Source organism: Azohydromonas lata NBRC 102462 (genome assembly GCF_001571085.1).
GTDB classification, from domain to species: Bacteria; Pseudomonadota; Gammaproteobacteria; order Burkholderiales; family Burkholderiaceae_C; genus Azohydromonas; species Azohydromonas lata.
The window spans coordinates 1-113,582 of the sequence record NZ_BCTC01000006.1; the positions used below are offsets into that span (position 1 = coordinate 1).

General features: G+C 70.1%; 96 protein-coding genes and 1 pseudogene (1 of these 97 running past the window's edge). 43 read left to right on the forward strand and 54 right to left on the reverse strand.

Annotation, left to right across the window (positions count from 1 at the left end; translation table 11 throughout):
- From paaA to paaZ, 10 genes are all read left to right on the forward strand, one after another.
- The coding region (gene paaA, locus ALA01S_RS03825; protein ID WP_066332270.1) for a 1,2-phenylacetyl-CoA epoxidase subunit PaaA at positions 1-733 on the forward strand (733 nt) is incomplete at its 5' end.
- A 115-nt stretch (positions 734-848) separates the two neighbouring features.
- Positions 849-1,145, forward strand: coding sequence for a 1,2-phenylacetyl-CoA epoxidase subunit PaaB (gene paaB, locus ALA01S_RS03830; protein WP_066332272.1), 297 nt, complete (start codon positions 849-851; stop codon positions 1,143-1,145).
- A 10-nt stretch (positions 1,146-1,155) separates the two neighbouring features.
- Positions 1,156-1,938 (forward strand): 1,2-phenylacetyl-CoA epoxidase subunit PaaC, encoded by a 783-nt coding sequence (paaC, locus tag ALA01S_RS03835; RefSeq protein WP_066332274.1) that lies wholly within the window; start codon positions 1,156-1,158, stop codon positions 1,936-1,938.
- Positions 1,932-2,447: a 1,2-phenylacetyl-CoA epoxidase subunit PaaD gene (gene paaD / locus ALA01S_RS03840; protein WP_066332276.1), complete on the forward strand. Its 516-nt coding sequence runs from the start codon at positions 1,932-1,934 to the stop codon at positions 2,445-2,447. Before paaC ends, paaD begins: the two co-directional genes overlap by 7 nt.
- Positions 2,448-2,450: 3 nt before the next feature.
- The gene (paaE, locus tag ALA01S_RS03845; RefSeq protein ID WP_066332278.1) at positions 2,451-3,542 is read left to right on the forward strand and encodes a 1,2-phenylacetyl-CoA epoxidase subunit PaaE; all 1,092 of its coding nucleotides are present in this window, start codon (positions 2,451-2,453) and stop codon (positions 3,540-3,542) included.
- Between the two features lie 131 nt (positions 3,543-3,673).
- Entirely contained in the window at positions 3,674-4,834 is a 1,161-nt protein-coding gene (locus ALA01S_RS03850) for an ABC transporter substrate-binding protein (RefSeq protein ID WP_066332280.1), read from the forward strand.
- A 66-nt stretch (positions 4,835-4,900) separates the two neighbouring features.
- Positions 4,901-5,926 carry a branched-chain amino acid ABC transporter permease gene (locus ALA01S_RS03855; RefSeq protein WP_066332282.1) on the forward strand — a complete coding sequence of 342 codons (1,026 nt, stop codon included), beginning with the start codon at positions 4,901-4,903 and terminating at the stop codon, positions 5,924-5,926.
- Between the two features lie 2 nt (positions 5,927-5,928).
- Positions 5,929-7,815 carry a branched-chain amino acid ABC transporter ATP-binding protein/permease gene (locus tag ALA01S_RS03860; RefSeq protein WP_157118755.1) on the forward strand — a complete coding sequence of 629 codons (1,887 nt, stop codon included), beginning with the start codon at positions 5,929-5,931 and terminating at the stop codon, positions 7,813-7,815.
- Positions 7,812-8,555 carry an ABC transporter ATP-binding protein gene (locus tag ALA01S_RS03865; RefSeq protein WP_066332286.1) on the forward strand — a complete coding sequence of 248 codons (744 nt, stop codon included), beginning with the start codon at positions 7,812-7,814 and terminating at the stop codon, positions 8,553-8,555. Before ALA01S_RS03860 ends, ALA01S_RS03865 begins: the two co-directional genes overlap by 4 nt.
- A 175-nt stretch (positions 8,556-8,730) precedes the next feature.
- On the forward strand, positions 8,731-10,785 hold the full coding sequence (gene paaZ / locus ALA01S_RS03870) for a phenylacetic acid degradation bifunctional protein PaaZ (RefSeq protein ID WP_066332288.1): 2,055 nt from the start codon (positions 8,731-8,733) through the stop codon (positions 10,783-10,785).
- Between the two features lie 68 nt (positions 10,786-10,853).
- On the opposite strand, the gene ALA01S_RS03875 is transcribed toward paaZ, so the two are convergent.
- From ALA01S_RS03875 to paaN, 5 genes are all read right to left on the reverse strand, one after another.
- Positions 10,854-11,900 (reverse strand): 2Fe-2S iron-sulfur cluster-binding protein, encoded by a 1,047-nt coding sequence (locus ALA01S_RS03875; protein ID WP_066332295.1) that lies wholly within the window; start codon positions 11,898-11,900, stop codon positions 10,854-10,856.
- 2 nt (positions 11,901-11,902) lie between these two features.
- Positions 11,903-12,925, reverse strand: a complete 1,023-nt coding sequence (locus ALA01S_RS03880; RefSeq protein ID WP_066332297.1) for a hypothetical protein — start codon at positions 12,923-12,925, stop codon at positions 11,903-11,905.
- Between the two features lie 270 nt (positions 12,926-13,195).
- A complete protein-coding gene (locus ALA01S_RS03885; RefSeq protein ID WP_066332299.1) occupies positions 13,196-13,987 on the reverse strand; it encodes an enoyl-CoA hydratase-related protein in 792 nt (263 codons plus the stop codon).
- Positions 13,988-14,009: 22 nt separating this feature from the next.
- Positions 14,010-14,612, reverse strand: coding sequence for an acyltransferase (locus ALA01S_RS03890; RefSeq protein WP_066332304.1), 603 nt, complete (start codon positions 14,610-14,612; stop codon positions 14,010-14,012).
- An 11-nt stretch (positions 14,613-14,623) separates the two neighbouring features.
- Complete coding sequence (gene paaN / locus ALA01S_RS03895; RefSeq protein ID WP_066332306.1) at positions 14,624-16,279, reverse strand: phenylacetic acid degradation protein PaaN; 1,656 nt, start codon at positions 16,277-16,279, stop codon at positions 14,624-14,626.
- Between the two features lie 223 nt (positions 16,280-16,502).
- Between paaN and ALA01S_RS03900 the strand changes: the two genes are divergently transcribed.
- The 3 genes from ALA01S_RS03900 to pcaF all read left to right on the forward strand — a co-directional run bounded on the left by ALA01S_RS03900 (position 16,503) and on the right by pcaF (position 20,040).
- Positions 16,503-18,029, forward strand: a complete 1,527-nt coding sequence (locus tag ALA01S_RS03900; RefSeq protein WP_066332308.1) for a 3-hydroxyacyl-CoA dehydrogenase — start codon at positions 16,503-16,505, stop codon at positions 18,027-18,029.
- 156 nt (positions 18,030-18,185) lie between these two features.
- A complete protein-coding gene (locus ALA01S_RS03905; protein ID WP_066332310.1) occupies positions 18,186-18,812 on the forward strand; it encodes a TetR/AcrR family transcriptional regulator in 627 nt (208 codons plus the stop codon).
- 13 nt (positions 18,813-18,825) lie between these two features.
- Positions 18,826-20,040 (forward strand): 3-oxoadipyl-CoA thiolase, encoded by a 1,215-nt coding sequence (pcaF, locus tag ALA01S_RS03910; protein WP_066332312.1) that lies wholly within the window; start codon positions 18,826-18,828, stop codon positions 20,038-20,040.
- Positions 20,041-20,216: 176 nt separating this feature from the next.
- On the opposite strand, the gene ALA01S_RS03915 is transcribed toward pcaF, so the two are convergent.
- On the reverse strand, positions 20,217-20,420 hold the full coding sequence (locus ALA01S_RS03915) for a hypothetical protein (RefSeq protein WP_157118741.1): 204 nt from the start codon (positions 20,418-20,420) through the stop codon (positions 20,217-20,219).
- 161 nt (positions 20,421-20,581) lie between these two features.
- Between ALA01S_RS03915 and ALA01S_RS03920 the strand changes: the two genes are divergently transcribed.
- Positions 20,582-20,860, forward strand: coding sequence for a hypothetical protein (locus tag ALA01S_RS03920; protein ID WP_066332316.1), 279 nt, complete (start codon positions 20,582-20,584; stop codon positions 20,858-20,860).
- Positions 20,861-20,865: 5 nt separating this feature from the next.
- On the opposite strand, the gene gorA is transcribed toward ALA01S_RS03920, so the two are convergent.
- The 10 genes from gorA to ALA01S_RS03970 form a co-directional block, all read right to left on the reverse strand.
- Positions 20,866-22,281 (reverse strand): glutathione-disulfide reductase, encoded by a 1,416-nt coding sequence (gene gorA, locus ALA01S_RS03925; protein ID WP_157118742.1) that lies wholly within the window; start codon positions 22,279-22,281, stop codon positions 20,866-20,868.
- Positions 22,282-22,536: 255 nt separating this feature from the next.
- A complete protein-coding gene (locus ALA01S_RS03930; RefSeq protein WP_066332318.1) occupies positions 22,537-23,013 on the reverse strand; it encodes an RES family NAD+ phosphorylase in 477 nt (158 codons plus the stop codon).
- Positions 23,010-23,603, reverse strand: a complete 594-nt coding sequence (locus tag ALA01S_RS03935) for an antitoxin Xre/MbcA/ParS toxin-binding domain-containing protein (protein ID WP_084267191.1) — start codon at positions 23,601-23,603, stop codon at positions 23,010-23,012. Before ALA01S_RS03935 ends, ALA01S_RS03930 begins: the two co-directional genes overlap by 4 nt.
- Before the next feature lie 136 nt (positions 23,604-23,739).
- On the reverse strand, positions 23,740-24,639 hold the full coding sequence (gene gspK / locus ALA01S_RS03940; protein ID WP_169805845.1) for a type II secretion system minor pseudopilin GspK: 900 nt from the start codon (positions 24,637-24,639) through the stop codon (positions 23,740-23,742).
- Positions 24,640-24,680: 41 nt separating this feature from the next.
- Positions 24,681-25,556, reverse strand: coding sequence for a TonB family protein (locus tag ALA01S_RS03945; RefSeq protein WP_066332320.1), 876 nt, complete (start codon positions 25,554-25,556; stop codon positions 24,681-24,683).
- Positions 25,553-25,942, reverse strand: a complete 390-nt coding sequence (locus tag ALA01S_RS03950) for an ExbD/TolR family protein (RefSeq protein WP_066332321.1) — start codon at positions 25,940-25,942, stop codon at positions 25,553-25,555. Before ALA01S_RS03950 ends, ALA01S_RS03945 begins: the two co-directional genes overlap by 4 nt.
- Positions 25,935-26,375, reverse strand: a complete 441-nt coding sequence (gene exbB, locus ALA01S_RS03955; protein WP_218011423.1) for a TonB-system energizer ExbB — start codon at positions 26,373-26,375, stop codon at positions 25,935-25,937. Before exbB ends, ALA01S_RS03950 begins: the two co-directional genes overlap by 8 nt.
- Positions 26,376-26,391: 16 nt before the next feature.
- Positions 26,392-27,978 carry a ShlB/FhaC/HecB family hemolysin secretion/activation protein gene (locus ALA01S_RS03960; RefSeq protein ID WP_066332325.1) on the reverse strand — a complete coding sequence of 529 codons (1,587 nt, stop codon included), beginning with the start codon at positions 27,976-27,978 and terminating at the stop codon, positions 26,392-26,394.
- A 286-nt stretch (positions 27,979-28,264) separates the two neighbouring features.
- Positions 28,265-29,233, reverse strand: a complete 969-nt coding sequence (locus tag ALA01S_RS03965; protein ID WP_157118743.1) for a substrate-binding domain-containing protein — start codon at positions 29,231-29,233, stop codon at positions 28,265-28,267.
- 109 nt (positions 29,234-29,342) lie between these two features.
- Positions 29,343-32,639 (reverse strand): two-partner secretion domain-containing protein, encoded by a 3,297-nt coding sequence (locus ALA01S_RS03970; RefSeq protein WP_066332329.1) that lies wholly within the window; start codon positions 32,637-32,639, stop codon positions 29,343-29,345.
- Positions 32,640-33,111: 472 nt separating this feature from the next.
- Here ALA01S_RS03970 and ALA01S_RS34610 point away from each other — a divergent pair, with 472 nt between their 5' ends.
- Genes ALA01S_RS34610 through ALA01S_RS04015 form a run of 9 tightly spaced genes read left to right on the forward strand, consistent with a single transcriptional unit; the run spans position 33,112 to position 42,233 of the window.
- Positions 33,112-33,606 carry a pilus assembly FimT family protein gene (locus tag ALA01S_RS34610; protein WP_238455689.1) on the forward strand — a complete coding sequence of 165 codons (495 nt, stop codon included), beginning with the start codon at positions 33,112-33,114 and terminating at the stop codon, positions 33,604-33,606.
- Positions 33,603-33,992 (forward strand): type II secretion system minor pseudopilin GspI, encoded by a 390-nt coding sequence (gene gspI / locus ALA01S_RS34615; RefSeq protein WP_259375502.1) that lies wholly within the window; start codon positions 33,603-33,605, stop codon positions 33,990-33,992. The genes ALA01S_RS34610 and gspI overlap by 4 nt, the downstream gene beginning before the upstream one ends.
- Before the next feature lie 4 nt (positions 33,993-33,996).
- Complete coding sequence (locus ALA01S_RS03985) at positions 33,997-34,752, forward strand: PulJ/GspJ family protein (protein ID WP_066332344.1); 756 nt, start codon at positions 33,997-33,999, stop codon at positions 34,750-34,752.
- Between the two features lie 25 nt (positions 34,753-34,777).
- The gene (gene gspL, locus ALA01S_RS03990) at positions 34,778-36,082 is read left to right on the forward strand and encodes a type II secretion system protein GspL (protein ID WP_066332347.1); all 1,305 of its coding nucleotides are present in this window, start codon (positions 34,778-34,780) and stop codon (positions 36,080-36,082) included.
- On the forward strand, positions 36,079-36,651 hold the full coding sequence (locus ALA01S_RS03995; protein ID WP_066332350.1) for a type II secretion system protein M: 573 nt from the start codon (positions 36,079-36,081) through the stop codon (positions 36,649-36,651). Before gspL ends, ALA01S_RS03995 begins: the two co-directional genes overlap by 4 nt.
- Positions 36,648-38,984 (forward strand): type II secretion system secretin GspD, encoded by a 2,337-nt coding sequence (gene gspD / locus ALA01S_RS04000; RefSeq protein ID WP_066332353.1) that lies wholly within the window; start codon positions 36,648-36,650, stop codon positions 38,982-38,984. The genes ALA01S_RS03995 and gspD overlap by 4 nt, the downstream gene beginning before the upstream one ends.
- Positions 38,985-39,005: 21 nt before the next feature.
- Positions 39,006-40,391, forward strand: a complete 1,386-nt coding sequence (locus tag ALA01S_RS04005) for a GspE/PulE family protein (RefSeq protein ID WP_066332356.1) — start codon at positions 39,006-39,008, stop codon at positions 40,389-40,391.
- 58 nt (positions 40,392-40,449) lie between these two features.
- Positions 40,450-41,661 carry a type II secretion system F family protein gene (locus tag ALA01S_RS04010; RefSeq protein WP_066332359.1) on the forward strand — a complete coding sequence of 404 codons (1,212 nt, stop codon included), beginning with the start codon at positions 40,450-40,452 and terminating at the stop codon, positions 41,659-41,661.
- 26 nt (positions 41,662-41,687) lie between these two features.
- Complete coding sequence (locus tag ALA01S_RS04015; protein ID WP_066332362.1) at positions 41,688-42,233, forward strand: hypothetical protein; 546 nt, start codon at positions 41,688-41,690, stop codon at positions 42,231-42,233.
- A 24-nt stretch (positions 42,234-42,257) separates the two neighbouring features.
- On the opposite strand, the gene ALA01S_RS04020 is transcribed toward ALA01S_RS04015, so the two are convergent.
- Positions 42,258-43,226: a Bug family tripartite tricarboxylate transporter substrate binding protein gene (locus tag ALA01S_RS04020; RefSeq protein WP_066332364.1), complete on the reverse strand. Its 969-nt coding sequence runs from the start codon at positions 43,224-43,226 to the stop codon at positions 42,258-42,260.
- Between the two features lie 52 nt (positions 43,227-43,278).
- Complete coding sequence (locus ALA01S_RS04025; protein WP_066332366.1) at positions 43,279-44,232, reverse strand: 2-hydroxyacid dehydrogenase; 954 nt, start codon at positions 44,230-44,232, stop codon at positions 43,279-43,281.
- A gap of 139 nt (positions 44,233-44,371) precedes the next feature.
- On the opposite strand from ALA01S_RS04025, the gene ALA01S_RS04030 reads away from it, so the two are divergent.
- Positions 44,372-45,544, forward strand: a complete 1,173-nt coding sequence (locus ALA01S_RS04030) for a citrate synthase family protein (protein WP_066332373.1) — start codon at positions 44,372-44,374, stop codon at positions 45,542-45,544.
- 389 nt (positions 45,545-45,933) lie between these two features.
- Here ALA01S_RS04030 and ALA01S_RS04035 read toward each other — a convergent pair whose 3' ends face one another.
- From ALA01S_RS04035 to ALA01S_RS04090, 12 genes are all read right to left on the reverse strand, one after another.
- Positions 45,934-47,385, reverse strand: a complete 1,452-nt coding sequence (locus tag ALA01S_RS04035; RefSeq protein WP_066332374.1) for a replication initiation protein — start codon at positions 47,383-47,385, stop codon at positions 45,934-45,936.
- Positions 47,386-48,333: 948 nt separating this feature from the next.
- Entirely contained in the window at positions 48,334-49,683 is a 1,350-nt protein-coding gene (locus ALA01S_RS04040) for an HlyD family type I secretion periplasmic adaptor subunit (protein ID WP_066332376.1), read from the reverse strand.
- 5 nt (positions 49,684-49,688) lie between these two features.
- Positions 49,689-51,377, reverse strand: a complete 1,689-nt coding sequence (locus tag ALA01S_RS04045) for a type I secretion system permease/ATPase (protein WP_238455692.1) — start codon at positions 51,375-51,377, stop codon at positions 49,689-49,691.
- Positions 51,378-51,393: 16 nt separating this feature from the next.
- Positions 51,394-54,276 (reverse strand): Calx-beta domain-containing protein, encoded by a 2,883-nt coding sequence (locus ALA01S_RS35295; RefSeq protein WP_066332379.1) that lies wholly within the window; start codon positions 54,274-54,276, stop codon positions 51,394-51,396.
- A 39-nt stretch (positions 54,277-54,315) separates the two neighbouring features.
- Positions 54,316-57,039 carry a Calx-beta domain-containing protein gene (locus ALA01S_RS04055; protein ID WP_066332380.1) on the reverse strand — a complete coding sequence of 908 codons (2,724 nt, stop codon included), beginning with the start codon at positions 57,037-57,039 and terminating at the stop codon, positions 54,316-54,318.
- 61 nt (positions 57,040-57,100) lie between these two features.
- Complete coding sequence (locus tag ALA01S_RS04060) at positions 57,101-59,770, reverse strand: Calx-beta domain-containing protein (RefSeq protein ID WP_066332382.1); 2,670 nt, start codon at positions 59,768-59,770, stop codon at positions 57,101-57,103.
- Between the two features lie 170 nt (positions 59,771-59,940).
- The gene (gene fahA / locus ALA01S_RS04065; protein ID WP_066332385.1) at positions 59,941-61,260 is read right to left on the reverse strand and encodes a fumarylacetoacetase; all 1,320 of its coding nucleotides are present in this window, start codon (positions 61,258-61,260) and stop codon (positions 59,941-59,943) included.
- A 23-nt stretch (positions 61,261-61,283) separates the two neighbouring features.
- Complete coding sequence (hmgA, locus tag ALA01S_RS04070) at positions 61,284-62,576, reverse strand: homogentisate 1,2-dioxygenase (RefSeq protein WP_066332386.1); 1,293 nt, start codon at positions 62,574-62,576, stop codon at positions 61,284-61,286.
- 73 nt (positions 62,577-62,649) lie between these two features.
- Entirely contained in the window at positions 62,650-63,618 is a 969-nt protein-coding gene (locus tag ALA01S_RS04075; protein WP_066332388.1) for a Bug family tripartite tricarboxylate transporter substrate binding protein, read from the reverse strand.
- A 47-nt stretch (positions 63,619-63,665) separates the two neighbouring features.
- A complete protein-coding gene (locus ALA01S_RS04080; protein ID WP_066332490.1) occupies positions 63,666-63,866 on the reverse strand; it encodes a DUF2783 domain-containing protein in 201 nt (66 codons plus the stop codon).
- A gap of 20 nt (positions 63,867-63,886) precedes the next feature.
- On the reverse strand, positions 63,887-65,545 hold the full coding sequence (locus tag ALA01S_RS04085) for an FAD-dependent oxidoreductase (RefSeq protein ID WP_066332389.1): 1,659 nt from the start codon (positions 65,543-65,545) through the stop codon (positions 63,887-63,889).
- Positions 65,546-65,648: 103 nt separating this feature from the next.
- Positions 65,649-66,602 (reverse strand): MBL fold metallo-hydrolase, encoded by a 954-nt coding sequence (locus ALA01S_RS04090; protein ID WP_066332491.1) that lies wholly within the window; start codon positions 66,600-66,602, stop codon positions 65,649-65,651.
- A 145-nt stretch (positions 66,603-66,747) separates the two neighbouring features.
- On the opposite strand from ALA01S_RS04090, the gene ALA01S_RS04095 reads away from it, so the two are divergent.
- From ALA01S_RS04095 to ALA01S_RS04105, 3 genes are all read left to right on the forward strand, one after another.
- On the forward strand, positions 66,748-67,524 hold the full coding sequence (locus ALA01S_RS04095; protein WP_066332391.1) for an IclR family transcriptional regulator: 777 nt from the start codon (positions 66,748-66,750) through the stop codon (positions 67,522-67,524).
- 241 nt (positions 67,525-67,765) lie between these two features.
- Positions 67,766-69,421, forward strand: coding sequence for an FAD-dependent oxidoreductase (locus tag ALA01S_RS04100; protein ID WP_066332393.1), 1,656 nt, complete (start codon positions 67,766-67,768; stop codon positions 69,419-69,421).
- 17 nt (positions 69,422-69,438) lie between these two features.
- On the forward strand, positions 69,439-69,669 hold the full coding sequence (locus ALA01S_RS04105; protein ID WP_066332395.1) for a DUF2783 domain-containing protein: 231 nt from the start codon (positions 69,439-69,441) through the stop codon (positions 69,667-69,669).
- A 78-nt stretch (positions 69,670-69,747) separates the two neighbouring features.
- Here ALA01S_RS04105 and ALA01S_RS04110 read toward each other — a convergent pair whose 3' ends face one another.
- From ALA01S_RS04110 to ALA01S_RS04120, 3 genes are all read right to left on the reverse strand, one after another.
- Positions 69,748-71,892: a putative bifunctional diguanylate cyclase/phosphodiesterase gene (locus tag ALA01S_RS04110; RefSeq protein WP_066332398.1), complete on the reverse strand. Its 2,145-nt coding sequence runs from the start codon at positions 71,890-71,892 to the stop codon at positions 69,748-69,750.
- A 355-nt stretch (positions 71,893-72,247) separates the two neighbouring features.
- Positions 72,248-72,799, reverse strand: coding sequence for a hypothetical protein (locus ALA01S_RS04115; protein WP_157118746.1), 552 nt, complete (start codon positions 72,797-72,799; stop codon positions 72,248-72,250).
- 204 nt (positions 72,800-73,003) lie between these two features.
- Positions 73,004-73,801, reverse strand: a complete 798-nt coding sequence (locus ALA01S_RS04120) for a PEPxxWA-CTERM sorting domain-containing protein (protein WP_066332400.1) — start codon at positions 73,799-73,801, stop codon at positions 73,004-73,006.
- 303 nt (positions 73,802-74,104) lie between these two features.
- Between ALA01S_RS04120 and ALA01S_RS04125 the strand changes: the two genes are divergently transcribed.
- Positions 74,105-75,358 (forward strand): GGDEF domain-containing protein, encoded by a 1,254-nt coding sequence (locus ALA01S_RS04125; RefSeq protein WP_157118750.1) that lies wholly within the window; start codon positions 74,105-74,107, stop codon positions 75,356-75,358.
- A 65-nt stretch (positions 75,359-75,423) separates the two neighbouring features.
- Positions 75,424-75,684, forward strand: a complete 261-nt coding sequence (locus ALA01S_RS04130) for a hypothetical protein (protein ID WP_066332403.1) — start codon at positions 75,424-75,426, stop codon at positions 75,682-75,684.
- Positions 75,685-75,714: 30 nt separating this feature from the next.
- Here ALA01S_RS04130 and ALA01S_RS04135 read toward each other — a convergent pair whose 3' ends face one another.
- The 5 genes from ALA01S_RS04135 to ALA01S_RS04155 form a co-directional block, all read right to left on the reverse strand.
- Entirely contained in the window at positions 75,715-76,404 is a 690-nt protein-coding gene (locus ALA01S_RS04135) for a DUF4286 family protein (protein ID WP_066332492.1), read from the reverse strand.
- Between the two features lie 41 nt (positions 76,405-76,445).
- On the reverse strand, positions 76,446-77,420 hold the full coding sequence (locus tag ALA01S_RS04140; protein WP_066332404.1) for a Bug family tripartite tricarboxylate transporter substrate binding protein: 975 nt from the start codon (positions 77,418-77,420) through the stop codon (positions 76,446-76,448).
- Positions 77,421-77,490: 70 nt separating this feature from the next.
- Positions 77,491-78,447 carry a Bug family tripartite tricarboxylate transporter substrate binding protein gene (locus ALA01S_RS04145; protein ID WP_066332406.1) on the reverse strand — a complete coding sequence of 319 codons (957 nt, stop codon included), beginning with the start codon at positions 78,445-78,447 and terminating at the stop codon, positions 77,491-77,493.
- A 20-nt stretch (positions 78,448-78,467) separates the two neighbouring features.
- On the reverse strand, positions 78,468-79,841 hold the full coding sequence (locus tag ALA01S_RS04150; protein WP_066332409.1) for an amidase: 1,374 nt from the start codon (positions 79,839-79,841) through the stop codon (positions 78,468-78,470).
- Complete coding sequence (locus ALA01S_RS04155; RefSeq protein WP_066332415.1) at positions 79,838-80,506, reverse strand: RraA family protein; 669 nt, start codon at positions 80,504-80,506, stop codon at positions 79,838-79,840. Before ALA01S_RS04155 ends, ALA01S_RS04150 begins: the two co-directional genes overlap by 4 nt.
- Before the next feature lie 99 nt (positions 80,507-80,605).
- Between ALA01S_RS04155 and ALA01S_RS04160 the strand changes: the two genes are divergently transcribed.
- The 4 genes from ALA01S_RS04160 (at position 80,606) to ALA01S_RS04175 (ending at position 84,698) form a co-directional block, all read left to right on the forward strand.
- On the forward strand, positions 80,606-81,535 hold the full coding sequence (locus ALA01S_RS04160; protein WP_084267198.1) for a LysR family transcriptional regulator: 930 nt from the start codon (positions 80,606-80,608) through the stop codon (positions 81,533-81,535).
- Between the two features lie 231 nt (positions 81,536-81,766).
- Complete coding sequence (locus ALA01S_RS04165; RefSeq protein ID WP_066332416.1) at positions 81,767-82,963, forward strand: tetratricopeptide repeat protein; 1,197 nt, start codon at positions 81,767-81,769, stop codon at positions 82,961-82,963.
- Positions 82,960-83,238, forward strand: a complete 279-nt coding sequence (locus tag ALA01S_RS04170; RefSeq protein ID WP_157118752.1) for an acyl carrier protein — start codon at positions 82,960-82,962, stop codon at positions 83,236-83,238. The genes ALA01S_RS04165 and ALA01S_RS04170 overlap by 4 nt, the downstream gene beginning before the upstream one ends.
- Positions 83,235-84,698 (forward strand): amino acid adenylation domain-containing protein, encoded by a 1,464-nt coding sequence (locus ALA01S_RS04175; RefSeq protein WP_066332419.1) that lies wholly within the window; start codon positions 83,235-83,237, stop codon positions 84,696-84,698. Before ALA01S_RS04170 ends, ALA01S_RS04175 begins: the two co-directional genes overlap by 4 nt.
- A gap of 81 nt (positions 84,699-84,779) precedes the next feature.
- Here ALA01S_RS04175 and ALA01S_RS04180 read toward each other — a convergent pair whose 3' ends face one another.
- The 3 genes and pseudogenes from ALA01S_RS04180 to ALA01S_RS04190 form a co-directional block, all read right to left on the reverse strand.
- Positions 84,780-85,151: a GIY-YIG nuclease family protein gene (locus ALA01S_RS04180; RefSeq protein WP_066332426.1), complete on the reverse strand. Its 372-nt coding sequence runs from the start codon at positions 85,149-85,151 to the stop codon at positions 84,780-84,782.
- Between the two features lie 139 nt (positions 85,152-85,290).
- A complete protein-coding gene (locus ALA01S_RS04185; RefSeq protein ID WP_157118753.1) occupies positions 85,291-85,851 on the reverse strand; it encodes a DUF2239 family protein in 561 nt (186 codons plus the stop codon).
- Positions 85,852-85,985: 134 nt separating this feature from the next.
- Positions 85,986-86,249, reverse strand: a pseudogene (locus ALA01S_RS04190) (LysE family translocator); the annotation flags it as partial.
- Here ALA01S_RS04190 and ALA01S_RS04195 point away from each other — a divergent pair.
- Positions 86,185-86,685, forward strand: coding sequence for a LysR substrate-binding domain-containing protein (locus ALA01S_RS04195; protein ID WP_084267201.1), 501 nt, complete (start codon positions 86,185-86,187; stop codon positions 86,683-86,685). The pseudogene ALA01S_RS04190 and the gene ALA01S_RS04195 sit on opposite strands and share 65 nt — an antisense overlap.
- A 347-nt stretch (positions 86,686-87,032) precedes the next feature.
- Here the strand turns inward: ALA01S_RS04195 and ALA01S_RS04200 are convergent, their stop codons facing one another.
- Entirely contained in the window at positions 87,033-87,545 is a 513-nt protein-coding gene (locus ALA01S_RS04200) for a MarR family winged helix-turn-helix transcriptional regulator (RefSeq protein WP_066332433.1), read from the reverse strand.
- 53 nt (positions 87,546-87,598) lie between these two features.
- On the opposite strand from ALA01S_RS04200, the gene ALA01S_RS04205 reads away from it, so the two are divergent.
- The 3 genes from ALA01S_RS04205 to ALA01S_RS04215 all read left to right on the forward strand — a co-directional run bounded on the left by ALA01S_RS04205 (position 87,599) and on the right by ALA01S_RS04215 (position 91,427).
- On the forward strand, positions 87,599-89,164 hold the full coding sequence (locus tag ALA01S_RS04205; protein ID WP_066332434.1) for a sulfatase-like hydrolase/transferase: 1,566 nt from the start codon (positions 87,599-87,601) through the stop codon (positions 89,162-89,164).
- A 120-nt stretch (positions 89,165-89,284) separates the two neighbouring features.
- The gene (locus ALA01S_RS04210; RefSeq protein ID WP_066332435.1) at positions 89,285-90,400 is read left to right on the forward strand and encodes a porin; all 1,116 of its coding nucleotides are present in this window, start codon (positions 89,285-89,287) and stop codon (positions 90,398-90,400) included.
- A 34-nt stretch (positions 90,401-90,434) separates the two neighbouring features.
- Positions 90,435-91,427: a tripartite tricarboxylate transporter substrate binding protein gene (locus ALA01S_RS04215; protein WP_084267202.1), complete on the forward strand. Its 993-nt coding sequence runs from the start codon at positions 90,435-90,437 to the stop codon at positions 91,425-91,427.
- 3 nt (positions 91,428-91,430) lie between these two features.
- Here ALA01S_RS04215 and bla read toward each other — a convergent pair whose 3' ends face one another.
- Positions 91,431-92,330 carry a class A beta-lactamase gene (gene bla / locus ALA01S_RS04220; protein WP_084267211.1) on the reverse strand — a complete coding sequence of 300 codons (900 nt, stop codon included), beginning with the start codon at positions 92,328-92,330 and terminating at the stop codon, positions 91,431-91,433.
- 351 nt (positions 92,331-92,681) lie between these two features.
- Here bla and ALA01S_RS04225 point away from each other — a divergent pair, with 351 nt between their 5' ends.
- Positions 92,682-94,652, forward strand: coding sequence for a serine/threonine protein kinase (locus tag ALA01S_RS04225; RefSeq protein WP_169805846.1), 1,971 nt, complete (start codon positions 92,682-92,684; stop codon positions 94,650-94,652).
- Positions 94,653-94,710: 58 nt separating this feature from the next.
- On the opposite strand, the gene ALA01S_RS04230 is transcribed toward ALA01S_RS04225, so the two are convergent.
- The 9 genes from ALA01S_RS04230 to ALA01S_RS04270 form a co-directional block, all read right to left on the reverse strand.
- A complete protein-coding gene (locus ALA01S_RS04230) occupies positions 94,711-95,598 on the reverse strand; it encodes a Pnap_2097 family protein (protein WP_066332445.1) in 888 nt (295 codons plus the stop codon).
- Positions 95,599-95,610: 12 nt separating this feature from the next.
- Complete coding sequence (locus tag ALA01S_RS04235; RefSeq protein ID WP_066332447.1) at positions 95,611-96,927, reverse strand: MSMEG_0569 family flavin-dependent oxidoreductase; 1,317 nt, start codon at positions 96,925-96,927, stop codon at positions 95,611-95,613.
- Between the two features lie 80 nt (positions 96,928-97,007).
- On the reverse strand, positions 97,008-97,301 hold the full coding sequence (locus ALA01S_RS04240; RefSeq protein WP_066332449.1) for an MSMEG_0570 family nitrogen starvation response protein: 294 nt from the start codon (positions 97,299-97,301) through the stop codon (positions 97,008-97,010).
- A gap of 9 nt (positions 97,302-97,310) precedes the next feature.
- Entirely contained in the window at positions 97,311-98,534 is a 1,224-nt protein-coding gene (locus tag ALA01S_RS04245; protein ID WP_066332451.1) for an MSMEG_0565 family glycosyltransferase, read from the reverse strand.
- On the reverse strand, positions 98,531-99,565 hold the full coding sequence (locus tag ALA01S_RS04250; protein ID WP_066332495.1) for a sll0787 family AIR synthase-like protein: 1,035 nt from the start codon (positions 99,563-99,565) through the stop codon (positions 98,531-98,533). The genes ALA01S_RS04245 and ALA01S_RS04250 overlap by 4 nt, the downstream gene beginning before the upstream one ends.
- The gene (locus tag ALA01S_RS04255; protein ID WP_066332454.1) at positions 99,558-100,166 is read right to left on the reverse strand and encodes an MSMEG_0567/Sll0786 family nitrogen starvation N-acetyltransferase; all 609 of its coding nucleotides are present in this window, start codon (positions 100,164-100,166) and stop codon (positions 99,558-99,560) included. The genes ALA01S_RS04250 and ALA01S_RS04255 overlap by 8 nt, the downstream gene beginning before the upstream one ends.
- 17 nt (positions 100,167-100,183) lie before the next feature.
- Positions 100,184-101,266, reverse strand: coding sequence for an MSMEG_0568 family radical SAM protein (locus ALA01S_RS04260; protein WP_066332496.1), 1,083 nt, complete (start codon positions 101,264-101,266; stop codon positions 100,184-100,186).
- A gap of 88 nt (positions 101,267-101,354) precedes the next feature.
- Entirely contained in the window at positions 101,355-102,380 is a 1,026-nt protein-coding gene (locus ALA01S_RS04265) for a Nit6803 family nitrilase (RefSeq protein WP_066332457.1), read from the reverse strand.
- A 13-nt stretch (positions 102,381-102,393) separates the two neighbouring features.
- Entirely contained in the window at positions 102,394-102,876 is a 483-nt protein-coding gene (locus tag ALA01S_RS04270; RefSeq protein WP_066332459.1) for an MSMEG_0572/Sll0783 family nitrogen starvation response protein, read from the reverse strand.
- A gap of 383 nt (positions 102,877-103,259) precedes the next feature.
- Between ALA01S_RS04270 and ALA01S_RS04275 the strand changes: the two genes are divergently transcribed.
- Positions 103,260-104,645 carry an aminotransferase-like domain-containing protein gene (locus tag ALA01S_RS04275; protein ID WP_066332462.1) on the forward strand — a complete coding sequence of 462 codons (1,386 nt, stop codon included), beginning with the start codon at positions 103,260-103,262 and terminating at the stop codon, positions 104,643-104,645.
- A 48-nt stretch (positions 104,646-104,693) separates the two neighbouring features.
- Here ALA01S_RS04275 and ALA01S_RS04280 read toward each other — a convergent pair whose 3' ends face one another.
- On the reverse strand, positions 104,694-105,755 hold the full coding sequence (locus ALA01S_RS04280) for a LysR family transcriptional regulator (RefSeq protein ID WP_084267204.1): 1,062 nt from the start codon (positions 105,753-105,755) through the stop codon (positions 104,694-104,696).
- Between the two features lie 185 nt (positions 105,756-105,940).
- Here ALA01S_RS04280 and ALA01S_RS04285 point away from each other — a divergent pair, with 185 nt between their 5' ends.
- The 4 genes from ALA01S_RS04285 to ALA01S_RS04300 all read left to right on the forward strand — a co-directional run bounded on the left by ALA01S_RS04285 (position 105,941) and on the right by ALA01S_RS04300 (position 112,889).
- Positions 105,941-106,831, forward strand: coding sequence for an alpha/beta hydrolase (locus ALA01S_RS04285; RefSeq protein WP_084267205.1), 891 nt, complete (start codon positions 105,941-105,943; stop codon positions 106,829-106,831).
- A gap of 87 nt (positions 106,832-106,918) precedes the next feature.
- Complete coding sequence (locus tag ALA01S_RS04290) at positions 106,919-108,151, forward strand: efflux RND transporter periplasmic adaptor subunit (RefSeq protein WP_066332464.1); 1,233 nt, start codon at positions 106,919-106,921, stop codon at positions 108,149-108,151.
- Positions 108,152-108,188: 37 nt separating this feature from the next.
- Positions 108,189-111,428, forward strand: coding sequence for an efflux RND transporter permease subunit (locus tag ALA01S_RS04295; RefSeq protein ID WP_066332465.1), 3,240 nt, complete (start codon positions 108,189-108,191; stop codon positions 111,426-111,428).
- Between the two features lie 36 nt (positions 111,429-111,464).
- Positions 111,465-112,889, forward strand: coding sequence for an efflux transporter outer membrane subunit (locus ALA01S_RS04300; protein WP_066332467.1), 1,425 nt, complete (start codon positions 111,465-111,467; stop codon positions 112,887-112,889).
- 47 nt (positions 112,890-112,936) lie between these two features.
- On the opposite strand, the gene dkgB is transcribed toward ALA01S_RS04300, so the two are convergent.
- Positions 112,937-113,582 carry the 3' portion of a 2,5-didehydrogluconate reductase DkgB gene (gene dkgB, locus ALA01S_RS04305; protein WP_066332470.1) on the reverse strand. The gene runs 161 nt beyond the window's last position, so only the last 646 of its 807 coding nucleotides appear in the window; its start codon lies off the right edge, out of view — the gene reads right to left on this strand; its stop codon occupies positions 112,937-112,939.

The window sequence follows — 113,582 nt, forward strand, 5'->3', positions numbered from 1 at the left end:
CCAGGACGAGGGCGGCCACGGCCTCTACCTCTACGCCGCCGCCGAAACCCTGGGCACCAGCCGCGACGAGCTGCTCGATGCGCTGCACGCCGGCAAGGCCAAGTACAGCTCCATCTTCAACTACCCCACGCTCACCTGGGCCGACATGGGCGTGATCGGCTGGCTGGTTGACGGCGCAGCCATCATGAACCAGGTGCCCATCTGCCGCTGCTCCTATGCACCCTATGCGCGGGCCATGATCCGCATCTGCCGCGAGGAGAGCTTCCACCAGCGCCAGGGCTACGACAGCCTGCTGGTGATGATGAAAGAGGGCACCGAGGCGCAGAAGGCCATGGTGCAGGACGCCGTGAACCGCTGGTGGTGGCCCTGCCTGATGATGTTCGGCCCGCCGGACGACCAGTCGCCCAACTCGGCGCAGGGCATGCGCTGGGGCATCAAGCGCGTCTCCAACGACGAGCTGCGCCAGAAGTTCGTGGACGCCACCGTCGAGCAGGCCAAGGTGCTGGGCGTGACGCTGCCGGACCCGGACCTCAAGTGGAACGAGGCGCGCGGCCACCACGACTTCGGCGCCATCGACTGGGACGAGTTCTGGCGCGTCGTCAACGGCAACGGCCCCTGCAACCGCGAGCGCCTGGGTGCGCGCGTCAAGGCCTGGGAAGAGGGCGCCTGGGTGCGCGAGGCCGCCCTGGCCCACGCGGCCAAGCAGCGCGAGCGCGAGCCCCAAGCGGCGTGATGCGTTTGTAGGAGGCCCGCTTGCGGGCCGAACCGTCGCCCGGATGCCATTCGGCCCGCAAGCGGGCCTCCTACGGAAATTGCCGGCGAACTTGCCAACCCATCTGGAGACTGAATTGAGCACCGACATCAAGAACGAATGGCCGCTGTGGGAAGTGTTCGTCCGCTCGCGCGCGGGCCTGGACCACAAGCACTGCGGCAGCCTGCACGCGGCCGATGCGCCCATGGCCATCCAGATGGCGCGCGACGTCTACACCCGGCGCCAGGAAGGCTCCAGCGTGTGGGTGGTGCGCAGCGAGCACATCACCGCCAGCGACCCCGGCGACAAGGACATGTACTTCGACCCGATGGAGGACAAGGTCTACCGCCACCCCACCTTCTACAAGCTGCCGGACTCGGTGGACCACATGTAAGGAGCGGGCGATGCAGGCTTCCATCCGACTCCAACGCGACGAGCGCCAGCAGTACCTGCTGCGCATCGGCGACACCTGCCTCATCCAGGCGCAGCGCCTCTCCGAGTGGACCGGCCACGCGCCGGTGCTCGAAGAGGACATCGCCCTGGCCAACATGGCGCTGGACCTGCTGGGCCAGGCCCGCGCGGTGCTGACGCTGGCCGGCAGCGCGCAAGGACTGAGCGAGGACCAACTGGCCTTCCTGCGCGAGGAGCGCGACTACTTCAATCCCACGCTGGTGGAGCTGCCCAACGGCGAGGGGCGCCCCGGCGACTTCGCGCTCACCGTGCTGCGCAACGCCTTCGTCTCGACCTTCCTGCAACTGCTGTGGCAGCGGCTGCAGGCTTCCAGCGACGAGGAGCTGGCCGCCATCGCCGCCAAGGCGGTCAAGGAGGCGCGCTACCACGTCGAGCACGCCGCCGACTGGGTGGTGCGCCTGGGCGACGGCACGGAAGAGTCCCGCCGCCGCATGCAGGCCGCGCTGGACAAGCTCTGGCCCTACGTGGCGGAGCTGTTCGAGGCCGACGCGGTGGACGAGGCCGCGGCCGACGCCGGGCTGGGCCCGCGCTGGGCCGAGCTGCGCGAGCCCTGGCTGGCGCAGATGCAGGCGCTGCTGCAGGCCGCCACGCTGCAGCCGCCTGCCGTCAGCAGCTTCCGCAGCACCGGGCGCCAGGGCGTGCACAGCGAGCACATGGGCTACATCCTGGCCGAGATGCAGCACCTGCAGCGCGCCTACCCGGGTGGCGCGTGGTGAGCACCCTGGCGGCGGACCGGGTCGGCCGCGCCTGGGCCGTGCTGGCCGACGTGCTGGACCCCGAGGTGCCGGCGCTCTCGGTGTGCGACCTCGGCATCGTGCGCGACGTGGTGGAGCAGGACGAGGCGCTGGAGATCGTGCTGACGCCGACCTACTCCGGCTGCCCCGCCACCGAGGCCATCGAGCGCAGCGTGCTGGACACGATAGCCGCCGCGGGGCTGGGCCCCGCCCGCGTGCGGCTGCAGCGCGCCCCGGCCTGGACCACGGACTGGATCAGCGAGGACGGCCGGCGCAAGCTGCGCGAGTACGGCATCGCACCGCCCGCGCACATCGAGCCGGGGGCCGCCGTGCCCATCCGCCTGGTGCCGCGCCGCATCGCGCCCGTGGCCTGCCCCCGTTGCGGCAGCACCCACACCGAGCGCCTCTCGGCCTTCGGCTCCACCGCCTGCAAATCGCTGTTTCGCTGCCTCGACTGCCGCGAGCCCTTCGAACACTTCAAACCCATCTGAACCATGAGCGTCATGTTCCATCCGCTGCGGGTACGCGCCATCGAGCCGGATACCGCCGAGGCCGTCATCGTCTCCTTCGAGGTGCCTGACGAGCTGCGCGAGACCTTCGGCTTCACGCAGGGCCAGTACCTGACGCTGCGCAAGACCATCGATGGCCAGGACCTGCGCCGCTCCTACTCCATCTGCGCCGGCGTGGACGACGGCGAGCTGCGCGTGGGCGTGCGCAAGGTCAAGGGCGGCGTGTTCTCCAACTGGATCAACGCCGAGCTGAAGGTCGGCGACGAGATCAGCGTCATGGCGCCGCAGGGCCGCTTCTTCGTGCCGCTGTTGCCGCAGGCGCAGCGCCACCACGTGGGCATTGCCGGCGGCAGCGGCATCACGCCCATCCTCTCCATCATGAAGACGGTGCTGGCGCGCGAGCCCAGGTCGCAGTTCACGCTGCTCTACGGCAACCGCTCGCTGCAGTCCACCATGTTCAAGGAAGAGCTGGAGGACCTGAAGAACCGCTACATGTCCCGCCTGGTGCTGCACCACGTGTTCTCCGACGAGCCCACGGATGCGCCGCTCAACATGGGCCGCATGGACCGCGACAAGATCGGCGACTTCCTGCGCAGCGTGGTGCCGGCCCAGGCCATCGCGCAGGCCTACGTGTGCGGCCCCTTCCAGATGAACGACGAGGCCGAGGCCGCGCTGCTGGCGGCCGGCGTGCCGGAAGACCGCATCCACATCGAGCGCTTCGGCATCGCACAGGCGCCCAGCGGCGCGCAAAAGGCCGATGCCGTGGTGCACGAGGCGCAGCCGGGCGACGCGGAGAGCGCGCGCATCGTCATCATCCGCGACGGCCTGCGCCGCGAGATCCAGTTCGACAAGCAGCAGCCCAGCATCCTCGACGCAGCCTCCGCCTGCGGCATGGAAGTGCCCTTCTCCTGCACGTCGGGCGTGTGCGGCACCTGCCGTGCCAAGGTCGTCGAGGGCGAGGTGCGCATGGAGCGCAACTTCGCGCTGGACAAGAACGAGGTGGCCGCCGGCTTCATCCTCACCTGCCAGGCGCACCCGGTCACCGAGCGGGTGATCCTGTCCTTCGACGAGCGCTGAGCGCGCGCAGGGCCCGTGCGCGGCCCGCATGCGGCCCGCACGCCCCGCCATTCACCAGAAAAACATGAAGGCCTCCGGGCACCGGCGCAGCCGGGCAGGCAGGCCCCAAACCACCACGGAAGGAGACACACATGAAGGCAACCCTCAAGAGCGCCATGGCCGCCGCGCTGCTGCTGGCCGCCACGCTGGCGCAGGCCGACATCAACGTGGGCGTCACGCTCTCGGCCACGGGGCCGGCCGCGTCGCTGGGCATCCCGGAAAAGAATACCGTGGCCCTCATGCCCAGGACTATCGCCGGGCAGAAGGTCAACTACATCGTGCTGGACGACGCCAGCGACACCACCGCCGCCGTCTCCAACGTGCGCAAGCTCGTGGGCGAGCACAAGGTGGACGTCATCCTGGGCTCCACCACCACGCCCAACTCGCTGGCCATGGTGGACGTGGCCGCCGAGGCGCAGACGCCCATGGTGTCCATGGCCGCGTCCTCGCGCATCGTCGAGCCCATGGATGCCAAGCGCAAGTGGGTGTTCAAGACGCCGCAGAACGACATCATGATGTCCCTGGCCATCGCCGAGCACATGGCGTCCATCGGCGTCCAGAACGTGGCCTTCATCGGCTTCTCCGACGCCTACGGCGAAGGCTGGTACCAGGAGTTCAGCAAGGCCGCCGCGCTCAAGAAGCTCAAGATCGTGGTCAACGAGCGTTACAGCCGCACCGACACCTCCGTCACCGGCCAGACGCTCAAGATCCTGGCGGCCAAGCCTGACGCGGTGATCATCGCCGGCTCCGGCACCCCCGCGGCGCTGCCGCAAAAGACGCTCAAGGAGCGCGGCTTCGCGGGCAAGGTTTATCAGACGCACGGCGTGGCCAACGGCGACTTCCTGCGCGTGGGCGGCAAGGACGTGGAGGGCACCTTCCTGCCCGCCGGCCCGGTGCTGGTGGCCGATCAACTGCCCGCCGGCGACCCGGTGAAGAAGTCCGCCCAGGCCTACGTCGCGGCCTACGAGACCGCGCACGGCAAGGGCAGTGTCTCGACTTTCGGCGCCCACGCCTGGGACGCCGGGCTGCTGGTGGCCGCGGCCGTGCCCGTGGCGCTGAAGAAGGCGCAGCCCGGCACGCCGGAGTTCCGCGCCGCGCTGCGCGACGCGCTGGAGGGCCTCAAGGAAATGCCCGGTGCGCACGGCATCTTCACCATGTCGCCCACCGACCACCTGGGGCTGGACCAGCGCGCGCGCGTCATGGTGCGCATCGAGAACGGCACCTGGAAGTACCAGCCGGCCAAGCAGCTCTGAGCCCGCTTGCAACGTGCCGGGGGGCGCCCAGCGCGCCCTGGCGCTTCCTTCCTCCAGGAGCTTTCCATGGATTTGCAGATTGCCCTGCTGTTGGGGCAGGACGGCATCGTCAACGGCGCGGTCTACGGACTCATGGCGCTGGCGCTGGTGCTGGTGTTCTCGGTCACGCGCGTGATCTTCATTCCGCAGGGCGAGTTCGTCGCCTTCGCCGCGCTGTCCATGGCGACGCTGCAGGGCGGCCGCCCGCCGGCCAGCCTGTGGCTGCTGCTGGCGCTGGCCGCCGCCGTGCTGGCGCTCGAAGCCTGGCGCGCGCGCCGCGGCGCCGCGGTGGACTGGAAGTCCACCTTCTTCTGGTGCCTGGCCTGTCCCGCCGCCGCTGCCGCGCTCGTGGCGCTGCAGCCCCAAGGGCAGGTGCTGCAGGCCGTGGCCACGGTGCTGTTGATCACGCCGCTGGGCCCGCTGCTGTACCGCCTGGCTTACCGGCCGCTGGCGCGCGCCAGCGTGCTGATGCTGCTCATCGTCTCCGTCGCGCTGCACGGCGTGCTGGTGGGCTTGGGGCTGCTGTTCTTCGGCGCCGAGGGCTCGCGCACCACGGCATTTTCTGAGCTGAACCTGGACGTGGGCGGCCTGCCCGTCACCGGGCAGTCGCTGGTGGTGGTGGGCGCGGCGCTGGCGCTGGTGCTGGCCATGTTCGTGTTCTTCGAGCGCTCCATCGTCGGCAAGGCGCTGCGTGCCACCGCTTCCAACCGCGTGGGCGCGCGGCTCATGGGCATCCCCACCGAGCTCGCGGGCGACGTGTGCTTCGCCTTCGCCGCGCTCATAGGCGCCGTGGCCGGGCTGCTGGTGGCGCCCCTCACCACGGTCTATTACGACACGGGCTTTCTCATCGGCCTCAAGGGCTTCGTCGCCGCCATCGTGGGCGGCCTGGCCAGCTACCCGCTGGCCCTGGCCGGCGCGCTGCTGGTGGGGCAACTCGAAGCCTTCTCATCCTTCTGGTCCAGCGCCTTCAAGGAAGTGCTGGTGTTCACGCTGATCATCCCGGTGCTGTGGTGGCGCAGCCTGCGCAGCCACCACGTGGAGGACGAGGAATGACCATGTCTCTCAATGCCAAGCCCGCCGTGCACGCCGCCGTGGCGCCGGCCCCGTCCGCCGGCTGGATCACGCGGCGCCAGCTCACGCTGGCGGCGGTGCTGCTGCTGGCGGCCAGTTGGGCTTTTCTCTCCGACTTCAGTGTCACGCTGCTGAGCTACGTCGGCCTGTACGCGCTCGTGGCCGTGGGCCTGGTGATGCTCACCGGCGTGGCCGGCATGACCAGCTTCGGCCAGGCCGCCTTCGTCGGCGTGGGCGCCTACGCCACGGCCTGGGCCTGCACCTCGCCGCAAGCCGCCGCCTGGCTGGCCTGGCTGCCGCCAGCCTGGCTGCCCTGGGCCGGCCTGGCGCTGGGCCTGGTGCTGGCCGCCGCCGTGGCCTGGGTGCTGGGCGCCATCACGCTCAAGCTGGCGGGCCATTACCTGCCGCTGTGCACCATCGCCTGGGGCCTGAGCCTGTATTTCCTCTTCGGCAACCTGGAGCTGTTGGGCGGCCATACCGGCATCACCGGGCTGCCGGCGCTGAGCATTGGCGGCGCGGCGCTGGCCACGCCGCGCGCGCTTGGGCCGCTGATCTGGGCCGTGCTGCTGCTGTCGCTGTGGGCGCTGCACAACCTGCTGGACTCGCGCGAGGGCCGCGCCATCCGCACGCTCAAGAGCGGCCGCGTGATGGCCGAGTCCATGGGCGTGGACACCGGCCGCTACCGCATCAAGGTCTTCGTCCTGGCCGCGCTGCTGGGCGCAGTCTCGGGCTGGCTCTACGCCCACCTGCAGCGCTTCGTGAACCCCACGCCCTTCAACCTCAACATCGGCATCGAGTACCTGTTCATGGCCGTGGTGGGCGGCGCCGGGCACCTGTGGGGCGCGGTGCTGGGCGCGGCGCTGATCACGCTGCTCAAGGAACAACTGCAGGACTGGCTGCCCCGCCTGCTGGGCAGCAGCGGCAACTTCGAGGTCATCGTCTTCGGCCTGCTGATGCTGGTGGTGCTGCAGCGCTACGCCGACGGCCTCTGGCCCCGCCTGGCCCAGTGGTCCGGCCGCTGGCTCAAGGCTGACCCGGCCGAGCACCTGCCCGCTGCCGCCGCCCCGCTGGCCCAGCGCACGCTGCCCCCGCGCGGCCAGGTGGTGCTGCAGGCGCACGAGGTCACCAAGCGCTTCGGCGGCCTGGTGGCCAACAACGCGGTCAACATGAGCGTGAAGGCCGGCGAGGTCCACGCACTGATAGGCCCCAACGGCGCGGGCAAGAGCACCTTCTTCAACATGATCTCCGGCGTGGACGACCCCACCACCGGCGAGGTGCGCCTCATGGGCAAGCCCATGACCGGCAAACCCTCGCGCGAGTTCGCGGCCCTGGGCCTGTCGCGCAGCTTCCAGCATGTGCGGCTGCTTGGGCAGCGCACGGTGCTGGAGAACGTGGCGGTGGGCGCGCACCGCCGCGCGCACCGCGGCTGGGTCGCCTCCATGCTGCGCCTGGACCGGGCCGAGGAAGCCGCGGTGCTGGCCGAGGCCCGCCGCCAGATCGAGCGCTGCGGCCTGGGCGCCCATGCGGACGCACCGGCCGCCTCGCTGGCGCTTGGGCAGCAGCGCATCGTGGAGATCGCCCGCGCACTCGCAAGCCAGCCCGCCGTGCTGCTGCTGGACGAGCCCGCGGCCGGCCTGCGCCACCTGGAAAAGCAGGCGCTGGCCCGGCTGCTGGAGCAACTGCGCGCCGAGGGGCTGGGCATCCTGGTGGTTGAACATGACATGGAGTTCGTGATGAACCTGGCCGACCGCATCACCGTGCTCGAATTCGGCACCGTCATCGCCGAGGGCACGCCGGCACAGATCCAGGGCAACCAGCGCGTGCTGGACGCCTACCTGGGCGGCAGCGACGACCTGGGAGCCGCGGCATGAGCGCGCCGGACACCTTGCTGGAAACGCGCGGCTTCTGCGTCTCCTACGGCGAAGTCGAGGCCGTGCACCGCGTGGACCTGACGGTCAGGCGCGGCGAGATCGTCACCGTCATCGGCCCAAACGGCGCGGGCAAGACGACGCTGCTGTCCGCGGCCATGGGCCTGCTGCCCTCGCGCGGCGAGCTGCTGCTGGCGGGCGAGCGCATCGAGCGGCCCAGCGTGGAAAAGCTCGTGGCCCATGGCGTCGCGCTCGTCCCGGAAAAGCGCGAGCTGTTCAGCGAGATGTCGGTGGAGGACAACCTGCTGCTGGGCGGCTTCAGCCGCTGGCGCCGCGGCCAGCGCGATCAGAAGGCGCGCATGCAGGAGGTGTTCGAGCTGTTCCCGCGGCTGCGCGAGCGCCGCGCGCAGATGTCCGGCACGCTCTCCGGCGGCGAGCGCCAGATGCTGGCCATAGGCCGCGCGCTCATGGCGCGCCCGCAATTGCTCATGCTGGACGAGCCCTCGCTGGGCCTGGCACCTTTGATCGTCCGCGAGGTGCTGCGCATCGTGGCCTCGCTGCGCGAGCTGGGCGTGTCGGTGCTGCTGGTCGAGCAGAACGCCCGCGCCGCGTTGCAGGTGGCCGACCGTGCCTACGTGCTGGAAATGGGCGCCGTGGCACTCACCGGCGACGCCGCCGAGCTGCTGCACGACCGGCGCATCATCGACACCTACCTGGGCCTGGGTGCGAAAAAGGCAGCTTGACCAGGAACTGCGAGGCGTACCGCGTTCCTTGTAGGAGGCCCGCTTGCGGGCCGAACCCTCTGGATGACTGCGCCATTCGGCCCGCAAGCGGGCCTCCTACAGGCTTCGTGCGCGGCATGGCCTTTATGCAAATGGGCAGAAAGCCCTTTTCACCATTCGACAGGAGACAACGCTGATGACCACCGTCCTCCAAAGCTTCGTCGCCGGCCGCTGGGTCGGCCAGGAAGCCGCGCAGACCCTGCGCAGCGCCGTCAACGGCCGTCCCGTGGCCGCCACGCACGCCGAACGCCCGGACTTCAGCGAAGCCCTGGCCTTTGCCCGCCGCACCGGGCTGCCTGCGCTGCTGGCGCTGGATTTCCAGCAGCGCGCGGCCCTCCTCAAGGCGCTGGCCAAGTACCTCACGCAGCACAAGGAGGCGCTCTACGCCATCTCCGCCCACACCGGCGCCACGCGCTCGGACAGCTGGATAGACGTGGAAGGCGGCACCGGCACCCTCTTCGCCTACGCCAGCATCGGCAGCAACGAGCTGCCGTCGGGCAACCTGCTGCACGAGGGCCCGGCCATCCCGCTGGGCAAGCAGGGCCACTTCGCGGGCACGCACATCCTGGTGCCGCGCGGCGGCGTGGCGGTGCACATCAACGCCTTCAACTTCCCCATCTGGGGACTGCTGGAGAAGTTCGCGCCCAGCTTCCTGGCCGGCATGCCCTGCATCGGCAAGCCGGCCACGGCCACGAGCTACGTCACCGAGGCGCTGATGCGCCTCATGGACCGCTCCGGCCTGCTGCCCGCGGGGGCCTTGCAGCTCGTCATCGGCAGCACCGGTGACCTGCTGGACCGGCTCGAAGGCGCCGACATGGTCACCTTCACCGGCTCGGCCGACACCGCCGCCAAGCTGCGCGTGCATCCCAACCTGATTCGCCACTCCGTGCCCTTCAACGCGGAGGCCGACTCGCTCAACTGCGCCGTGCTGGCGCCGGACGTGACGCCGGACGACGAGGAGTTCCAGCTTTTCGTGAAGGAGGTGGCGCGCGAGATGACGGTCAAGGCCGGCCAGAAGTGCACGGCCATACGCCGCGCCATCGTCCCGCGCGGCATGGTGGACGCGGTGGCCCAGGCGCTGCGCGAGCGCCTGCGCAAGACCACCATCGGCGACCCGGCGCTGGAAGGCGTGCGCATGGGCGCGCTGGCCTCGCACGACCAGCTCCACGACGTCCGCGCCCAAGTGGAGAAGCTGCTGCAGGGGGCCGAGCTGGTCTATGGCGAGCGCGACGGCTTCAATCCGCAAGGCGAGGGCGTCTCCGAGGGCGCCTTCTTCGCGCCCACGCTGCTGCTCAGCCGCAACCCGCTGTCCCACGACGCCGTGCACGACGTCGAGGCCTTCGGCCCGGTGAGCACGCTCATGCCTTACGACGGGCTGGACGAAGCCTTGCAACTGGCCGCCCGCGGCCGCGGCTCGCTGGTGGGCACGCTCGTCACCAAGGACCCGGCCACCGCCGCCCGCTTCATTCCGGTGGCTGCTGCACTGCACGGGCGGCTGCTGGTGCTGGACGCCGAAGCCGCCAAGGAGTCCACCGGCCACGGCTCGCCGCTGCCGCCGCTGAAACACGGCGGCCCGGGGCGCGCCGGCGGCGGTGAGGAATTGGGCGGCCTGCGTGCCGTCAAGCATGGCCTGCAGCGCGCGGCCGTGCAGGGCTCGCCCACCATGCTCATGGCCGTGACCGGCGAGTACGTGCGCGGCGCCAAGGTCCACGAGAGCGAAGTGCACCCCTTCCGCCGCCACTTCGAGGACTTGCGCATCGGCGACTCGCTGCTCACGCACCGCCGCACGGTGACGGACGCCGACATCGTCGCCTTCGGCGGCATCTCGGGCGACTTCTTCTACATGCACTTCGACGACATCGCCGCCAAGGAGACGGCTTTCGGCCAGCGCATCGCCCACGGCTACTTCGTCCTGTCGGCCGCGGCCGGCCTGTTCGTGTCGCCCGCGCCGGGGCCGGTGCTCGCCAATTACGGCCTGGACACGCTGCGCTTCGTGAAGCCCGTGGCCATTGGCGACACCATCCAGGCGCGCCTGACGGCCAAGCGCAAGATCGACCGCAACAAGGTGGACGCCAAGGGCCAGGGCCAGGGCGTGGTGGCCTGGGACGTGCAGGTCACGAACCAGCACGGCGAGATGGTGGCCAGCTACGACATCCTGACGCTGGTGGCCAAGCGGCCGGTGAGCACCTGATCCACCAAGGCACCCAACCAAGAAAACGGCCGCTCGCGCGGCCGTTTTTTCGTTTCCGGGTGGAGGCTTCAACCCACCATCCGGCTCCTGGGCGGCTCCATCGCCGGCGCCTGGCCGAAGTAGCCTTCGGTGTGCGTCAGCTCCTGGCGCGCGCCCAGGCGGCGCGCCGCCTCCACGCAATCGTTGACGAAGCCCGGCGTGCCGGCCACGAACACGGAGTGCCCCGACAAATCCTTGAACAGGTCGGGCAGCAGTTGCGGGATGCGGCCATGCAGCCCCGGCCCCTGTTCCTGCGTCAGCGTGGGCTTGAACGTGAAGTTGCGGTGCTTGGCCTGCCAGTACTCCAGCAGCCCGGCGGCATACAGGTCCTCGCGCGTGCGGGCCGAGAACAGCAGCGTCACCGGCCGCTTGTAGCCCCGGCGCAGGGCGGCCTCGGCCAAGGCCAGGATGGGCGCCAGGCCGGAACCGGCGGCCATGCACAGCACGGGCGTGTCCACCGAGGGGTCGCCAATGAAGGTGCCGTAGGGGCCGGCGAGCTTGACGCGCGCGCCGGGCAGCAGGTGCTCGTGCACCCAGCGGCTGGTGCTGCCCTCGTCCACGCGCGTGACCTGCACCGTGATCTCGCCGTCAGGCCGCGGCGCGTTGGCGATGGAGTAGGGCCGCGGCGGCGCGCCCGCGCGCGCGTCGCCCAACATCACGTACTGGCCCGGCCAGTAGCGCATGGGCTGGCCCACCGGGCGCAGGCGCAGCTCCACGATGCGGGGCGTGCGCAGCACGCGGTCGGCCACCACGTAGAGCTGGTTTTCGCGCGGCGGAAACAGCCGCGGCTGCGCGTCCGCCGTGCCCCACTCGATGACGAGCTCCTCGGACAGCGGCTTGGCCATGCACATCAGGCCGAAGCCCTGCGCGCGCTCCTCGGCCGAGAGTGCCATGTCCAGCACCATGCCCTGGTCGAAGCGCCCTTCGCGCACCTTGACCTTGCATTCGCCGCACGCACCGGCGCGGCAGTTGTTGGGCAGGGCGTAGCCTGATTTCTCGAGCGCGGCCAGCACGGTGTCGCCGGACGCGCAGTCGACTTCCTTGCCGGAGGGGTAGAGGCGAATGCGCGCAGTCATGCTCAGAACACCGGGATGATGCTGGCCATGTCGATGTCGGTCACTTCCTGACCGCTGATGCCGACCTCGGGAATGGCGGGGAAGGGGATGTCGTAGCGGTCCAGCACGCCCTTGAGGTTGAGCATGGCCTGCTTCCAGTTCTCCTTCTTCTGCTCGTAGCCGGGAATGTGGAAGCCCGCGGCGCGCGCCACTTCCTCGCCCGCGCGCTGGTTGGCGATGAAGTCGTTGGGCAGGTCCCAGAAGTCCACCGGCGGCTCGAACAGCACGGCTGACAGGAAGAGATAGCCCGCGCGCACCTGCTTGGTGATGAGCGGCTTGTCCGAGAGGTCCATCTTCGGATAGTCGCGCTCCATCAGCGCCATGCAGATGGCCATGTGCCGGCCCTCGTCACGGCCGATGTTGCGAAAGCCCTCCTTGAACACCTCCTCGCGGCAGCCCTCGGCCATCTGGTGGAAGATGGTCGCGGCCGCAATCTCCCCCATCAGGAAGGAGCTGAACAGCACCGCCAGGCTGTACTTGGGCACGGCCGCCTTGTAGCCGCTCCAGTAGCGCCCGCCGTTGTAGTAGAGCCACTTGGCGTTCTTCTGCAGCTTGCGGCCCAGCTCGGTCTTGGGCTCGTAGGTCAGCGGGTCCTCGTGGTCCAGCAGCTTGGTGATGGCCAGGCCGCACATCTGCTCGTGGTTCTGCTCGTCGCGGGTGACGGAGAAGAAGCAGCGGCGCACGGCATCTTCTTCATGCGCCTCGTAGGTCTTGATGAAAGCCGAGGCGAACACCGGCGGCGCCGAGGCGTCGAACACCGACAGCAGCGTCCACCAGTAGGCAATGGCCTCGCGCTCTTCCCAGGAGTAGGACTCGGCGTCAAACGTGTCCCAGCACAGGTGCTTGGGGTCCCAGTTCTCGCGCTGCGCGGCATCCCACACCTCCTCCAGCTTGCCGGTCTGGCGCCGCCACGACAGCGGGTAGACGTTGGGCTGCGGCGTCGCAGGCGGGAATTCCATGGTTTCCGCGAGGCGTTCGTTGTGCATAGGTGTCTCCAAGAATTTGATCCATCGGCTTGACAGGCGCTTTGCAGCGCGGACCAAAAGTTAATGGCGCACCCCGGGCGGAATGTTGACGGGGATCAAAGTTCGACCGATCGGTCGGTTTTTGATTGGGGCAGCATCAGACACGCATGTCGTCCCAGCCACAAGGCCGGTCAAGGAAGGTTGTGCGAGAAACGAAAACGCCATCCGCACCCGTCCCCAAAGGACCGATGCGGATGGCGTGGGTTGAGGGAAGGCGGTGCTTGCCGGGGCTCAGTGGCGCCAGCTTGCCGGACGCTTTTCCAGGAAGGCCGCAAAGCCTTCGCGCGCCTCGCTGGTGCTGCGCACGCGGCTGATGGTTTGCGCCGTCAGCTCCTGCACCGGCGCCGTGACCGGGCCCACGGACAGTTGCGCGAACAGCGTTTTGATTTCCGCCTGTGCCGCCGGCCCGTTGGCCAGCAGCTCGGCAATGCACTGCTCGACGGCGGCGTCGAGCTGGTCGGCGGCCACCACCTGTTGCACCAGGCCCATGGCCAGCGCCTCGGCGGCGCCGACCACCGTGCAGGTGAGCGCCAGGCGCCGCGCCTGCCGCGGGCCCACGGCGTTGACGACGTAGGGGCCGATGACGGCGGGCAGGATGCCGAACTTGGCTTCACTGACGGCGAACTTGGCGTGCTCGCTGGCAATGGCGATGTCCGCGGCGCAAGCCAAACCCACGCCGCCGCCGTAGGCCCCGCCCTGGATGCGCGCGACCACCGGTTTATTGCAGCGGTCGATGGCCGCCATCATGCGGGCGAAGCGGCGCGCGTCCTCCAGGTTGGCGGCCTGGTCGTTGGCCGCCGCGCGGCGCATCCACTCGATGTCCGCGCCGGCGCAGAAGCTGCGGCCCTGCGACATCAGCACGACCACGCGCACGGCGGCGTCGTTGGACAGGCTCTCAAACGTTTCGGTCAGCCGCGCGATCAGCGCCTCGTCAAAGGCGTTGAGCACCGCCGGCCGGTGCAGGGTCACGCGCGCGACGCCGCGGCCGTCGCGCTCGACGAGCAGGTTGTTTTCTTCGGTCATGGTCGATTGAGGTCGAAAGGAGTCAGCCCCGCTTGGTGGCGATGAGCGGCTGCACGGCGGGCGCCTGCAGCGTTGGGCGGTCGGCCTCCACGGCGGCCAGCGGCTGCACCTCCTGCATGGAGGCGAGGCTGCGCCGGGTGAGGTCTTGGTAGACGCGCGTGCCTTCGAGCTTCCAGGCGACTTCCGCGTCGCTGAGCTCGCGCAGCACCTTGGCCGGCACGCCGGCCATGAGCGTGCGCGGCGGCACCTTCACGCCCGCGGGGACGAAGGCGCAGGCGGCGACGATGGCCTTCTCGCCCACCTCGGCCTCGTCCATCACCACGGCGTTCATGCCCACCATGGCATCGCGGCGCACCACGCAGCTGTGCAGCACGGCGCCGTGGCCGATGTGGCCGTTCTCCTCCACCAGCGTTTCCTGGTCCGGGAAGCCGTGGATCACGCAGGTGTCCTGCACGTTGGCGCCGGCCTGCAACACGATGCGGCCGAAGTCGCCGCGCAGGCAGGCGGCCGGGCCGACGTAGCAGTGGGGGCCCACGATCACGTCGCCGATGAGCACGGCGCTGGGGTGCACGTAGGCCGTGGGGTCCACCACGGGAATCACGCCTTCGAGGCTGTAGCAGGGCATGGCGGTTCCCTTCAGGCGTGGCGGCGGCGCTGGACGACCACGAAGCGGTCCGCCACGAAGGCCAGCGTGGCGTAGCTGGCATTGGCCGCGGGGTTGCCGCCGCTGCCGTGGTAGTCGGAGAAGGCCGCCGCCTGGTTGACGTACACGCCCTGCGTGAGGTTGACCGACAGCGCCACGCGGGCGCGCCGTCCAACGGCCTCCATGCGCTGGATGAAAGCCTCGTCGGTGGAGTACACGCCCAGGGTGAGGGCACCGTGCTCGCGTATCACGTCCTCGGCCAGTTGCGCGGCGGCTGCGGCCGAGTCGGTGGCCACGACATAGGACACGGGGCCGAAGCACTCCATGCGGTAGACGGACGCATCGGCCTGGTCCAGCGCCACGATCACCGGCGTGCGCGCCTGCGCCTCCGGGAAGTCGGGGTGCGGCAGCGGCCGGGAGGCCAGCAGCGTGCGGCCCACGCCCTGGGCGGCATCGACGCGCTGCCACACGTCCCTGGAGACGATGGCACCCAGCACGGAGGAGGCGATCTTGGGGTTGGAGGCCAGCTTGTCCACCGCGGCAGCCAGGTCCTGGCCGAACTGCTCGAAGCTCTTGGGTCCCTGGTCCGTCCGGATACCTTCGCGGGGGACGAGCAGGTTCTGCGTGGTGGTGCACATCTGGCCGCTGTAGAGGCACAGCGAGAAGGCCAGGTTCTGCAGCAGGGCGGCGTATTCGTGGGTGGACTCCACCACCACCGTGTTCACGCCCGCCATCTCGGCGTACACGCGCGCCTGGCGCGCATGGTCCTGCAGCCAGCGGCCAAAAGCGTTGCCGCCGGTGAAGTCGATGGAGGCCACGGCCGGGTGAGTGGCCAGCGCCTGTGTCACTTGCGGGCGCTCGCTCACGGCCAGCGTGACCACGTTGGGGTCCAGCCCCTGCTCGGCGAGCACGTCGCGCAGCACGCTCACCGTCAGCGCGGCGGGCAGTACCGATTGCGGGTGCGGCTTGACGATGGCCGGATTGCCCGTGGCCAGCGCCGCGAACAGGCCCGGATAGGTGTTCCAGGTGGGGAAGGTGGCGCAGCCGATCACCAGCGCCACGCCGCGGCCCACGATCTCGAACTGCTTGCTCATCACCAGCGGCGGGTTCTTGCCCTGCGGCTTGTCCCACAGCGCCTCGGCGGGCACGTCGTCCATGGCTTTCCAGGCATAGGCCAGCGCCTCCAGCGCGCGGTCCTGCGCGTGGGGGCCGGCGGCCTGGAAGGCCATCAGCGCGCCCTGGCCGGTGGTGAGCATGGCCGCGCGGGCGAGCTCGTGGCTGCGGCGGTGTATGCGCATCAGCGCCTCCAGCAGCACGCCCAGGCGGCCCTGCGCGCCAATGGCCTGCCAGCCCGGTTCGGCGGCCAGCGCGGCATCCACCAGCGCCTGCGGCGCGCATTCCGGGTAGCGGATGCCCAGCTTCACGCCGTAGGGCGAGCGCTCGCAGGCCACGCGGGCCGTTTCACCCGGCTGCGACAGCGGGTAGTCGCGGCCGAACAGCGCCGCCACGGCGGCCTCGCCGTCGGCCTGGGCCGTTTCGCCATAGACCTTGGGCGAGGGCATCTCAGGAAAAGGCGTCCAATGGCCGCGCGTGCGGGTGGCTTGCACGGCAGCGTCAAGCAAGGGGCGGTGCGTGTCGAACAGGGTCATGCGAACACCTATGAGGGAAGTCGGCGCGTGCGCAACGGGCAGGGCCCGCTGCTACCTAGGGTTTTCCTGAAGACGACTTTGACTTGCATCAGGAACTCGGGGCAGCTTAATATCGACCGACCGGTCGGTCAATGCGCGTTTGCTGCAGGTCAAGGACCGCAGCGCACGACCGTGCGCCGCGTGGACCGGCCGCCGTCTGAACCCTTTCAATCGCATCACCCGCATGAATCCAAAAACCCTGGACGCCACCACCCGCGTGGCCGTGATTGGCGCCGGCAGCATGGGCGCCGGCATTGCACAACTGGCGGCGCAGGCGGGTCACGAGGTCCGGCTTTTCGACATGCAGCCCGGTGCGGCGGCGCGGGCGCTGGAGCGCATCGCGGCCGACCTCGACGGCGCCGTGCAGCGGGGCCGCATGACGGCCGCCGAGCGCGACGGCGCGCGGGAGCGTCTCGTGGCGGTGGAGCGGCTGGAGGCGCTGGAAGGCTGCGGACTGGCGATCGAGGCCATCGTCGAGAAGCTGGAGCCCAAGCAGCAGCTGTTCAGGCAGCTCGAAAACGTCCTGGGCGCGCAGGCGGTGCTGGCCACCAACACCTCGTCCATTTCCGTCACGGCCGTGGCCCAGGGGCTCCAGCATCCGCAGCGGCTCATCGGCCTGCACTTCTTCAACCCGGCCACGCGCATGAAGCTGGTGGAGATCATCCGCGGCGTGGAGACCGACCCGGCCCTGGTGCCGGCGCTGCACGCGCTGTCCCAGGCCTGGGGCAAGACCCCGGTGGACGCACCCAACGCGCCCGGTTTCATCGTCAACCGCGTGGCCCGGCCGTACTACGCCGAAGGGCTGCGTCTGCTGGCCGAGCGCGTTGCCCCGGCGGCGGCCGTGGACAAGCTGCTGCGCGAGGCCGGCGGCTTCGCCATGGGGCCGTTCGAGCTGATGGACCTGATCGGCGTGGAAGTGAACCTGTCGGTGACGGAATCGGTGTTCCAGGCCACGGCGTTCGACCCGCGCTTCGCCCCCAGCCTGATCCAGCAAGAACTGGTGCGCAGCGGCCGCTTCGGCCGCAAGAGCGGGCAGGGGTTTCATCGCTATGGTGCCGGCGTGCCGGCGCCGCAGGTGGACGTGGTGGCGCCCGCATCCGCCGCGCCTGCCGTCGCCTGCGCCGCGGACATGGGTGCGCTGGCACCGCTGGTGCAGCGGCTGCAAGCCGCCGGCGTGGCCCTTCAGGCCGATGCGGGCCTGCCCGCGGAAACCTTCACCGTGGGCGGCGTGCGCGTGGCGCTCACCGACGGGCGCACCGCCACCGAGCGCGCCGCCACCGACGTTGCGGGCCCGCTGCTGCTGCTGGACCTGGCGCGCGACTTCGCGGCCACGCCGCTCCTGGGCGCCGCCGCGTCCGTGGGCGCGCAAGGCCACCTGCCCGCGCTGGCCGCGCTGCTGCAGGGCGCCGGCATCGCGCTGCTGGCGCTGGACGACGTGGCCGGCCTGGTGCTGATGCGCACCGTGTGCTGCCTGGCCAACGAGGCGGCCGACGTCATCACGTGGTCAGGCGCGACGGCGCGCGACATCGACGTGGCCATGAAGCTGGGCACGGCCTACCCGGTGGGCCCGCTGGCCTGGGCCGACGCGCTGGGCGCGGCGCGCGTGGCCACCGTGCTGCGCCACCTGCAGGACCACTATGGCGACACGCGCTACAGGCGCTCGCCGCTGCTGACGCGGCTGCAGCATGCCGGCGGCAGCTTCCACGCGTGAAGCCTGGAGTGAAGTGAGCAGGGCGCGCTGAAGGTGTTGTGGCCTTGCGCGTGCTCCGTGGAAAAGCCGGTACATCCCGCTGCAAGGCGGATGCGGGCATGCCTGCTGCAAGATGGCGGACATCTGGCACGCAGTACTCCACAGGAAAGAACCACCATGGTCCGCATTCGCACCTCCGCTTATGACGAGCAGCGGGAGGCCATCCTCTCCCGCGCGGCCCGCCTCTTCGCCGAGCGCGGCTACCCGGCCACCTCCATGAACCAGGTCGCCGAGGCGGCGGGCCTGTCCAAGTCCACGCTCTATCACTACTACCGCGACAAGTACACGCTGCTGGTGAACATCGTCGAAGGGCATGTCTCCAAGCTGGAGCTGCTGGTGGACGAGGTGGCCGGCGAGAACCTCACGGCCGAGCAGCGCCTGCGCGAGCTCATACGGCGCTTCGTCGAGGAGTACTCCGGCGCCCAGCACGCCCACCGCGTGCTGACCGAGGACGTGCGCTTTCTCGAAGAGGCGGACCGCGAGCGCGTGGTCGTCAAGGAGCGCCGCCTGGTGGCGGGCTTCGCGCAGGCCATACAGCAGCTGCGCCCGGAGCTGGACGCCGCCAGCCTCTCCAAGCCGCTGACCATGCTGCTGTTCGGAATGATCAATTGGATGTTCACCTGGCTGCGGCCGGACGGTGGTTTGAATCACGAGGCGATGGCGTCCGTCGTCGCCGACCTGTTCCTGGGCGGGGTGCCGGCGGTGAGGCCGCCGGCGCTCGTCCCGCTGTCAACAAGCTCTTGATACGGAGACCTCAATGGCCAAGCCCCTCAATGCCTGGATCGTGGACGGCGTGCGCACGCCTTTCGGCCGCTACGGCGGCGCGCTGGCCGGCGTGCGTGCCGACGACTTGGGCGCCGTGCCCATGCGCGCCCTCATGGAGCGCCATCCCGGCGTCGATTGGGCCGCGGTGGACGACGTGCTCTACGGCTGCGCCAACCAGGCCGGCGAGGACAACCGCAACGTCGCGCGCATGTCGGCCCTGCTGGCCGGGCTGCCGGTGGACGTGCCCGGCGGCACGCTCAACCGCCTGTGCGGCTCGGGGCTGGACGCCATTGGGCAGGGCGCGCGCGGCATCCGGGCGGGCGAGATGGACCTGGTCATTGCCGGCGGCGTGGAGAGCATGACGCGCGCGCCCTTCGTCATGGGCAAGGCCGACAGCGCCTTCTCGCGCGCGGCCAAGGTGGAGGACACCACCATCGGCTGGCGCTTCGTGAACGCGAAGATGAAGGCGCAGTACGGCATCGACTCCATGCCCGAGACGGCCGAGAACGTGGCCACCGAATTCGGCGTGTCGCGCGCGGACCAGGACCTGATGGCCTGGAGCTCCCAGCAGCGCTGCAAGGCCGCACAGGCGGCCGGCTTCTTCGCCGGGGAAATCGTGCCCGTGCTGATTCCGCAGAAGAAGGGCGAGCCGCTGTCGGTGAGCGTGGACGAGCATCCGCGGCCGGACACGACGCTGGAGCAATTGGCCAAGCTCAAGGGCGTGGTGCGCCCGGACGGCACGGTGACGGCCGGCAATGCTTCCGGCGTCAACGACGGCGCCGTGGCGCTGCTGCTGGCGTCGGACGCCGCGGTGGAGCGCTACGGCCTCAAGCCGCGCGGCCGCGTGGTTGGCATGGCCGTGGCCGGCGTGCCGCCGCGCATCATGGGCATGGGCCCGGCGCCGGCCACGCAAAAGCTGCTGGCGCGCGTGGGCTGGTCGCTCGCCGACGTGGACGTGATCGAGCTGAATGAAGCCTTCGCTGCCCAGGGCCTGGCCGTGCTGCGCCAGCTGGGCCTGCGCGACGACGACCCCCGCGTCAATCCCAACGGCGGCGCCATCGCTCTCGGCCATCCCTTGGGCGCGTCGGGCGCGCGCCTGGCGCTCACCGCGCTGCGCCAGCTCGAACGCACGGGCGGCCGGCGTGCCATCGCCACCATGTGCATAGGCGTCGGCCAAGGCATCGCCATGGCCCTGGAGCGCTGCTGAGCTCCACGCCGTGGGCGCGCCGCCAGGGATGCGGTGGCAAAGTTACCCACGGCTTCTGTGGACAAGTCCGTGGAATAAGGGCGCTTGGCGAAGCCAAGTCATTGATTCATAAGCCGCGGCACGCGCTGCCTAAAAAACAGGCAGCAGCGGCTGCGGTGCCGGGGCTTGCCGGCCGTTCAAGCGGGCAGGTTGCCGTGCCGCCGCCACAGGGGCACGGGCCGCCCGGCGGTGCAGCGCTGGCGCAGCGCATGAACTTCGTGGCGCCACTGCGCCAGGGTGAACTCGCCACGCGCAGCCCTGCGCTCCAGTTCTGCGAATGCCGATTCGTACTCGGGGTGGCCGCTGTCGAGGGGGCCTGCGGCGGGGGGAAGCTGGTCCATGTCGTCGTGGGTCAGGATGCTGTTGTGGAACACCCCAACCGTTGTGTGTGCGGGCGTATCGCCATGGTAGGTATGCCCGCACGTGCCGGCGTTTCGGTTTCCACGACCGTGAAAACCCTGCGTGGCGGCTGTGTCGAGGCTGGCGCTGTACCGTCGCCGCCATGGTGACCTCCAAGCTTCCCGTGGCGTTGCCCGCGCACTGGTTTGCCGAGGACGACTGGCGCGGCACCCTCATCCATGCCGTGGACGGCAGGGGCCACGTCGTGGCCTCGGTGACGGTCAATGAAGACGTGCGCGGCTACCTGTTGGGCGTGCAGCCCGTCCCCGCCTTCCATGGGCGCGCGCAACGCTACATGCGCCGCGGCTGGCGTCCGCGCCTGTACCGGGACGCGTTGGCGGCACTGATGGCGGCTTGGCAGAGCTTGCGGCCCAAGGCCTAGCCGCTTCAGCTTGGCGCGGTACCGGCAGGCCCCTGGGGCGGCTTGCCATGGCGGCGGGTGGGCTCGCGCATCAGCACGAATTCCTCGGCGGCCGTCGGGTGCACGGCAAGCGTGCGGTCGAAGTCGCGCTTGGTGGCGCCGCAGGTCATGGCCACGGCCAGGCTCTGCACGATCTCCGGCGCGTCGGTGCCGATCATGTGGATGCCCAGGACCACGTCGCTCAAGCCGTCCACCACCAGCTTCATGTAGCTGCGGGCCTGGCTGCCCACGAAGGCGGTGCGCATCGGCCGGAAGTCGGATTCGTACACGTCCACCGGGCCCAGGCGGGCCGCATCGGTCTCCGTCAGGCCCACCGTCGCGATGGGGGGCTCGGTGAACACCGCACTAGCCACCGTGCGGTGGTCCACGCGCACGGCGTGGTGGGCGAACTCGCTGTCGGCGAAGGCCCGCCCTTCGGCAATGGCCACGGGCGTGAGATTGACGCGGTTGGTGACGTCGCCTATGGCCCAAATGCCTTGGACCGTGGTGCGGCTGTCGATGTCCACGGTGATGGCGCCGCGTGCGTCGATGTCCACGCCCGCTTGCTCCAGGCCCAGGCCCGCCGTGTTGGGCCGCCGGCCCGTGGCGTTGAGAACCGCCTGCGCACCAAGCACCGAGCCGTCGGCCCGCTGCAGCTCGAAGCGCTCGCCGGTGTGCGTCAGCGCATGCAAGCCCACGCCGCCCGCGAGCGTGATGCCGCGCTCCGTCAGCGCGTGCGCCAGGCGCTTGCGCAGATCGTGGTCAAACCCCCGCAGCGGAAGCGCGTCGCGGAAGGCCAGCGTGACCTGAGCGCCCAGCGCCGCCAGGATGCTGGCGAACTCGACGGCGATGTAGCCGCCGCCCACCACCAGCAGCGTGGACGGCACCTCCCGCAGGTCGAGCACCTCGTTGGAGGTCATGGCCAAGTCCAGCCCCGGCAAGGCGTCCTGGGCGGGCGAGCCGCCCGTGGCGATGAGCACGCGTTCACTGCGCAGCGTGCGCCCCGCGACCTCGACCTGCCCGGGGCCCAGCAACCGTGCGCGGCCGTTCACGAGATCGACGCCCGCATCGGCCAGCATCCCTCGGTAGAGGCCTTCGAGCCGCGTGATCTCGCGCGCCTTGGCGTCGGCCCAGCGCTCCATTTCGAAGCGGCCCGCCACGCCCACCCAGCCATAGCCGGCCGCTTCGCGCAGCAGCTGGCCATGGCTTGCGGCGTACATCATGAGCTTCTTGGGCACGCAGCCGCGGATCACGCAGGTGCCGCCCACGCGGTCAGCCTCGGCGATGAGCACGCGCGCGCCGTGCGCGGCAGCGCGGCGCGATGCGGCCACGCCGCCGGAACCCGCGCCGATGACGATCAGGTCGTAGGCCGCGATGGGGCCGAGCTCTTTGCCGTTGTCCATGTCCACCGCCCCCTGGCCATCACGGTCAGTTGATCTGGCGGGCAGTGTATAGAGCCGGTGGCGGCAGGCCACGGCTCATGCCCGGCACCTCGCGCCGGCCCTCGGTATGACGGCAATCAATTTCACATAAACCTTATTGACACACGCTGGCAATGCTTTGAGCCTTGGTGCCGTCCCAGCGGTCCTGTTCATGGTTGCGCCGTCTACAAAAATGCACATACCCCGGCAGGGCGCGCTTGCCTGAGGCCAATTCCCTCAGACACGAGGGTCGTAAAGGAACCGGCGCACCTTCTCGGGCAGAAGCTGCCGTGCATCCGGATGCGCCGGGTTGATCAGCACGTTGTCCTCTTCTTCGATGATGACTGAGGGCACCACCAGCAGTACCGAAGCACCCACGGCCAGCCAGGCCGAGCCGATGCTGCGTGACACCAGGCCTTCCGGGATGGCGTTCCAGCCTACAGGCAATGGCCGCGGCACTTGCGCGCGGGCAGCCCACACGTTGTCGGGGACGTCGATGCGCACGAGGCATCGGTTGAAAGGCAGCTGTGTGCCGCCTCGGCCCAGATGCGCGCGCGTTTCCCAGGCCGCAAGGGCGATGGTGGTTGACGCATAGGTGACATGCTCGCCGGGGCCATTCCAGCGGCCACCCTTGTGGGCCGCACCCTTGCCTGCCATGTCATCGGCCGTCCAGGAAGGTGTGTCGGCTGCGATGCGCCAGAGGGACACCGTCATGCGGGCAGGCCGCCGCGCATGCGGTCAAGCAGCTCCTCGATGGCGCGCTGGCCTTCCGGATTGCGCAGCATCTGCGCCGGCGTCTTGCCGCCGAACTCGGCCAAGGGCTCGCGCATCCAGTCCCTGACCCAGGCATCGAGGTCGAAGTCCGCCAACTGCGCCGGGTCGCCGCTTTCCTGCAGCAGCCGCTGCAGCCGCGCCACGATGCGCAGGAAACCCATGACGCGATGGCCGGCCACTTCGGGCAGCGGCTCACTGGCTTCGTGCTTGCGTCGGAAGGTGGTCTCGGAAACGCCAATGAGCGCCATCACTGACTCGTTCGTGCCGCCGAAGGCACCGGCAATGACCGAGACCACCGCGGTCGGCACACCTTCCTCCACGGCGTCGTAGAGGTCTACCGGCGGGCAGTCGGTGACCAGGCCCAGCAGTTCATGGAACACGGCCCGCGAGTTACGGGCGCCGCTGCGCCCGAGCACGCCCCACAGCCGCGCACCGGCATCCTGCCGTGGCGTCCGGCTGCGCACGCCCGCCGCGACAACCGGAGGTGTCACGGGGGACTGGGGCTTCTTGGTGCGGGCGATGGCCGTCATGTCCAATACTCCATTTGGCGGAAAGATTACCACCACTTGGAGGAAGCACGTTTTTTGCCGGCAGCCGTGCCAAGTCGTTGAGGTGCTTGGCGGCATCTGGTGGGCTCAAAAATCAGGCAGGCGAACGCGCAAGGCATCACTGCCGCGCACTGGCCCGCTGAAGCAGCCGAACTCCGGTTCGGTCCCGCTGAACGACGGTACGTTCGATCAACGTCTGGTCCGCCTTGCTCAGGGCAATCTCGATCTCGAAATACCGGCTGCCGACGCCGTGCAACGAGGCACTGATCTGCGGCACCGGCCCACTGCCCTGGGGAGCAGACAGGCTGGTACTGACCGTCTCCAGCGACCTGAAGGGCGTGCCGGACCGCAACTGGATCAGCTTGTGCTCGGAAGCCTGGTTCAGGTTCGGAATGGCCGCATAGAGAACCTCTGGCGACGCGGTGTTGAGATTGACGGTCGTGCGCATGGGCAACCAGGCGATGTAGGGCGCCAGCCGCTCGAGCGTGGAAGCGCTCAAGCCCAGCCGCCGCAGATCGTCCGGCCGCACGGGCCGCAACGCCGCGGCGGCATCATTGCCGGGGGCCGCCGAGCTCATGCTGGCCTGCAGCCCCGCCTTCAGGCGCGTGAGCTCGGCCAGTGGCAGATCGAGCCGTTCGAACAGCCGGGTGAAGGCGGCCCAGCCCGCGTCGGACACTTCGCCGTAACGCGCCAGGTCACCCACGTTCAGCCGTCCCTGCAGGTCGGTGATGCGTCGGCTCAGATGCAGGCCCTCGCCTTCGGAGGCGAAGCCCAGCGCGCCCATCGACGACAGACGGGTGTCCGGCAGCGGCGCCGCCCACGGCTCGGCCAGGTGATCCGCCTCGCGGGCGTCGTCGTTCAACACGGCAAGGCCCCCATCCAGGGCCGCGTTCAAAATCCACTGGCTGCGCTGGCGCTCCAGGTCGGCGGCGCCCACCTCCATGTCGCGCCACTGCAGCCAGTAGGCGGAGGTCGCCAGCGTCGTGACCAGCGCCACCACGAGCAGCGCCAGGATCAAGGCCGCCCCCCGGCTGCGCGAGCCGGGCGCCCGCGCCCGCATCACGGCTCCTGCGCGAAGGACAGCGTGAGCACCACCGCCATCTGCCGCGGCGGCGCCTCCAGCGGCACGCTCGCCCGCACGGCGTGCAGGGCGGCCTCGTCCAGCGCGCCATGGCCGCTGCTGCGCTGGATGCCCAGCGAGCCGGGCAGCACCTCCCCGGCGCTGGTGATGACGAAGCGGACGATGGGCGCGCCAGTCGCGCCCTCCGCCCGCGCCTGCGCCGGATAGGCCAGCCGGCGCTGGATCGCCTTCTTCAAGCCGGCCAGGTACTGGCGGATCAGGTCGGCGGAGGCCTCGCGCATCGGCACCGCCTGCTGCAGGCGCTGTTCCTCGCCCCCCAGGGCTGAAGACGGGGTGCCCGTGGCCGCCGGCATGGCGGCAGGCGCCGGTTCCCCCGCGGTTGGCGGCGCAACCGGCTCGCGCGCGGGCTCGCTCACCTGCACCGGGCTCGGCGCGGCGGATGCCGTTTCGCTGCGCAAGCGCTTCTCGTGCCGCTCCTTTGGCGCTTCGGGGCGGGCCGGCACGGGCGCGCGCGGCTGCGGCGCCTGGGCCGAAGGGGGCGCCGCGTCGGCCGCGGCACGGCCCTCGTCCCGGCCCAGCTGCTGCTGCTCCACCTGCCGATGGCTCACCATCCCGAACAGCTCGACCGCCAGCGGGCTCTCCCGCCGCACGGGCTGCGGCTTGAAGCTCTCGAACGCCAGCCACGCCAGGGCCAGCAGGGCATGCAGCAGCAGCGAGAAGGCCAGGCCCCGGACGTCATGGGCACGCCCAGTCTGCGCGGCCTGCGCCGGGGCCCGCTCGGCCGGCGCGGGAAGGCGGGCGCCCGGCCGCGCGGCCGGCCTCGCCAACGCGCCGGTGGCAAGGAGGGCGCTCACGGTCTCGTGCTCTGCGTCTGCACCGCGACCCTGGAGATGCCCAGCTGCTTGAGCGCATCGGCCACGTCCACGAAGCGCTGCAACTGCACCGTGCGGTCCGCGCGCAGCAGGAAGGGCGTGGCCTTGTCCATAGGCGCCAGTTGCTCCTTGAGCGCCTCGACGCTCAGCGGCCGGCCTTCGAAGTGCGCCGTGCCGGCCGCATCGATGTCGATGGTCCGCGTCTCGCGCGGGTCGCGTTCGCTGCGCTGCGCGCTGGCCTGCGGCAGGTGCACCGGGATGCGCCCGCTGGCGATGAAGCTGGAGGTCGTCAGCACGATCACCAGCAGCACCAGCATGATGTCGATGAACGGCACCATGTTCATGTGCTCGAACGGCCGCTCATCCATGCGCGATCTCCCACTGCAGCATGAGCACCTTGGCCCGGCGCAGCAGCGTGTTGTAGAAGGCCACCGCCACCAGCGCCACCACCAGGCCCGCCGCGGTGGCCTTCAGCGCCAGGGCCAGCCCCAGCATGATCTGCGACGGGTCCATCGCCCCGCCGTGCCCCATGCGGTAGAAGGTCAGCATGATCCCGAACACCGTGCCCAGCAGCCCCAGGTAGGGCGCGTTGCTCGCCACCGAGGCGATCACGAACAGCCGCCGGGTCAGCGCCAGCTCCAGGGACTTGATGTCGGGCATGCGCTGGGCCTCGACCCGGCGGAAGTACAGCGTGCGCTCGATGCCGATGGCCACCACCAGCACGCTCAGCAGCATCAGCACGCCGATCACCCCGTAGTCGATGGCGCCGCCCAGCCAGTCCATGTTCTTCGCGTTTTCCATGCCGTGCTCCCGTGGTTCAGAAACTCAGGCCTGCCTGCAGCAGCACCCGGGTGCGGCCGTGGTCCCGGGCGCTGTCCGGCTGCGCGCCCACCGCATGGGCCACTTGCAGCGAGCCGGACAGCGACCGGTGCTGCAGGTGGTAGCCCAGGCCCACGTCCGACAGCCGCGCGCCCGCGGCGCTGCTGTAGCCGCCGTGCTGCAGGTACACCCGGCCCAGGTCGCCGAACACGCCCAGCGCATGCGAGAAGCCCTCGGCCAGGCCCGCCGCCGGCAGCGCGTAGCGCAATTGCGCGCTCAGCAGATAGCCGTTGTCGCCGCTGACCGTCTCCCTGTAGGCGCGCACGCCCTCGGGGCCGGCGATGTTCATCTGCTCGCTCGGGTCGAGGTTGCGGTCCAGGGATTTCTGGACGCTCGCGCCGGCCCGCAGGCTCCAGGCCGGAGCCAGCTCCAGCTGGGCCGTCGCGGCCAGCTTCAGGTAGGCGTAGCGGCCCGCCGTGTTCGCGCCGCCGCGGTTGAGCGCCTCCTGTGCCGGGTCGTCGAAATCGAGCTGGCCGATGACCAGCGAGCCGCTGGCCGTGGTTTGGCCCGGCAGCCCGGCCAGGCCGCGCCAGTCCTCGTGGCGCAGGCCGAGGGTGCCGGCGGTGGCCCGCTTGCGGACCGACGAGTTCTCCGCGCCGATGTCGTCGCGCAGCCGCCTAGCGGCCAGCCCCAGGCCCAGGTGCAGGTTGCGCTCGCGGCTGCGCAGCAGCGGGTAGCTCAGCGCGGCCTCCAGGGAGCGTGCGTTGCCCTGCGCCGCCAGGTCGGCATACGCGCCGCCGAGCTCGTAGGTGGTCTTCGACCAGGCCAGCTCGCCGCGCAGGCCGTTGGCGGCCAATGCGGCGGCGTAGGCCAGCCGGCCGTTGTCCAGCCGGCCGCCTTCGGCCGCCATGCCGCTGAGCGTGAGCTTGTCGGCCTGGCCCAGGGGTGAATTCAGCTCCACGCCGCCGTTGAGCCGGTTCTTGCCGGTGTAGGCCGAGCCCAGGTTGTCCACGACCAGCCAGCCGCCCCAGCGCGCGCCGGCTGGCACGTCCAGCAGGAAGTCGGTGCTGCCCGGCGCCTGGCCCGCGGCGACGGTCAGCCGCGGCAACTGCGCCCCCGGCATGTCGGAGATGGTGAGCATCGCGCGCTCCAGCGCCGCCCGGCTCACCGCGGCCTGCCCGGCCGCCAGCGACGCCGCCACGCCCTCCAGCAGCCTGTCACCCACCAGCGAGGCGTTGCGAAGCGTGAAGCGGCCGCACCGGCCCACCTGCACGCGGATCAGCAGCGTGCCGGCGCTGGCGTCCTGGCGCGGCACGTAGGCCCGCGCCACCAGCCAGCCCCGGCTGCGGTAGAGCGCAGTGACCTGGGCCGCCACCTCGTTGATGCGAGCCATGCTCAGCGTCTGGCCCCGGTAGGGCGCCACCACGGCCTGCAGCTCAGCCTCGGGCACCTCCTCGGTCCCTTCGAACCTGAATTCGCGCACCGACAGCGTCTGCCCGTCGGCCAGCGACAGCGGCGGCGCGGGCCGGGTCTCGGGGCGCAGCGGCTGCGCCTGGCGCAGCGCGTCGCCGGCACCGAAAGGCACGGGCGGGGATGGCGCCGCCGTCTGTGCCCAGGCGCCTGCACAGGCCAGGTGAGCCGCCATCGCGATGAGGGTGGGCAGAAGGTTCCGGGGGCGGGTACGGCGCATGGTGGAGAGTTGGTTTTGTTTTGAATTCGCCCGCAGCAGGGAAAATGCCGCAATCGGGCGTTCCGTGAGCGAGGAATCGGGAATGAGCCTGCGCCGAGATTCACTGCGGCCGGGCAGAAAAAGAAGGAATATTGCTTCCCCTCTGAAAATGCCAAGGGGAAGACGGCTCATGCCAGGGGCGTCAGATTTGCTTGTAGCAGCGGCTGATCAGGAATTCATTCCAGTCGGAAATCCCGTCCGAATCGGCATCGGCGGATTTCTTGGTGTTCATGAAGCCGACCATGCTGGCGCTGTAGGCGTTCTGCGTGGAGTTGGTGGAATTGATCAGAATACCCTTTTGCGTGGTCTGGTAGTCAGGAAACTCGATGTAGTAGGAGCTCGAAATGGAGTCCGAACACATCTGTGCCTTGGAGACGAATCCCGCCTTGATATTGTTGCTGGCGTACTGGATGGCCTGCTGGGTGTAGTCGATATTGCTGTAGGTGCAGGTCCAGGACGGCGAGCAATTCGAGGTGTAGCTTGTGCCCAGGTCGGTCGTGGATCCGGACTGGCCCATGTCCACCAAAATGTCATCGGCGGCCACCCCATAAGGCGCCAGGGTGGGGTTGCCGATAGCCAGTTTCGTCACGTAGGTCTGGTTGACCTTGACCGGGTTGGCATATCCGCTCGCGGTGGCGCCAGGACTCGCGGTCTGCACCAGGTTGGCCTTGGCGACCTTCTGGCTGTAGAGCACCGGAATACCGTAGGCATAAAGGAAGGCGCTCGCACCGGTCTGCTTAAAGGTCGAACCGGTCGGGTCCGTGTCGAAGTAGGCCGGCGTATCGGCATCGGCCGCGAGCAGCAGGCTGTATTTCTTGGAGCCCACGGCCGCCGGCATGGACGCGGTGCCGTTGATCTGCTTTTTCAGGTTGCCGGTCGAATCGGCGCAGACCTGGACCGCCGTGGCCGTGGTGCCGGAATTGGACAGGAAATCCTGGGCAAAGGCCTGGGCCGGCTCATAGAAATTCGAAGCCACGGCAATTACGAAGGAGGCCGAGGTCGCGCTGCTGGGGACATAGGTGCACGTCGTGGCGGCTCCTGCATGGGAAGCGACGACGGCCAATGCCACCGGGGCGAGCACCGAAATGGCTTGACGGATACCAAACTTCATTTCACACCTTGCTTGAGTTTAAATGGCAGCGTTCCCGATGACGGCAGTAGGCTGCGAGAACCAAAACCCCTCCCAACTGGCAGAAGCTCCGCATCCTGGCTGGGGAGGTCTAGCGACTCTCCTTTTTCTTGTCGTCTTCCAATTCATAGCGGACACCGTCAACTTCGATGGCCCGCACGTCCGCCTTGTATTCGGACATTTCGTTGATCTGAATATGGCTGTCTATGGAATCAGGGCGCCGGCCGGCGGCGGCCTGGAGCTGAGACACGGCACGCGGGGCCGCCTTCACCGGATCGAGCTGGCCGGCGGCCGCCTGCGCGGCGGCGCGGGCCTCGGCCTCCGCCGCTGCCCTGGCCGCGGCCTGCGCGGCAGCACGGGCCTCGGCCTCTGCCGCTGCCCTGGCTGCGGCCTGCGCGGCGGCACGGGCCTCGGCCTCTGCCGCTGCCCAGGCTGCGGCCTGCGCGGCGGCTCGGGCCTCAGCCTCCGCCGCTGCCCTGGCCGCAGCCTCCGCCGCCACGTCGGTATAGGTGCTGTTGCTGACCGTGCCGTAGTCGTTGCCCACCAGGCCGCCAACGAATTTGCCTGTACCGCGGACACTGCCGGTGGCCTGGGAATTGTTTATTTCGCCCTCGTTCACGGCGACCAGGGCACCTGCGGCCTGGCCGGCCGGGGCCGGGCCAGCCTGGCCCAAAATGCCCACATTTCCGCTGGCGTAGGATTCAGTGATCAGGCCGTGGCTGTTGACTCCCACCAGCCCGCCGGCCCCGGCATATCCAGAAACGCTGCCACTGGCGTGCGACCTGGAAATGGACCCGCCGCCCGCCAAGGCCCCGAGCAATCCCCCGGTACTAGAGCCGCCCGTGACATCGCCGGTGGCATATGAATCGGCAACGCTCATCCCCGAGAAATAACCGCCTAAGCCGCCGGTCCATCCGGAATTCATGGCGAGCGCCACTACATCCCCATTGGCGTGGCTGTCCGAAACCGTTCCCTCCTTCACCGTGGCCGAGCCGATCAATCCACCGGCCCGGGTGACGTAGGGGCTGTTGACGACGACATCGCCGGTCGAATGCGCCTTGGAAATGTTCAAGGTCATTCGGGAGGCATTGGCATAACCGATCAATCCACCCACACCGTCTCCGGTGGTGATTTCAGTGGATTGGTTCGCGGTTACCGTGCCGATGGCATATACGTTGTCGAGGGTGATGGTTCCCCGGCTGTTCGACGCACCCATCGCCCCGATCAGGCCACCCAGCTTGGTGCCGCCGGTCACGTTCCCGGTGGCGAACGAATTGGTCACGCCGACATTCGCTGTCGATGTCGAAAATGCCCCGACCAGCCCCCCCAGGGATTGCGAGTCAGGCGCCCCCGTGATGTTGCCGGTGGCGTAGGCATTTGAAATGGACCCTCTGCCCGCGTAGCCCGCCAGGCCGCCAGCATTCGAGTCGACCCCGGAGCCTATATGCCCGCTCGCGTGGGAATTTTGAATATCGAACAGCACCGCATTGCCTACCAACCCGCCCAAAAAGGAGCTGGGGGCTTCGGCCTGAATATCGACGTCGGCATAGGAACTGTTGACGGTGCCGTACAGGGAGCCCAGCAAGCCGCCGACCCGGGCACCGCCCGCCGTCACGGTGATGTGCCCCGTGCCATACGCATTGCTGATATTGACCTCGGCATCCGACGTCCCGAGCAAGGTGCCGGCATAACTGTTGGCCGTGATATTGGCGCTGGTCACGCCGATATCACGAAGGGTGCTGGTCTCCACCACCCTGCCGATCAGCCCGGCATTGCTGGCCTCGGGCGCATTGAGCGTGAGATTCGATACCGTGTGTCCCAGGCCGGCGAAAATGCCGCCAAATTCGTTGACGACGGCCGCGGCACCTTTGTGGGCCGCGCTCCAGTTCGCCGCGTCCAGGTTTTGCGCCAGGGCGAAATACCCGCGGGCCGTACCGGCCGCGTCGTCCAGCGCCGCCAGTTGGTCCATGCCATGGATCAGGGTGTAGTCCTGGCCGTTGAGGCTCAGGCGGGCATCCGCCGCGGTGAGGGTGAGGCTGCCGTACACGCCGCCGCTGCCGTCTTGCCGGGCCACCGGCTGGCCCTGGGCATCGAGGGTGGTGCCGCTGTAGCTGGCAGGGGTGCGCAGGTGGTAGTCGCCGCCGTAACGCAGCGCCAGGGTTGCGCCGCGGCCCGCCAGGGTGACGGGCGCGTTGATGTCGATGTCGGCCCCGGCCTTGAGCACCAGCCCGGCGCCGGCGCCCGTGGAGGTGATGGCGGCGTTGACCTTGACGTCGCGGGTGGCGGTCAGGGTCAGCGTGGTGCGGCCGGCCCAGCTCAGCGCGTCGTTGACGTTGAGGTCGCCGCCCGCGCCGCTGCCCAGGGTGGACTGGATCTCGATGCTGTTGTCGCGCAGCAGCCGGGACAGCAGCGTGGCGCTCATGTCGCCGCCGAGGTTGGCGATGGTGATGCCGTCCGGGTCGATCAGCCAGGTGCCGGCTGCGCCGTGGGAGGAGCGGGTGGTGATTGCCGCCTCCTCGGCAATCGCCACCTTGCGGCCGCTGGTCTCGATGAAGCCGCCGTCGCCGCCCCGGGGCGCGGAGGCGTCCAGCGTGCCGCGGACGGTGGTGGTGCCGCCCTGGGCCAGCAGGGTGATGGAGCCCTTGAGCTCGTCTATGGTCCGCGCCTGGATGATCCCGCTGTTGTTGACCTGGCTGCCCAGCAGCTCGTCGGCAGCCTTGGCGGTGAGCAGCACGGTGCCGCCGTCGGCGTGGATGGCCTGCCGGTTCTCGACGAGCGCGTCGAGCGCGCCCTGGTCGATGGTCACGCTCAGCAGGGAGTCGCCGTTGAAGTTGAGCGTGACCTTGTCGCCCCCCGCCAGCGCCACCGTGCCCTTGGCCGCGGTGATGAGGCCCTGGTTGGAGACGCTCGCGCCCAGCAGCGCCACGTGGCCGCCCGGCGCCGCAGCCAGGGTGCCCAGGTTGACGACCGCGCCGCCGGTGCCGGGGCCAGCCTTGCTGAAGGTGTAGCGGCCAGCCAGGAAGTCGCCGTCGCCGATGTCTAGGCTGCTGGCAACCAGGCTCCCCGCGCTCACGCTGCTGCCCCGCGTGAACAGGATGCCGTTGGAGTTGACGAGGAAGACCTTGCCGTTGGCGTTGAGCGCGCCCTCGATGACGCTCTTCTCGTGGCCGACGACGCGGTTGAGGAGGACGGCCGAGGCGCCGGGCTGCCTGAAGTTGACGCTCTCGTTGGCGCCGACGGAGAAGCCCTGCCAGTTGATGACCGCCTTCGGCGTGGACTGCCTGACCTCGGTGCTGTTGCCGCGCTGGACGATGGTGGCCGCGCCGCTGGCCACCACGCCGCCCGCCGGGGCGGCCAGCAGCGGCGGCGAGACCCAAATCAAGGCCACGGCCGTGGCCAGCCTGCTCCTGGCGAACCGGAGGGCCCGCCGACCCTGAGGCGGCCGAGCGCCCTCTGTCAGTCGTGATGTATCTGAGTTCATAGCGTTGCGTCTTGCAATGCCTATGCCAGACGCTCAGGCGCTTGATTTCGAAGCTGTGAACGCGGCGGCCCCGTGGCGTGGGCACCGTGCGATGAACGCAGCGCTTCTCTATAGGGAGCCTCTGCGGCGGCCCGCGGCTGCAGCCGTTCGGATATGGCGATGGCGGCGACGCACCTCGGTGCTGGACGCTATGTAGCAAACGTTACAACGCTGTCGAAAACCGCACGCGCTTGTGAGAAAACCCACGCGGCGCGGCGGGCATGGGCGCGGCTGCCGCCCTGGAGCGACGGCGCGCCGCGGGCCCGGCGCGGGACTTGCAGAACACGGGCATTCCAGGTCCAGACCGCCTACCTCCAAGTGCCCGTCCTCGCTTCGTCCCATGACCTTCCCAGGCACCTTCCCGGCTCCGCCGGCTGCAGGCCGCTCGACGGCTTCGTCACACCCGTCGAGGGCGCCATGGCGGCGCCGGCCGGCGCCGCACGCGGGCTACACGCTGGTCGAGCTGCTGGTGGTGATCGGCCTGGTGGCGCTGGGCACGATGCTGGTGGAGCCGGCCTTGCCCGATGCCCGGCGCGATGCACTGGAGCGCGAGGCGATGCGCCTGGCCGCGATGCTGGAGGGCGCCCGCGCGCAGTCGCGCCTGCAGGGCCGGCTGGTGCGCTGGCAGCCGCGGCCCGGGGGCTTCGGCTTCACCGGGACGGCGCAGGGCCGCACCGTTGCCTGGCTGACGCCGCAAGTGCAGGTGGCCGCCCCCGGGGAGCTGGTGCTGGGGCCCGAGCCCATGCTGCAGGCGCAGGCGCTCACCCTGGTGCTGGGGCCGTATCGCGTGCGCATCGCCAGCGACGGGCTGGCCCCGTTCGCCGTCGCGCGCTGAGCGCGCGGCCAAGGGGCCGCGGGGCGCGTGCCGGGGGCTTCACGCTGGTGGAGATGCTGGTGGCCCTGGCCGTGATGGCCATCGCGCTGATCGCCAGCCACAAGGCCGGGGCCTCGCTCATCCGCGGCGCCGCGTGGCAGAACGACCTGCTGCTGGGCCGGCTGTGCGCCGAGAACGTGCTGATCGAGCTGCGTCTGCGCCGCGAGCTTCCGGGCCTGGGCCGCAGCGAGCGCCGCTGCGAGCAGGCTGGCCTGCAGTACGTGGTGCAGCTGGGCGTGCGCGCGACGGCGCGGGCCGACACCCGCCACATCGACGTCCAGGTGCTGCGCGAGGGTTTGCCCGTGCTCCGGCTGTCCACCGCGCAGGCCCGCCTGCAGGTGAGGTGAGGCGATGTCCGCGGGACGACGCATTCCTTCCCGTGCCGGCGCAGCGGCCGCGGGCCGGCAGGCGGGGCTGACGCTGGTCGAGCTGCTGGTGGCGTTCTCTATTCTCGGCCTGATGGCGCTGATGGGTTGGCGCGCGCTCGATGCCATGGCCCGGGTGCAGGACAGCATCCGGCAGCGCAGCGGCCATGGCCTGGCACTGGAGTCCGGCCTGCTCCAGTGGCGCACCGACCTGGATGCCCTGCAGGAATCCGGCCTGGCCAGTGCCGTGGACTTCAACGGCCAGGTGTTGCGCATCACCCGGCGCAGCGCGCTGGATGACGCGAGCCTGATGCTGGTCGCCTGGGCCTTGCGCCTGGACAGCGCACGAGGCATCACCTGGCAACGCTGGGTCTCCAGCCCGCTGCGCACCCGCGGCGAGTTGCGGCGGGCCTGGCTGGACGCGGGCGAATGGGCCCGCACCGGCCCCTTGGGTCGGCCTGCGGCGCAAGGCGGGGCCATCGTGGTGCCGGCCTCGGACTGGCAGCTCTTTTATTTCAGGGACAACGCCTGGAGCCACGCCCAGTCGAGCGCGCGGCGGGTCGCCGAGCCGGCCGGGGCCGACGACAGCCGCGGCGGCGACCCGGTGGCCGCGGACACCCCGCTGCAGCCTCCGCCCGACGCGGTGCGCCTCGTCCTGACGCTGCCGCCCCAGGCCGGAAGTACCCTGGCGGGCCGCATCGTGAGTGACTGGCTCCGGCCCACGCTGGCCACCGTGCAATGAGCGCTGCGAACGTAAAGGCCTGGCCATGACGCTGTTCATCGCCCTTCCTGATCCGATGAGCGCTGCCTCGGCCGCGGGGCCGGCGCTGCGCTACGCGGTGAGCTCGGACGGCGTGTCGCTGGCCCAGCGTGGCGAGCAATCCCTGGCGGGCCTCGCAGCGGGTGTTGAGGGCGCCGCGAACCAGCCGGCCATCGCCGTCGTGCCGGCCGCCGCGCTGTCATGGCATCGGGTGACGCTGCCCCAGCTGCCGCGCTCCACCCGCCCGGCCCGGCTGCGCGCGGTGCTGGAAGGGCTGGTCGAGGAGCGCGTGCTGGACGTCCCCGCCGCGCTGCATCTGGCACTGGAGCCGGGCGCGCAGGCCGACGCAGCGGCGCCGCGCGAGGCCTGGCTGGCCTGCTGCGACAAGTCGTGGCTCACCGGGCAGATGCAGCAACTGGAGCGCCATGGGCTGCGCGTGCGCCGTATCGTGCCGGCGGCCTGGCCGCGGTCGGCGCAGGCCGGCACCGAGGGGCTGCTCACGGTCGAGGGCCCGGGCGAGCGGCGGCAGGCCTGGCTGCAGGTGTGCGGCCCGCAGGGGGTGTGGCGCAGGCCCGTGCACGCGCCGGACGAGCTGGCCCAGGCGTGGAGCGGCCCGCCCGAGCGGCTGGAGGCCATCCCCGAGGTGGCCGAGCTGGGCCCGTCCTGGCGGCAGCTCGCGCTGCGGCTGCGTCCGGCCGAGCAGGACTGGCTGCACGGCGTCGCCGCCGGGTGGGACCTGGCGCAGTTCGAGCTGCGGCAAGGCGGCCTGGAGCGGGCACGACGCCGCGCCGGGCGGGCGGCCGGGCGCTTCCTGCGGGAGCCTTCCTGGCGCTTCGCGCGCGTGGGCCTGCTGCTGCTGCTCGCCACGCAGTTGGCGGCCCTCAACGGCTGGGCCTGGCTGCAGCGCCAGGAGCTGCAGGCGCGGCGCGACACGGTGCGCCAGCTCCTGCTGGCCGGCATGCCGGGCACGCGCGTCGTGGTCGATGCGCGCGCGCAGCTGGCGCGCGGCGTGGGGCAGATGCGCCAGGACTGCGGGCGGGCCGCTGCGGACGACTTGGAGAGCCTGCTGCAGGCCCTGGCCGGCGCGGTGCCCGCGGGGCGGCAGGTCCAGCGCATCGACTACCAGCACGGCGAGCTTCGCGTCGATGGCCTGGGCCTCGACGCGGCGGACACGGTGCTCGCGCAGGACCGGCTGGCCCGCCACGGGCTGCGGCTGCGGCCGGCGGCTGCGGCCGGGGCGGCTGCGGGCCCCCGGGCCTCCGCGGACCCCACCCCCCAGCGCTGGACCCTGAACCTGGCCGAGGCCCCATGACCCCCCCTCCGACACCACCCTCCCCGCCGCCCCGCGGCGCCCTGGGCGCCTTCATCGCCTCATCGCGCCACACCTGGCGCCGCAACCTGCGCCAGGGCTGGGCGGCGCTGCAGCCGCGCGAACGCCGCCTGGTTGCTGCCGGCGCCGCGCTGGTGGGTGCGTTCGGGCTGTGGAGCGTCGCCGTCGCGCCGGCCCTGCGCACGCTGGGCGGCGCCGCGGACGAGCTGCGCCGGCTCGACCTGGACATCGCCGCGATGCGCACGCTGGCGGCCGAGGCCGAGGGGCTGCACGCCTGTGCCCACCAGCCGCCCCCCGCCGACGCCCCGCTCGCGTGGCGCCAGGCCACCGAACAGCACCTGGGCGCCCTGGCGCAGGTCGGCGCCGAGAAGGAGGAGCCGCCCGCCGTCACGCTCAGCCAGGCGCCGGCGGAGCTGATGTTCGACTGGCTCGTTCACCTCCGTGAGGCGGTCCACGCCGCGCCGGTCCAGGCCAGCCTCGAAGCCACCGGCGAAGGCCTGTGGAACGGCCGGCTGAGTTTCGCGTTGCCCGCAGCCCGTCCGAACCCATGAGTGTCCGTACCGCTTTCCCTTCGTTCCCCGCGCGGGTGCCGCGGGCCGCAGCCGCCGCCGCCCTGTGTGCCGCGCTCGCCGGGCCCGGCGCGCAGGCCAGCCCGGGCGGTGCCCCGCAGCAGGCGCCCGCCCGGCCGGCCGCCAAGCTGGCCGCCCGGGAGCCCGTGACCCTGAACTTCGTGGGCGCCGACATCGAGACCGTCGCCCGCGGGATGGCGGTCATCACCGGGCGCAACCTGGTGGTGGACCCGCGCGTCAAGGGCACGCTCAACCTGGTCAGCGAGGCGCTGATCGCGCCGCAGGCCGCCTGGGAGCAGTTCCTGGCCGCGCTGCGGCTGCAAAGCTTCGCCATCGTCGAAGCGGGCGGCATCTACAAGGTGCTGCCGGAGGCCGAGGCCAAGCTGCAGAGCAGCGTCGTCAGCGATGGTGCCGCCAGGCCGGCCGGCAACCAGATCGTGACCCAGATCTTCGTGCTCAACCACGAGAGCGCGAACAACCTGGTGCCGGTGCTGCGGCCGCTGATCAGCCCGAACAACACCATCAACGCCAACGCCGGCAACAACTCGCTGGTGATCACCGACTACGCGGACAACCTGCAGCGCATCGCCCGCATCGTCACGGCGCTGGACGTCAGCCCGGCCAGCGACGTGGAGGTGGTCGCGCTGCGCCACGCCATCGCCAGCGACCTGGCGGTGCTGGTCAACCGCATGCTGGAGGGCGGCGCCGCAGCGGTGCCCAGCGCGGGCAACGCCAACGCGGCGCCCAGGAACCCCGCCGCGCGCGCCGGCGAGGGCTACCCGGTGACGGTGCTGGCCGACCCGCGCACCAACAGCCTGCTGGTGCGCGCGGCCAACCCGGCGCGGGTGGCGCTCACGCGCAAGCTCGTCGAGCAACTGGACCAGCCCACCGCGCAGCAGGCGGCCGGCAACATGCACGTGGTCTACCTGAAGTTCGGCGACGCCGTGCAGCTCGCGCCCACGCTGCGCGCCGCGCTGGCGGCCGATGCCGGGCTGGCCAACCCGGGCGGCGCCACGGCGGCGGGCCCGGCCGCCGGCAGCAGCGGCAGCAGCGGCGGCGTGGGTGCCGCCGCGAGCGGCCTGGCGGCGGCTGGCGGCATGTCCGCCACCTCGGCCACCGGCAGCGCCGCCAGCACGCGCGGCACCACCAGCAACCTGCTGGCGCAGACGGCCGAGCCCAGCATCGGCGGCCAGATCCAGGCCGACCCGAACAGCAACGCCTTCATCATCACCGCGCCGGAGCCGCAGTACCGGCAGATCCGCGCCGTCATCGAGATGCTTGACACCCGCCACGCGCAGGTGTACGTGGAGGCGCTGATCGCCGAGGTCACGGCCGACCGGGCCACCGACCTGGGCGTGCAGTGGCTGGCGCGCACCAGCAGCGGCAGCGGCCACGTGCGCGCCGGCACCAACTTCGGCAGCAGCGGCAACCTGTTCGGCATCGCCGCCGCCGAGGCCCAGGGCAGCATCGCCGCCGGCACCTACAACCCGGGCCTGAACATCGGCCTGTTCCGCGGCTCGCTGGCCGTGCTGGCCAGCGCGCTGGAAACCCGCGCCAACGCCAACATCCTGTCCACGCCCACGCTGCTGACGCTGGACAACCAGGAGGCCAAGATCACCATCGGCCAGAACATCCCGGTGGCCACGGGCGCGTACTCCAGCACCGCGGGCGCCTCCACGGTCACGCCCTTCACCACCTACGAGCGCATGGACGTGGGGCTGACCCTGAACATCCGCCCGCAGATCAATGCCGACGGCACGATCAAGCTGCAGATCTACCAGGAAGTGTCCAGCGTCGTGGGCGGGCTGGGCAGCAGCGCCGCGACGTCCTCGAACGTGGTGACCAACAAGCGCACCGTCGCTTCCACGGTGCTGGTGCAGGAGGGCAGCGCCGCCGTGCTGGGCGGGCTCATCCAGGACCAGTTCGACAGCGGCGCCAGCCAGGTGCCCGTGCTGGGCAGCCTGCCGCTGGTCGGCCATTTATTCCGCAGCCAAAACCGCAGCCGCAGCAAGACCAACCTGATGGTGTTCCTGCGCCCGGTGATCGTGCGCGACGGCGAGGACCTGGAGCGGCTGGCCCAGGACCGCTACGACACCTTGCGCCGGCTGCAGGAAGCCTCGCAGCCCGCGGCCAGCGCGCTGATGGCCGTCAACCGCGCGCCGCTGCTGCCGCCCGGCTCCCATGCGGGCCCGGGCGCGAGCGGCGCGGACGGCGCCGTGGCGCCGAAGGGGGGCATGCCGGCCCCGCTCGTGGCGCCCTTCGATGCGCAGGACCCTTCCGCGCCGGCGGGCGCACCTTCCGCCCCGGCGCCCTGAGCCGCCGCAGTGCCGAGCACCATGCGCTATCCCTTGCCCTATGCCTTTGCACGCGCGCACCAGGTCCTGCTCGAAGCGCAGGACGCGGGACTGGTGCTGTGGCATGGACCGTCCCAAGGCGCCGATGCCGCCGCCGGCACCACGGCCGGCGCCTGCGGCGAGGTGCTGCGCAAGTACGCGGTGCACGCCCTGCGCGAGGAGGGGCCGGACGAGCTGGCCCTGCGGATCGGCCGAGCCTACGCCGACGGGGATTCGAGCGCGGCGCAGGTGGTCAGCGAGGTCGAGTCCGACACCGACCTCTCGCGCATGATGCAGGCGCTGCCGGCAGTGGAGGACCTGCTGGAGACGGCGGGCGATGCGCCCATCATCCGCATGCTCAACGCGCTGCTCACGCAGGCCGCGCGCGACGGCGCCAGCGACATCCACATCGAGCCCTGCGAGCGCGCGTCCTCGGTGCGCTTTCGCATCGACGGGGCGCTGCGCGAGGTGGTGCGGCCACAGCGCGCGCTGCACGCGGCGCTGATCTCGCGGCTCAAGGTGATGGCGCAACTGGACATCTCCGAGAAGCGCCTGCCCCAGGACGGCCGCATCGCGCTGCGCATCGGCAGCCGCGCCGTGGACGTGCGCGTCTCCACCTTGCCTTCGACGCACGGCGAGCGGGCCGTGTTGCGGCTGCTCGACAAGAGCGCCAACCGGCTGAGCCTGGAGGCCGTCGGCCTGCGCGGCCCGGTGCTGCGGGCTTTCGAGCGTCTGATCGCGCAGCCGCACGGCATCGTGCTGGTCACCGGCCCCACCGGCTCGGGCAAGACCACCACGCTCTACGCGGCGCTGGGCCGGCTGGTGTCCGACAGCACCAACATCATGACCGTGGAGGACCCGGTCGAGTACGAGCTGCCGGGCGTGGGCCAGACGCAGGTGAACGCGCGCATCGAGCTGACCTTCGCCAGGGCGCTGCGCGCCATCCTGCGCCAGGACCCGGACGTGATCATGATCGGCGAGATCCGCGACTTCGAGACCGCGCAGATCGCCATCCAGGCCTCGCTCACCGGCCACCTGGTGCTGGCCACGCTGCACACCAACGACGCGCCCAGCGCCGTGACGCGGCTGACCGACATGGGCGTGGAGCCTTTCCTGCTCAGCTCCACGCTGCTGGGCGTGCTGGCGCAGCGGCTGGTGCGGCGGCTGGAGCCGGCCGACCCCAGCGGCTACCGCGGCCGCACCGGGCTGTTCGAGCTGCTGGTGGCCGACGACGCGATCCGAGCGCTGATCCACCGCGGCGCCGCCGAGGCCGAGATCCGCGCCGCCGCCACCGCCAAGGGCATGCGCTCGATGCGCGAGGACGGCGAGGAGCTGGTCACTCTGGGCACGACCACCCTGCAGGAAGTGCTGCGTGTGACGCGCAGCTGAGCCGCGGCGCCACGACATCCCCACCCCGATCCGGACCACCCTCCAGGAGCCGCCCGCCATGCCCGCCTTCGCCTTCGACGCCCTGGACCTGGAGGGCCGCCCGCGCCGCGGCATCGTCGAGGCCGACACCGAGCGGGCCGTGCGCAACCAGTTGCGCGCGCAGTCACTGGTGCCGCTGAGCGTCAAGGCGGTGGCGTCCGGTGCAGGGACGGGACGCGGCTGGGCGCTGCTGGCCGGCCGGGGCCGGGCGCTGGGCCCCGGCGCGCTGACGCTGTGGACCCGCCAGCTCGCCGACATGGTGTGCGCCGGGCTGCCGCTGGAGCCGGCCCTGGCCGCCCTGGCCGAGGACCTGGATGACGAGCGCCAGCGCGCATTGGTGGCCGCGCTGCGCGCCGAGGTCAATGGCGGCAGCAGCCTGGCGCGGGCGCTGGCGCTGCATCCCCGCGAGTTCTCCGCGATCTACCGCGCGGTGGTCCATGCCGGCGAACAAAGCGGCCAGCTCGGCCTGGTGCTGGACCGGCTGGCCCGCGACCTGGCCGAGCACCAGGCGCTCAGGGGCAAGGTGCTGGCGGCCGTGCTCTACCCGGCCATCGTGACGCTGCTGGCCCTGGGCATCGTGGGATTCCTGCTGGGCTACGTGGTGCCGCACGTGGCCCAGGTGTACGCGGGCCGCCAGCATGCGCTGCCGGTGCTGACGGCGCTGATGCTGGGGCTCAGTGCCGGGCTGCGCCAGCACGGCCCATGGCTGCTGGCCGGGCTGCTGCTGACCGTGCCCGCGGCCCGGGCGGCGCTGCGCGTTCAGCGGGTGCGCGAGGGCTTCGACGCCTGGTGGCTGCGGCTGCCGCTGGCCGGCAGCTTCAACGCGGCGCGCTTCGCGTCCACGCTGGGCCTGCTGGCGGGCGCTGGCGTGCCGATCCTGGACGCGATGCAGGCCGCGGCCGACACCCTGGGCAACGCCGCGATGCGTGCAGGCGGCCGGCGGGCCGTAACGCAGGTGCGCGAAGGGGCGTCGCTGGCCGCGGCCCTGGCCGGCGAGCGAGGCTTTCCCAACGTGGTGACGCGCTTCTCGCGCCTGGGGGAGCAGACCGGCGCGCTGCCGCTCATGCTGCAGCGCGCGGCCGCCCTGCTTTCGGACGACGTGCAGCGCCGCGCCCTGCAGATGGCGACGATCCTGGAGCCGCTCCTGATCGTCGGCATGGGGCTGGTCGTCATGCTGATCGTGCTGGCCGTGCTGCTGCCTATCATCGAGCTCAACCAGTGGGCGGGATAACCGTGGACGCAACAGGCAGCACGCGCATGGCATCGGCTGCGACCGGCCTTCCTTCCGGCACCTCTGCGGGCTTCGGCGCGGAGCCAGGCGCCTCCCGCACGAAGGCGCGCGGCGCCACCTGGATGGTCAGCGGCCTGATCTGGACGCTGCTGGCCGGCTCCGTGGTGGCCTGGGCATGGAGCCTCGTGCAGGGGGCTTCCGTGGCGCCGAGCGCCGCGGTGCAGGCGGTCCCGGTGCCCAGCGAAGCCGGACGGGTCAAGCATCTGCTGGGAGCCCCCGCCAACCGTTCCACCCGACTGGCCACGCCCCGTCCGAAGCTCGTGCTGACCGGCGTCATCGGCAACCGGCAGCAGGGGCACATGGCACTGCTGGGCATCGAGAACCAGCCTCCCAAGCCGTTCCTGGTGGGCCGGGAAGTTCTGCAGGGCTACGTGCTCAAGGCTGTGGACACGCAGCAGGCCGTGCTGACGACACCCGATGGAGACGATTGGGCGCTGGCCATGCCGCAGGTCTCCGCATCCCAGGCCGGTTCGCCCGTCACGGCACGCTCGACACGCCGTGTGGAGCGGTGACGGAGCACACGCCGCCGGCCGCGCTCATTCCGGCTGGATGTTGGCCGCCTTGATGATGCGGCCCCAGCGGTCGAGCTCCGCCTGCTGGAAGCGGGCCAGCTCATCCGGTGTCGACACCGCGACCTCCATCCCGTTGTGTTCGACGAAGCGCTTGACGCCTTCCGAGGCCATGGCCCGGTGCACGAGCTCATTGAGCCTGTTCACGACGGGCGCCGGCGTTGCGGCCGGCGCGTACAAGGCGTTCCAGTAGCCGGACTCGTAGCCGGGCAGGCCTGACTCGGCCAGGGTCGGCACGTCGGGGACCAGCGGCGTTCGCTTGGGGCTGGTCACGCCGAGGGCGCGCAGCTTGCCCGCCTTGACCTGCGGAAGGCTGGTCGTCAGGTCCACCGTCATCAGGTCGGTCTGCCCGGAGACCAGGTCGATGACGGCCGGCGGGTTGGCCTTGTAGGGCACATGGTTCAGTTGAACGCCCGCCATCTGCTTGAACAGCTCCGTGGCCACGCGCGCGGAGGAGCTGCCTTCGCCGAAGTTCAGCTTGCCCGGCTCCTTCTTCGCGAGGGCGATGAGCTCCTGCACGTTGGTCGCCTTCACGCCCGGGTTGACCACCAGCAGCATGTAGCCCTTCACCAGCAGGCTGACCGGCGCGAAGTCCTTGATCGGGTCGTAGGCGATCTTCTTGAACAGATGCGGGTTGGCGGCCTGAGTCGTGTTCGTGGTCATGAACAGCGTGTAGCCGTCCGGCGCGGCACGGGCCACGGCCTGGGCCGCGATGCCGCCGGATGCACCGGCGCGGCTGTCGACGATGACGGGTTGCCCGACCGCCTTGGTGATTTCCGCGCCGATGGCACGCGCCAGGCCATCGGTCGTGCTGCCGGGGCTGGAGCCGATGACGATGGTGATGGGCTTGGCCGGATAGGGCTGCGCAAAGGCAGGGCTGAGCACGCAGGTGCCCAGGGCGGTGGCCACCAGGGCGGTGAAGCGGCGTCTGAACATGGTTTGTCTCCGTTCGGGGTGGGTCTGTGCGGTGCCGTGCTGTGGCACGGTCTCAGGTGGTCAGGCTCATGGGCGGGCGCTCGCCGCAAAGGGCTTGGGACAAGCTGGCCAGCACCATCTCGCCCATGGCGGTGCGGGTTTCCCACGTGGCGCTGGCCCGATGGGCCTGCAGCGTCACGCGGTCCGACCCGCGCAGTGGCGCCGGCACGCGCGGCTCGTCGACGAAAACGTCCAGGCCGGCACCTGCGATGCGGCCGGCCTCCACGGCGGCGACCAGGTCCGGTTCGTTGACCAGGCGCCCGCGCGCCACGTTGACCAGGAACCCGCGCGGGCCGAGGGCCTCCAGCACCGCCGCATCGACGATGCCTTCGGCCTTGTCGGCCGCGGCGCAAAGCACCAGGGCATCCGACTCGCGGGCGAGCTGAACCAGCTCCGCAACGAAGCGGTGCGGCACGTCCGCCATCGGCTGCAGGTCCGTGTAGGCGATGGGGCAGCCGAAAGCCGCGGCGCGCGCGGCAACCGCGCGCCCAACCCGTCCCATGCCCACGATGCCCAGGCGCATGCCGCTGAAGCGGCGTGCCAGCGGAATGGCGCTGGGTTGAGGGAACAGCTCCCATTGCCCTTCGCGCACGAAGCGGTCACCGGCGCACAGGTTGCGGCAGGCGGCAATGAGCAGGCCCAGGGCGAGATCGGCCACGTCCTCGGTCAAGGCGCCCAGCGTGGCCGTGACGGGCAACCCGCGGGCGCGGCAGTACGCCAGATCCACCGCATCGGTCCCCACACCGTTGATGGCGACGACCTTGAGCGCCGGCAAGCGCTCCAGCATCTGCCTGGAAATGCCGGTATGCCCGCCTGTGATGACGGCCTGCGTGGTCGCCCCATGCGCTTCGAGCCATGCCTCGGGGTCCGCCACTTCGAAGTACCGATGCACCTCGTACAGCGCCTGCAGGCGTTCGTTGATCTCGGGAATCAGGATGGGGTTGAGCTGGAGGACCTTGTGCTTCATGTCGGCTCTTTGCGGGCTGGCGCGCGCCGAGAAACTCTGGACGGGCGCGGGTGGATGTGAAGCCATTCTGTTTTTATATTGATTTTTCGGTCAATCTTGATATATAAAATCAATATAAATTCAGCGGAGCAGCCTGGTCATGGCCACATGGATCACGATGGACGAGGCCTGTGGCCTGCTCAAGGTGCGGCCGCAGACGGTCTATGCCTACGTGAGCCGGGGAAAGATCGAGGCCGCGCCCGATCCGCAGGACAGCCGGCGCAGCCTCTACCGTGCGGACGACGTGAACGCGCTTGCAAAGCGCAAGCAGGATGGGCGCAAGCTGGAAACGGTGGCGACCAACACCCTCTTCGGTGCGGAGCCCAGCATCCCGACCGCCGTCAGCACTTTCGTGCGAGGCCGCCTTTGCTATCGGGGCCAGGACGCGGTGACGCTGGCCTCGGCGGCGACCTTGGAAGACGTTGCCGGGCTGCTGTGGGGCGCCGAGCAGCCCGTGGCGTTCGGCACCGCTTCCCAGGCCAGTTCCAGCGACCCCGGGCGGATTGCCGCTTTTGTCCTGCTGGCCACGCTGGCCGCCACGGGGCATTCCACGCGGGGGCGCCTCACGCGTGTCTTGCATGAGGAGGCCCAAAGCCTCGTGGGCCAGGTGGCCTGCTGCTTCGGGGCAGCGCGAGGCGCGGGTGCGCCGCTGCATCTGCGCTTTGCGCAAGGCTGGGGCTTGTCGGCGGATAACGCAGAGCTGCTGCGCACGGCGATGGCGCTGCTGGCGGACCACGAGCTGACCAGTTCCGCCTTTTCGGCCCGCATTGCAGCCTCGACCGGCGCGTCACTGCCGGCCTGCCTGCTCGCCGGACTCGCCACGTTCTCCGGACCTTTACACGGCGACGCCTCGGGACGGGTGCGTGCGCTGTTCGAGGAGGTGGATCGCTTGGGCGCCGACGAGGTGGTGAACCGCTACCTCTCCGCGGGCTTGCCGATTCCCGGGTTTGGCCATCACCTGTACCCCGATGGTGATCCACGGGCCCAGGTACTGATGGGCCTGTTCGACCCACCCGCGGCCATCAGCCGGTTCATTGCGAAAGCTGCTTCGTTGACGGGCTTGCAACCCAACATCGACGTGGCGCTTGCGGCCCTGGTGGCCCGCCATCGCCTGCCTGCCGACGGCGCCTTCGCACTGTTTGCCACCGCCCGCAGTGTCGGGCTGCTGGCCCACAGCATGGAGCAGATGAACATGCCGCAGGTGATACGGCCGCGCGGCAGGTACATCGGTCCCCCTCCGGACCTTTCACCCAACGGCCCCGTGCCCGGTTGAGCCTTCCGCAGGGAGCAAGCACGCAGCAGACACGGCGATTGCCTATTTTTGTGGCAGCGCCAAACTTTCCTGATGAATCAAGGACTTGTGTTCTTCCGGTGCCGCTGCTCCACGGACTTGTCCACAGAATCCGTGGGTAACCGGAGCCGCCAGCACCGTGGAGGCACTGCAAATGCAACATACCTGTAGCCAGTGGCATTTCCCAATGGCACCAACCTGACCTGACTTCCACAACCCCATCCCACCTTCAACGACACGCAGCTGCCACAAACCTACTGCCTTCAAAACGACCCGCGTATGTTGTTCTTAAAGGGATCAAAGCACGCGGCACCACGTGCCATCGCCCAGCGGCTGATGAAGCTTGGGCTCTTGCTGGGACCGCAGGCCGTCTACTGATGGGTGAACAGCGCGGCCTGGTCGTCTGAACGCGCGGCCACGCCACGCGACGCCTTGGCCACGGCCTTGAGCACGTGCTGTCCAAAGGCATGCTGCAACCGTGGCGTATTGCGCAATTCGGCCTCGGTGATGGGCCCCTTGGCGCGCTGCATCTGCGCCCCAAGGGCACGGAAGACCAGCGTCCGTGCGAACGAAACGCGCAGCTCGGCACGCTGCGCATGCTCCGCTGCCAGGTACAGCGCATAGCCGCGCTCGCCCTGCTCCTGATACTCGCGCTGAAGCGACTCCCCGGCCAGCCGCTCGTGTGCCGGCTGGCGCTTGTCCACAGCAACAGCGGCCGCTTGCGCAGGCCCGGGCGCCGGCACAGCCGCGGGCTCGGTGACACCGGCTTCAAGCTCGGCCTTTGGAATGGACCAGCCCTCCTGGATGGCCTTCATGAGGTAGCGACCCGGCGCGCTGATCTTCTTGCGCTGCGTGGCCATGCGGTGGCGGACGAACTCGATGGCGGCCTGGATGCGCTCAGGCGTGTAGTCCTCGGCCTTGGCCGCGATGGCCTGCAAGTCCACGGCGCCTATGCCGAACTCGCCGCGCAGCGTCTCGTAGAGGTTCTTGCGGGTCTCGGTCTGGCGCAGCGACTGCACCATCTTGCCTTCCTGCTCCGAGAACACGAAGCGCAGGTGCGTCACCTTCTTGGAGCCGGGCGACGACTTGGTTTCCACCTCAACGAAGAGGTCGGAAAGCTCGTTGATCTGCTCGATGGCCACCAGCAGCGCGCGGCGGCGGAACTCCGGCCAGGCCGCCATGAACTTGGCATCTGCCGCACCTGTCCACTTGCGGGCCTCTTCCAGCGTGAGCCAGTCGGTGGGCGAGCCGCGAAAGGCGATCGACTTGAGCTTTTCGTACAGGCTGTGCGCGAATACCGACGTGAACGCCGAGGTCGTGCGCAGCGACAGGAAGGTGAAGCCGCGCGGGTCCTTGTGCAGCTTGCGGATGGCCGGATCGAACTTGAAATAGACCTTGCCCCCGGCCACGCCCACGATGCCCACCAGCGGGATGGAGACGAAGTCGTGGCTGCCGTTGGCGTTGGGCCGCTCGCGCCGCACGACCACGCTGGTCTTTTGCGCCTCGCGCAGCGCCTCGTTGAGATGCTTGTGGTTGCGGCTCTGGTAGTTCAGCAGGAACTTGAACAGGCCCACATCGCACTCGAACTCCACCACGTCGGCCGGCGCATCGCACGCCAGGTAGTTCATGACGTTGAGGCCGCGGCGGGCCAGCACGCCGACGCCGGACACGTCCACGAAGATGTTGTTCTTCGGAAAGGCCAGGTCCCCTTCCGCATCCGCGATCGTGGCGGTGCGGCCCTTGCGGCCAATGGTTTCCTCGAAGAGCTGCAACGCGTACTGCTCGCCGACGACATCCGTGGTGATGAGTTTGTTCTTGGCCATGGCGCCGGCGTGAGGACGGGTCAGGAAGGCCGCAAGGCTAGTGCCTATCCTGACTGTGCGTCAACCATGATGGTCAGTTTTGTGCCACTTGCGCTCGACACCACGGCAAAGCTCATCACAAAAATGGTCACGATGCTCTCGCAACCGCGTCGCTGCACCGCGCGGTGCATGAGCACAACCATGGTCATGATGGCTGGGGACAAGTCTTAAATACGCTGTGCTGGCGCCCACTTGGCGGTGCCGGCACAGAAATGGTCAGCTTTCACAGGAATGGTCAGTTTGCCGCACAGAAATGGTCAGCTTGCGGCACAGAAACAGTCATCTTGCTCATCACAAAAATGGTCAGGATGCGCACAAAAACAGTCATGTTGACTCGGCCAGAGCACAAAAACAGTCATTTTTCCCACGCTAACTTATTGTTTTTAAAGGATTTTTTGACTCCCTAAAGCTTGCTTGTCTTTAAAGCTATTAAAAGCTGGCTGGCAAGTGGAAGAAAGCTTTCCGTGGTTTGCGCAGAAGCGATGGCCATCCTGACTGCCTTTGTGCCGGCAACCTTTCCGTTCGCACGATGAATCCGGCGGCAGGCTGGGTGGCATGGGCGGTGCGCTGTCGCTGAAGTCATCCTGACTGTTTTTGTGCCCGCAACCGTACGGACTCGGCAGCGTGCTACTGCATCCTGACCATTTTTGTGCTGCGCCCTGTATGGGCACGGTTCATCCCAGTCCTGCTCTACAGACCGTTGGCCCATTCAATGACCGTTCGGTCACAAAAATGGTCAGGATGATTGCCGGTTGATCGGGTTCGTCTCCGTCCTGGCCTGCCTGGCAGCACCCAGCTTCGCGCGGAGCAGCACAAAAATGGTCAGGAATCTCTCTGAGCAGGGTGGCTGCCCTGCAGACGATGCCGATCCGGACGTCCACGCTCCCGCCCTGATGGACAAGGACCTCTTTAATGCTGGCGCAACGACCGCCGCGCCGCGTTGAGCAAGGGCTCCACCAGGAAGTCCAGCGCCGTGCCTGCGCGGCTGCGGATGAACACTTCCGCGGCCATGCCCGGCTGCAAGGCCACCTCGCCCGCGGCGGCCAGCGAGGCGGGGTCCAGCGCGACCTGCACCACGTAGTAAGGCGTGCCGTTGTCGCGGTCGCGCAGCGCATCGGCCGACACCTGCGTCACGCGGCCGGTGATCAGGGGCGTGCTGCGCTGGCGGTAAGCAGTCAGCCGCACGTCGGCCGACTGGCCCGCACGCAGCTCCGCGATGGCGTCCACGCCCACATGCGCCTCCACCAGCAGCGGGCTGCCGTCCGGCACGATGTCCATGAGCGCATCGCGCGGGCCGATGCTGCCGCCGGGGGTGGTCACGCGCAGATCCACCACGCGCCCCGAGACGGGCGCCGGCACGGCCAGGCGCTGCCTGGCGTCCTGCGCGCTGGCGAGCTGCTCCTCCAACTCCACGATGTGGCCTTGCGTATCGCGCAGTTCGGCGCTGGCTTCCTGGCGATAGCCCTCGCGCAAGGCGTCCAGCCGGGCCTGCAGCTCGCCCGCGCGCTGGCGCGCCTGTGCCAGCTCGGCGCGGTTGGCGTCGATGCGGCTTTGATAGTCCGCGGCGGTTCGCTCCAGCGCCATGACGCGCGTGCGGTTCACGAAAGCCTGTTCGGCCAGCGTGCGGTTGAGCTCCAGCTCCTCGCGCATGGAGGCCACCGCCTGCTGCATGGCGGTGAACTCGCGCTCGCGCGCCTCCTGTTCCAGCGCCACTTGCGCCAGTTGCTGCGCCAGCAGCCGCTGCTGGTTCTGCAGGGCGCCGCGGCGCGCCTCGAACAGCGCCTGTTCACGCGCCAGGGCTTCGGCCAGCCGCGGTTCGGCGCGGCGCGGCCGCAGCGCCGGCGGCGCCTGCCAGGTGGCGGCGCCTTCACGCTCGGCCAGCAGCCGCGCCTGGCGCAGGGTCTGCGCATCGAGCTGGCTGCGCAGCATCTGGTAGGTGGCGTCCACCCGCGCGTCGTCCAGCGTCAACAGCGGCTGGCCGGCGGCCACATGGTCGCCCTCGCGCACCAGGATCTCGCGGACGATGCCGCCATCGCGGTGCTGCACGGTCTTGCGGTGCGTGTCCACGCGCACCATGCCCACGGCCACGGTGGCCCCGGCCAAGGGCGCCAGCGCCACCCAGGCCACCAGCAGCCCAAGCGCCAGGGCCAGCGCCACCAAGCCGGCCAGGATGAGCCGCCGCGCCTGCCGCTGCCAGCCGTGCACCACGGCGTCGTTGGCGGCCTCCATGCCGGACGGGGCGAATGCGGGCGCGGCCATGGGGCTCATTGCGCCTGGTGCAGCACGCCCACGCCCGCGGCCGTGCCCGCTGGCGCCCCGGAGGCCGACGCCTCGGCCGCGTCGCGGCGCACGCCGATGCGCTCAATGCTGCCGTTGCGCAGCACGGCGATGCGGTCGGCCACCGACAGCACCTGCGTGCGCTGCGTGATCAGCACCACCGTGACGCCGTCCGCGCGCAGCTCCTCCACCGCGGCGCACAGGGCCTGCTCGCCCTCGCTGTCGAGGTGCGCGTTGGCCTCGTCCAGCACCACCAGGCGCGGGCCGCCGTAGAGCGCGCGCGCCAGCGCCACGAGCTGGCGCTGCCCGCCGGACAGCCGCACGCCGCCCTCGCCCACCGGCGTGTCGTAGCCCTGGGGCAGCCGCACGATCATCTCGTGCGCGCGGGCACGCTGCGCGGCCTGCGCCACCGCGGCGCCCGCCGCCCCGGGCTGCAGCCGCGCGATGTTGTCGGCCACCGTGCCGTCGAACAGCGCCACCTCCTGCGGCACGTAGCCCACGCAACTGCCGGCCAGCGCCGGCAGCCCGGGCGTCATTTCCATGCCGTCCAGGCGCACCACGCCGGCGCTGGGGCGGATGAGCCCCAGCATCAGCCGCGCCAGCGTGGACTTGCCTGCGCCGCTTGGGCCGACGATGGCCAGCACCTCGCCCGGCGCCACCTCCAGGCTGACGTTGCGCAGCACCGGCTGTGCCGCGCCCTGCGGAACGTGGCTCACCCCCTCCAGCGACAGTGCCCCGCGCGGCGCGGGCAGGCCGTCGAAGGCCGGTGCCTCGGCGGGCTCCAGCAAGGGGCGCAGCCGCTGCCAGGCCGCGTGCGCCTCCAGCAGCGGGCGCCATTGCGCCACCAGCATCTCCACCGGCGCCAGCGCGCGCCCAAGGATGATGGTCACGGCGATCATCACCCCCGGCGTGGCCTGCTGCTCGATCACCAGCCAGGCGGCCACGCCCATCATGACCACCTGCACCGACTGCCTGAAGGCCCGTGTGGCCGACGACACCAGCCCGCTGCGCCGCTGGGTGCTCAGCTGGCCGGCCTGCAGCGTGCGGTTGAGCGCGCGCCAGCGCGCGGCGACGTGCGTGCCCATGCCCAGGGCGCGCACCACCTCGGCCTGGCGCAGCGCACCGTCGGTGAGCCGCGCCGCGTCGCGTGAGCGCTGCTGCAGTGCCGCCAGCCGCGAGCGCGTGATCCGCTCGCCCAGCCAGGCCAGCCCAACCAGCAGCAGCGCGCTGCACAGCGCCAGCCAGCCCAGGATGCGGCTGAAGGCGAAGATGACGCCCAGGTAGACCACCATCCACGGCGCGTCCAGCAGCGCCAGCAGCGCCGCGCCGCTGAGCGCCTGGCGCACGCAGGCCAGGTCGCGCAGCGCGTCGCGGTGGCGCGCATCGGCGCCGTCCAGCAGCCGGCGCAACGCGGTCTGCCCGCCGCCGTCCTCGAACAGGCTGCCGGCCAGCGCCAGCAGCCGCGCGCGCACCAGGTCCAGCACGAACATCAGCGCCAGGGCCAGCGCCGTGACCAGCGCCAGCATCACCAGCGTCTCCACGCTGCGCGTGGACAACACCCGGTCGAACACCTGCAGCATGAACAGCGAGGGCGCCAGCAGCGCGAGGTTGAGCACCAGGCTGAACCCGGCCACGGCCAGGAAGAGTTGGGCGTGGTCGGCCAGGAAGCGCCGCATGGCCAAGGCCCTGGTCCTACGCGAAGCTCAGCGCGTAGTCGGCCAGCGTGGTGGTGCCGCCGTCCAGCAGCACCAGCAGCGTGAGCTCGCCGGCGCTCACGCGCGCGTCGTTGTCCTCGTTGGTGAACAGGAACACGCCGCTTTGCCCGCCGTTGTCCACCGCGAACAGCCGCGCCTGCTCCCCGGCATAGGCCGAGGTGGCCGAGCCTATGCGCTGCGCCGCGCTGTCGGCGGTGAGGGCGCCTGCGATGTCGGTGGTGAAGATCACCAGCTCGGCCGCGGTGGAGAAGCCCCCGGGCGCGGCGCGCTCCAGGCCGCCCTCGATGCGGCCGTCGCGGTCGCCTATGCCGAAGCCGTTGAAGATGAGCTTGTCGTCCACGCTGCGCCAGTCGGTGATGCGGTCGGCCGTGGGCGCGGCGGCGTAGTCCAGGGCATTGAAGTAGAAGATGTCGCGGCCCTCGCCGCCGGTGAGCGTGTCGCCGCCGGGCCCGCCGCGCAGCGTGTCGGTGCCCGCGCCACCTTCGAGCACGTTGGCGTCGGGGCCGCCGAAGAGGTTGTCGTTGCCCGCGCCGCCGCGCAGGGTGTCGCGGCCGCTGTCGGCGCTGAGCACGTCCTCGCCGTCGCCGCCGTCGAGCAGGTCGGCAGCCACGGGCCCGGGCGGCAATGCCGCGAGGTTGCCTGCCGACATCACGTCGTTGCCCAGGCCGCCCATGAGCACGTCGGCACCGTTGCCGCCATACATGAAGTCGCCGCCGGCATCGCCGTAGAGCGTGTCGTTGCCGTCGCCGCCGTACAGCCCGTCTATGCCGTCGCCGCCGCTGAGCACGTTGGCCACGGCGTTGCCGATGAGGGTGTTGCTTCCCGCGTTGCCGGTGCCGCGCACGGCGACGCCGCCCAGCGCGAGCACTTCCAGGTTGTTGCCCAGCGTGTAGTCGAAGTAGGCGTAGACCGTATCGAGGCCGGCGTCCACGCCCTCCTCGACGCGGGTCGTCGGGGTGTCGACGATGTAGCTGTCGCCGCCCAGGCCGCCGCGCAGGGTGATGGCGCCGCTGCCGTCGAGCAGGTCGTCGTGGTCGCCGCCGATGACCAGCGTGGTGCCGGGCGGGCCCATGAGCACGTTGTCCACGTCGGCGGCGCCGGTGAGCGTTTGCCCGCCGGCGGGGCGCTCGTCGTCGAGGATGCGGCCCTGGACATCGAATTGCCGGCCGTCCTCGGTCGTCAGCCGCAGCGTGATGGTTTCGGTGCCTTCGGCCACGGTGTCGTTGATCAGCGGGATGCGTATCACCTGCAGCGTCTGGCCCGGCTGGAAGGTCACGCCGCCCCGGTGCGCGAAGAAGTCCAGGTTGGCCTCGGCCGTGCCGGCGATGGCGGCGTAGCCCACCGATTCGACGCGGTCCGACCCGAAGTCGCGCTCTACGAAAAAGTCCAGCGTGGTGCCGCCCTCGCGCGTGGCGGCCGATACCACGCGCAGGGTCGAGGACGCGCCGAGGTTGGTCTGGTTGCCGGAAATCACCATGTGGCCCAGGCCGTCGCCCAGCCCCGCGTTGGCGGCGTTGGTGAGCCGCAGGTCGAAGAACTCGGCGGGCTCGCGCAACTCGCTGCCGGGCTGGTGGGTGGGCTCGCCCTGGTGGGCCAGCGGCACCAGCACGGTCTTGCTGACCTCGCCGGGCGCGAACACCAGCGTCTGCACGCCCTGGTCCACGTAGTCGTTGTAGCCGCCCACGGGCGCGCCGGTACCGGCGCGGGCGCTGCCGTCGCTGGTGGCGTAGCGCACCGTGACCTGCTCGGTGCTGGGCCTGTCCAGCCAGACGTGAAAGCGCGCGAAGGGCTCCCAGCCGTCCACCACGCCGTCGTCGACAAACACCGTGGGCGTGCCCGTTGGGCGGTCGTCGTCGCGGATGGTGCCCTGGGCGTCTCCCACGCCGTCCACGATGACCAGGCCCTTGGCATTGCCCAGGAACACCGTGAACACCTCCTCGGATTCCTGGAAGCTGTCGTTGAGCACGGGCACCGTGATGACGCGGCTGATCTCGCCGGGCGCGAACACCAGCGTGCCGGACTGCTCGTGGAAGTCCGCGCCGGCCTGGGCCGTGAAGCCGCGCAGGAAGTAGCTCACGCTGGTGGCCACTTCCGAGCGGGCGCTGAGCGAGACGAGGAAGCGCATCTCGCCGTCGCCCTCGCCGGCAAAGGCGTCGGACACGCTGACCAGCGGCAGGCCCACGCCGTCGTTGCGCACGCTGCTCGGCCCGGCGATGAAGGCGCGCGCCGTGGCGTCCGGCACGTCCGCGCCCACCGGCGAGGACAGCCGCAGGTCGAAGTGCGTGGAGCCGTGCCAGGCGTCGTCCTGCGGCGCCACGTCCACGCGCACGGTCTTGACGACCTCGCCGGGCGCGAACACCAGCGTGCGCGGCGCGAAGGGCAGCAGGTCGCCCTGCGCCGTGGAGCCGGGGTCCAGCGCCAGCCGCACGCTCACGGAAGTGGCGCTGGGACGGTCCAGCGTGAAGGTGAACAGCGCGGCGCCGGTGGCGTCGTCCACCACCGTGTCGTCCGCATGGATCACGGGGCGGCCGCGCGGGCCGTCGTCGTCGTGGAGGGTGGCCCAGGCCACGGTGCTGGCCAGCACGTCGTTGACCGGGTTGGACAGCAGCAATTTGAAAATCTCGTCCGGCTCGCGGGCGAAGTTGTCGAGCAGCGGCACGTCCACGGTGAGGACAAGCTGCCCGGGGTCGAAGGTGAGCACGCCCGCGCGCGCGGTGTAGTCCACGCCCGCCAGGGCCGTGACGTCGGCGGTGGCCCAGCGCACGCTCACGGGTGCGGCATGGGCCTCGCTCAGCCTCACCGTGAAGCGGGCCAGGCCGTCGGATTCGTCCACGTCCAGGTCATCGATCAGGATGGTCACCGGGGTCTCCTCCTCGTTTTGGCATCGTCCTGGGCACGCTCAGACGAGGCCGAAGCTGTAGTCGGACAGGCCACTGGGCCCGCCGTCGGCCAGGACGATCAGCGTCAGCTCGTCGGCGCTGACGCGGCCGTCGCCGCCGTCGGACAGGAACAGGAACACGCCGGTCTGCGCGCCGTTGTCCACGACGAACAGCCGTTGGTCGTTGGCGGCATAGGCCGAGGTGGCCGAGCCGATCTGCGCCGCCGCGCTGGCGGCGGTGATGTCGCCGCCGATGTCCCGCGTGAAGATCACCAGGTCCGACGCGGTGGAAAAGCCGCCCGGCGCGCCGCGCACCAGCGGGTTGTCCATGGTCAGGTCGCGGTCGCCTATGGACGAGTACATGCCCAGGACGAAGCGGTCGTCGGGGCTGCTGAAGTCCGTGACCACGGTGGGCAGCACGCCGTCCCAATAGGGGCTGACGAAGGGGATGGCGAACACGTCGGCGCCCGCGCCGCCGGTGAGCCGCTCGCCGTCCACGTCGCCCACGAGCAGGTCGTCGCCGCCCTGGCCGTCGAGCGTGTCGGCGCCCTCGTTGCCGCGCAGCCGGTCGTTGCCCGCGCCGCCGTTGAGCACATCGTTGCCGGCCTCGCCGCGCAGCTCGTCGTCGCCGTTGCCGCCATTGAGCGTGTCGGCGCCGTCGCCGCCCTGCAGGGTGTCGCGGCCGTCCAGGCCTGACATCACGTTGGCCGCGGCGTTGCCGAACATCCAGTTGTCCAGCGCGTTGCCGCTGGCGCGCTGCGCGGGGCCGAGCAGGTGGAGGTCTTCCACGTTGGCCGGCAGCGTGTAGTCGAGGTAGGCCCACACCGCGTCGTGGCCGTCGCCGGGCTGCTCCACCACCATGTCGCCGCGGGCCTCGACGAGGTAGGCGTCGTTGCCCCCCAGGCCGCGCAGGGTGACGCCCGCCACGCCGTCGAGCAGGTCGTTGCCCAGGCCGCCGACCACCTCGTCGGTGCCGACGTGGCCTATGAGCACGTTGTCCCCGCCGGGCGAGCCGACGGCGCGCACGGGGCCGGTGGCGATGCGCTCGTTGTCCAGGAGGGTGGCCGTCACGGCCGGGACGCCGGCGCCGGTGAGCCGGATGGTGAAGGTTTCCGTGTTCTCGGCGATGCCGTCGTCCAGCAGCGGGATGTGCAGCACCTGCAGCGTCTGCCCCGGGGCGAACACCACCGTGCCGGACTGCGCCACGTAGTCGCTGCCGGCGTGCGCGCTGCCGTCCTGGGTGCTGTAGCTCACGCTTTGCAGGCGGTTGCTGGGCTGGGCCAGCAGCAGCACGTCCAGCACGGTGTCGGCTTCACGCGAGGGCAGTGCCACGGCGTTTCCCACGCCGCCGCCGCCGCTGCCGGAGCCGAAATAGTGCGCCGGGATCACCATGTGGGCGCGCGCATCGCCCAGCGTGGCGCCGGTGGGGGCCGAGAGCTGCAGGTCGAAGAACTCGCTGTCGGCATGGATCACGAAGGGGTTGACCGTGTGTATGGGCACGTAGACGGTCTTGTTGGTCTCGCCCGGCGCGAACACCAGCGTCTGCAGCGCCTGCGCGGCGAAGTCGCCTTGGTCGCGGCTGGAGCTGGCGCTGGCGTCGGCGGTGGCGTAGCGCACGGTGACGGGCGCGGTGCTTGGGCGGTCCAGCCAGACGTTGAAGCGTGCCAGGTGCTCGTAGTTGTCCACGATGGCGTCGTCCACGCGGATCACGGGCGTGCCGCTTGGGCGGTCGTTGTCGTGGATGGTGCCCAGCACGTCGCCGGCGCCGTCGCCCAACTGCGCGTTGACGGGGGCGGACAGGCTCAGGCGCACCAGCTCGTCGCTTTCCAGCGCACGGTCCTCCAGCAGCGGCACGTGCAGCACCTGCGCCAGCTCGCCGGCTCTGAACACCAGCGTGCCGCTTTGCGCCACGAAGTCGCTGCCCGCGCGTGCGGTCAGGCCGTCGACGCGCCAGTTGACGCTCACGTCCTGGAAGGGCTTGGCGCTCAAGTTCACCACGAAGTCCAGCGTGGCGTCGCTTTCGCCGGCCTGGGCGTCCAGCACGCTGATGACGGGGTCGGACACGGGAAACACGCGCACGTCGGCCGAGCCGACGATGAAGGCGCGTGCATTCGCGTCCGGCAGGTTGAGGCCCGTGGGCGCCGAGAGCTGCAGGTCGAACCAGGCCGAGGGCGTGTTGGAAAAGGCGCGCGGCATCACGTCCACCGCCACGGTCTTGACCACCTCGCCCGGGGCGAAGGACAGCGTCTGCGGCGCCAGCGCGACGAAGTCGTTGCCGGCAAAGGCGCTGCCGTCGGCGGTGGCGAGGTTGACGCGCACGGTGCCGGTGCTGGGCCGGTCCAGCATGAGCGTGAAGAGGGCCTTGCCCTCGGCGTCGTCCACCACGGTGTCGGCCACGCGCAGCGTTGGGCGGCCCGCGGGGGCGTCGTCATCGGCCACGGTGGCCCAGGCCGCGGTACGGCCGATATCGTCATTCAAGGGATCGAACAGGGTGAGCTTGAACAGCTCGGTGCCTTCGCGCGTGGTGTTGTCCAGCAGCGGCACGGTGACGACGAGGCTGAGCTGCCCGGGGTCGAAGCCCAGCACGCCGGCGCGGGCCGTGTAGTCCACGCCGCTGCGCGCGCTGCCGTCTGCGGTGGCCCAGTGCACGGCCACCGCCGTGTCGCTGGCCTCGCTCAGCCGCACCGTGAAACGGGCCACGCCGGCGGATTCGTCCACCGCGATGTCGTCCACCAGGATTGACATGGAAACCTCGCTACAAGAAGTTGCGTTGGGCGTCCGTCCGCAGCCGTGCGGTCGTGCGCGCTCAGACGCTGAAGCTGTAGTCGGCCAGCGTGCTCACGTCGTCGCCGAGCGTCGCGACCAGGAACAGCTCGCTGGCGGAGACGACCGCGTCGGAGCCGCCGGGCAGGAACATGCTGGAGGAGAACTGGAACAGGGTCGCCTGCTCGCCGTTGTCCACCACGAACAGCCGCGAGTCGCCATGCGCGTAGGCCGAGGTGGCCGCGCCAATGGCCGCCGCGGCGCTCTCCGCGGTGATGGCGCCCGCAATGTCGCGGGTGAATATGACCAGCTCGGCCGCGGTGGAAAAGCCGCCCGGGGCGTTGCGCACCAGGGCGTTGTCCACCACGGCGTCGCCGTCGCCTATGGGGCGGGTGAAGACGATGCGGTCGTCGGCGCTGTTCCAGTCCGTGACCGTGGCGCCACCGGCTTCGATGCCGAAAACGATGGTGTCGGCCCCGCCGCCGGCGGTGACCGTGTCCCGCCCCTCGGCCCACACCTGGTCGTTGCCCGCCCCGCCGTCGAGCACGTTGAGGTCGAAGCCGCCGTGCAGCACGTCGTTGCCGTCGCCGCCCTGCAGCGAGTCGTTGCCCTGGCCGCCGTCCAGCAAGTCGTTGCCCGCGCCGCCGGTGAGCGTGTCGTTGGCCAGGCCGCCCACGAGCGTGTCCCTGCCGTCCAGGCCCGCCAGCACGTTGCGCAGGTCGTCGCCGACGATGAGGTTGTCCTGCGCGTTGCCGGTGCCGCGGCGCGCGCCTTCGTACAGGTGCAGCTCCTCGACGTTGGGCGCGAGCACGTGGTCCACGTAGGCGTGGACCACGTCGTGGCCCTGGCCGGCGTTTTCCTGCACCCGGTCGCCGGCGGCCTCGACGATGTAGCTGTCGTCACCCGCGAGGCCGCGCATGGTCACGCCGCCCACGCCGTCGAGCAGGTCGTCGTGGCTGCCGCCTACGAGGGTCTCGGTGCCCAGCTTGCCCACCAGCACGTTGTCGGCGTTGGACGTGCCGACCACGGTGGCCTCCGTGGCCGGCGGCGTCTCGTTGTCCAGGATGCGGGCCACCACCGGCGCGGGCTCGCTGCCCACGGGGTTGGCCAGGCGCAGGCTGAAGGTCTCGGTGCTCTCGGCGCGCGCGTCGTCCAGCAGCGCCACGTGCAGCACCTGCAGCGTCTGCCCCGGCGCGAACACCACCTGGCCGCTTTGCGCCACGTAGTCGCTGCCGGCGCGGGCCGTGCCGTCCACGGTGCTGTAGGCCACGCTCACGCTGCGCGCGGACGGCGCATCCAGCGTCACCACGAAGTCCAGCGTGGTGTCCGTCTCGCGCGCGTGCAGTGCCGCGGCCTGCACGCCGGGGCTGGCGGCGCTGCCGTCGTGGTGCGAGGGCAGCACCAGGTGCGCCCGCGTGTCGCCCAGGGTGGCGTTCACGGGGTTGGTCAGCAGCAGGTCCAGGAAGCGGCTGTCGTGCGCCGCGCCGTCGTCCACGTGGTTCAGCGCCACCAGCACCGTCTTGTTGGTCTCGCCCGGCGCGAACACCACCGTCTGCGGCAGCATCCGCTCGTAGTCGGTGAACACGCGGGTGCTGCGGTCCTCGGTGGCGTAGCGCAGCGTGACGTACTCGGTGCTGGGCTTGTCCAGCCAGAGGTTGAAGCGGGCGAAGGGCTCCCAGCCGTCCACGATGGCGTCGTCGATGTGGATGACGGGCGTGCCCGCGGGCCGGTCGTTGTCGCGAATGGTGCCCAGCACCTCGCCGCGGCCGTCGGCGATGGCCATGTTCACCGGGTTGGAGAGCACGAGGCGCAGCAGCTCGTCGGCCTCCACCGCGCCGTCGTTGAGCAGGGGCACGTGGACCACCTGCGCCACCTGCCCGGGCGCGAACACCAGCGTGCCGCTTTGCGCCAGGAAGTCGCTGCCCGCGCTCGCGGTCACGCCCTCGATGCGCCAGCTCACGCTGGACGTCAGCGCCGAGCGCGCGCTGAGGCTGACCACGAAGCTCAGCGTGGCGTCGGCCTCGCCGGCCTGCGCGTCCAGCACGCTGACGCCGCCCCAGGGCTGCGCCCCCTCGTTCACGCCGGCCACGCCCGCCACGTAGAGCTTGGCGCGCGTGTTGGGAATGTCCACGTCCACCGGGTCGCCCAAGGACAGGTCGAAGTAGGTCGACCCCTGCGACGCCCCGGTGCGCGGCGGCACGCCCACGGTGTAGGTCTGCGCCACTTCGCCGGGGTCGAAATGCAGCGTGCGCCCGCCGTCGATGGACGCGACGTTGAACTCCAGGAACTGGCTGCTGGGGTGGTCCAGGCGCAGCGTGAAGATGGCCTGGCCCTCGGCGTCGTCCACGACCACGTCGTCCACCAGCAGCTTGGGCCGGCCCAGGGCCGGCGCGTCGTCGTCGACGATGGTGGCCCAGGCGGTGTGCCGGCCTAGGGTGTCGTTGACCGCATCGAAGAGATTGAGCTTGAACAGCTCCAGCGGCTCGCGCGTGGCGTCGTCCAGCAGCGGGATGTCCACCGTGAGCGAAAGCTGGCCGGGATCGAAGACCAGCACGCCGGAGCGGCCCGTGTAGTCCACGCCCGCGTGGGCCGTGGCGGCGGCCGTGGCCCAGGACACCTGTACCGGCGAGGTGGCGGGCTCGGTGAGGCGCACGGTGAAGCGTGCCAGGCCGCTCGACTCATCCACTGCAAAGTCGTCAACCACGATGGCCATGTCAGCCTCCGATGCCGCTCGCGTCTACCGGTGGCGGCGCCAAGGTCGCCATGGGCGAACGTGGCCGGCAGCATAGTCCTCGCTTCAATGTGGTGCGAGCCGCGACCCTTGCCGATACAGGGTCCCTGACGTTCGCTTCCTGGCCGGGACTGGACCCGCTGCGCCAAGGCTCAGGCGCCGGTGGCCAAGGCCGGCAGCACGGTGCCCACGCATTCGCCGAAGCCGATGCGCGCGGCGCCGGGCTTTTCGCACCAGCCGCGGATCACGACGCTGTCGCCGTCCTCCAGGAAGGTGCGGGTTTCGCCGTTGGCCAGCGCCAGCGGCTGCTTGCCGCCGGCGGTGAGCTCGATGAGCGCGCCGGCCTGGTCCAGCGTCGGCCCCGAGAGCGTGCCGCTGCCGAACAGGTCGCCGGGCTGCAGGTTGCAGCCATTGACCGTGTGATGGGCCACCATCTGCGCCACCGTCCAGTAGGCGTGGCGGTAGCTGGTGCGGCAGATCGTGGCGGCGCTGCCGGCCTCGCGCAGGCGCGGCGTGAGCAGGTCCACCTGCAGCTGGATGTCCAGCGAGCCCTCGCGGCGGTTCGCGTCGCTGTCCAGGTAGGGCAGCGGCTGCGGATCGCCCTCGGGGCGCTCGAAGGGCACGCGGTAGGGGGCCAGCGCCTCCAGCGTGACCACCCACGGCGAGAGGGTGCTGGCGAAGCTCTTGGACAGGAAGGGGCCCAGCGGCTGGTATTCCCAGGCCTGGATGTCGCGGGCCGACCAGTCGTTGAACAGGCAGATGCCGAAAACGTGGTCCTCGGCCTGTTCCATGGGCACCGGCTCGCCCTGCGCGTTGCCCGGGCCGACGAAGATGCCCAGCTCCAGCTCGATGTCCAGCCGCTTGCTTGGGGCCAACGACGGCTGCGTGGCCCCGGGCGGCAGGGTCTGGCCCAGCGGGCGCCGGAAGGACTGGCCCGACACGCCGATGCTGGAGGCGCGGCCGTGGTAGCCGATGGGCACCCACTTGTAGTTGGGCAGCAGCGGGTTGTCGGGGCGGAACAGCCGGCCGATGTTGGTGGCGTGGTGCACGGAGGTATAGAAGTCCGTGTAGTCGCCGATGCGCGCGGGCACGTCGTACTCGGCTTGCGCCTGCGGCACCAGGCAGCCCTGCAGCCGCGGCTGCTCGGCCGCGCCCTCGCGCAGTGCGCGCGACAGCGCCAGGCGCAAGGCGCTCCAGGCGGGCTGCCCAAGCGCCATCAGGGCGTTGAGCTTGTCCTGGGCGCCGGCCTGCGCGGCAGCGGCAGCCTCGCCGCTGAGCACGCCGGCCGCGGCCAGGGCCGCCAGGTCCACGATCTGGTCGCCGATGGCCACGCCGCCGCGCCAGGGCTCGCTGGAGCCTTGGCGGCGGAACACGGCGAACGGCAGGTTCTGCAGCGGGAAATCGGTGCCGGCCGCATGGGCCGAGGCGACCCAGCTGCGCAGCGCCGGGTCGTGGGTTTCGTTGAGGGACATCGTTTGAACTCCTGGAGGGGCTCTCAAGGCTGCGTGAAGCGGTCCGACAGGTTGGCCCAGCAATCGGCGTAGGCACGGTCCACTTCAGCGTCCTGCAGCGCGAAGGCGGTGGGATGGAAGCGCCAGCGGCTCTCGAACATGAAGGCCAGCGTGTTGTCCAGCTTGTGCGGCGCCAGCGGCGCGTTGCTGGCCTTCTCGAAGGCTTCGGCGTCGGGGCCGTGCGGCACCATGCAGTTGTGCAGGCTCATGCCGCCGGGCTTGAAGCCTTCGGGCTTGGCGTCGTACTGGCCGTACACCAGCCCCATGAACTCGCTCATGAGGTTGCGGTGGTACCAGGGCGGGCGGAAGGTGTCCTCGGCCACCATCCAGCGCGGCGGGAAGATGACGAAATCGCAGTTGGCCGTGCCCGGCGTGTCGCTGGGCGAGGTCAGCACGGTGAAGATGGACGGGTCCGGGTGGTCGAAGCTGATGGACCCTATCGTCATGAAGTTGGCCGTGTCGTACTTCAGCGGCGTGAGGTTGCCGTGCCAGGCCACGACGTTGAAGGGCGTGCCGGCCTGGCTGTTGCGCCACAGCGTGCCGCCGTACTTCTTGATGATTTCGTAGCCGCCCGCGCTGTCCTCATACGCCGCGACGGGCGCGAGGAAGTCGCGCGGATTGGCCAGGCCGTTGGAGCCTATGGGGCCCAGCTCCGGCAGCCTGAAGGGGGCACCGTAGTTCTCGCACACGTAGGCGCGCGAGGCGCCCTGCACTTCCACCTTGAAGGCGATGCCGCGCGGCAGCAGCACCACCTCGCCGGGCTGGGCTTCCAGCACGCCCATCTCCGTGACGAAGCGCAGCGCGCCCTCCTGCGGCACGACCAGCATCTCGCCGTCGGCGTTGACGAAGGCGCGCCGCTGCATGCTGCGGTTGATGAGCACCAGGTGCGCGGCCATGCCGGTTTGTGCATCCACGTCGCCGTTGACGACCACCGTGCGCAATCCGTCCACGAAGTCCAGGTGCTCGCCCTGCGGTACCGGCGTCGGGTGCCAGCGCAACGGGTCCGGCGGCGCGGCCACGCCGTCCTTGGCGCCCGTCTTGAAGTAGGGCTGCTCGTAGGGGACGTAGGCCCCGGTCACCACCGAGGGCTGGCGGCGGTAGAGCCAGCTGCGGCGGTTTTCGGCACGGGGCGCCGTGAAGGCGGAGCCCGATACCAGCTCGGCGTAGAGGCCCAGCGCCACTTGCTGGGGGCTGTTGCGGCCTTGCGGCAGTGCACCGGCCACGGCCTGCGTGGAGAACTGGTTGCCGAAGCCGCTCTGGTACGTCAATGCGGTCATGGAAAAACTCTTTCAGCAAGTCATGCGGCGGCGCCTTGCGCGGGCGGTGCGCCGCCGCGGGTTGCGGTGGGGCTCAGTCGAGCCTGATGTTGTTGGCCTGGATCAGCGCGCCCCAGCGGCTGCGCTCGGTGCGGGCGTAGCTTGCCATCTGCTCCGGCGTGCCCGGCAGCGGCTCCAGCCCCAGGGTCTGGAAGCGGGCCTTCACGGTCGTGGACTCCAGCGCGGCGACGAGGGCCTTGTTGAGCTTGGCCACCACGTCGTCGCCCGTGCCTGCCGGCACCACCAGGCCCTGCCAGGCGTAGGCCTCGAAGTCCTTGACGCCCTGCTCGGCGAGCGTGGGCACGTCCGGCAAAGTCTTGAGCCGTGCCGGGCTGGCCACGCCGATGGCGCGCAGCTTGCCGCTGGTCACGTACTGCTGGACGCTGGCGGTGTCTATCAGGCCGATGTTGACCTGGCCGCCCATGACGTCCTGCACGGCCGGTGCCGCGCCCCGGTACGGCACGTGGACGAGCTTCAGGCCGCTCTTCTCGCGCAGCAGCTCGCCGGCGAGGTGGTGCGGGCTGCCGGCGCCGGCCGATGCGTAGGTCACGCCGTCGCCCTGCTTCTGCGCCCAAGCCACGAACTCCTGCCAGTTCTTCACCGGCACGTTGGGCGCGACCACCAGCAGCAGCGGGAAGCGCGCGAGCATGCCCACGGGCTTGAAGTCCTTTTCCGCGCTGTAGGACAGCTTGGAGAACAGGAAGGGGTTGACGGCCAGCGTGGCGAAGTCGGCCGTGAACATGATGTTGCCGAAGTCCTTGGACTTGGCGGCGTAGTCGGCGGCAATGTTGGTCGCGGCACCGGGCTTGTTGTTCACGACGATGGTGCGGCCCAGGGTCTTGCCCATCTGTTCGGCCACCGTGCGCGCCACGATGTCCGAGCCGCCGCCGGCGGCGTAGCCCACCACCCACTCCAGCGGCTTGTCCTGGGCTGCGGCCAGCAGCGGGAGCGTCGCCAAGGTGGCTTGGGCCAGCAGGGCCAGCGCAGTGCGTCGGGTTGTCATGGGAGTCTCCTTCAGTCGTTGTAGATGGTTTTCGCGTGCGTGGGGGCTCAGGCCGTTTCGCCGCTGGCACGCGCCAGGGCCAGGGCCGTCTTCAGGACGTCCAGGCGTCCGATGTGGTTGGACAGCAGCAGCACCAGGCGGGCGTTGAGCGCGTGGCTGGCCTGCGGTGTCAGGTCGCGGTGGCTGTCGATGAGCGCCTCGTAGAAGTCGTCGGGCGCATCCAGGTTGGGTTCGGTGATCAGCGGCATGGCGGGGTTCTCGCGGCAGGTCAGGCCAGCGCGCAGGCGCGCGCCATGGCGGCCTTCACGGCGGGCAGGGAGGGATGGCGCCAGCGCGCGCACACGTGCTGGTCGGGGCGGATGAGGTAGGCGCTGCCGGGCTGCAGGTCGTAGCGCCGCGCCGCGTGGCCTTCGGCGTCGCTGTGCGCGTCCAGCACCAGCACCTTGGCGCCCAGCTCGGCGGCCCAGGCCGGGGCCATTCCCCAGCACAGCAAGGTGAACTCCGGGCCCAGCTCGCGCAGCAGCCAGGTGTCGCGGCCGGCGATGCGCAGCGGCGCGTCGGCCGCCGCGGCGCCGGGGCGCATCAGGGCGCCGAAGGCGTCGCCGTCGGCCGTGTTGAGCGTGGAGCCGTCCAGCGTGGCGGGCACCGACAGGCGGCCGCTGTTGACGAGCTTGCGCGCGAAGCCGTGCTCCCGCGCCAGTGCCAGGGTGGCGTCGCGGAACAGCCGGCTGATCTCGCTCTTGGGCGTGATGAAGTCGGTGGCGCGGGTGGAGTTGAGGATGTTCTCGTCGGCGGCGTATTCGCGCTCACGGGCATAGCTGTCCAGCAGCGCCTCCGGCGAGGTGCCGCGCAGCACGCGGTCCAGCTTCCAGGCCAGGTTCTCGGCGTCCTGCACGCCGGAGTTGGCGCCGCGCGCGCCGAAGGGCGAGACGCCATGCGCCGAGTCGCCGGCGAACAGCACGCGCCCATGGCGGAAGCTGTCCATGCGCAGGCAGGCGAAGGTGTAGACGCTGGCCCACTCCAGGGTGAACAGATGAGCGGGCAACGGCAAGCCGTCGCCCTTGCTGGCGGCCGCTGCGCGGAGCAATGCTTCCACGCGCGGGATGATGTTCTCCGGCCGCTTCTCGACTTCCGGGTCCGCATCCCAGCCCAGTTGGAAATCGATGCGCCACACGCCGTCAGGCTGCCTGTGCAGCAGCACGCTCTGGTTGGGGTGGAAGGGCGGGTCGAACCAGAACCAGCGCTCGGCCGGGAAGTCGGCCTTCATCTTCACGTCGGCGATGAGGAAGCGGTCCTTGAAGACGCGGCCCTTGCTTTCCAGGCCCAGCAGGCCGCGCAGCGGTGAGCGCGAGCCGTCGCAGGCGGCCACGTAGTCGGCCACGATCTCGTAGCGCCCATCCGGCGTGTCTACGGCCAGGCGGGCGCCGTCGCCGCCCTGCTCCAGGCCGGCCACGGCATGGCGCCAGCGGATCTCGATGTTGGGCAGCTCGCCGGCGCGCGCGGCCAGGTAGGCCTCGGCGTAGTACTGCTGCAGGTTGACGAAGGCCGGGCGCTCGTGGCCGGCCTCGGGCAGCAAGTCGAACTGGAAGACCTGCTGCGCCTTGAAGAAGACCTTGCCCACGTTCCAGCTCACGCCCTTGTCCACCATGGGCTGGCCCACGCCCAGGCGGTCCCAGATTTCCAGCGTGCGCTTGGCAAAGCAGATGGCGCGCGAGCCGGTGGAGAGCTTGTGGTCGTTGTCCAGCAGCAGCACGCGCTGGCCGCGCTGCGCCAGGTCGATGGCCAGGCTCAGGCCGACGGGGCCGGCGCCGACCACCACCACCGGGTGGCGCACGGGCGTGGCGGCGTCCTGGTCGGGGCTGCGCCGGTATTCGAACTCGGTGGCCTGGATGTCGATGCCGGAGGCGGTGTAGAGCGGATCGCGCATGGCAAGGCGTAGGGGCGTGACGGGGCCTGCGGGTCAACGCATGGCGTTCAAAGGCGGTGAGGGCCGCGGCGCCGCCAGGGCGCCGCGGCTCAGGCGTGGGCGATCAGGACTCGAGCGCTTTCCACATGTCGATGTCGCGCTGCGCGGTCCACACGCGCGGGTCGGCGTACTGCGTGGCCTCGTCGTAGGCGCGGGTCACGTCGAACGGCATGCAGTGGTCGAAGATCACCCACTGGCCGTACTTGGGCGCGAGCTGCGCGTAGGCGTCCTTGTAGGTGCTCTTGAGGTCCTTGCCAGCGGCCGCACCCGCCTGCACGGCGGCATACAGGTCGGAGACGAAGGCGCGCGTGCCCGCCAGGCCGGCTTGCACCTGCTCCTGGCCCACCAGCGCCGCGCCGCGGCCCGGGACCAGCGCCAGCGGGTTGAGCTTGCCGATGTTGTCCAGCGTCTGCGGCCAGTCCTTGAAGTAGGCGTCGCCCGCATACGGCGTGGCGTCGAACTCCACCAGGTCGCCGGACAGAAGCGTGCGCTCCTGCGGCAGCCACACCACCGTGTCGCCCTTGGTGTGGCCGCGGCCGAGCTGCAGCAACTGCACTTCGAGCTTGCCCAGCCACAGCGTCATCTTCCCCGTGAAGGTCATGGTGGGCCAGGTCAGGCCCGCGGGCACCGTCTCGACGTTGCGGAACAGGCGCGGGAAGCGGCCGATCTCGCTGGCCTTGTCCTGCTCGCCGCGCTCGACGATCAGGTCGTAGGTGTCCTGGCTGGCCAGGATCTGCTGCGGCTCGTAGGCCGAGGCGCCCAGCACGCGCACGGCGTGGTAGTGCGTGAGGACGACGTACTTGATGGGCTTGTCCGTCACCTCGCGGATGCGGCGGATCACGTCCGCCGCCATGGCCGGCGTGGCCTGGGTGTCGGCCACCAGCACGGCGTCGTCGCCGATGATGATGCCGGTGTTGGGGTCGCCTTCGGCCGTGTAGGCCCAGGCATGCTCCGAAATCTGCGTGAAGCTGACCTTCTTTTCTTCCAGGTCGGCTTGAGAGGCGAACGCTTTGCTCATGATCAATTTCGCTGAACTGATTCAGCATTGTTTAACGTTGGACTTGATCTTAGTCAGAGCCTTCGCTAATGTCTAATCAATTAGACAAGTGAAAACCCTTAGGTGATTTATGCAAGAAGCCATTCCACCCTTTGAAGAGGCTGCCATGCCGGCCGAGAAAAGCTCCCGGGGCATACAGAGCATCGAGGTGGGCGGCCAGTTGTTGCTGGCGCTGGCCCACCAGGGCCGGCCCATGGCCTTGAAAGACTTGGCCCGCGAGGCGGGAATGGCACCGGCCAAGGCCCATCCTTACCTGGTGAGCTTCTGCAAGTTGGGCTTGATCGAGCAGGAGGCGGGCAGCGGCCGCTACGGGCTGGGTCCGCTGGCCATGCAGCTGGGCCTGATCAGCCTGCAGCAGTTCGACCCGGTGCGCATGGCCACGCCGCTGATCGAAGACCTGGCCGCGTCCACGGGGCACACCATGGCCATTGCCGTGTGGGGCAACCGTGGCCCAACCATCGTGCGCGTGGCCGAAGCGCCCAGCCCGGTGCACGTGGCCATGCGCCACGGCACCGTGATGAGCCTGCGCGGCACGGCGTCCGGCTGGTTGTTTGCCGCGTATCGGTCCGGCAACGAGGTGCAATCCGTCCTGGCCTTGGAGGCGGCCTCGGCGGCCGAAGGCGCCCTGAGGCTGGATGACCAGGCTTTCCAGGCCAAGCTGGCCGAGATACGCGTGCAGGGCATGGCCCGCGTGGTGGACCAGGCCATCCAGGGCGTGAGCGCGCTGGCGGCGCCGGTGTTCGATGGGCAGGGACAGCTGCTGCTGTCCATCACCGGCATAGGCCCAAGCGCCACTTTCGACACGGCCTGGGATGGCGCCTTGGCTGGCGCCATCCGCGATTGCGCGCGCGGGCTGTCCCGCCAGTTGGGCGCGAAAATCTGACGGACCCGGGCCGGCGCCCAAAGCCGACCGCCATCCTCCGTTCCTTCATCCACTGCGCCGCATGCCGGCGCTTTTTTTTGCCTGTTCACGTCTTGGGCCATGGCGCACGCCGTGGGCACACCCATCCCGAATGCGCGTTTCCCCTAGGTTAATGAATTTGCAATTAACAAACTCGAGCCATAAACTGCAAGCAAGTTAGTTATTAACAAATGATTTTGTCCAAAAACCTTGGAGACACGCCATGCTCAAGAGCTACACCTATCCCAAGTTCGAGTACCGCAAGCCGCCTGAGCTTTGCGGCGACGGGCCGCGGCGCTATCCGGTCGTCATCGTCGGCGCCGGGCCGGTGGGCCTGACGGCGGCGCTGGACTGCCGGCTGCACGGCATACCCGTGGTCGTGCTCGACGACGACAACACCGTTTCCGTCGGCTCCCGCGGCCTGTGCTACGCCAAGCGCGCCCTGGAGATCCTGGACCGCGTGGGCGTGGGCGAACCCGTGGTGGACAAGGGCGTGGGCTGGAACGTGGGCCGCACCTTCTTCGGCGAAGGCGAGGTGTTCAACTTCGACCTGCTGCCCGCGGCCGACCACAAGCGCCCGGGCATGGTGAACCTGCAGCAGTACTACCTGGAGCAGTTCCAGGTGGAGCGCTGCAAGGAGATGGGCGTCGAGATCCGCTGGAAGAACAAGGTCGTCTCCGTCGCGCCGGAGGGCGACAAGGTCACGCTGCAGGTCGAGACGCCGGACGGCGTGTACGCGCTGGAGACGGACTGGCTCATCGTGTGCGACGGCGCGCGCAGCCCTGTGCGCAACCTGCTGGGCCTGGACATCGACGGCAAGATCTTCATGGACCGCTTCCTGATCGCCGACGTGATCATGAAGGCGCAGTTCCCGGCCGAGCGCTGGTTCTGGTTCGACCCGCCCTTCCACCGCAACCAGAGCGTGCTGCTGCACCGCGAGGCCGACGACGTCTGGCGCATCGATTTCCAGCTCGGCTGGGACGTGGACCCGGAGGAGGAAAAGAAGCCGGAGAAGGTGATCCCGCGCATCCAGGCCATGTTGGGCGACGAGCGCGAGTTCGATCTGGAATGGGTCAGCGTCTACACCTTCCAGTGCCGCCGCATGGGCCGCTTCAACCACGGCCGCGTGCTCTTTGCCGGCGATGCTGCGCACCAGGTGTCGCCCTTCGGCGCACGCGGCGCCAACTCCGGCATCCAGGACACGGACAACCTGGTGTGGAAGCTCAAGTTGGTGCTGGACGGCCTGGCGCCGCAACGCCTGCTGGACACCTACTCCGAAGAGCGCGTGCATGCCGCCGACGAGAACATCATGAACTCGACGCGCTCCACCGACTTCATCACGCCCAAGAGCAACACCAGCAAGGCTTTCCGCAACGCGGTGCTGCAGCTCGCGCAGCAGCATGCCTTTGCCCGCAAGCTGGTGAACTCCGGGCGCCTGTCCGTGCCCGCGTTCTACAGCCGCTCCTCGCTCAACACGCCGGACGTTGACGTGTTCGCCGGCGACATGGAGCCCGGCGCGCCCATGGAGGACGCACCCGTCGTGGCCGACGGCCGGCAGGCCTGGCTGATCGACCAGATCGGCAACCGCTTCCAGTTGATGGTGTATGCGGACGACCCCGCCACCGTGGACAAGAGCCTGCTGGGCGCGCTGCTGGACGCGCCCATTCCCGTGGAACCCCTCATCGTGTCGCCCAAGGCCGCCACGCTGCCGGGCGTGCGCGTGCTGCAGGACGTCAAGGGGCTGGTGGCCGCCCGCTACGACGCCCGCGACGGCAGCGCCTTCCTGCTGAGGCCCGACCAGCATGTGTGCGCCCGCTGGCGCCGCCTGGATGCCGCACATGTGCGCGCAGCCGTTGCCCGTGCAACCTGCAACGCCTGACTGCCAAGGAGATTTTCATGAGCCTTCAACTGCAACCCAACTTCTCGGAAGCCGGCAAGCGCTACTACCGCGATTTTTCGGCGGGCGACGACTTCTACCAGTTGCTCATCGACATGCATCGTGACCTCAGCGACGAGCAAAGCGCGCTCGTCAACGCCAAGCTGATCCTGCTGCTGAGCAACCACGTCGGCGACATCGCCGTGTTGCGCGAAGCCATGGCCCTCGCGCGCCAGGGCGTGGCGGTGTGAGCGTGGCCGGCCGTGGGCGGCCGGGTCGTGCCCGGCGTGCCGGTACTCGCCGGTCGCGCCGGAAGGCCGATGGGGTGGCTACGCGAAAAGCGCTTGTTCGGCGGAGCCTGAGCACGCGGCGCCCATCAAAGGCGAGCCCTGCTTCATGAGGTCTTGAGGCGGCATGGGGCGTGCGAAAAAGAAGCCCTGCAACTCGTCGCAACCGAGCTCGATCAGGGCATCCCGCTGCGCTGCGGTTTCCACCCCTTCGGCCACGACGCGCAAGTCCAGCGCGTGAGCAAGCCGGACGATGGCGTCGACGATGGCACGGGCGTCCTTGCTCGTGTGCACGTCCATGACGAATTCCCGGTCGATCTTGAGCTCGCTCACGCGCATCTGGCGCAGCGACGACAGGCTGGAATATCCCGTGCCGAAGTCGTCTATGGACACCACCACGCCGATGCCGGAGAGGCCTTCGATGATGCCTTTTGCAGCCTGGCTGCGTTCCATGGCCACGGATTCGGTGATCTCGCACACCAGTTGGCCCGGCTGCACCTCGTGCCGCTGCAGGGCGTCACGAACCTGCTCGACGATGCAGGCATTGCGAAGCTGATGGCTGGACAGGTTGACCGCCACCCGGACCTTGCTGCCCTGGGCCTGCCAAGCGCCCATCTGGCGGCAGGCCTCGTCAATGACCCATGCGCCTATCGCGTTGATCAGGCCGAACCGTTCGGCAATCGGAATGAACACGGCCGGGCTGATGGGGCCGCGCACAGGATGGATCCAGCGCAGCAGCGCCTCGACGCCGTTGACCTGGCCCGTGCGTCCACTGATCTTGGGCTGGTAGTGGAGCTGCAACTGGTGGGTCTCCACGGCCTCCCGCAAGGCCTGCCGCAGCTCGACCAGCTCGGAGACGTCTTCGTGCATGTGCGGCCTGAAGAAGGCGTAGCCGTTGCCGCCGCCGTTCTTCGCCACGTACATCGCCGCGTCCGCATCCGCCACGATCCGGTCCCGTTCGCCTTGATCGGGGTAGACCACCGCGCCGATAGAACACGACAGCGACACGCTTCGCGCGCCGATCTCGAAGGCGGTGGACATCACATCGAGAATGCGCTGTGCCACCAGCCTCACGTCTTCCTCTGCGGCCACGTCGTCCACCAGCAGCACGAACTCGTCGCCGCCTATGCGGGCCAGGGCGTCCACGTCCCGGATGACGGACTTCAAGCGCAGGGCAATCTGCTGCAGCAGCGCGTCGCCGACGGCGTGTCCATAGCTGTCGTTCACCGGCTTGAAGCCGTCCAGGTCGATGAACAGCACGCCCATCTTGGCGACGGTTCCCTGCTCCAGCCGCGCCAGGGCGTTTTCAAGCCGTTCCTGGAACAGGGTGCGGTTGGAGACCCCCGTGAGCGGGTCCGTCATGGCCAGGCGCTCCAGCTCGGCATGGGCGCCGTCGAGGCTGGCGCTGGTCATTTCAAGCGCGGCGCTGACCTTGGCGGCCTGCTTGCCCATGCGGTCATCGACCCGCGAGGCCAAGAGCGTCAACAGCATCAGCACCAGGCAGGCGAGGATGATGACGGTATGCAGGCCCTCGCCATGCAGCGCTTGCGCGCTCAGGCAGACCGCGTTCAGCGGATAGTTGGCCGCCGCTTCGCCGAGGTAGTGCATGCCGCTGATCGCCAGGCCCATCACCAGGGCGGCGCCGATCTGGGCCCCTTGGGCCTGGCGGCCGTTGAGCACGCGCACGCGAAAGAATATCGACAAGGCAACGGCGGACGCGGCGAACGCGACCAGCGCCGAGCACACCACCAGCGTGCCGTTCCACACGATGCCGGGCGCCAGCACCAGCGCCGCCATCCCGATGTAGTGCATGGCGCAAATGCCCACGCCCATGACGAAGCCGCCCGAGACCAGCAGGCGCCAGCCCAGGCGGGGCCGCGAAGAAATGAACAGCGCCAGCGCAGAGGTGGAGACGGCGCAGGCCCACGACAACAAGGTCATGAAGTGGTCGTAGCCGACTTCCATGGGCATCTGCAGGGCGAGCATGCCGACGAAGTGCATGGCCCACACGCCCGTGCCCATCACGATGCCGCCTCCCGTCGTCCAGAACAGCCGCAGGTAGAGATCGCGCTTTTGCACGCGCTTGGCCAGGTCCAGCGAGACGTAGGAGGCGAGGATGGCGACGAGCACCGACAAGGCGACGCCGCGAAGGTCGTAGGCGGGCTGGAGAAATTCGAGTGACGGCATTGTTTTCGTGCCTGCCCGCTGCGTCACCGGTGGCCCCGTGTGACGACAGTCCAGCCGCATGGTCGTTCGGCAAGGGCCTCCAGGGAGCGGCCCACGTCGGCAAGCCAAGGCTTCACCGTTGCCGGCATGGGCGATGGCCGCCGCTGCCGTGGGCAGCAACCCCCTGGAACCTCAAGTGGCGTACGTCGTGCTGATGGAAGCGGCCAGCCTGCTTTCTTGGGGTGGTGGTTTGACTATCGTCAGACCATGTCCACCCCTGCAGCGGTCCATCCCGGGAGTTCACACTCCGGTGACAGTCGGCGTGCTGCCAGACCCAAGCCGTGGGTACGGCTCCCCTTGGGCCCGGCCAGTTCCGTCAAGGCTTGTTGATCGCAGGATGCGCTTGGTGGTTGCCCTGACGCAGCGGCGGCCCGCTGGGCGGATCCGTCTGGGTCTTGCCGCAGGCAATGACGGGCTTGGTTTCTCCGACCAGCGTGATGGAGAAGGCCGCCACGTCATGAGGGAATGAACCCACCGTGCCGCCGGGCTCGCCCGCGTCGGTGAAGGCCAGCTCGATGGTGGCCGGCTCCTGGTTGTAGGTGCCCACGCCGCTGCCCACCAAGGTGTCGAATCTCACCACCGGCTGGCCGGGGTCCAGCGCCGGGTTGTCCAGGCAATTGACGTCGGTGAGCTCCGTGAGGTGGAAGTGGTTGCCGCCGCTGAAGTTGATCTCCAGCCGGTTGGGCCTCTCTCCTTCCTTGCAATGCAAGGTAAAGCCGTGCGTGATGCGCACGCCGTTGCAGAAGAAGGAGCCCCCGCCCGTCATCCGGCCGTCGAGGTTGCCCACGTGCGCAAGCACCGCGCCCGCATACAGGGCTGCCGGGGCGGCCGCCAGGAGCGCTCTCAGGATTGCAGTTGTGGCTTTCATTTGCGGTCTCCTGAACTGATGGAACGAACTTCCGTGGCCCGGCCCGTACTTCTGGTGGCCGGGACTGCGCTGAAGAGCGCAGCAGCGCCAGCGACTGGCAAGACATGGTCGCAGCAAGGCACGAACCCGCTACATCAGTGCATCCGGCGCAAAACCAGCGGCTCAACTTGACATTTGGCGCACCGCGCCGCTGGGCCTGCCGCGTCAGCGTTCGCGCCGCTCCTGCCGCCGCCGTGCCGTGACGCCGACCAGGGCCAGGCCGGCCAGCATCAGCGCATAGGTCGAGGGCTCGGGGACGCCCGGCACGGCGGACGAGGCGATCACGCCCCACTTGCCCCACAGCGTCGCCTGGTGGCTCAGGTCGTTGCGCATCAGCACCGAGATTTCCCCGCTCTCGTGCGCGCTGTCCGCGGGGGAGTGCCAGTCGGACTTCGCCGTGATGGAGCGCAAGGCGTCGTCCCCGTCGATGAAGCGGGAGGAGAAGAACACGCTGGCGGTGCCGTATTCCAGGCCGCGCAGCAGGGGCGAGGGGTTGCGGTAGGGGTCGACTTCGGCATCCAGCGTGTACTGCCCGGTGATGCGCAGCCCGGTGTGCGCGGACAACTGGAACAGCGGCATGCCGAGCGCACCCTGGTAGATGGCTATGGATTTGAGCTGGTAGCGGTCCGAACCCAGGTACGGGAGGCTTTCCGCCGTGAAGCCGAAGCTGCCGGACTGGCTGAAGGCGGACAGTCCCGCCTGCGACGCCGCGGCCGAGCCGTTGGGGAAGCTGACGCTGGCCGGCTCCGTGAAGCTGCCAAAGTCCTTGCAACCGGTGCAGTAACCCCCGCTTTTGACGCGGACCAGGGACTGGCCGGTGAACTTCACGGTGGGCGTGATGCCGTCGTTGGGGTCCAGGTCCACCAGCTCGTAGCGCAGCTCGGTGAGGCTGGCGGTGGCCGAGGCCTCGGCCATGGCGGGAATGGACGCGACGGCCAGCAAGGTGCCCAAAAGCAGTTTCATGAGCGTCTCCTCGTGGGGAGGCAGCAGGTTCGCCCACGGCATCTCCCGGAAGACCTGCCCTTGCTTCCCGAAGGCCCGCGGCCGCGCGCCCTTCACGGCGCGAAGCGCTGGCGCACAGCGTGCGGACACAGGCGGCCCGAACGGCGTGACCGCAGGAAAAAAGCGCTGCGCAATATCTCGGTTCACATGGCCGTGGCCGGACGCAGGGCCTGCGCGTCCATGACGTAATTCACGCTTGAGGTCGGCAGTTGCAGGGCGCCGAAGGCGGCGCATCGTTTTCGCCATGCTTTGCGGCTCAAAGCGTTGTACATCGCCTTTGAAAACAAACGATCTGGGGCCTGCTGCGCTTGTTTGCCGTCGATGGCCCATATGCACATGCTGTACAAAATCGCCCGCATCCTGCGGCTCACACAGCTCGCGGCCTTGCTGTTGGTCATTGGCTTGGGCGCGGCGCTGTACGCCGTCCTCCTGCAATACAAGGCCGCTGGCCAGGCGGTGGATCACTCGCACGAGGTGCTCAATGAGATCGAGCAAGTGCGCACCAATTCGCTGCGCGCCGGGGTGTGGCTGCGCAGCTATGGCATGTATGCCTCCAAGGACATGCTGCCGCGCGTCAGGAAGTCCGCGGCAAGCGCAACGGAAGCGGCTGCCCGGCTGCAGGCGCTGACGACTGCCGACGCCCTGCAAGGCCCGCGGGTCCAGCTGGTGATGAAGGAGCTGGACGAGGTCATGAGCATCTACCTTGCGTCCGCCGACATCGCCCAGCAGCAAGGGCCGGAAACGCTGCGGGAGATGACCATCGCGCAGACAAGACTGGACATCACGGCCGGGCTCAGGACCGTGCTGGACCAGATTGAAACGACCGAGCGGGATCTCCTGGCCGCCCGGCGCACCGTCGAGGAAGAGCGCAGGAGCCTGAGCGAGGCCCTGCTCCTGACCGTCGGCGGCGCCTTCGTCGCCATCATGTTCTGGACGATGCGGTACTCGGGGCAGCTCATCCGCCTGGGCCAGCAGGAAGTCGACCAGCTGCAGGACGCGGCCCTGCTGGACCCGCTGACCGGCCTGCTCAACCGGCGCGGTTTGCACAAGTGGTTGGCGAAGATGGCCACGAAGGGCCCTGGAGAAGCCGGTATCGCGGTGCTTGCCTTTGACCTCGACGACTTCAAGCTGGTGAACGACCACTACAGCCACGACGCAGGCGACCAGGTGCTCAAGGCCATCACGCAGCGGCTGCAGCAGCAATTCCGCAGTGGCGACGCCGTGGCGCGCGTCGGCGGCGACGAGTTCATCGCCGTGCTGCCCTGCGTGGCCTCCCGCCAGGAGGCTGCGGCCATCGCACAGCGCACTTGCGCACGCCTGTGTCGGCCCATCCAGCTTGCCCCGAACGTGGAAGTGTGCGTCGGCGCCTCCGTCGGCGTCGCCATGCTGCACGAGGATGGCCAGGACATAGACGCCTTGCTGCACGCCGCGGACAAGCGCATGTACATGGCCAAGGGCACCCGCAAGGCTCAAGCCTCGGCGGACGCAGCGGTCGCTGAAGAATCCGCCCTGGCCTGAACGGGTCTGCAGCGCCCGACCGGCAAGCCATGACACGGCATTGACGCACCAGAAGGAGCCCGCCCATGAGCATCAAGTTTTCTTCTCGGCCCAGCCGCTACGGCTTTGGTCCCCACCTGTCTACCGGCCAGATCGACGTGCAGGAGCTCGAGGACGGCGCCGGCTTCACCATCACGCGCCTCATCGACGACGAGATTTGGGCGCCGGTCAGCGGCCCTGACGATCCGGCCTGGCTGATGTGGAACACCGTCACGGAAGCGGCGGCCTGGGTCCATCTCGCGCGGCCCGTCAAGGATTACCCGCATTGGGGTGCCGTGCTGATTTGAGCCGCCTGCCGTTGGCCGGCATGGCGCGTCCTACCCTCGATGGGGACAGGCCTGGTCCTGCCTTGTTCGAGCAAGAGCGTAGGCGGTCAGGTCTGTGCGCAAGCGGTACGCCGCGACCTCCACCAGCTCGCCATAGCTGCTGCTGGGCTGGTCCATTTGGCTGGCGACCCGCTGGGCCACGTCGGCGCCAGCACATTCGAAGATGATGTAGTCGTCACCGCTGCCGGGATGAGCGCCCGTGACCGTCACCGGCTTGGACAGCTCCGGATCTCCTTCGACGAAATGAGCGCAGACCACGCCAGGCACGTCGAGCATCCGCAGATAGGGCTCCAGGCTGGGCATCATGCGGGCGCCTTCCTTGGGCCGCAGCCGAACCAGCGCCACGCCGGCGCCCCGCGTCTGGCCACGGCTGTGCACCAGGCGCCCGACCACCCGGGTCGGCGCGATGAAGCGGGTGATGTGATGGAGGGACCACGGCGTCTGATGGGCCAGTGCTGCACGGTAGGGCGCGCTGTCCAGGGCCTCGAAATCCACCGCGTTGTAGATCTGCAGGTACCGCACCGGCGTGCTGAGCGACTCGTAGCGCCGTGCCTCCAGGAAGCCCGGGATCGCCACGCGCTCGGCCAGGTGCTCCGTGTCGAACCACAGGTTGAAGTCGTCCTCCTCTTGCGCGAGGACCTGCATCGAGGACATCAGGATGCCCGTTCCACCGAATACCATGTGCGTTTCCATACGAGCTTGCGAATCGTGCGTGCGGTTCATCAGTCGAGCCGGATGTTGGCGTCCGCGATGACTTTTTCCCATTTCAGGCGGTCGCGCTTCATTGTGTCGGCGAGCTTCTGAGGCGCTCCGCCCTCGATCTCCAGGCCCATCTCCACCAGCTTGGCCTTCATCTCCGGTTCGTTCAGGATCTCGTTGACGTTCTTGTTGAGCATGGCAACCACTGCGTCCGGCGTGTGCGCCGGCGCCAGCAGGCCGAACCAGTGCAGCAGCTCGAAGCCGGCAAAGCCGCTGCTCTCCGACACGGTGGGCAACCCTGGATAGGCCGGTGACGGCTTGGACGTGGTGATCGCCAGCGCCCGCAGCTTGCCGGCCTTTGCCATGGGCATGGACTCGGGGCCGATCGCCATCATCACCGGGACCTGGCCGGACATCACGTCCTGAAGCGCCGGCGCGCCGCCCTTGTAGGGAACGTGCGTGAGCTCCACGCCCGCCACCCGCTTGAAAAGCTCCATGCCCAGATGGCTGGGATTGCCCGCGCCGCTGGACGCGTAGCTCATCGGCTGCGGCGACGCCTTGATGTAGGCCCGCAGCTCGTTGAAGGATCTCACCGGCAGGCTGGGGTTGACCATGACCACGCTGGGCAGCGTCACGACCATGGCGATGGGCGCAAAGTCCTTCTCCGGGTCATAGGGCAGCCGGCCCTTGTAGAGCGTGGGATTGACGGACAGTCCCGCGGTCGAGGCCAGCAGCAGCGTGTAGCCGTCGGGTGCCGACTTGGCGACGTAGCTGGCCCCGATCTGCTCGGTGGCTCCGGGCTTGTTCTCCACCACGACCGGCTGCTTCAGGCGCTGGCCGAGCCGCTGGCCCACCATGCGCGCAACGGCATCGGAAGCGCCGCCGGCCGGATACGGCACCACGATGCGGACGAACCGGTCCGGATAGTCGCCGGCATGCGCTGCGCTGCACGCCAGGAGTGAGGCAGCCGAGAACAGGGAGAGCAGTACGGTCTTCATGTGCATCCAATCAGGCAGGCGTGATCGCGCCCCCTTGGAGGGGCGACACAGGGAGGAAGGGGATTGCCGCTTACTGCGGCGTGATGTGCGCCGACTTGACCAGCGCTTCGTAGCCCTGGGCGTCCTTGCGGATGAACTCGCGGAAGGCCTCGGGCGAGTCGCCCACGGGAATCAGCGAGGTCTCGGCAAGCTGGCGGCTCAGGTTGCCCTGCAGTGCCGTGCGGATGGCCGCACTGATCTTGTCGATGACGGGCCTGGGTGTCCCGGCCGGCGCCGCGATGCCCGTCCACGTCACCACCTCGAAGGCGGGAAAGCCGGCTTCCTTCATGGTGGGCACGTCCGGCAGGAGCGGCGAGCGCTGGCTGCTGGTGATGGCGAGCGCGCGCAGCTTGCCGCTCTTGACGTAGGGCAGCGCGGTGGGCGACGTGTCGAACAACATGTCGATCTGTCCGCCCATGAGGTCGTTGAGCGCGGGAGCACCGCCCTTGTACGGCACGTGCAGCATTTCCACGCCGGCCTGCTGCATGAAGATCTCGGTCGAGAAGTGCTGGGCCGAACCCACGCTGGCGCTGCCGAAGCTGACCTTGCCCGGCTGCGCCTTGGCCATCGCCACCAGCTCCTTGACGCTGTGCGCCGGCGACTGCGGGCTCACCACCAGGATGTTGGGCTGGTCCACGATGCGCATGATGGGCGCGAAAGCCTTTTGCGGGTCGAAGGGCGGGTTGGCATACAGGTACTGGTTGGCTGCGAAGACCCCGGCGCTGCCCACGAGCAGCGTGTAGCCGTCGGGTGCCGCGTTGGCAACGAAGGCTGCACCGATGTTGCCCGAGGCGCCGGGCTTGTTTTCCACCAGGAAGGGCTGCTTGAGCGAGTCCTGCAGGCTCTTGCCCACCAGCCTGGCCACCATGTCCACACTGCCGCCCGGCGGAAACGGCACGATGAGCTTCACGGGCTTGCCGGGATAGTCCTGGGCCAGCGTGAGCTGCGCGCCGCAGGCCAGCAGCACGATGAGCGCTTTCTTCAGCATGGTCGTTGCTCCTGTTTGCATCAAGCGCAAATTGGCGTGTTGTCGAGGCTGGCGCACAGCGCCGCCTCGACCTGCGCTGCGACGTCCAGCAGCGCGAAGTCGTGGCCGGCCCGGCCGACCAGTTGCAGGCCGATGGGGCGGCCACGCCCGTCCTGCCCTGCCGGCACCGAGATGCCGCACAGGGCGAGCAGGTTGACCGGTCGCGTGAAGTGCACCGGCGCCAGGTTGTGGTCCACCTCCTCGATCCGCGGCGCGGGGCCGGCGGTCACCGGCATCGCGATGGCGCTCAGCTCCAGCCGCGCCATCTCCTGGGCAAACTGCTGCTGCCAGCGGACCGCGGTGTCCCGGGCTTTCAGGTACTCGACGACCGTGGTTGACCTGGCATCGATGAAGCGCGGCCGCACCGACGGATCGATCGGCAACGCGGGGTCGTCCAGGAAGCGGTCGTTCACGGCGGCACCTTCCGCGATCATGATGGCGTTGGTCACCGCCTTGAAGGCCGCCAGCGCCGCGGGGAACTTGAAAGGCACCAGCGTGAAGCCCGCGCCCTCCAGAGCCTTCAGGTTGTGTGCAAGGCATTGCGCCACGGCGGGCTCCAGCGGCGCCAGCTCGTCGTCTTGCAGGTAGCCGATGCGCATGCCGGCCGGCTCGCCTGCGGCGACGTCCAGGTGCAGCGCCATCGCACACTGCCGCGCATCGTCTACCGAAGACACCAGCACCCCGAGGCTGTCCAGCGTGTCGCTCAGTGGGTACACGCCCTTGCGCGGCAACGCGTCGATGGTCGGCTTGAAGCCCACGATCGCGCAAAAGGCCGCGGGCACGCGCACGGAGCCGCCGGTGTCCGACCCGACCGCCCAGGGCACGAGATGGGCCGCCACCGCCACGGCCGAGCCGCTGCTGGAGCCGCCGGGCACCAGGGTGTCGTCGGCGCTGCCGGCCGGATTGCGCGGCGTGCCCATGTGCGCGTTGGTGCCCCAGGCCCCCAGCGCAAACTGCACCATGTGCGTCTTGCCGATGACGATGCCGCCTGCCGCACGGATGCGCTGGACGATCTCGGCATCTTCATGGGCCACGTTGGCGTGCAGCAGCGGCGATCCGGCCGTGGTGGGCCGGCCTTGCACGTCGATCAGGTCCTTGAGCGCCACGGGAATTCCGTGCAGCGGGCCGCGCCAGCGGCCTGCGGCAATGTCCTGGTCGGCCTGCGCGGCGGCGGCGCGCGCCTCTGCCGCGTAGACCTCGATGAAGCTGTGCAAGTGGCCGTCGTGCGCTTCGATGCGGTTCAGGCACTCGCGCGTCAGGGCCACGGACGTGGTTTCCCCTGACCGCAGGGCGCGCGCCAGCTCGGCAATCGGCGGGAACGCCATGGGCAGGGTCTGCGTATTGCTCGGGCTCATGCCTGCACCTCCTCGCCGCGCAGCGCGGTGCCCAAGATGGCCGGGTAGCTTTCGCCCGCGCGCAGCCGGCCCAGGGTCAACTGCTCGGCCCGCTGCATCTCGATGGCCCGCTCGGCCAGGCCGCGGGCCTCGTGCGGCGACATGACCAGGATGCCGTTTTCGTCCGCCAGGACCAGGTCGCCCGCGCTCACCTGCACGCCGCCGCACTGCACCGGCCGGCAGAAGCTGCCCGCCGCGCCGCCGCTTCGGGTGGTGCGCGCACTCAGCCCGCAAGCCCAGACCGGCAAGCCAATCTGGCGCAGCTCGTCGATGTCGGTGACGCAGCCGTCCACCACGACACCGGCCGCACCGCGCAGTTGCGCGGCCAGGGCGCTTGCACCGCCCAGGCAGGCCACGGCCTCGTCGCCCGCACGATCGACCACCAGGAAGTCGCCGGGCCGCAACTGCCCGAGCGCGTGGTGAAGGATGGAACCATCGTTGCCTTCACAACGAACGGTGACGGCCACGCCCGCGGTTCGCCTGGTGCCGGCCACCGCGCGAATGCGCCGGTGCAGGAAGCCGAGGTCATGGAAATGGCCGATGGTCGCGGGCTCGGCCTCGCAAAGGGTCGCGAGGAGTGCCAGGTCGCATCGCGCCGGCAGGGTGCCCAGTTCAATTCCACTCATTTGGTACGTCGCCCTTGTTGGATGGAAGAAATGGTATGAAGGCGGCCTCTTTACAGATATTGATAAATTCTGTGCATCGTTGATTCGGATTTCTAATCAATGCGCTTCACCCTGCACCAACTGGCGGCTTTCGTGTGGACCGCCCGTCTTGGCACGGTGCACGCGGCGGCGCGGCACCTTCATTTGACGCAGCCGGCGGTGTCCCATCGCATCCGTGATCTGGAAGAGGAGCTGGGCATCCAGTTGTTCGAGCGGCAGCACCAGCGGCTGGTGGTCACGGAGCTGGGCCGCAACGTGCTGGTCTATGCGGAGCGCGTCATGTCCTCCGCACAGGAGATGGCGCGGCTGGACTTGCGGCGCACCATCACCGGCCTGATCCGCATCGGCGTGGACGAGTCCTGCGCCACGGTGGGCATGCCGCAGATACTCAAGGACCTCAAAGATTGCTACCCCGCGCTGCGAGTCGACCTCACGGTTGGCGGCGGGGCCCAGTTGCTGGAAAAAATCAACCACCACGAGCTCGATGTGGCCCTGCACACCGGGCAAAGCAGCCAACCGGACGTGACAAGCCAGTTCCTGGGCCTCACCGAGCACCAGTGGGTGGCGCCCGTGGACCTCATGGTGCCCGCTGGCGATGCTTTCCTGCCGGCCCATGCGCTGAGCCATCGCATCGTGTCCAATGCGCCACCCTCGACGCTGCACGCCTCGGCGTCGCGATGGCTCGCCTCAGAAGGCTACGCCTTCGAGGACTACAGCGCGTGCAACTCGCTCTCGCTCATGGTTTCGCTGGTCGTATCGGGACATGCCATCGCGGTGCTGCCGGCCTCTATTGCAAGACCGTATGTCCTCGCCAATGCGGTCAAAGTGCTCAGGCCCAAACCCGAGCTGCCGCTGGTTCCCTACTATTTTTCCTATCTCTCCCACCATCGCAGCGAAACCACCGCCCGCATCTTGGATATCTCACAGCGCAATTTGCAGCTGGCAGGTTTCTTCCATTCTTCAGGAGCGGCCAGCCCACCGGCCAATTGATTTATTTTCATTGAAAAGCACAGATTGTGCTGGTTTCTATGCCTTGGCCGCCTACCCTCGGATCCTAGACGTGGTGTGTCATTCGATAGTTCCACAGAAACCAGGTATCCATAGGCGTTGTGCACAAATTGTGTTTTGTTCAATGAATTTCGCAGTTTGAAGGCTGCCTGAAAGGCTATCGCGGGAATGTTTTTGTAGCCTTTGCTGCCTCAACATAGGTCTATTCGGACTATGAATTTCGACTTCAACTTTGACTTCCTGGCACAACTGCAGGCCCCTGTAGACGAGTTGCGAGCGCTGCGGGATGCGTGGAAGCCTCAGGAGGCGCTGGACCGTATCCTGAGGCTGCCGGATTTGCTTCGCAGCGACCTCGAAGTGCTTGAAATCGAGGCGCACTGCCATCAGAGCCTGGGCCGTTACACGCAAGCGCTGGTGATATGGGAGCGCGTGCTGGCCATCAACCCCGGCCACTTGGCGGCACTGTGCAGCCGGCCCCGTTGTATGGCGGGTGCGGGAGACGCGCGAGGAGCCTTCGATCTTGTCTCCCGCACGCTGGCGCAGCTGCCGCATGAGGCGGGGCTGTTGAGCGTTTGGCTGAACCTGATGATTACGCTGCAGGGACCTGCGCCGACGCTTGCAGCGCTGGCAGACATACGTGCTCAACGCCGTGTGCAAGGCGCGTCATACAACTCGATATTGGAAGAGGTCCGTGCCAAGCTGTTGTCCTTGCACGACCCCGCAGAGCTGGCGCAACTCGACAAACAAGATTTGCTTGGGCTGGGCAACGTCGGTTTGCCCGAGGCTTATAACTTCCGCTATATCTACGAGCAGTTTGTTGCGCTGGGAAATAATTGCGAATTCGGTTTTGTGCAGCGCAAACGCGGTGCAGAGCCGCTGTCGTTATTCAGGTGGACCAGCGTCAAGCTGCCTGAACTGGTGAGACTCCTGGCCGACCGCCTGCAGGGTTTCGATGCGCCAGAACACTATTCGTTGGGCGGCAATGCCGACGTGGAATATTTTCTCAACGAGTCGCGATACGGCACGGCATCGCACACCGGCGTGCGGCGCGGCGACATTTCGCCCGATGCTTTCCTGGCCAAGCTGGTCAAGCGCCAGACTTTTCTGGCGCGCAAGTTTCTGGAAGAAGCCCAGGCAGGCCACAAGATTTTCGTGCGCAAGGACGATGGTCCTTTGGCCACGGCCGACATGCAAGCCGTGGAGGACGCCATGCGCGCGCTGGGCGCGCGGCGATTCTTGTTCGTGGTCCGGGCGGACGCCCAGCACCCTGGGGGCAGCGTGAGCGTGGTTTCGCCGTGCCGCGTGGTGGGATACCTGTCAAACAACATGCCCCACACCTGCTTTGACGAGTGGGATCGCATTGTGGCCGCTGCCTACGACCATTTTGTCCCCGGAGCTTTCAAGCGATGAGCAGCGCTGGAATGCAAAGCTGCGGACACAACGAAGATGGCGTGGAGGCCGGCGTCGAGGAGATTTTTCGCGAGGTATTGATGGCACCCGCGTTGACGCTTGAGCCGCAGATGGTCACCGGGGACCATGAGCGCTGGGACTCGATGGCGAACGTGGAGATCCTGCTGGCCTGCGAGGCGCGTTGGGGCATTGAATTCCGCTTCGCCGAGATCGATGCCATTCGCAGCGTGGGCGATTTGGTCCGCGCCATTCGCATGGCTCGGAGCCGGCGGTGAGCCCGTTGCTGGCGCGGCTGGAGTCGGTGGCGCGGGCGCAGCCGGGGCGGGTGGCGCTGGTGGCCGACGGCAGGCATCTGACCTTTGATGAGCTGTGGACGCGAGCCGGTGGCGTGGCCGACGCGCTGCGCGTGCGCGGCGTGCGCCCCAACGACCGCGTTGCGGTGGTGGGCGAGCGCGGTGCAGAAGACTTCGTGCACATGTTGGGCCTCTGGAGGGCCGGGGCGGCCTACGTGCCCATCGGCACCAAGGTGCCGCCGGAGCGCGCGCAGCGCATGCTGCAGCTCGCCGGTGTCGTGGCCGTGCTGGCCGGGCGCACTGATGGCTTGGCCAGCCGCAGCCTTTGGGCGGCATCCGGGCCTTCATGGCCTGCACCCTGCGCGGCGCTGGACGGCGAGGCGCTGGCCTATGTGATTTTCACGTCGGGCAGTACCGGCGAGCCCAAGGGCGTGCCGGTCACGCACCGGAACTTGTCGGCTTATTTGGAAAACCTGGGACAGTGCTACCCGCTGCATTCGCATGACCGGGTCGCGCAACTGGCTGAGCTGTCTTTCGATGCCTCGGTGCATGAATGGGTGGGCGCCTGGTGGGTCGGGGCGACCTTGTGCGTCGTGCCCACACGCGCGGCGCTCATGTGGCCGCGCTACGCAGCTGAGCTTGGCGTCACCTCGCTGCTGGCGGTGCCTTCATCCGTGGCCATGGCACAAGCCAAGGGGCTGCTCAAGCCCGGCAGCTTGCCCACGCTGCGCCTGGTTTTTCTGGGTGGTGAGGCCTTGCCTTTGAGCGTGGCTCGCGGGCTGCAGCAGGCGGCGCCGCACGCACAGCTGGTCAACCTGTTCGGCCCCACTGAAGCGACGGTGGCTTTCACCCATTTCCCCATCGACCTGTCCCAGCCCTTGCCGGAGGTGGTGCCCATAGGCCAGCCGTTCAAAGACCAGCAGGTGCTGCTGTGTGAGGAGCAAGGTCACGCACCATCGCCGGGCGCCGCAGGCGAACTGATGCTGGCCGGCAGCCAGGTTTGCTCGGCGTACTGGAATCAGCCCGCGCAGGACCTGCGTGCCTTCACAACGATCGGCGGGCAGCGCTGGTACCGCAGCGGTGACCTCGTGCGCGATGATCCGCGCTGGGGCCTGTGCTACCTCGGCCGCGCCGACAGGCAAGTCAAGATCAAGGGCTACCGTATCGAGCTGCAGGAGGTGGAGTTGGCAGTGTTGTCGCTGCAAGGGGTCACGCAGGCAGCCGTCGTTGCCGAGCCCGCGCCTGCGGGCGCCGCCACCGGGCTGGTCTGCTGCTGGACCGGGCCGCAGCCTCTGGATGCATCGACGTTGCGGGAGCAACTGGCCCGCACCCTGCCGGCCTACATGCTGCCCGGCCGCTTCAAGTGGCTGCAGGCGCTGCCGCTCACTGAAAGCGGCAAGACGGACTACAAGGCGCTGGCCGCTGCTGCGGGCAGCGACTGACCTTGGGCGGGCCGCCTGCCCAGGGCGGCCTGCTCCAGACGCCGCTCCAGTCGCTTCTCCAAGCAGGCCTGCGGCGAGGGGTCATGCATGTTCTGCTCCCGCCGCCTCGGCCAGCGCCAGGCGATGAAAGTCCTTGAGCGCTTGCAGTTCGCTGGCGTAGTCGAAGTCCGGGTCGTCGCGTTCCTTCACCAGTTCGAGCACCTCGAACACAAAGCGCTCGGCGCCGCTGCGGTCCCACCCGGCCTGCAGCGTGCGATTGGGATGCGAGCGCATGCGCAACTCGAAGCGGGCACGGTTGAGCGCTGCGTGCACGTTGCGGCTGGCGCCCAACAGCACCTGCCCGCTTTCCCGGTCGCGGATGGCATACACGCCCATGGGTGGAAAGGCGTCGCGCGCCTGCCGTGCCGCCGCGCGCCGCGCCGAGCGCGACGCCGGGGAGATGGAATCGTTCATCTGAATTCCTTTCGATGGTGATGACGGCCTGCGAGGTGGCAGGACAGGCCGGGACATGCCTGCTGGTCCCGGCGCACGCCCAGCGCGGTGCCTGGACCGTCAAGCGGCCCACTGGCTCAAGAAAAAGGGAAACGGCGGCTCAGCCCGCTGCGGGCTCGGCCAAGCGCAGCACGTAGGCCTGCACGTCGGCGGGCCAGGGGGCCATCTGCGCCCGCAGCCGCTCGGTGTCGCCCGCGTACAGCGCGCGCGAGGCCTCCTCGAAACCGGCCAGGTCGCCCGCGAGCGCCGACATCGCGTGATACACGCGATCCCGCGCCTGCCGGGCGCGGTCCCGGTCGGCACCGCTGCGGCGTGCTTCGTGGACGAGCTTGCGCAGGGCCACGGAAGCGCCGCCCGGTTGCGCAGCCAGCCACTCCCAGTGCTCCGGCAGCAGCGTCACTTCGCGCGCGACCACGCCCAGCTTCGGACGGCCACGGCCCTTGGGAACCTGCGCCGGCTCGGCCACGGCGTAGCGCGCCGCCACGGCGTGCTCGCCGCCGCGCAGGTCCAGGTCGGCCGCGCGGCCGCTCGCATCGCTGAACACGAGCGGGTTCACAGTGGGCTGCGCTTGCTGAACACGCAGCACCGCCACGGCCACTTCGTGCAAAGGCCCGGTGGCCACGTGGCGTCCCTCGACAAAGGCGGTGTAGGTCTGATCCATGGTTTGCTCCATGCCATGGATTTTGCCCGGGTAAAAATCTGCTGTCAATAACACCCGGGTATAAATCGACAGCAGGTCATGCCTTTGGAAACTGGACGTGCCCGACGTCCAGCAGCCTCATGGTGACCCGAGCGTCAACCGCGCAGCGGCAACGCCGCGCCGATGGCGATAAACACGCCACCGCAGGTGCGGTTGAAGCGCCGCCCCATGCGCGCAAGCCATGGGCGGATGCGGTACGCCGCGCTGGCCAAGGCGTACTCGGTGGCGAACTCCGTGGCCGTGTAGGTGGCCGCCATCACGGCGAACTGCACGACGAGGCTGCGCTGCGGGTCGATGAACTGCGGCAGCAGCGCGCTGAAGAACAGCAAGCCCTTGGGGTTGGTCACGGCCGTCAGCAGGACGCCGGTTTGCAGCCCGGCCTACCGCGCGTTGACCGGTGGCCTGGCCGCGCCGGCGGACCTGCTGGGTTGCACGCTGCTGCACGAGGACCGCATGCTGGCCGATTGGGCGCAGTGGTTGGCGCGCGCGGGCGTCGAGCGCAGCCACCGTGCGCGGCAAGGCCCGGCCTACAGCCACGGCAGCATGGCCGTGGAGGCGGCGATCCGCGGCGAGGGCGTGGCCCTTGGGCGCAGCTCGCTGGTGTCAGACGACCTTGCCGCAGGCCGGCTCGTGGCGCCCTTTCCCGACGTCCGGCTGCAAGCCGAGCGTGGCTACGACCTGGTTTACCGCGTCGGCGCGGGCAACGACCCGAAGATCGCCGTGCTGCGGGCGTGGCTGGCACAAGAGATCCGACTGTTCCTGGAAACTAGGTTTAAGGCAGATAAGCATCCATAATCTTCTATAAAAGAAAGTGCCAGCATTTTGCTTTTGTCGTGGTAGCCGAACGGTGAAGTCAAGGCCGACAAGCACTTAGGACGGCCGGCGGTACCTGGTGCCGGTCAGAGTCGGCCTGAACAAGCGTTGGCTGGCCGAACAGCGAGATGGGCGCTGTACGGTACAGCACCCCTTGCGCCGTGGACGGTGCTGTACGGTACAGCACCCCTTGCGCCGTGGACGGTGCTGTACGGTACAGCACCCGCTGCGCACCGGAGGGTGCTGTACGGTACAGCGGCCAGGCACAGCGCTCGCAGCGCTTTGAAGCTTCTAGAGCGGACGCGGTTGCGAGCCGGCGCGCCGGCCGCCTAACCGCGCCGTCCGCCGCCGCCGCGGTGCCTGTCGGCGCGCACCTCGGTGGCAAAGCTGTGGTTGAGCTGGCCCGCCTGCTCGGTGAGGCGCTGCAGCATGGCATCCAGGCTTTGGAGCAGCCCGTCGTCCAGCGCCTGCAGCAGCCGGCGGTTGAGTTCGGCCACCTGCGGGAATAGCTCGGCGTGCAGGGCCTGCCCCTTGTCGTTCAGGGCCACCAGCGCGCGGCGCCTGTCGCCGGGCAGCGCCACGCGCTGAATGAATCCTTTGACCGCGAGGCTGCCTATGGCGCGCGAGGTGCGGGCCCGATCCAGCGCGATCTGCTCGGCCAGGTCGGACGGCGACAGCGGCCCCTGGGCCGCCAGATGGGCCAGCAGCCGCCACTCGCGCCGCGATATGCCGTAGCGCCCCTCGCACAGCCTGATCACCGGCGCACCGCTGAGCGCGATGAGCCGCGTCAGGCGGTAGTTCAGCACTTCATCGAGGCGCTCGGCCTGGCGGCTCAGGGTCATTGCCTACATCGGTTGATTTCAACAATCGATTGTCGCGTTCCTAGAGTTGAGGCATGTCAAGCGCTCGCAACATCCTCTTCATCATGGCCGACCAGCTCCGCTGGGACCATCTCGGCTGCAGCGGCCATCCCTACCTGCGCACGCCCAACCTGGACGCCCTCGCCCGCCGCGGCGTGCGCTTTGCCAACGCCTTCGTCAACAGCGGCGTGTGCGGACCCAGCCGCATGAGCTACTACACGGGCCGCTACCCCATCAGCCACGGCGCGACCTGGAACCGCGTGCCGCTGCCCGTGGGCGAAGTGACCCTGGGCGAGTACCTCAAGGGCGCCGGGCGGACGCTGGCCCTGGCCGGCAAGACCCACGTCATGGCCGACCAGGAGGGGCTGGCCCGCCTGGCGCTGGACGGGCAGTCGGCGCTGGGCACCTTCCTGGAGCGCGGCGGCTTCACGGAGATCGACCGCTACGACGGCCACCACCCGCCCGGCAACGAGAGCGGCTATCCCGCCTTCCTGCGCGCGCAGGGCTACGACAGCGCCGACCCGTGGAGCGACTACGTCATCTCCGGCGTGGATGCGCAGGGGCGCGTGGTCAGCGGCTGGCACATGCGCAACGTGCACCTGCCCGCGCGGGTGCGCGAGGAGCACTCCGAAACCGCCTTCATGACCGACCAGGCCATGGGCTTCATGGACCGCATGGGCCAGCAGCCCTGGGTGCTGCACCTGAGCTACGTGAAGCCGCACTGGCCCTACATGGCGCCCGCGCCCTACCACGCGATGTACACGGCCGACCAATGCCTGCCCGTGCAGCGCAGCGCCGCCGAGCGCGAGGACGAGCACCCGGTGGTGGCCGCCTACCGCCAGAGCGAGGAAAGCCTGAGCTTCCAGCGCGAGGACTGCATACGCACGGTGCGCCCGGCCTACCAGGGCCTCATTGCGCAGCTCGACGCGCACTTGGGCCGCCTGTTCGAGCACATGGAGGCGCGCGGCCTGATGCAGGACACGCTCATCGTCTTCACCGCCGACCACGGCGACTACCTGGGCGACCACTGGCTGGGCGAGAAGGAGCTGTTCCACGACACGGTGCAGAAGGTCCCGTTCATCGTGGTCGATCCGCGCCGCGAGGCCGACGCCACGCGCGGCCGCGTCGAGCAGCGCTTCGTCGAGGCGGTGGACGTGGTGCCCACCTGCCTGGACGCGCTGGGCCTGGCGCTGCCCACGCACCGCATCGAGGGCCGCAGCCTGTGCCCGCTGCTGCGCGGCGAGGAGCCGCCGGAGTGGCGCGACTTCGTCTATTCCGAGCTGGACTACAGCTTCAAGCAGGCGCGGCGGCTCGTGGGGGTCGGCCCGCAGGAGGCGCGCGCCTTCTCCCTGCGTACCGAACGCTGGCGCTACGTGTACTGGCTGCACGCGCCGGAGCAGCTCTACGACCTGCAGGCCGATCCGCAGGAGTTCCACGACCTTGGGCGCAGCGCCAGCCATGCCGGCGTGCGCGAGACGCTGCGGGGACAACTGCTGGACTTCCTGGCCCGCCGCAAGCACCGCACCACCGTGAGCGACGCCTTCGTCGAATCCCGCACCAACCGCCACAAGCAGGCCGGCGTGTTCTTCGGCCAGTGGTGAGCGGGCGCCCGCCTGCCACCCACGCGCCACCGCCCTGCCCTTGCCTGTCATCCGGCGGCGCCCGCGCGGGCCCGTCCGCCGGGCCCTGGCCGCCTGCAACCCACTCTGGGAGACCCCTTCATGAACAAGTCCGCCTTCACCGCCGCGGTGCTGGCTGCCGGTGCCGGCGCCGCGTCGGCGCAGACCGGCGTGAGCCTTTTCGGCCTCGTCGATGCGTATGTCGAATCGGCGCGGATCGCCGGCCAGCCCACTGTGAACCGCGTCTCCAGCGGCGGCAGCGCGGCCTCGCGCTGGGGGCTGCGCGGCGGCGAGGACTTGGGCGGCGGCCTCAGCGCCCACTTCGTGATCGAAAACGGCTTCGCTCCCGACACCGGCGCGGCGTTGCAGGGCGGGCGGCTGTTCGGCCGCCAGGCCTGGGTCGGCCTGGCCTCGGCCACAGCTGGGGAAATCCGCCTGGGCCGCCAGTACGCACCCATTCATTACTCGATGCAGGGCAGCGACATCGACGCCTTCTCCGCCTTCTCCCCGGTGTTTGCGATGTACCTCTCCAACGGCGAGCAAAGCCGGCAGGACAACCAGGTGAGCTGGTGGACGCCCAAGCTGGCCGGCTTCTCCGGCGCGGTGTCGGTGGCCGCGGGTGAAAACGCCGCCGTCGCACCCGGACCAACGACGGGCTGGATCCCCGCGACCGGCACCGCCCGGCGCAGCCTGGGTGCGCTGCTGCGCTGGCAGTCCGGCAATCTGGACGCCAGCGCGGCCTTCCACCGGGGCGGCCAGGCGCTGGCGGCCGGCGAGGCCGAGCAACAGGCCTTCAACCTGGGCGCAATCTGGCGCGCGGGCAGCGTGCAGGTGGGCGGCAACTACTGGTTGCACCGCAACGAGCTGCCCTCCGCGGCCACGGCGCGCACGCAGGGCTTCGCTTTGGGCGTGCGCGTGCCGGTGGCCGGCGCGCTCAGCCTCGTGGCCCAAGTGGCCCAGGTGCGCGACAACGGTCATGCCTATGCCACGGGCGCCGTGAAGGCCGAGGGCCGGACGAACCACCTCAACGTGGGCGCGAGCTACGCCCTGTCCAGGCGCACCGAGCTCTACCTGCGCCATGCGCGCGTGCAAGACCGCAGCGGCGGCTACAACGGCCGCGCCAACGCCGCCCTCCTGGGCGCTTTAGGCGCCAACAGCGCCCTGCCCCCCGATGGTTCGGCCCGCACCCTGGGTGTGGGCCTGCGCCACAGCTTCTGAGCTCCCCAGCCTCGACACACACCAGGAGACGACGATGCAAGCCCAAGCCCGCCCAATGGCACTGTCCCCCCGGCGCACCCTGCCCGTCCTGCTGGCGCTGGCCGCGGCGCTGCCGCTGGCCGCCCAAGCGCAGGCGGCCTGGCCCGCGAAGCCGATACGCGTCATCGTGCCGCTGCCGCCGGGCGGCCCAAGCGACATCGTGCTGCGCTCGGCCGCCGAGAAGATGCAGCCGCTGCTCAAGCAGACGCTGGTCATAGACAACAAGCCCGGCGCGGCCGGCAACTTGGGCGCTTCGGAAGCCGCGCGTGCCGCACCGGACGGCTACACCTGGCTGTGGAGCACCGACACGCTCGTCACGGTGAACCCGCACGTCTACCAGCGCCTGAGCTTCAGGCCGGAGGACTTGCAGCCGGTGATGCGCGCCAGCAGCTTCGGCCAGACCCTGGTGTGCCATCCCGGCCTGGGCGTGAAGACCGTGACCGAGCTGGTGCGCCGCGCCAAGGACAAGCCCATGAGCTACGGCTCCGGCGGCGCGGGCTCGCCGGGGCACCTGGCCACCGAGCTGTTCAGCTCGGTGGCGGGCATCACCATGTCGCACGTGCCCTACAAGGGACCGGCGCCGGCCATGCAGGACATCATCGGCGGCGTGGTGGACTGCGGCTTCCTGGCCGCACCCACGGTGCTGCCGCACGTGCGCTCCGGGCGCCTGGTGGCCCTGGCCGTCTCGGGCGCCAAGCGCTCGCCGCTGCTGCCGGAGGTTCCCACGGTGGCCGAGTCCGGCTATCCCGGCTTCGACGCCACCTTCTCGCTCGTGCTGTTCGCGCCGCGCGGCACGCCGCAGCCCATCGTCAACGCCATGCACGACGCCCTGGCCCAGGGCTTGAGCAACAGCGCCGTGGTGGAGCGGCTGCGCCTGACGGACCAGGAGGTGGTGGCCGCCAGCCCCGAGCAGACCGCGCAGCGGCTGGCGGCGGACAGCAAGACCTGGGGCGCCGTGGCCAGGCGCATCGGCCTGCGCCAGGACTGACGCTCAGGCCGCCTCCAGCGCCGCGGGCAGGGCGCGCGCGACGTCGGCGATGGCGGCGTTGCGGTCCTCGAACGCGGCGCCGCACTCCGTGACGTAGACGCTGGCAATGACGGGCGCCCGGCCCGGCGGCCAGATCACGGCCACGTCGTTGCTGGTGCCGAAGTCGCCGCTGCCGGTCTTGTCGCCGACGCGCCAGGCCGCCGGCAGCCCGGCGCGCAGCCGCGCATCGCCCGTGCGGTTGGCCTGCAGCCAGCGCGCGAGCTGCTCGCGCGAGGCCGGCGCCAGGTGCGGGCCCAGGAGCAGGGCGCGCAGGTTGCGGCCTATGGCGGCCGGGGTGGTGGTGTCGCGCGGGTCGCCCGGCCGGGCCTCGTTGAGCGCCGTCTCCCAGCGGTCCAAGCGCGTGGCCGGGTCGCCCAAGGTGCGCGCAAACGCCGTCACCGCGGCGGGCCCGCCCAGGCTGCGCAGGATGAGGTTGGCGGCCGTGTTGTCGCTGCGCGTCATGGCGGCTTCGCACAGCGCACCCAACGGCATGCCGTCCCCCGACGCGTGCAACTCCGTCACCGGCGAGTAGGTGACCAGGTCTTCGGCCTTGAAACGGATGCGGCGCCCAAGCGCCTCCTCACCCGCATCCACGCGCGCCAGCACGGCGCCGCAGGCCAGCACCTTGAAGGTGCTGCACATCGGAAAGCGTTCATCGGCCCGCCACGTCCATTGGCGACCGCTTTGCGTATCGAGCACGTACACGCCCAGCCGGCCGCCCAGGCGTTGCTCCAGGGCGGGCAAGGCGCGCGTCAGCGCATCGGGGCCGGCGTCCGCGCCGGCCGTGGTGGTCCGGGGCAGGGCAGACAGCAGCGGCACGCCGGCCAGCGTCAGCGCAATCTGGCGCCGGGTGATTCGGGTCATGGGCATGGCTAGGATCAGAAAAGGCCTGAAAGGCCGCAGCGGTCTGAAAAACTCATTTTCCAGCGTGGAAATGAGGGCCGCCGGGGTTATTGTTTAGAAACTGGCACTATTGCGGTTCAAATACGGGTGATGCGGCACCATATGGGGTAGCCTGTGCAGGCCATAGGCCGTGCAGAAAATTTTGATGCCATATTTCTGAATCAGCAATATTGCAAAACCATGTATCGCTGACATTCAATTGCATAAATCACGATTATTTTATGTTATATCGCGTTCAATTTGTGAGGATGAAACAGGAACTTTTGCTTGATCGTGTCGAGCGCTGGAGTGTGCCGTTGAATGGGAGAGAAAATGTCTCCTGCTGAAGAGAATAAAAATGTTTCTGGCCTGAACGAGGGCGGGCCGGTCGGGGTGCTGCCGGCGGGCCATATGTTGGCGGAATTCAGGGTTGAGCGGGTCCTGGGCAAGGGCGGCTTTGGTGTCGTGTATCTGGCCTTTGATACCCAATTGAAGCGCCAGGTCGCCGTCAAGGAATTCATGCCCCAATCCCTGGCGCAGCGCTTGCCGGACCATTGCGTCGTGCCGATCTCCGAGCAGCACCGTGCGACTTTTGAGCTGGGCTTGCGCAGTTTCGTCCGCGAAGCCTGCAGCATGGCCCATTTCAAGCATCCTTCCCTGGTGGAGGTCTACCGGTTTTGGGAAGATATGGGCACGGCCTACATGGTGATGCCCTTTTACGAAGGCCAAACCCTCAAGCAGCGCCTGGAGGGCATGGTGGCCCCGCCTTCCGAACCGTGGCTGCGGGCCGTGATGACGCGCGTGATGGAGGGTCTGGATATCGTGCACCAGCAGGGCTGGCTGCACAGGGATATTGCGCCGGACAATATCCTGCTGTTGCCGGGCGACCGGCCAGTGCTGCTGGATTTCGGTTCGGCCAAGCACGACATCGGCGATGCGACACAGGCCCTGGCCGGCCTGCTCAAGCCAGGCTATGCGCCTTTCGAGCAATACAGCGATTCGCCCGATTTGAAGCAAGGCCCTTGGACCGATTTATATGCCCTGGGGGCCCTGCTGTATTTTGCAATATCGGGCCGGGTGCCCATTGCGTCCGTGGCGCGTGTCAATAACGATGCCCTGGTCTGCGCCGCCCGCGTCGGGCGCCATCGCTATTCGGCCGCCTTTTTGAAATTCATAGACCGCTGCCTGGCCGTCTGGCCTGAGCAGCGGCCCAAGAATATTTCGGCCGCCTTGCAGTTGCTGCACCACCTGGATGCCCAGGAAACCCTCAAGCAAGAAGCCGCCAAGCGCGCACGCCAGGGCGCGGGCATGCTGCGCTTTTTCAAGCATGATTTTCGGAAAATCACCCATTGGCTGGGGCGGCAGCGCGCCCTGCCATGGGTCGGCGGCTCGGCAGCGCTGTGCGCGGGCCTGGGCGGCTTGATGTTGTGGAATTTCGAGCCTGGGCCGGCAAAGTATGCGGCGGGCAAAGGGCCTGGAATGCCCGCTTATGTGGACCCTGCGGCCTCGCTACCGCCGGCTTATCCGCCCAGTGCTTCTGCCGCACCCGCCGTGGCCCCGCCTGAAAAGGCTGCGCTGCCCCTGCCTTTGGCCCAGGAAACCGAGACGCAGCCCTTGACGATGCCTGCGCGGTTTGCCAGTCCGCCCAATCCTCAAAAAGCGCTGGACGGCCTCGTGAACGCGCGTGACCCGAATATCCGCGTGGTCGTGACGCAGGGGGGTGACAATCAGAAAAACAAGAACCAACTCACGATCAAGGCCAGCGAGCCTGGCTTTCTCTATGTATTTGCCACCGGCGAGCGCAGCGGGCGCCTGGAATTGTTGTGGCCGTCCGACGATGAATCTCTTTTGCGCATGGAACGGGGGCAAGTCTGGAAAATAGACGCCCTGCCGCGCCTGGCGGCCGGAAGTGCCGGCCAGCGCGATATAGGCGTGATGGTGTCCAGGTCGGCCCGCCATTTGACCGGTGCCGGGTGGCAGGAACAGGCCGGCGTACTGAAACTGTCCTTTTCAGACTTGCAGAAAACCAGCCCTGCGCCCTGGTTTGGAAATGCCTTGTGCGCACCCGTTCCCGGCGAATGCGATGCGAATTTCGGCGCCACCCGCCTCAACCTGGCGTATTCGCCGCCGTCTCCCAAAAACGACAGGCCGGCGGCCAGACAAATTGCCAAAAATCCTGACGCGCCCCGCTGGCGCCAGGTGGCCGCCAAAAAAGCCGAATGCGAAAGCCTGGGGTATTTGATGGCCATGGACAGCAATGCCCTGGCACAGCGCCGGTATGCCCAATTGGGCTGCCGTCAATGAACGCGCTGCATCTGGGGTGGCGCGGATCGCGGCACAGGGTCTAGATGCGCGCCGGGGTTCAGGGGGCCCAATGCGTGGCGATATCGGCGATCACCCGGCCGTCGCCGCCGCGGCACACCTGGGTCCAGCTCCAATGGCCGCGCCCGGCGGCCCGCCTGGCCAGCAGGCGCAGCTCCAGCATCTCCCCGACGTTCACGTTGCCGTGGAAAACCATTTGCCGCTCCCGCACGGACGCCTGTCCATCGGCCAGCCCCCAGGCCCAGTGGGCCCTGTCCGCCAGCGCCTGGAAGCTGGCGAAGTAGAGCAGGCCGGCGCCGTTGAAGTCGTTGGACGGGCAAGGGCGCAGCGCCTGCGCCGCCAGTGGTTGCGCGTGCGCATCCAGCGCAAAGCGTTCAAGCCAGGCGCCCGCGCGCACGGCACGCGCGCCTTCCGCGCAGGCGGCCGCCTCCTCGGCGATGGCGGGGTCCGGCGTGCCGGCGCCGGCCGCCATGGGCACGCGCAGCACCGAATGGTTGTCGCCCTCGCGTTGGCGGGCCACGAAGGCCGAGAGCATCTCCAGCCGCGCCAGCGCGCCATCGGCGCCCACCAGCAGGTGGCGGCTGTAGTGGCGTGAGCGCCCAACCCGCGTGCCGTCCAGGTGCCAGCGCAGCGGCTGGTCCTCCTGCACGTCCTGCAGGCGGGCTTCGCGCAGGTGCACCTGCGTGAAGGCGGCATAGACGCGGCGGCCCTGCGCGTCGCGCAGCTCGCCGGGGCGGCAGCCCAGGCCGGCGGCCAGGTGCTGCCAATGCCTGTGGCCCGCCTCCTTGAGCAGCCAGTTTTCCGACAGGCCCAGGCTGTTGAGCTGGGGCATGCCCACGAGCAGCTCCGCCGTGTCCCGTGCGGATTGCGCCGGGCCCGGCGTGCCGCCGCGCTCGCCTGTTGCGGCCCAAGTGGAGTCGGTGCGCATGGCCGTGCCGCGTCAGGTCAGGGCGGGCTCGGCGGCGCGCTGCGGCTGCGTTCGGTCCTCGCGCGGGGCGGCCAGCCGCTGCGCGATCACGCCCACCAGGTGCTGCGCGTCGTCCGCCACGCCCAGGAAGCGCCCCGAGCCCCAGGTGTGCAGCCACGGCAGGCCCAGGAAATACAGGCCCGCCACGGGCGAGACGCCGCGGGTGAAGCGCGGGTGGCCGCGGCCGTCGAAGGCCGGCAGGTCTATCCAGCGGTAGTCGGCGCGAAAGCCAATGGCCCACACGATGCTCGTGATGCCGGCGGCGCGCAGGTCCAGCGTGGCCGGGTCCGCGGCCGGCGCCCACACCTTCTCGAACGGGGCTTCCTCGGGCGCCTCCAGGCCGGCGTTGGCGATGTACTTGTCGATGTCGCGGCGGATGCTGCAGTACACCTCGTCGGCCTCGTCGAGGTTGCGGGTGAGGTCAGTCTTGAACGTGACCTGGCCGTCGCGGATGTCGTCCAGCGTGCCGTAGAGCTTGACGCCTTCGAGCGCGAAGCGGCGCAGGTCGATCTCGTGGCCGCCGTCGCGGCCCGTCATGTAGTGGTTGGTCTTGTGGCGCGCTTCGTCGCCCAAGGGGTGGCGGTCCACCGTGAGCTGGTAGAAGCCCAGCTCGTGCAGCCACTCGGTGGCCTCGCGGCCGCGGTACACGCGCGGCGAGCGCGGCGCGGAGCCGACGGCCAGGTGCACCTGTCGCCCGGCCAGGTGCAGGTCTTCCATGATCTGCACGCCCGACTGTCCGGAGCCCACCACCAGCACCCCGCCCGGCGGCAACTGCTGCGGGTTGCGGTAGGCCACGGAGTGCACCTGCACGATGTCGGCCGGCAGGGCATGCGCGCAGGCTGGGACGATGGGGATGTCGTAGCCGCCGGTGGCCACCACCACGTGGTCCGCGCGGCACGTGCCCAAGGAGGTTTCCACCTCGAAGCCGCCCGCGGCCGGGCGGCTCACGCGGGTGACGGCCACGCCCTCGATCAGCGGCGGCTGCACCTTGGCGGCGAAGGCTTCCAGGTAGGCCACGATCTCGTCGCGCAGCATGAAACCCTGGGGTTGCGGCCCGGCGTAGGGAAAGTCGGGCAGCCGGCACTGCCAGTTGGGCGTGACCAGGCAGAAGCTGTCCCAGCGCTCGCTGCGCCAGGAGTGGCCGACACGGCGCTTTTCCAGGACGACGTGCGCGATGCCCTGCTGCTTCAGGTAGTGGCTGGCCGACAGGCCGGCCTGCCCGCCGCCGATGACGACGACCGGGTAGTGCGGCGCCAGCGTGGCGGCGGAGGTTTTATGGGCGTTGCTCATGGTGTGTTCTCAGGGTGGGACGGTGGCGGAAGGTGGCGAAGGGGCAAAGGGGCAAACGGAAAAGGGGAGCGGGCGGCGCCTCAATGCGCGGGGCCGAAGCCGAGGACTTCGACGCGTGCGCCGGGCTGTCCGGCCCAGCGGCGCGCCTGGGCTTCAAGCCGGCTGAGCTGGTCGTCGGCCCGCGAGCAGGCGAAGCCGAACTTGGCCCGCACGCGCTCGTTGGCGATGGCGGTGGTCTCGCGCAGTTGGGCCATGAAGCTCTCCAGCGCGTAGGCCTGGCCGGGCTGGAAGTAGTCCTGGATCACCAGCGAGGGCGAGTAGCAGACCGTTTCGCTGGCATCGGGCCAGCGCAGCGTGTAGTGCATGGCGGGCATGTTTTCCTTTCAGGAACAGGCAAGGGCAGGGGGACGCGCGTCGGCGGGCGCGTCGGCAGTGGTGGCGGGCCGCAGCACCTCGCGGTACCAGGCCTCGTGCAGGGCGGCGCTGCGCGTCCAGCCGTGCTCCAGGCACACGCGCGGCGGCGTGGGCGGGCGCGGCAGCAGCGCGGCCTGCCGCAGTCCGGCGGCGACGGAGCGCTCGTCCAGCGGGTCGCACCACGCCACGGCCGGGCAGCCGGCCAGGTGCTCGGTGAAGGGCGGCCGGTCGGAGACCAGCACCGGCGTGCCGCAGGCCAGCGCCTCCAGCGCCACGAGGCCGAAGCCCTCGACCAGCGAGGGCAGGGCCAGCAGCCGCGCGCGGCGCATGAGCGGGGGCAAGGCCGCATCCGGCAACGGGCCGGTGCGCCACACGGCGGCCTGCGGGCCCTCGTCCAGGCCCAGCTCGCGCAGCGCGGCGCTCCAGCCGCGCAGTGCGGGGCCGTGGTCCAGCAGGCTGGCGCCGCCGGCCATCACCAGGCGGGCGCCGGACCAGGCCGCGTCCGTGGCGCGCAGGTGGGCAAAGGCGCGCAGCAGCCGCAGGCTGTTCTTGCGCTGTTCGATGCCGCCCACGGCCAGGCACAGCGGTGCGCCGTCGGCCGCCAGCCCAAGCGCCTGCAGCGTGGCCGCGTCGCCGGCCTGCGGCGCGGGCGTGAAATGCGCGAGGTTCACGCCGTTGAACATGCGCCGCGGCGCCACGCCGTGCTCATGGCGCATCCGCTCGCACCACGTGTCGCTCACGCAGGCCAGCGCGTGCGCCGCGCGCCAGGCGCGCTCCTGCCAGGCCGCGAGCGTCGGCTCACTGAACTCGTCCAGGTGGTGCACGGTGCGTACCCAGGGCGGCAGGCCGGGGCCGCGCTGCGCCAGCGCGGCCAGCGCGTTGCCGCTGAGGCTGTCCTGGGCGTGCAGCAGCTCGAAACGGCCGGCCTCCAGCACGGCGGGCAACCCCGCTTCCAGTGCGGCGATGCGTTGCCCAACCTGCTCGACCAGCGGGCCCGTCACCCGCGGCTGCGCCACCAGCGCCACGCGGCAGGCGACCTCGCGGAACAGCCGCTGCCCCGGCTCGGCCGGCGCGATGACGGTCACCGCCTGCCCGCGCGCCGTGAGCGCCTCGGCCAGCTCCAGCGTGTGCACCACGCCGCCGCGCGGCAGCACCGAGTGCGTCAGCAGCGCGATGCGCAGCCCCGCGCTCATGCCGACCTCCGGCCGGTCATGAAGGTTTCAACAGCAAAGTCCCACAGCCCGGCTTCCTGCGGCGTGCCGCCATCGGTCTCGCCCAAGCTCAGCAGCACGCGCTTCTCGGCCGTGACCGCGCCGATGTCCTCGCAGGCGATGCCGCGCGCCGCGAAGCGGCGGGCCACCGCGTCGGCCTGCGCCGGCCGCACGCTCAGCAGGTAGCCGAAGCTGGGAAAGGCGCTGAGCCAGCGTTGCCGCGCCGCGTCGGCGGCTTCGCCAGTGGCCCGCCAGTCCGGCACGCCGCTTGGGCGGGGCAGGCGGTCCAGGGCGATGCGCGCCCCCACGCCGGAGCACTCCAGCAGCATCAGCGCCGTGCCCAGCGCGCCGGCCATGGAGATGTCCTTGCCCGCGTCGCACAAGCCGTCCTCGGCCAGCGCGGGCAGCAGCGCCAGGTCCTCGCGCAGCCGCGCGGGGGGCGCCTCGGTGGAGGCGTTCCAGAAGGGATAGGGGTCGTGCCAGTGGCCGCGCAAGTCCACGGCCATCAGCAGCCGGTCGCCCGGCCGGGCGGCGAAGCTGGAGATGAGCCGGCGCGCGTGGCCCAGCACCGCCACGGCCAGTTGCCCGGCGGCGCTGCGCAGGTTGGTGTGGCCGCCCACCAGCGGCACGCCGTAGCGTTCACAGGCCGCGCGCATGCCGGCCAGCAGCTCGGCGGCCTGCGCCTCGCCCGGGCTCCACAACGCGTCCACCACCGCCACGGGACGGCCGCCCATGGCGGCCACGTCGCTGAGGTTGACCATCACGGCGCTGTAGCCGGCGAACCAGGGCCAGGCCTGCACGAAGTCCTGCACCAGCCCCTCGATGGCCAGCAGTTGCCAGCCGCCGTGGCCGTCCGGCAGTGCCGCGCAGTCGTCGCCATTGGGCATGGCGGTGCCGGCCGCGCCCGCGTCCGTGGCCGGGTCCAGGCGCCGCAGCACGGCGCCGATGTCGCCCTTGTGCGCGAAGCCGCGGCTGGCGCGCAGCGAGGCGATGAGCGCCTGTAAATCAGTCATGGCGGCCTCCGCGCGCGGCCTGCGCCAGGACGAAGCCGGCATAGGGCGTGTCGCAGGGCGGGTAGTGCGCCAGGTCGGCGCGCATGCGCGCGTGGGCGCGGCCATGCAGCACCACCTCGTCCAGCACCTGCCAGCGCAGCCGCCGGAACAGCGGGACGTTCTGCGCCTGCACGTGGGCCAGGAATTCGGTGCAGCCCAGCGCGTGCGCGCTGCTCACGGCCAGGCGGATGAGCGTGCTGCCCAGCGCACCGTGGCGGCGCCAGTCGTGCCGCACGGCCAGGCGCGAGCCCCACCAGCGCCCGCGCGCCTCCTCGTGGATGCGCACCGTGCCCACGACCTCCGCGGGCTGCCCGCCCCAGCAGGACAGCGCCACCAGCAACTGCGTGCTGGGCTCGCGCAGGTCGATGTCGTCGAGGTCGTCGCCTTGAAAGAGGCGCTGCTCGTCGCAGAACACCTGGCGCCGCAGCGCCAGGGCCTGCGCCTGCATCCAGGGCCCGCTGGCCCACTGGATGCGGAACTCCTGCGGCTCGAAGGTGAAGGGCAGCTCGCACCAGGGCAGCGGCGCCGTGGCGCCCCGGTCGGCGTGCGTGGCGAGGTGCATGCGTGTGCTCCCCGGGCTCAGGCCGCCAGCGGCGTTTCGTAGCGCGAGAGCGTCGAGCACGCGGCGCAGCGCCCGCAGCCGGCCTTGATGTCGCCGGCGCGCAGGCCCGCCTCGGCCACCATGCGGCCCAGCGGCTCCAGCACGCTGCGCATGAACTCGGCCGGCGGGGCGGGGTAGTCCTCCAGCGGCGTGCCGCTGATGGGCACGAAGGGCACCACGAAGGGGTACACGCCCACCTCCAGCAGCCGCCGGCTCGTGGCCAGCAGCGTCTCGGCCGAATCGCCCAGCCCGGCCAGCAGGTACGTCGAGACCTGCCCGCGGCCGAACACCGCCACCGCGGCCTCGAAGGCGTCCCAGTAGCGCGACAGCGGCACCTCGGCCTTGCCGGGCAGGATGCGCTGGCGCAGCGCCTCGCCGACCACTTCCAGGTGCATGCCCAGCGTGTCCACGCCCGCGTCCTTCAGGCGCCGGAACCAGGCGTCCGAGTCCGGCGGCTCGCACTGCGCCTGCAGCGGCAGGTCCACCGCGGCCTTCACGGCCTGCGCGCTCTCGCACAGCACCAGGGCGCCGCGGTCCGGCGTGGCCGGCGTGCCGGTGGTCATCACCATGTGCTTCACACCATCGAGCTCCACGGCGGCCCGGGCGACCTCGGCGAGCTGCTGCGGCGTCTTGCGGGCGATGGTGCGCCCCGCCGCCAGCGACTGGCCGATGGCGCAGAAGCGGCAGGCCTTGCGCCGGCTCTCGTAGCGGATGCAGGTCTGCAGCACCGTGGTGGCGAGCACGTCGGCGCCGTGCAGCGTGGCGATGTGGCTGTAGGGAATGCCGTCGGCCGTGCTGCGGGCGTAGAAGCGCGGCTGCGTGGGAAAGCCGATGCTCGCGATGGGAATGCCGCCGCGGCGCAGCGTGCTGCGCCCGTCGGCCCCGGGCGCGTCGGCCACGAAGGGCGAGGTGAAGGCGCCGGCGGTGTGCACCGGGACCATCAGCGTCGTCCCGTCCACGGTGACGGCCTTGTGGTCCGAGGGGCCGGCGCCGCCGCGGCGGCTGGGCGCGCCGCTGCCCGGGTCGGCCAGGCGCAGCCCAAGCGACTGCAGCTCGGTCATCAGCCGGTGCGTGGTGCCGGCGTTTTCAGAGGCGGAAAGCGGGGCCAGGGCGGGCTCGGTCATGGTGGGTTCCTTGGGACGGTGGGGGTCAGGCCGGGAGGCGGGGGGCGTCCGCCATGGCGGCGGGGGTGTCGGCAGCCACCGGCGATGCGGCCGCAACTTCCGTGGCGGCGGGCCGCAGCGGCTGCGTGGTGGCCGCGCTCTCGCGGCGTATGGCCAGGCTCAGCAGCTCGGGGCGGGCGTAGTGCCCCACCGAATCCATCATTCGCTTGCGCTTGGCGATGAGCGAGAGGTCCAGGTCGGCCACGACCAGGCCCTCGCCCTCGGTCAACGGCTCGGCCAGGTACTTGCCTTCCGGCGAGACGATGGCGCTGTGGCAGCCGCCGCGAAGCGCCCCCTGCAGCTTCTCGTCCGGCGTGATGGCGCGGACCTGCTCCGGCGTGAGCCAGCCCGTGGCGTTGACCACGAAACAGCCGGACTCCAGCGCGTGGTGGCGGATGGTCACGCCCATCTGGTCCGCGAAGACCTGGCCGACCAGCGAGCCCGGGAACTGCGCGCAGTGGATTTCCTCGTGCTGCGCCATGAGCGCATAGCGCGCCAGCGGGTTGTAGTGCTCCCAGCAGGCCAGGGCGCCGACGCGGCCCACGCGCGTGTCCACGGCCGTCAGCCCGCTGGCGTCGCCCTGGCCCCAGACCATGCGCTCGTGGTAGGTGGGCGTGATCTTGCGGCGCTTGAGCAGCAGCGCGCCGTCGGCGTCGAAGACGAGCTGCGTGTTGTAGAGGCTGCCGTGGTCGCGCTCGTTGACGCCCAGCACCACCACCATGCCGGCCTCGCGGGCGGCGGCGGCCACGGCCTGCGTCATGGGCCCGGGCACGCTGGGCGCGCGCTCCATGAGCTGCAGGTGCGCCGCGCCCTGCAGCACCGGCGGCTGGACGAAGGAGAAGTAGGGGTAGTAGGGAACGAAGGTCTCGGGGAAGACGATCAGTTCCACCCCGCGCCGTGCGGCGTCGCGAATGGTTTGCAGCACGCGCGCGGTGGTGCCGTCGGCGCTGTCCAGGTCGGGGGCGATCTGCGCGGCGGCGGCGCGCACCGACTTGCGCTTCGTGTCAGCCATGTCGGTGCTCCCCTTACAGGGTCCAGGTGTCGAGGATGAAGGCGCCGGCCTTGCGGTGCAGCAGCACCAGGTCCAGCACGTCCAGCGGGTTGATGGGGCGTATGCCCTCGATCAGCGCACCCTCGCCGTGGCCGTAGAGCGCCTGCAGCGCGAAGCGGCAGGCGTAGACCTTGCCGCCCTCGGCGATGAACTTGGTGATCTGGTTGTTGAAGTTCTGGTGGCCGGGAAAGGCCTCGTCGCCCAGCTTGGGGAAGCCGCGCTTGACGCCCAGCGTCACGCCCGGGCCGTAGAGCAGGACGGACGTGTCGAAACCCTTGCGCTGCAGCCGCGTGGCCTGCAGCAGGTTCACCAGGCCGATGGAGCCCTCGAAGGCCACGGTGTGGAAGGTGACCAGCGCCTTCTCGCCCGGCTCGGCCTTCACGTCCTCGAAGACCTTCTCTTCGTAATCGACCAGGAAATCGCCCTTCTGGGCGGCGGGATGGGTGACCTTGGGCATGGCTGCTTCCTCTTGCGGTGTGGAGTGACGCGCGGGCCGGACATCGGCCCCTTTGGGCGTCTTGGCCGGCGGCTGCCGGACGAGGACTCCATTGCGACGCGCATGCCAATCGGCGCGCGGGCCATGCAACCAACATGCGATCAACAGAGTGAAAAGCGGGCTGCGCCGCGGCCGGGCGGCCGTGCGCGGGGCTTGCCGCAGGGCGTTGGGGGCCGCACCAAGAGCGGACGCGGGCCCATGCAATCAATGCATCCGATCAAGGGCGCGCATGCACCGCGATTGACCAGGCCCAAGGCGAAAATCCGCTGCGATCAAGGGCTGCGACCGGCACGCTTCGTGCGGCTGTGGGCCCCTGCCGATTCGGCCTGCGCGGCCCCACTGTCATGCCCTTCACCCACTGGCTGGCGCGTTTGCGCGGCAGCACGCTGCCGGCCTACCAACTCATTCCCGAGCTGATCGCCGAGGACCTGCAGCAGGGCCGGCTGGCCCCGCGCGAGCGGCTGCCGCCGCTGCGCGAGCTGGCCACCCGGCTGCAGCTCAACTACACGACGGTGGTGCGCGGCTTTGCCCAGGCGCGCGAGCGCGGGCTGATCGCCTCGCGCCCCGGGCTGGGCTCCTACGTGCGCGGCTCCTTCATCGGCCTGCCGCTGCGCGCGGGCACGGGCGCCGAGATGACCATGAACCTGCCGCCGGAGCTGGAGGACCACCCGGCGCTGCGCGCGCTGCAGGAGGCGGCCTCGGCCTCCATCGCCGCCGCGCCGCTGCACGACCTGATGCGCTACCAGGACTTCGGCGGCACCGCGCGCGACCGCGCGCTGGCCGTGCAGTGGCTGCGCCAGTGGGTGACGCAGGCGTCGGCCGAGCGCGTGCTGGTGGCCCCCGGCATACACGCCGTGCTGCTGGCGCTGGTGTCGCTGCTGGTGAAGAAGGGCCAGAGCCTGTGCGTGGAGCCGCTGGTCTATCCGGGCCTCAAGGCCATTGCCGCGCACCTGAACGTGCAACTGCACCCGCTGGAGATGGACGGCGAGGGGCTGCTGCCGCCGGCCTTCGAGGCCGCCTGCCGCACGGCGCCGGTGGGGGCGCTGTACCTGTGCCCCAACCTGCACAACCCCACCACCGCGACGCTGAGCCTGCGCCGGCGCGAGCGGCTGGCCGACATCGCGCTGCGCTACAGCGTGCCCATCATCGAGGACGATGCCTACGGCATGCTGCCCGCCGCCACGCCCCCGCCGCTGGCCGAGCTCGCGCCGGAGCTGACCTACTACGTCAGCGGCTTTTCCAAGTGGTTAGGCGCGGGCCTGCGCACGGCCCAGGTGCTGGCGCCCACGCTGGCCACGGCGCAGCGGCTGGCCGGCGCCTTGCGCGCTACCACCGTGATGGCCTCGCCCTTCGTCAACGCCGTGGTGGCGGACTGGCTGGAGCAGGGCCATGCCGCCGAGGTGCTGACCGCCGTGCGCGCCGAGTGCGCCTGGCGCAGCGCGCTGATCCGCGAGCGCCTGGGCGGCCTGGGCGTGCTCACGCAGCCCAACGGCTTCCATGCCTGGCTGCCGCTGGCACCGGCCGCCGACGGCCATTGCGTGGCGGGGGAGCTGGCCGCCTCGCTGCAGTCGCTGGGCGTGGCGGCGGTGGCGGCCAGCGCCTTTTGCACCGACCGCCAGCCGGCCGAGGCCCTGCGGCTGTGCTTGGGCGGGGCGCTCACGCGGGACGACTGCGGCCGTGCGCTGCAGGCGGTGGCCGGCGCCGTGGAGGGCTGCAGGGCCGCCGGATGAGGCGGCCGCCCGGGCGGCCGGCGGCGCGGTGGCCCCGCGCCGCCGCGCTCAGCCCGCCACCAGCCCGGCGTCCGCGCCTTGGGCCTGGGCCACGGCAGCGGGCGCCACGGCGGGCGTACCCGCCGGTGCGGGCGCAACACTGATCCCCTGGCGGGCCGCGGCGATGGTGGCCGCCATGCAGCCGGGCAGGCTGCATTGGCGCTGGATCTGCTCGCTGCGCGCGAACAGGTCGGCCACCCAGTCCACGAACACGCGCAGCTTGGCGCTCAGGTGCTTGTTGGGCGGGTAGACGACGTGAATGGGCACCGACTCCGAGCACCAGTCCGCCAGCACCGGGCGCAGCAGGCCGGCGGCGATGTAGGGCTGCGCCATGAAGGTGGCGGTGTTGACGATGCCCAGCCCGGCCAGCGCCGCGGCCAGCGCCGCGCCGGAGTCGTTGACGGAGAGCTGGTGCCGCCCCTGCACTTCGTAGCGCTCCTCGCCGCGGTTGAAGACGAAGGGGTAGATGCGTCCGGTGCGGGCCGAGAAATAGTTGACCACCACGTGCCCGCCCTGTTCGATGTCGCGCGGATGCGTGGGCATGCCGTGGCGCTCCAGGTAGCCCGGCGTCGCGCACACCAGCGTGTGGAAGTTGCCGATGCGCCGCGCCACCAGCGACTGGTCGGTGAGCTCGCCGCCGCGCAGCACGCAGTCCACGTTCTCGCTGAGCAGGTCCACGGGCCGGTCGGACACGCCCAGGTCGAGCTGGACTTCGGGGTAGCGGGCGTGGAAGTCGGGCAGCGCGGGAATGAGCAGCAGTTGCGCCACGGCGGTGCCCGCGTCCACGCGCAGCCGCCCGCGCGGATTGGCCTTGGCCCGCGTCATGCTCGACTCCAGCTCGTCGAGCTCCGAGAGCAGCCGCATCGCGCGGTCGTAATAGGCCGCGCCGTCCGTGGTCAGCGTGGCGCGGCGCGTGGTGCGGTTGAGCAGCTTGGTCTGCAGCTGGGCTTCGAGCTGCTGCACCAGGCGCGTCACGGTGGGTTTTGGAAGGGACAGGTTGTCGGCCGCGCGGCTGAAGGTGCCGGCCTCCACCACGCGCATGAACGCCTGCATCGCAAGCAACTTGTCCATCAGGTACCCCTTGGCTGAATTTTCTCCGCGGGCCGTATTTGAACCGCGAATTGCAGGCCGGATTGTTAGCGTGGCCGCAATAAAGCATGAGCGCTGCGCTGGTTTATTTGTGCGGCAGCGCTGGTTATCGTGCCGGCCATCTGCTTCCCAGCCTTGCCGGCTTTCCTGGCCGGCCCGCACGACACATGCAAACGTCCTCCGCTTCCCCTGCCGCTGCCTTGCCCTCGGTGCGCGAGGAACGGCTGTCCCTGCCCGGCGTGGACCACGCGCTGGCGCTGCGCTGGAGCCTGCCGCCGCCGGGCGTGGCGCCCACGGCGCTGGTGCTGCACCTGCATGCCGGCGCCTTCGTCGCCGGCTCGCCGCGCGAAGGCGAGCGCGTGGCCGGCGTGCTGGCGGCCGAAGGCGCGCTGGTGGCGTCGCTGGGCTATCCGCTGGCGCCGCGGCGGCCCTTCCCGCAGGCGCTGGAGGCCGTGCACGCGGCGCTGCTGTGGTTGCAGCGGCAACGCAAGCGGCTGCATGCCGACGGGTTGCCGCTGCTGCTCGCGGGGGAGGAGGCCGGCGGCAACCTGGCCGCCGCGGCCGCGCTGGCCGCCCATGACCGCGGCGCGCCGCCGCTGCATGGGCAGATCCTGCTGTCGCCCATGCTGGACGTCTGCACCGGCACGGCCTCGCTGCGCGATGCCCAGGCCCACGCCGTGCAGTGCCCCTGGTCCGACGGCTGGCGCCAGTACCTCGCCAGCGCCAGCGACGTGCTGCACCCCTACGCGGCGCCGGGGCGGGCGCTGCGCCTGGCCGGCCTGCCGCCCGCGCTGCTGGTCAGCGCCGCCGACGACCCGTTGCGTGACGAAACCCATGCCTACGCCGCCCGCCTGCGCGAGGCCGGCGTGGCGGTGAGCCAGGCGCTGCTGGACGGCACGACCGGCTGGCCTGCGAGCTACCGCGACCCGGCCCCGGCGCCCTGGGCGCAGGCGCTGCAAGCGCACGTGCGCACGTTTCTGCAGGCCTGCCGCCGGGCCTGCGAGCCGCCGGGCGCCGCGGGCCATCGCCTGCCGCGCCCCGCCGCCGCCCAGGGCTGATCCGCCTTCATTTCCGAGCGTTCCCGGCTGCCGCCGTGCAGCCGGGTGCGCAAGCCTTTGCCAAAAAAATCTTGTGGAGTTCCGACCATGAAACTGCTTCATTCCCTGCGCCGCCGCCCCGCCGTGGCCAGCCTGTCCGTCGCGGTGGCCGCGCTGGTGCTGGGCACGGCCGGGACGGCGCTGACCGGCCTGGGCGCGAGCCAGGCCGAGCCGCCTGCCGCCGCCGCGGCGCCCGCGGCCGTTGCGGTGTCGGTGGCCGAGGCGGCCGAGCGCGAGGTCACGACCTGGGAAACCTTCTCCGGCCGGCTGGAGGCCGTGCAGCGGGTGGAGCTGCGCCCGCGCGTGGCCGGCGCCGTCCAGGCGGTGCACTTTCGCGAGGGGGCGCTGGTGAAGGCCGGCGATCTCCTGTTCACGCTGGACCCGGCGCCTTACGCGGCGGAAGTCGAGCGCGCCCAGGCCCAGCTCGCCGCGGCCCAGGCCCGGCTGGCCCAGGCGCGCAGCGAGCAGCAGCGCGCCGAGCGGCTGTGGGAGGAGCGTGCCGTCGCGCAGCGCGAGTTCGACGAGCGCAGCCACGGGCTGCGCGAGGCCGAGGCCAACCTGCGCGCGGCCCAGGCCTCGCTGCAGGCGGCGCAGTTGTCGCTGCAGTACACGCAGGTGCGCGCCCCGCTGGCCGGGCGCATAGGCCGCGTGGAGGTGACGCCGGGCAACCTGGTGGCCGCGGGCCCCGGCGCCCCGGTGCTGGCCACGCTGGTGTCCGTGAGCCCCATCTACGCCAGCTTCGATGCCGACGAGCAGGTGGTGGCGCGCGTGCTGGCCGATGCCGGCGCCGGCGCGCTGCCGGGCCGGCTGGAGCGCGTGCCCGTGCGCATGGAAGGGCCGGCCAGCGCCGAGGGCCGGCTGCAGCTGGTGGACAACCAGGTGGACGCGCGCAGCGGCACGGTGCGGCTGCGCGCGGTCTTCGACAACCGCGACGGCAGCCTGATGCCCGGCCAGTTCGCCCGGCTGCAGATGGGACAGCCGCGCAGCGCCAGCGCCGTGCTGGTGAGCGAGCGCGCCGTGGGCACCGACCAGGACAAGCGCTTCGTCATCGTCGTGGGCCCCGACAACAAGGCCGTCTGGCGCGAGGTGCAGTTGGGCGCGGTGGTGGACGGCCTGCGCATCGTCACGCAGGGGCTGCGCGGCGGCGAGCGCGTGGTGGTCAACGGGCTGCACCGCGTGCGCCCGGGCACGCTGGTGGCGCCGCAGCCGGTGGCCATGCAGCCCCAGCCCCAGCCGCAGCGCCAGGCCAGCGGCGACGCCGCGGCGGCGGGCCGTTCCTGATGCGCACGAGCCACGGCCAACGCCAGGAGCTTCATCCATGAACCTGTCCAAATTCTTCATCGACCGGCCCATCTTCGCCGGCGTGCTGTCGCTGCTGATCTTTCTCGGCGGCCTCATCTCGCTGCGCACGCTGCCCATCTCGGAGTACCCGGAGGTGGTGCCGCCGCAGGTGGTGGTCAACGCCCGTTATCCCGGCGCCAACCCCAAGGTGATCGCCGAGACGGTGGCCACGCCGCTGGAGGAGGCCATCAACGGCGTGGAGGGCATGCTCTACATGGGCAGCCAAGCCACCACCGACGGGCTGCTCACGCTCACCGTCACCTTCCGCCTGGGCACCGACCCCGACAAGGCGCAGCAGCTGGTGCAGAACCGCGTGGCGCAGGCCGAGCCCCGGTTGCCGGAGGAGGTGCGGCGGCTGGGCCTGTCCACGGTCAAGAGCTCGCCGGACCTGACCATGGTGGTGCACCTGGTCTCGCCCAACGGGCGCTACGACGCCGATTACCTGCGCAACTACGTCATGCTCAACGTGCGCGACCGCCTGGCGCGCATTCCCGGCGTGGGCCAGGTGCAGAGCTGGGGCGGCGGCGAGTACGCCATGCGCGTGTGGCTGGACCCGCAGAAGGTGGCCGAGCTGGGCCTGTCGGCCAACGACGTGGTGCGCGCCATCCGCGAGCAGAACGTGCAGGCCGCCGCGGGCGTGGTCGGCGCCTCGCCGGGAGCGCCGGGCGTGGAGCTGCAGCTGTCCATCAACGCCCGCGGCCGGCTGCAAAGCGAGGAGGAGTTCGGCGACATCATCGTGCGCAGCGGTGCCGGCGGCAGCGTGACGCGGCTGCGCGACGTTGCCCGCATCGAGCTGGGCGCGGCCGACTACTCGCTGCGCTCGCTGCTGGACAACGCGCCGGCGGTGGGCACGGGCATCTTCCAGGCGCCGGGCTCCAACGCGCTGGACATCTCCGCCGCGGTGCGCAGCACCATGGAGGAGCTGCAAAAGCAGATGCCCGAGGGCGTGGAGTACCGCATCGCCTACGACCCCACGCAGTTCGTCCGCGCGTCCATCTCGTCGGTCGTGCACACGCTGGCCGAGGCGGTGCTGCTGGTGGTGCTGGTGGTGGTGCTGTTCCTGCAGACCTGGCGCGCTTCGGTCATTCCGCTGCTGGCGGTGCCGGTGTCCATCGTGGGCACCTTCGCGGTGCTGCAGGCGCTGGGCCTGTCCATCAACGCGCTGAGCCTGTTCGGCCTGGTGCTGGCCATAGGCATCGTGGTGGACGACGCCATCGTGGTGGTCGAGAACGTCGAGCGCAACATCGAGTCCGGCCTGACGCCGCGCGAGGCGACCTACCGCGCCATGCGCGAGGTGTCGGGGCCCATCATCGCCATCGCGCTGGTGCTGGTGGCGGTGTTCGTCCCGCTGGCCTTCATCAGCGGGCTCACCGGCCAGTTCTACAAGCAGTTTGCCGTGACGATCGCCATCTCCACGGTGATCTCGGCCATCAACTCGCTCACGCTGTCGCCGGCGCTGGCCGCGCTGCTGCTGCGCGGCCACGACGCGCCGCGCGACGCGCTCACGCGGGCCATGGACCGCGTGCTGGGCGGCGTGTTCCGCGCCTTCAACCGCGCCTTCGGCCGCGGCGCGCAGGCCTACGGCGGCGGCGTGCGGCGCGTGCTCTCGCGCAAGGCGCTGATGCTGGGCGTCTACCTGCTGCTGGTGGGCGCCACCGTGGCCCTGTTCAAGACCGTGCCCTCCGGCTTCGTCCCGACCCAGGACAAGCAGTACCTCATCGGCTTTGCGCAGTTGCCCGACGGCGCGACGCTGGACCGGACGGAAGCCGTGATCCGGCGCATGGGCGAGATCATGAAGACCACGCCGGGCATCGAGGGGTCGCTGTCCTTCCCCGGGCTGTCCATCAACGGCTTCACCAACAGCTCCAACGCGGGCATCGCCTTCGCCATGCTCAAGCCCTTCGACGAGCGGCGCGACCCGTCGCTGAACGCGGCGGCCATCGCCAACAAGCTCAACCAGTCCTTCGCGCAGATCGAGGACGCCTTCATCGTGATGTTCCCGCCGCCGCCGGTCAGCGGCCTGGGCACCACCGGCGGCTTCAAGCTGCAGCTGGAGGACCGCGGCTCGCTGGGCTATGCGGCCATGGACGCGGCGGTCAAGGGCTTCATGGCGCGGGCGAGCCAGGCGCCGGAGCTCGCGGGGCTGTTCACGAGCTGGCAGGTCAACGTGCCGCAGCTTTATGCCGACATCGACCGCACCAAGGCGCGCCAGCTCGGCATCCCGGTGACGGACATCTTCGACACGCTGCAGACCTACCTGGGCAGCCTCTACGTCAACGACTTCAACCGTTTCGGCCGCACCTACTCCGTGCGCGTTCAGGCCGACGCGGCCTTCCGCGCCCGCGCCGAGGACGTCGGCCAGCTCAAGGTCCGCTCGGCCGCGGGCGAGATGGTGCCGCTGTCGGCGCTGCTGAAGCTGCAGCCCAGCTTCGGCCCCGAGCGGGCCATGCGCTACAACGGCTTCCTCTCCGCCGACGTCAACGGCGCGCCGGCGCCGGGCTGGTCGTCCGGCCAGGCCCGCGAGGCCGTCGAGCGCATCGCCCGCGAGACGCTGCCGCCGGGCATCGCCTTCGAGTGGACGGAGCTGACCTACCAGGAGATCCTGGCCGGCAACTCCGCCGTGTGGGTGTTCCCGCTGGCCATCCTGCTGGTGTTCCTGGTGCTGGCCGCGCAGTACGAGAGCCTGACGCTGCCGGTGGCCATCGTGCTCATCGTGCCCATGGGGCTGCTGGCGGCCATGGCCGGCGTGCACTTCAGCGGCGGGGACAACAACGTCTTCACGCAGATCGGCCTGGTGGTGCTGGTGGGCTTGTCGGCCAAGAACGCGATCCTGATCGTGGAGTTCGCGCGGGAGCTGGAGTTCGCCGGCCGGGCGCCGGTGCAGGCGGCCATCGAGGCGGCGCGGCTGCGCCTGCGGCCCATCCTCATGACCTCGCTGGCCTTCGTCATGGGCGTGCTGCCATTGGTGCTGTCCAGCGGGGCCGGGGCCGAGATGCGCCAGGCCATGGGCATCGCGGTCTTCACCGGGATGATCGGCGTCACGGCCTTCGGCCTGTTCCTCACGCCGCTGTTCTACGTGCTGCTGCGCCGCCTGGCCGGCAACCGCCCGCTCAAGCAGCACGGCCAGGTCCCGCAGCCCGCGTCCGCGGCCGACGCGCCGGGCCGCCCGGGCCTGGGCGGCGCGCAGCCTGCCGTGCCGCTGCCGCGCCCCGAATGACGCAATGACGGAATGACGATGTCTCAAGGAACTGCCATGAACTCTCCGCATGGGTCCCGCCTGCGCCTGGCCCTGGGCACCCTGGCCGCCGCCCTGGTGCTGGCCGGCTGCGCCACGGCGCCGCCGCCCGTGGACACCGCCGCCCTGCAGCCCGTGCCCGCGGCTTTCAAGGAGGCGCCGCCAGGGCGCTGGACGGTGGCGCCGCCGGCGGATGCCCAGCCGCGCGGGCCCTGGTGGGCGGTGTTCGGCGACCCGGTGCTGGACGACCTGCTCCAGCGCGCCGCCGAGCGCAACACCTCGCTGCAGGTGGCCGCGGCGCGCTGGGCCCAGGCCCGCGCCCTGCAGCAGCAGGCACAGGCCGAGCGCCGACCAACGCTGGACGTGGCCGCCGGCGTGTCGCGCCAGACGCAGCCGCAGCTGGCCAACCAGCCCGCCACGCTGGGCAGCCTGGCGGCCCAGTTGAACTGGGAGCTGGACCTGTCGGGGCGGCTGGGCCAGGCCGCCGCCGCCGCGACGCTGGAGGCCCAGGCCCAGGCGGCCCTGCTGGAGAGCACGCGGCTGGCGGTGCAGGCCGCCGTGGCGCAGAGCTACCTGGGGCTGCGCGCCCTGGAGGCCGAGCGCGCCATCGTGGCCGACACCGTGGAGGCCTACCGCGGCACGCTGCGGCTGACCGAGCGGCGCCTGGCCGCCGGCGACGTCGGCGAGCTGGACCTGGAGCGCGTGCGCAGCGAGCTGGCGGCCACCGAGGCCGACGCCCTGGCCCTGGAGCGCCAGCGCCGCCTGCTGGAACATGCCTTGGCGCAGTTGCTGGGCGAACCGGCCTCGGCCTTCGCGCTGGCGGCGGGCAACGGCCTGGACGCGCTGCAACTGCCGGCCGTCCCGGCCGGCGTGCCGGCCACGGTGCTGGCGCGGCGCCCGGACGTGGCGTCGGCCCAGCGCCGGCTGCTGGCCTCGCAGGCCCGCGTGGGGGTGGCGCAGGCCGCGTGGTTCCCCAACCTGGCGCTGACCACCGCCGCGGGCACCGCCTCGCCGGACCTCGGCGACCTGCTGCGCTGGTCCTCGCGCGCCTGGGGGCTGGGGGCGCTGCTGTCGCTGCCTGTCTTCGACGGCGGCCGGCGCGAGGCCGCCGTGGCGCAGGCGCGGGCCGACTTCGATGCCGCGGCCGCCGGCTACCGCGAGCAGGTGCTGCTGGCGGTGCGGGAGGTGGAGGACGAGCTGGCTTCGCTGCAACTGCTGCAAAGCCAGGCCGCGGCCCAATCCCGCGCCGTGGCGGCCGCGGCGCGCGCCACCGTGCTGTCCGGTGCGCGCTACCGCAACGGCATGATCGGCCAGCTGGAGCTGCTCGACGCCCAGCGCAGCGAGCTGCGCAACCGGCGCCAGGCGGTGCAGTTGCAAGGCGCGCAGGCGCAGGCCACGGTCGGCCTGATACGCGCCCTGGGCGGCGGCTGGGACAGGAGCTGACGCGCGGCGGCCGCGGGCCCCGGCGGGGCGGCTCGCGGCCGCGGGGCTCAATCCCAGCGCGGCGCCAGCCCCTGCGGATCGACGAGGCGCTCGCCGCGATCCAGCGCGGCCATGGCCGCCATGTCGTCGTCGCTCAAGCGCAGCGCCGTGGCCCGCAGGTTGGACGCCAGGTGCTCGCGTTGCGTGGACGAGGGAATCACGGCATGGCCGAGTTGCAGGGCCCAGGCCAGCACGACCTGGGCGGGCGTGGCCCGGTGGCGCTGCGCGAGGGCCTGGATCACCGGGTCCTGCAGCACCTTGCCGTAGCCCAGCGTCATGTAGGACGTGATCTGGACACCGGCGGCCTGCGCCGCCTGGGCGACGGCGCGGTTTTGCAGGTAGGGGTGCAGCTCCACCTGGTTGGTGGCGATCTCGCCGGGGCCGGCCAGGGCCACGGCCTGGCGCATCAGGTCCATGGTGAAGTTGGAGACGCCGATGCGGCGCGTGAGGCCTTCGCGCCTGGCCTCGGCCAGCGCCTGCAGCGTCGCTTCGAGCGGCACGGCGGCGTTGGGCGACGGCCAGTGGATCAGCGTCAGGTCCACGTGGCCGGTGCGCAGCTTGCGCAGGCTTTCCTTGAGGCTGGGGATGAGCGCGTCGCGCGACAGGTGCTCGGTCCAGATCTTGGTGGTCAGGAACAGCTCTTCGCGCGCCACG

Bases quoted from the DNA above. Each gene is read 5' to 3' on its own strand.
- ALA01S_RS04210 (WP_066332435.1), top strand. From the start codon at position 89,285: ATGAACAAGTCCGCCTTCACCGCCGCGGTGCTGGCTGCCGGTGCCGGC.
- ALA01S_RS04105 (WP_066332395.1), top strand. From the start codon at position 69,439: ATGAGCCTTCAACTGCAACCCAACTTCTCGGAAGCCGGCAAGCGCTAC.
- ALA01S_RS03875 (WP_066332295.1), bottom strand. From the start codon at position 11,900: ATGACTGCGCGCATTCGCCTCTACCCCTCCGGCAAGGAAGTCGACTGC.
- ALA01S_RS04200 (WP_066332433.1), bottom strand. From the start codon at position 87,545: ATGACCCTGAGCCGCCAGGCCGAGCGCCTCGATGAAGTGCTGAACTAC.
- ALA01S_RS04035 (WP_066332374.1), bottom strand. From the start codon at position 47,385: ATGGCCAAGAACAAACTCATCACCACGGATGTCGTCGGCGAGCAGTAC.
- ALA01S_RS04255 (WP_066332454.1), bottom strand. From the start codon at position 100,166: ATGCACCTCGCCACGCACGCCGACCGGGGCGCCACGGCGCCGCTGCCC.
- ALA01S_RS04150 (WP_066332409.1), bottom strand. From the start codon at position 79,841: ATGAGCCCGAGCAATACGCAGACCCTGCCCATGGCGTTCCCGCCGATT.
- pcaF (WP_066332312.1), top strand. From the start codon at position 18,826: ATGGCCAAGCCCCTCAATGCCTGGATCGTGGACGGCGTGCGCACGCCT.
- ALA01S_RS04115 (WP_157118746.1), bottom strand. From the start codon at position 72,799: ATGAAAGCCACAACTGCAATCCTGAGAGCGCTCCTGGCGGCCGCCCCG.
- ALA01S_RS04300 (WP_066332467.1), top strand. From the start codon at position 111,465: ATGAACTCTCCGCATGGGTCCCGCCTGCGCCTGGCCCTGGGCACCCTG.
- ALA01S_RS03950 (WP_066332321.1), bottom strand. From the start codon at position 25,942: ATGGATGAGCGGCCGTTCGAGCACATGAACATGGTGCCGTTCATCGAC.
- ALA01S_RS04020 (WP_066332364.1), bottom strand. From the start codon at position 43,226: ATGTTCAGACGCCGCTTCACCGCCCTGGTGGCCACCGCCCTGGGCACC.
- ALA01S_RS03905 (WP_066332310.1), top strand. From the start codon at position 18,186: ATGGTCCGCATTCGCACCTCCGCTTATGACGAGCAGCGGGAGGCCATC.
- ALA01S_RS04075 (WP_066332388.1), bottom strand. From the start codon at position 63,618: ATGACAACCCGACGCACTGCGCTGGCCCTGCTGGCCCAAGCCACCTTG.
- paaC (WP_066332274.1), top strand. From the start codon at position 1,156: ATGCAGGCTTCCATCCGACTCCAACGCGACGAGCGCCAGCAGTACCTG.
- ALA01S_RS04140 (WP_066332404.1), bottom strand. From the start codon at position 77,420: ATGAAGACCGTACTGCTCTCCCTGTTCTCGGCTGCCTCACTCCTGGCG.
- ALA01S_RS04060 (WP_066332382.1), bottom strand. From the start codon at position 59,770: ATGGCCATCGTGGTTGACGACTTTGCAGTGGATGAGTCGAGCGGCCTG.
- bla (WP_084267211.1), bottom strand. From the start codon at position 92,330: ATGACCCGAATCACCCGGCGCCAGATTGCGCTGACGCTGGCCGGCGTG.
- ALA01S_RS03880 (WP_066332297.1), bottom strand. From the start codon at position 12,925: ATGCACAACGAACGCCTCGCGGAAACCATGGAATTCCCGCCTGCGACG.
- ALA01S_RS04265 (WP_066332457.1), bottom strand. From the start codon at position 102,380: ATGGCTGACACGAAGCGCAAGTCGGTGCGCGCCGCCGCCGCGCAGATC.
- ALA01S_RS03900 (WP_066332308.1), top strand. From the start codon at position 16,503: ATGAATCCAAAAACCCTGGACGCCACCACCCGCGTGGCCGTGATTGGC.
- paaE (WP_066332278.1), top strand. From the start codon at position 2,451: ATGAGCGTCATGTTCCATCCGCTGCGGGTACGCGCCATCGAGCCGGAT.
- hmgA (WP_066332386.1), bottom strand. From the start codon at position 62,576: ATGACCGCATTGACGTACCAGAGCGGCTTCGGCAACCAGTTCTCCACG.
- ALA01S_RS03920 (WP_066332316.1), top strand. From the start codon at position 20,582: ATGGTGACCTCCAAGCTTCCCGTGGCGTTGCCCGCGCACTGGTTTGCC.
- ALA01S_RS04215 (WP_084267202.1), top strand. From the start codon at position 90,435: ATGCAAGCCCAAGCCCGCCCAATGGCACTGTCCCCCCGGCGCACCCTG.
- ALA01S_RS04135 (WP_066332492.1), bottom strand. From the start codon at position 76,404: ATGGTATTCGGTGGAACGGGCATCCTGATGTCCTCGATGCAGGTCCTC.
- ALA01S_RS04230 (WP_066332445.1), bottom strand. From the start codon at position 95,598: ATGCGCACCGACTCCACTTGGGCCGCAACAGGCGAGCGCGGCGGCACG.
- ALA01S_RS04095 (WP_066332391.1), top strand. From the start codon at position 66,748: ATGCCGGCCGAGAAAAGCTCCCGGGGCATACAGAGCATCGAGGTGGGC.
- ALA01S_RS04030 (WP_066332373.1), top strand. From the start codon at position 44,372: ATGGCCACATGGATCACGATGGACGAGGCCTGTGGCCTGCTCAAGGTG.
- ALA01S_RS04270 (WP_066332459.1), bottom strand. From the start codon at position 102,876: ATGCCCAAGGTCACCCATCCCGCCGCCCAGAAGGGCGATTTCCTGGTC.
- ALA01S_RS04250 (WP_066332495.1), bottom strand. From the start codon at position 99,565: ATGACTGATTTACAGGCGCTCATCGCCTCGCTGCGCGCCAGCCGCGGC.
- ALA01S_RS04025 (WP_066332366.1), bottom strand. From the start codon at position 44,232: ATGAAGCACAAGGTCCTCCAGCTCAACCCCATCCTGATTCCCGAGATC.
- ALA01S_RS04275 (WP_066332462.1), top strand. From the start codon at position 103,260: ATGCCCTTCACCCACTGGCTGGCGCGTTTGCGCGGCAGCACGCTGCCG.
- ALA01S_RS03885 (WP_066332299.1), bottom strand. From the start codon at position 13,987: ATGACCGAAGAAAACAACCTGCTCGTCGAGCGCGACGGCCGCGGCGTC.
- ALA01S_RS04295 (WP_066332465.1), top strand. From the start codon at position 108,189: ATGAACCTGTCCAAATTCTTCATCGACCGGCCCATCTTCGCCGGCGTG.
- paaZ (WP_066332288.1), top strand. From the start codon at position 8,731: ATGACCACCGTCCTCCAAAGCTTCGTCGCCGGCCGCTGGGTCGGCCAG.
- ALA01S_RS03985 (WP_066332344.1), top strand. From the start codon at position 33,997: ATGTCCGCGGGACGACGCATTCCTTCCCGTGCCGGCGCAGCGGCCGCG.
- ALA01S_RS04120 (WP_066332400.1), bottom strand. From the start codon at position 73,801: ATGAAACTGCTTTTGGGCACCTTGCTGGCCGTCGCGTCCATTCCCGCC.
- ALA01S_RS04205 (WP_066332434.1), top strand. From the start codon at position 87,599: ATGTCAAGCGCTCGCAACATCCTCTTCATCATGGCCGACCAGCTCCGC.
- ALA01S_RS04235 (WP_066332447.1), bottom strand. From the start codon at position 96,927: ATGAGCAACGCCCATAAAACCTCCGCCGCCACGCTGGCGCCGCACTAC.
- ALA01S_RS04165 (WP_066332416.1), top strand. From the start codon at position 81,767: ATGAATTTCGACTTCAACTTTGACTTCCTGGCACAACTGCAGGCCCCT.
- ALA01S_RS04010 (WP_066332359.1), top strand. From the start codon at position 40,450: ATGCCCGCCTTCGCCTTCGACGCCCTGGACCTGGAGGGCCGCCCGCGC.
- ALA01S_RS04170 (WP_157118752.1), top strand. From the start codon at position 82,960: ATGAGCAGCGCTGGAATGCAAAGCTGCGGACACAACGAAGATGGCGTG.
- gspL (WP_066332347.1), top strand. From the start codon at position 34,778: ATGACGCTGTTCATCGCCCTTCCTGATCCGATGAGCGCTGCCTCGGCC.
- ALA01S_RS03935 (WP_084267191.1), bottom strand. From the start codon at position 23,603: ATGACGGCCATCGCCCGCACCAAGAAGCCCCAGTCCCCCGTGACACCT.
- ALA01S_RS03995 (WP_066332350.1), top strand. From the start codon at position 36,079: ATGACCCCCCCTCCGACACCACCCTCCCCGCCGCCCCGCGGCGCCCTG.
- ALA01S_RS04145 (WP_066332406.1), bottom strand. From the start codon at position 78,447: ATGCTGAAGAAAGCGCTCATCGTGCTGCTGGCCTGCGGCGCGCAGCTC.
- gorA (WP_157118742.1), bottom strand. From the start codon at position 22,281: ATGGACAACGGCAAAGAGCTCGGCCCCATCGCGGCCTACGACCTGATC.
- ALA01S_RS04290 (WP_066332464.1), top strand. From the start codon at position 106,919: ATGAAACTGCTTCATTCCCTGCGCCGCCGCCCCGCCGTGGCCAGCCTG.
- ALA01S_RS04100 (WP_066332393.1), top strand. From the start codon at position 67,766: ATGCTCAAGAGCTACACCTATCCCAAGTTCGAGTACCGCAAGCCGCCT.
- ALA01S_RS03930 (WP_066332318.1), bottom strand. From the start codon at position 23,013: ATGACGGTGTCCCTCTGGCGCATCGCAGCCGACACACCTTCCTGGACG.
- ALA01S_RS03850 (WP_066332280.1), top strand. From the start codon at position 3,674: ATGAAGGCAACCCTCAAGAGCGCCATGGCCGCCGCGCTGCTGCTGGCC.
- ALA01S_RS04195 (WP_084267201.1), top strand. From the start codon at position 86,185: ATGAACTGCGGCAGCAGCGCGCTGAAGAACAGCAAGCCCTTGGGGTTG.
- ALA01S_RS04090 (WP_066332491.1), bottom strand. From the start codon at position 66,602: ATGAGCAAAGCGTTCGCCTCTCAAGCCGACCTGGAAGAAAAGAAGGTC.
- ALA01S_RS04155 (WP_066332415.1), bottom strand. From the start codon at position 80,506: ATGAGTGGAATTGAACTGGGCACCCTGCCGGCGCGATGCGACCTGGCA.
- ALA01S_RS03855 (WP_066332282.1), top strand. From the start codon at position 4,901: ATGGATTTGCAGATTGCCCTGCTGTTGGGGCAGGACGGCATCGTCAAC.
- ALA01S_RS04280 (WP_084267204.1), bottom strand. From the start codon at position 105,755: ATGGACAAGTTGCTTGCGATGCAGGCGTTCATGCGCGTGGTGGAGGCC.
- ALA01S_RS04225 (WP_169805846.1), top strand. From the start codon at position 92,682: ATGTCTCCTGCTGAAGAGAATAAAAATGTTTCTGGCCTGAACGAGGGC.
- ALA01S_RS04080 (WP_066332490.1), bottom strand. From the start codon at position 63,866: ATGCCGCTGATCACCGAACCCAACCTGGATGCGCCCGACGACTTCTAC.
- ALA01S_RS04045 (WP_238455692.1), bottom strand. From the start codon at position 51,377: ATGCGGCGCTTCCTGGCCGACCACGCCCAACTCTTCCTGGCCGTGGCC.
- ALA01S_RS03965 (WP_157118743.1), bottom strand. From the start codon at position 29,233: ATGAAGTTTGGTATCCGTCAAGCCATTTCGGTGCTCGCCCCGGTGGCA.
- ALA01S_RS04130 (WP_066332403.1), top strand. From the start codon at position 75,424: ATGAGCATCAAGTTTTCTTCTCGGCCCAGCCGCTACGGCTTTGGTCCC.
- ALA01S_RS03860 (WP_157118755.1), top strand. From the start codon at position 5,929: ATGTCTCTCAATGCCAAGCCCGCCGTGCACGCCGCCGTGGCGCCGGCC.
- ALA01S_RS04260 (WP_066332496.1), bottom strand. From the start codon at position 101,266: ATGACCGAGCTGCAGTCGCTTGGGCTGCGCCTGGCCGACCCGGGCAGC.
- exbB (WP_218011423.1), bottom strand. From the start codon at position 26,375: ATGGAAAACGCGAAGAACATGGACTGGCTGGGCGGCGCCATCGACTAC.
- gspD (WP_066332353.1), top strand. From the start codon at position 36,648: ATGAGTGTCCGTACCGCTTTCCCTTCGTTCCCCGCGCGGGTGCCGCGG.
- ALA01S_RS04180 (WP_066332426.1), bottom strand. From the start codon at position 85,151: ATGAACGATTCCATCTCCCCGGCGTCGCGCTCGGCGCGGCGCGCGGCG.
- ALA01S_RS04085 (WP_066332389.1), bottom strand. From the start codon at position 65,545: ATGCGCGATCCGCTCTACACCGCCTCCGGCATCGACATCCAGGCCACC.
- ALA01S_RS04005 (WP_066332356.1), top strand. From the start codon at position 39,006: ATGCGCTATCCCTTGCCCTATGCCTTTGCACGCGCGCACCAGGTCCTG.
- ALA01S_RS04055 (WP_066332380.1), bottom strand. From the start codon at position 57,039: ATGTCAATCCTGGTGGACGACATCGCGGTGGACGAATCCGCCGGCGTG.
- ALA01S_RS03890 (WP_066332304.1), bottom strand. From the start codon at position 14,612: ATGCCCTGCTACAGCCTCGAAGGCGTGATTCCCGTGGTGGACCCCACG.
- ALA01S_RS04160 (WP_084267198.1), top strand. From the start codon at position 80,606: ATGCGCTTCACCCTGCACCAACTGGCGGCTTTCGTGTGGACCGCCCGT.
- ALA01S_RS04110 (WP_066332398.1), bottom strand. From the start codon at position 71,892: ATGCCGTCACTCGAATTTCTCCAGCCCGCCTACGACCTTCGCGGCGTC.
- ALA01S_RS04015 (WP_066332362.1), top strand. From the start codon at position 41,688: ATGGCATCGGCTGCGACCGGCCTTCCTTCCGGCACCTCTGCGGGCTTC.
- ALA01S_RS04285 (WP_084267205.1), top strand. From the start codon at position 105,941: ATGCAAACGTCCTCCGCTTCCCCTGCCGCTGCCTTGCCCTCGGTGCGC.
- ALA01S_RS03865 (WP_066332286.1), top strand. From the start codon at position 7,812: ATGAGCGCGCCGGACACCTTGCTGGAAACGCGCGGCTTCTGCGTCTCC.
- ALA01S_RS04240 (WP_066332449.1), bottom strand. From the start codon at position 97,301: ATGCCCGCCATGCACTACACGCTGCGCTGGCCCGATGCCAGCGAAACG.
- ALA01S_RS04185 (WP_157118753.1), bottom strand. From the start codon at position 85,851: ATGGATCAGACCTACACCGCCTTTGTCGAGGGACGCCACGTGGCCACC.
- paaN (WP_066332306.1), bottom strand. From the start codon at position 16,279: ATGACCCTGTTCGACACGCACCGCCCCTTGCTTGACGCTGCCGTGCAA.
- fahA (WP_066332385.1), bottom strand. From the start codon at position 61,260: ATGTCCCTCAACGAAACCCACGACCCGGCGCTGCGCAGCTGGGTCGCC.
- ALA01S_RS04040 (WP_066332376.1), bottom strand. From the start codon at position 49,683: ATGGCCGCGCCCGCATTCGCCCCGTCCGGCATGGAGGCCGCCAACGAC.
- ALA01S_RS34610 (WP_238455689.1), top strand. From the start codon at position 33,112: ATGACCTTCCCAGGCACCTTCCCGGCTCCGCCGGCTGCAGGCCGCTCG.
- ALA01S_RS03915 (WP_157118741.1), bottom strand. From the start codon at position 20,420: ATGGACCAGCTTCCCCCCGCCGCAGGCCCCCTCGACAGCGGCCACCCC.
- ALA01S_RS04245 (WP_066332451.1), bottom strand. From the start codon at position 98,534: ATGAGCGCGGGGCTGCGCATCGCGCTGCTGACGCACTCGGTGCTGCCG.